The following is a 115343-nucleotide window of genomic DNA, read 5'->3' as shown; positions in this document are numbered from 1 at the left end:
CAGTAAACCAAGAGGTCAATTTTACAGACTTTGAAAACATAGCCATCACTAATTTTTGTATTGCCAATACCACTGTAAATGATGTTAATATTGCTTTAGTGCCCATTTCGGACGCCAGGCCAGGCTTTGAGGCAAGTTACTTTTTAGTATTCGAGAATGTTGGTGGCGGCACACAAAACGGTGTGATTACTTATAATTACCCCAATGAATTGATAACATTTGCATCGGCTTCGGAAACGCCTTTAAGCGCCATGAATGGGACGTTAATTTGGGAATATTCCAATTTACAACCATTGGAAATAAGAGCCATTGAGGTCTTTTTTACTATTGCCCAACCTCCTACTGTAAATATTGATGATATACTGAGTTTTAGTGGTTCTATAACACCTATTATAGATGATTATACGGTTTCTGATAATTCATTTCATTTTAATCAACTGGTTATAGGCTCGTATGATCCCAATGATATCACCGTTTTTGAAGGAGCATCTATTACTCCCGATGCAGTAGAAAATTATCTTAATTACCGAATTCGTTTTCAAAATAGCGGTACCGCCAGTGCCATAAACGTATATGTAGACAATGTGTTGGATGCTAATTTAGATTGGAACACGTTACAAATTACGGGAGCTAGCCATAGCCTTGAGGTAGATGTTTTAAATGCAAATACAATAAACTTTAAGTTTGAAAACATTAATCTGCCCGATGAAAATACCGATACCGCAGGCAGTATGGGCTATGTAACCTATAGAATTAAACCCAAAGCTACCACACCTGTGGGCGCAACTATTTTAAACCAAGCGGATATTATTTTTGATTATAATGAACCCATAATCACCAATATGGTTGAAACTCACGTGGTAGAAACGCTATCAACTAATGCCAATTTGGAGCCGGAAAAAAGTATTTTAGTGTATCCCAATCCTGTTAATAATCAGTTACATATCCATGATATTGAGGGACGTATCATTAAAAAAGTGGTGTTATATACCTTAGTAGGAAGTCAAGTTTTAGAAACATCGGCGTACAATAGTTCATTACTCTTAAACATAGCAAATATCGCTTCTGGGTTATACCTAATTAAAATAGTAAGTGACGATGGTACGGTGGCTTTGAAAAAGCTAGCTAAAAAATAATATGAACGGTATTTTTTTGGATAAGCTATGTGAAATACTATTTATACCAATAGTATAAAAAATAAATAGCCATATATAATTTAAACATCTATTTCTTATACCATTTTACAAATATAAAATACTGCGTTTAGTACTATAATAAAACAAAAAGATCGGCCATAAATTGACCGATCTTTTTAAACTAATTCAAATTTACTTTGAAAAAAATATTTTAGGTTTATCTCTTTTATCAAAAAGTTCCTAGAGACTTTAACTCCTGTTTTATCTACCTCCAGGCTCTCCTGTTGGTCCTAATTCTCCTCCAATTTGAGTGACGGTGCTATTTATGGTAAAGTAATCTCCAGAATCTGTTCCGCCGCTATAGGTTCCAGAGGTGTATATGCCATTAACTTCCGTACCATTACTTACACTGCCTCCAGTAAAGATGTTATAAGTTTCGCCGGTTTCTAATTTTGCATTGGAGTAAATAATGGTCTGCACTTTATTTGGCACGAGGTAAGTAAGCGCTTCTATTTCATTATCTGATTGAATATTTAATATAGTATTTGCACTAATTCCATCGAGAATCACTGTGTTTTGTGTACTTACACTTGCTGTTGGGAATGAGGTATTTAAGCCTAAGCCTAGAATGGTTCCGCCTGTAATTTTAAAGGTATTATCGTCGGTATCAAAACTACCATCTGGCTCATCGACTCTAACTGCTATAGCTATGGTTATACCACCTGTAATAGTAATGCCTTCATTACTATCAATAGCATCATTTTTTGTTGCATAGACATAGTTGTTTCCGCCGTTTATATATAAATGTCCTATAGCATTAAGGCCATCATCATAAGCGTTAATGTTTATGGTACCATCGTTAATTGTCATCATGCCTTTAGACTCCATACCTTCACCTTCGGAAGTATTAATAACTAATTCACCTCCATTTATAGTGACATTGGGCGTAATGGTATCATCTGGCTCATCGGCTTCATCAATATCATAAGATGCCACAATACCATCATCTACAGCATTAATTGTAAATGTACCGTTGTTTATAATAATATAACCTTCTTCGCAATCCATACCATCGCTATCTGCTGTTAAATTAAGCGTACCACCATCTACAATAATATAGTCGTTGGTGTGTATGGCATCCGATGCTGCTTCACTTACTGTAATTTCGCCGCTAATAACTCTTATATAATCATCACTTGCAATACCGTGTTTGTAGTTTCCTTCTACATTAAGTGCTCCAGAACCGCTAAAAACCAACTGGCCTTCGCTAAAAAATGTGGCTTTTGCATCTTCGTCATCAGGAATATTACTGTAACTTGAAGCATCGGTTAAATAATTGGTCCCCTCCAATACTACAAAAATAGTTTTAGAAGATTGAATGTTAATTGCAGGCCCATCTGTGTTGGTTATACTTAAATCACTTAATGAAAGTTTGAATTTTTTATCGCTATACATTTTTAACATACCATTGGTTGTTGTACCCGATATTTCATAAGCTACTTTTGAAATGGATGAATTAACGGTAACGTTGGCACCATCTTGGGTAATCACTACATCCTCAGGAACTGGGTTTGTAATGGTTGCCGATGTATTGGAAAATACGATTTGCACGGTATTTTCAAAAGTGGCGTTTTCTACTAAATCATCTTCGTCTGCACCTGTATTATCGGTATCTCCTTCGGCGGTTCCTGTAGTGTTAGTGTCTGTTATTGTAATAGCTTCTGATGTGATTACAATCTCATCATTTTCATCATCTGTGCTACAAGCCATAAAAACGGCTAATACTGTAGCTAAAATGATCCCTTTTTTTAATGTTTTGTACTTCATAGGTCTTTTAATTTTAAGTAAGTGCAGAGTTCTTATTTGAATTCTTTTCTCTTTAATTATTACCTATATTTAGATGTCTATTCTGTTTTTAACTTGTGTGCTGTTTTGTTAAAAAAAACATAAAAAAAGAAGCTTCGTTAATTACACACTTCTTAAAATAAAAACTATTTTACTTGGGATAATGTTTATTGATTTCTAAAACTATTAGGATCTTAACTTTAATCTACAATTTTTATATCTATCGATGTAATACTTTGCCAACCTGTGGTATCTGTTACAGAATATGAGCAATGGTAATCACCAGAATCAATATCATCTGGAATAGTTATACTTACATTAAATTCGTAAGATGTTAATCCTTCTTCTATGGTAAAGTTTTCAACAAAAATTAACGGATCTATAGGGCCTTTTATCGGGTCTAAATCACAGGTAGCTTCTGCATTAATATCTGCTTCTAAATGAATATCTGAGCTTTTGTAGGCTACTTGTGCTGTTGAATGTGTGCTTCCTTCAATGGTGTCGCATGTGTTAAAAATACTAGCTACTCCATATTGCGTGGTTAACTGTTCTAGTTTTTTTGAGCTTCAGTAACGGTATCTATTTCTACATCTTTAACCGCTTCTAATTGCTGTCTTTTTTCTAACAAATTTATGAAGGTATTTAAAACACACAATTAATATAAATCTTTTACTCTTTTTAGCGATTTCATGTAAAACATATAAGAACTTAAATAGAACTTTTTTAAATATTGAGGCCCAACCTTTAAGTTAGTAATAACATAAACTCTATTTCGCTCAATTTTTTTTGTTTCGGGATTAAAGTTCAACATTCTATATCTTCGTAATATATTTTCACTAGGAAAAACGTCATTTTAATGAGAAATAATGCCAATACGGAAGTTTGTTTTCCAACAGAATTTGAAGCTATAATAGAGAGAATAGCAACCATGGATCCTGTGGGTTACAGCAAATCTAGAAATTATTTAGATGGTGCAGTAAGTTATTTATCTCCTTATATTTCTCGTGGTGTGATTTCTACAAAATTTGTGTATCAAGAATTATTAAAACGTGGTTTTAATCCAAATACAATATTAAAATTTATTCAAGAACTAGCATGGCGGGATTACTGGCAGCAAGTTTGGATTGCCAAAGGTGATGTTATAAATAATGATTTAAAACATACGCAAACTCCGGTTATCACAAACGGGATTTCTAAAAGTTTAGCCGATGGAACTACAGATATTGCGGCTATAGATATTGGTGTTAAACAGCTTAATAGTACAGGCTATATCCATAACCATTTAAGAATGTACATAGCTTCTATTTCTTGCAACATTGCTCAAAATCATTGGTTGCATCCCGCTAAATGGATGTATTATCATTTATTAGATGCAGATTGGGCAAGTAATGCGTTAAGTTGGCAATGGGTTGCTGGTGCAAATAGTAATAAGAAGTATTATGCCAATCAAGAAAATATTAATAACTTTTGTTATACCGAGCAAACGGATACGTTTCTAGATGTATCTTACAATGATTTTGAAAACTTATCTATACCTGAGGTATTAACATTTTCAGAACGATTAGATTTAAAAACACCGCTTCCAGAATCTAAAACTATAATTATAAATGAGGAGTTACCAACACTAATTTATAATTTTTATAATTTAGATCCGGTTTGGAAAAACAACAAACCTGCCAATCGAATTCTCTTATTGGAGCCCTCACATTTTGAAGCATATCCCGTATCTCAAAAGAGTATTGATTTTATAATTGGTCTCTCAAAAAACATAGAAAACATCCAAATATTTGTTGGTGAATTTAATGAGCTTACATTGTTATACCGTTTAGAAAACATATATTACAAGGAGCATCCTTTGAATATACATTATCAAGGTGTCGAGGAGCAAAGAGATTGGATGTTTGATGTAAAAGGCTACTACCCTTCTTTCTTTGCTTTTTGGAAAAAATGTAAAAAAGAAATTATATTCTAAATTTAAAATTGAACAACTTCTGCTCAACTACGGATTGTTAAATCTTATAATTACAAGTTAACCTCGCTCCTATTTTTCTCAGTTGATTATGGATTAAAAACTTAGGACTAATTTATTTTGTTTAACATTATGTTTAAAAAATTAAACAAAACACTTCTTTTTTAACTATATTTACTTGTAATTTGAAGATGTTATCCCCTTTTAACGCGAGTAAATATGAACAAGCAAGATTGTAAAATACATATTATAGGTGCGGGAGTGAGTGGCTTAATAGCTTCAAAGGTTCTGGAAGATCATGGCTATAAACCTGTAATAATCGAATCTACAGATCGTGTTGGAGGACGCGTTAAAACTGATATAGTTGATGGTTATCAATTAGATCGCGGATTTCAAGTATTACTCACAGCCTATCCAAGTGCCCAAAAATACTTAAATTTTGAAGCTTTAGAGTTACAGCATTTTCTTCCTGGTGCTACTATTTTTAATAATGGAAGCAGAAAAACTATTGGAGATCCTTTAAGGGAAATATCCTTACTTTTTCCAACCTTGCTATCAGGTATAGGAACGTTTTTAGATAAATTAAAAATTTTAAAATTGAATAGTCTTCTGAGAAAAACTTCTATTACTAAAATTTTCGATAAACCAGAAAAAACAACACTTCAGTATTTAATAGATTTTGGTTTTTCTCAAGACATGATAACGCTCTTTTTTAAACCTTTTTTCAGTGGTATATTTTTAGAGCCTAACCTAGAAACATCTAGTAGAATGTTTGAGTTTGTCTACAAAATGTTTGGTGAAGGTTTTGCTACCTTACCTAAGGCCGGTATTGAAGCTATACCAATGCAATTAAAATCTAATTTAAAACAGACCACATTTAAATTTAACACAAAGGTTAAGTTTGTAGATACTGGTACAATTTTATTAGAAAACGGAGCGGAATTACAAAGCGATTACACCATAATTGCTACCGATGCTAGCGCACTTTTGGTGAATCTAAAAAAGCAAGAGACTCAATGGAAATCTTGTGACACACTGTATTTTAAAACAAGCACTAGAATTATAAATAAGCCGCTAATTGGCCTTATAGCGAAAGAAGATGCACTTATTAATAATATATTTTATCACACAAGTATTTCATTAAAATCTAGAGGTGCGAAAGAATTATTATCTGTTACTGTTGTAAAAGAGCATAATTTATCTTCTGAAGCTCTAAAAACACGAGTTCAACAAGAGTTACATCGGTATTGCGGTATAGAAGCACATGCTCTTATAAAACATTATGTAATACCAAAAGCATTGCCAAAACTAGATGAATTACAGTATGAAAGGCCTATCTCCGAAATTGAAAAAACGAGTGGTGTTTTTCTAGCTGGTGACACGCAATTAAACGGTTCGTTAAATGCCGCAATGATGTCTGGTGAGTTAGCTGCTTTAAATGTATTGCAATCTTTAAAATCTAGTTTAACCAATTCAGAAACTTAACAGAATAATCTAATCACCTAAAAAAAAATCTAACCTTAAAAATAATTTCATGGAATATTTAATAATTATAATCAAAATTGGAATCGCCTTAAGTATAATTAATGTTTGGCTATTTCGTATTAATAAATCTACAAGCTGGAGAGGAAATAATGCTAGTAGCATGAAGGAAGAATTTAAAAGCTATGGTTTGCCAGAGTGGCTAATGTATGTTGTTGGAAGTTTAAAACTGCTATTTTCTTTAGGTCTTTTGGCGTCTATATTCTATAGTTCGTTAGCAGCACCATCAGCATTTGGAATTGCATTTTTAATGCTTGTCGCTATAATAATGCATATAAAAATAGGTGATCCTATTAAAAAATCTTTACCGGCATTTATATTTTTATCCTTATCCCTAATTGTTGCTTTGGTGTAAAGTATTAAAGATAAATTTTTAAAAAATAGAAAAATAAATAGCCGTTAAAAATCATAAAGACAAATGAAGGTAATGCTAGTATAAATGGATCTTTAATTTTCAATCTTACCAGAAAACCTAATAACATTTGTATCGTTAGTCCCATCGTCGCGATAACCCCTAATAATGGATTTACAAAACTGTATAGAAGGGCTAAACCGGCTAATATTTGTAAAATACCCGTTATTTTTCTTTGCTTTTCACTCAATTGAAAACGTAAAAACTCCTGCTTCATTTTATAAGAAAACAAACAGCCGTATCCATAAAACAGAAAGGAGATTGCCGATAAAATAATTAAAGTAGTATGTAGAATTTTCAAATTGAACGTATTTATATGAATTATGAAAATATAAAATACCCTATTGTAGAATTTTACAATAGGGTATTAACTTTGTAACGGTTACTTTAAATTCCATAATTTAAAAAGCAGGTTCCGGTCTACCTTTTAAACGTTTTTCAATTTTTTTCTTCTTTTCAGTTAAGCGCTTCATGATATCCATTATGCTAGTATCTTTAGACTTCTTGTAAGTTTCGTTTAAGGCAAGTATTAAACGCTTTGCTTCTCGAGATGCAACTACTCTATCACTTGTAGACATATTACTCATTTTCGCGTTTTCAAACTCAATTGCTTCGTTAATCAATTCCATAGATTTGCATTTTGTTTATTTTAAATAAATATAATTAAACAAAACGTGCATTAAGAGCATATGTAATTGATTATAATTATTTTAATATTGATTTAAGTTATAATGGAAATAAAATTTCAGTTTTATATGAGTGTTTTTAATGCTCAAAAATGATTTTTAACTAATTAGTAGCACAGGCTTTTTTTTAATAAGCCTCTTCCCTATTATATTTTTATTACTTTTTCAACAATACCTTGTATTCTAAAATCCGTAGTTAGAATTATAGGTTGATGTTTTGGATTTGTAGAATGTGGTTTTAGCACAATAGTATCGCCGTTATGTATAAACTCCTTTACGGTAGCATCCTCATCTATTAAAGCAACCACAAGATCACCATGGCTAGCAGTTTGCTTTTGTTTTATTAAAAGCAAGTCTCCGCTAGTGATGCCTTTTTGATTCATGGAGTCACCAGAAGCTCTTAAAAGAAAATAATCGCTCACATTTTTAACCAATTTTTTTGAAATCGAAATTTTGGCCTCAATATTTTCTTCAGCATAAATAGGTAACCCGCAAGATACAGAACCAATTAACGGAATTTCGACAGTATCCATGTTGCTAGATTCTCTTTTTATCAATGGGTTAGCTTCCAATAATTCTCTCGCCTCAACTTGCAAGAGGTTTGCTATGTCGTAAAGCACTTCTAGACTAGGTTGCCTTCTGTTTTGAACATAAGAATTCACCATATTATAGCTTTTATTAAGCTTGGTAGCGAGCCAAGTTTGCTTAATGCCTTTTAGTTCTAATACTTCCTTAATGCGGTTCATAATTAAATCATGGGTTTGAGACTACGAATTTAATCAATAATTTTTATATATCATATAATGAGATATTAATTATAACTAATATGAGGTTTTTTATCAGAATTATTCATTTTATATTTGATTAGATTGTATCTTTGGGCTTCAAATTAAACCCCATTTCATGTCTTTTCAACGTGTACAAGAAAAACTAAATATCCTTGCAGATGCTGCAAAGTATGATGTTTCTTGCTCCTCTAGCGGGAGTAACAGAACTAATAAAAATAAAGGATTAGGCGATGCCTCGGCTTCTGGAATTTGTCATTCTTATACAGAAGATGGTCGCTGTGTTTCCTTATTAAAAATATTGCTAACCAACCATTGTATTTTTGACTGTGCCTATTGTGTAACACGTAAAAGTAACGATGTTAAACGTGCTGCTTTTAAGGTTCAGGAAGTGGTCGATTTAACCATGAATTTTTATCGACGTAATTATATTGAAGGCTTGTTTCTAAGTTCTGGCATCTTTAAAAGTGCCGATTACACCATGGAACGCTTAGTATCTGTGGCTAAAAAATTAAGATTAGAAGAGAATTTTAATGGCTACATTCATTTAAAATCTATTCCTGGAGCGAGTGATGAATTAATGCGTGAAGCTGGTTTATACGCCGATCGATTAAGCGTTAATATTGAAATTCCAACCGAAAAAGGTCTTAAACTTTTAGCGCCTGATAAAAATAGAGCCGATTTTATAAAACCCATGGAAAAGGTTAAAAATGAAATTATTCAATACAAAAGCGAAAAGAAAATAATAAGAAGTACACCCAAATATGCTCCTGCCGGACAAAGCACGCAAATGATTGTTGGAGCAAGTGGTGAGAATGATATGCAAATTATGTACACGTCTAATTATTTTTATAAAAACTTTAATTTAAAACGGGTTTATTATTCGGGTTATGTACCCATTAGTTACGATACACGATTACCACAAATTGGAACTCCTGTCCCGATGTTGCGAGAAAACAGGTTGTATCAAACCGATTGGCTTCTGCGTTTTTACGGCTTTAATATTGAAGAAATTTTAAATGAACAAAACCAAAGCCTAGATCTAGATATCGACCCTAAATTGGGTTGGGCACTGCGTAATATGCATGAATTTCCGGTAGATATTAATAAAGCCGATAAGCGTATGCTTTCTAGAATTCCTGGTTTAGGCATGAAATCGGTTTTTAAAATTTTAAATGCAAGGCGCTACAGGCAGCTTAACTGGGATCATTTAAAATCTATTGGCGTCGCATTTAATCGGGCGCAATATTTTATGTTATGTGCTTCAAATCAATTTGAAAAGCGAGATCTCACTCCCGAAAAAATTAAAGGTCTAATACTGCAAAACTCTAAAAGCAAGTACACATCACTGCTTAGTAATCAATTAAACCTCTTTGGATAGTATTACTATGGAAACAACTTTAGTTTACGATGGCACATTCGATGGGTTTTTAACCTGTGTTTTTATGGCGTATGAGATGAAATTAAAAGCAGTCTCTATTGTGAAAGAAAAGCATTTTCAAGAGCCTATGTTCGGGAGTTGGGACTTGGTTAATACCGAGCAAGAGAAAGCAAACCGGGTTTGGGCAGGTTTAAAAAAGAAAATGTCAGCCAATGCATTACAGCGTTTTTACTATACCTTTTTAAGCGAAAAACCAACTGTAGAAAACACTATATACCAAGCCATTCTATACGTATTTCAATCTAAAAACAACGTCGCCTCAGATTTTGGAAACGTTCACATTTTACAACTTTCAAAACTCACTAAAAATGTAAGCCGAGAAAAACACAGAATGGAAGCTTTCGTAAGGTTTAAGCTCACAAAAGACGGTGTTTATTTCGCAAATATAGAGCCCGATTTCAATGTTTTACCATTAATAAAAAGGCATTTCGAAAAACGCTATGCAGATCAAAAATGGCTTATTTACGACTTAAGAAGAAAGTATGGCATTTATTACAATTTAGAGTCCGTTGAACTTATTAGTCTCGAACTCGATCGTAATTTCGATCCTTCTAAAACATCAACAGAATTTTTCGCACCTATCGAATTAGAGTTTCAACAACTGTGGCAAGACTATTTTAAAAGTACAAACATTAAGTCACGAAAAAACATGAAACTCCATATTCAACATATCCCAAAACGCTACTGGAAATATTTAAGCGAAAAACAACAATAACACTATATTTTAAAAGCTATTTCCTGCTATCCGCTATATCTTTTTTGTTATCAACCTTCAAGTTGTTCTTTATCTTTAATCTTAATTATTTACGCAGCTTTAGCGCTATAATATAACATAAAAAAGGATGCCGCTGCTATCAGGGCTAAACCATCTACCAAGGGTGTTTTTCAATCAGATCTCACAGCATATTTTACTTTGAAATTGAAGAAATCACCTTCAAATAATCAATTTACTTCAACTAACCGCCGATACTTAATCTCCGCTCGTCACCATTAAAAGTCTACTTAGCGAAACATAATTTTTCAAATCTTATTAAGCATTATTTTTATTCTGACTAAGAAAACTAATTAAAAGTGATTCTTAGTAAAATGGAATACTAAATATAAATTTTTGTATTCTACCGCTTCTCTCATGTTGTTGCTTTGTAAAAAGAGTGCAATAATACGGCGGTAGTTTACTTTTATTATAAATTAAACTTCCTTCCTCAAAACCTCCAACGGCGGACTTCTTAAAACAGATCTCATATTACTTAAGCCAATAAGGACCACTAATAAAGTAATACCAGGTAGAAAAACTAGAAAAGGAATTACCGATGGTACAAAAGGTTCTTTAAACAAAAATGTTGCTAATAATTGACTACCAATTAAAGATAATAAAATGCCTGTTAAGCTTCCTAATAGGCCTAAATAGACATATTCTAGAGCCGTAATTTGCAAAATTTGTTTGCTTTTGGCTCCTAAAGTTCTCAATAGTACACTTTCTTTAATACGCTGGTATTTGCTATTTCTAACAGAACCTATAAGCACAATAAAACCTGTTAAAATACTAAAGAATGCCATAAAGTTAATAACCCATGATACTTTATCTAAAATACCTTCGACCAGTGTAAAAACTTGACGTAAATCTAAAATGGTAACATTCGGGAACTGTTGTACTAAATCTCTTTGCAACGCTGCCGAGCCTTCTTTATTGGGTACATAAGTCGTCATCACATTAAATTTAGGCGCATTTTCTAACACACCAGTTGGAAATAAAATCGAAAAATTTATTTTCATACTGCTCCAGTCTACCTTACGAATACTTCCAATAATAGTTTCCATTAAAACACCTTGAATATTAAAAACAACAGCATCGCCTACTTTTAAATTCGCATCTTTGGCAATATAATCTGTAATCGATATATAGATAGGTTTTCCCTGTTCTGCTTTACCTACCCAATCCCCTTCTAATAGCTCTTCTGTATTATTTAAAGCATCTCTATACGTCACTCTAAATTCCCTATTTAAAACCCATTTACGCATTTTAATAGTGGTGTCTTTCCGAATTTCATTTACAGATTTACCACGAATACTTTGCATACGCATGGTTATAATAGGGATATTATCAATAACCTCTAATCCTTTACTTTTAAAGCTGTCTAAAAGTGCGGTTTCTTGTTTGCTTTGTACATCCATTAAAATGATATTGGCATCACTTTTTTTATTTTCAATAGAGGTTTTGGCTAGTAAAATATCTTTAGTAAAATATAGCGTACTTATTAAAAAAGTACCTAAACCAATCGCTAATACAAGCACCATGGTTTGATTATTTGGGCGAAATAAGTTTAATAAACTTTGACGTTGCGTATACCCCCAAGAACTCGGAAAGAATTTTTTAATCAACTTGATAAAAACACTGGCTACACCTGCCATAATAGCAAATGTGATTAAAATACCGAGCGTAAAAAACAAGCCATTAAGGGCATCTTTTAGGATCCAAAAAGAAAATAGAAAGATAAAAAGCAGGATAGTTAATAGCACCGCAATTCGTGCTGTTTTAGGTTTCTGTAAATTATCTTCAGAACCTCTTAAAACTTCTAAAGGCGATACATACCAAGTGCCTAATAAAGGTAATAAGGCGAACAAAACGGACATTAACACACCCAAAGTAACGCCCATAATTATAGGCCAAATAGTGATTGCAATGTCTACACTAAAGGGTAAAAAATCTTGTAAAATATAAGGAAACGCATATTGTAACGCCGTCCCAATGGCCGAGCCAATTAAACCGCCTATAAAACCAATACTTATAATTTGTAGCAAGTAAATAAAAAAGGTTTGTTTTCTAGATGCGCCTAAACATTTTAAAACCGCTACATTTTTCAGTTTTTCTTTAATGTAAATATGTACGGAACTTGCAATACCAATACAACCCAGTAAAAGAGCAATAAAAGCGACTAAATTTAAAAATCGGCTTACATTATCATACTTACGACCTAAGCGTTTACTGGTACTAATATGTGTATCTAAATCAGCGTTTTCAGCTTCAAGAATCGGATTTATTTTCTTAGTTAGACTATCCAAATCCATTTCTGAATCTTTAAAAAAGTATTGATATTCTTTTCTACTGCCAGCTTGCAATAATTGGGTTTGTTCTAAAAATCGAAAAGGAATTAAAACGGTTGGAGCAACAGAAGATGAAATGGCTGTGCTTCCAGGAATGGATTTTAAAGCGCCTATAATCGGGATTGTTAATTCGCCTAATTTTATAGAATCTCCAGCTGTTATATTATATTGTAATAACAAGGTAGCATCTACCAAAGCACCACCTATTTTTTGATAATTAGCGCCTGCATTTTCAGGTGTTGTTGCTATAGTACCGTAAAAAGGAAATGCGCCTTCTATGGCCCGTACTTTCACTAATTTAGTGCCGTTATTTTTAGGAAAAGCAGCCATAGATACAAAGTTTACTTCGGAAGCATCTGCGCCTAAAGAATCTATAATGTGATTTACCTTTTCGGAAGTTTCTTGTTTGCTATCTATAATAAAATCGGCACCCATTAAGGCTTTCGATTGTTGTTTTATATTTTGTTTTAAATTATCACTAAATAATTGAATAGAAACCACCGCAGCAATACCCAATATAATCGATGCCATAAATAGCATTAACCTAGACAGGCTTGCTTTCCCGTCGCGCCAAGCCATCTTTAAAAGCCATTGAAAATTTGCTTTTGTATTGATATTGCTCATTAAATAGTGCTTGTTTTTTCGTTAGAAATAATCTTTCCGCCTTTTAATCTTAAAATTTGTTGTGTACGGTTTGCCAAATCTAAATCGTGTGTAATAATGACTAAAGTGGTGCCAGCTTCTTTATTCAATTCAAAAAGTAATTGAATTACTTTTTCGCCTGTTTCTTCATCTAAATTCCCTGTAGGCTCATCTGCAAATAAAATAGAAGGTTTGTTAGAAAATGCTCTAGCCAAAGCCACACGTTGTTGCTCTCCTCCAGATAATTGCGATGGATAATGATGCAAACGATCTCCCAAACCAACTTTTTCTAATAAAGCTATACCAAATTTAGCCGCATTCTTTTCACCTTGTAATTCTAAAGGCACAATCACATTTTCTAAAGCGGTTAATGTTGGTAATAATTGAAAATTTTGAAAAATAAAACCTACTTCCTGGTTTCGTAATGCCGCACGTTCATCCTCATTTAAATCTTCCAAAGCCGTTCCGCATAATTCAATGCTACCTGAGGTTGGGTAATCTAAACCGGCACACAAGCCTAACAGCGTTGTTTTTCCGCTACCAGAAGGCCCAACAATAGAAAACACACTCCCCTTTTCTACTTCAAAAGAGATATTACTAATCACTGTTAATTTTTTAGAACCACTTGTATAAGTCTTCTCTAAATCATTAATCTTTAATATATTTGACATTATTCTTATTTAAGATTTTCACTAAAACGTACTGATGTTGAAAAATAGACAATTGATAATAAACAGCAACAATAGAATTCAAAAGGTTTTCTTAAAATTTTGTTGTCTTTATGTGCTTGTATTCGTGTTCTCATGCAAATCTGATGCTTCTAAAGACACAACCACTTTAGATGAAACTACTACTGAAAACGAAACCAAAAGCACTGAAAATAGTAATTCTAAGAAAATCATCTTTTTTGGAGATAGTTTAACCGCAGGCTATGGCTTAGAAGATGTTAACAATGCTTTCCCTGGGCTCATACAAAGTAAAATAGATTCTTTACAACTAGATTATACTATTGTGAATTCTGGTATTAGTGGCGAAACGACTTCGGGTGGGAAAAATAGAATTGATTGGGTTTTAAATGAAGAGCCTACTATTTTTGTTTTAGAATTGGGTGCGAATGATGGTTTACGCGGTGTGCCTTTAGATCAATCTAAAGCCAATTTACAAACTATTATAGATGCAGTAAAGACCAAATATCCGGAGACTGTTATTGTTTTAGCTGGTATGCAAATACCACCAAATATGGGACAAAGTTACACTACAGAATTTAAAAATATGTTTCCTGATTTAGCTAAAAAGAACGATTTGCATTTAATCCCTTTTCTATTAGAAGATGTTGGCGGTATTGAAGCATTAAATCAATCGGATGGTATTCATCCAACAAAAGCAGGTCATAAAATATTGGCTGAAAATGTTTGGGATATACTAAAACCTATACTTTAAGTTTTAGTGTTTAATGTATTTAAAATTTGTTTTTTATATTTTTTTTGTAATACTGTTTTTATTCATCTAAAAATCATTCTTTATTTTTGCGTTTCTTTCTCCAAAGTATGTAAAAGAAAACAGCTAAGATTGGTAAAATAATAAACACAATTAACTCAAACGGATCCGATAAATCTAATGGTTGGTTGTCGTCGGGGTTTGGTGTTCCCATGGGTAATTGTAAAATCAATGTATTTAATAGTGTGAGCATGTTTTTAAGGGTTTTACCCAAATTTAAGAATTTAAAAACGGCTAACCAATCTAAAAACGAAATACATTTTTTTACTTATTTTGTAAATTAAATGCTAACTACATCTCGATCAGGAAAAATAATAGCCAAAATATTCTAAGTTATTTTATCGGCACCATCATTGAATGTTGACGACTATATTCTCACTATAGCTTTACAGAAACAAATTCACTTACTAAATCAATTAACTAACTCTCCTTCACATTCAATTAAGATATAATTAAAATGTTCAACATCACTTGCGTTAAGCTTTAATGTACCCGTCATGCTTACAATATTGTCAGTTTTAAAGTGTTTCACGTTAGTAAACTGAAGCTCTACTGCTGTTTCCGGACCACCTTGACCACAAAAGAAACAGGCAGACATGGGGCCTTTGGATAACATGAATAATTTACCATTAGGATCGATATTTAGAAAATATCCCTTTATAGTAATTTTTTTCCCTTCGAGAGTTTTAACTGATGCAGAAAAATCGGGATGCTTAAAATAATCATCGTAAGCTGGAAAAAATTTGTCGGTGTAAGTCACTTTTGCTAAATCTTCCCAAGTTATTTTTTGTTGGCTATAGCATAGTGCGTGCGTAAAGAGCAGTATTGCTATTAAAATTTTATTTTTCATGACTTAAAATTGTTGAGATATCCATTTTTAGAATGGGATATATTGCCAGTAAAATAGATAATAATGTTATTATAAAAGTAGCGGCTCCCGTATTCAGGAGTTCATGATATGGCAGTTCTTTGAGTATATAGAGTTTATCGTCTGCATGCATCAATTTAAAAATGAATTTTGAACCTACTTTTACAAGTAACAAGCCAAACCCATAAGCAGCAAGTGCTATTGTAAAGCCTTCATAAGCTATTATTTTTATCAATTGAAAGTTAGTCGCTCCGTAGGTTCGTAGAATAGCCAAATCGAAGCTACGTTCTTTTACCATTTTGTATAGACTAGTGAACATGATAATACCTGAAATAATAAGAATTAAGTAAGCTATTCCTGCTATTGTTTTAAAGCCCACGCCTGTGTATTGATATAAGCGATCTAATTCAAATTTGGGTAAAACCGCTTGCATACTAGTTTGTTGATTAATTTGTCGTGGAATTGTTAAAAACGCTGAAGGACTTCTAAAGGAAATTAATAATGAGGTTATTTCTTGGTCTTTATCTTTATGCTCGTGCTCTTGATGATTTTCGGAACTGTGAGTTTCATCATGATTATGAACATCCCAAACACTTTGTAAATTAGTAATAATTAAACGATCTATAACTTTTTGAGTGGGCTTTAAAATACCTACAACTGTTAATTTATCAGAATGCACATCTATCGTATTTTCTATTAATCCATGAGAACTTAACAAAACATCTCCTATTTTAACTCCTAATTGCTGAGATACAGAAAATCCTACAACAACTTCCATAGATTTTTGAACGCGATGGCCTTGCTTTAATTCTGCTTTATAAAGACTGGCAAATTTATCGGTTGTTCCTACAATTCTAAATCCTTTATAATTATCACCATAAGAAATAGGTACAGCAGATTTAATCATTGGGTTTTTACTTATTTTTATTGCTTCATGATAAGAAATATTCCCTGTTGGATTATCTAGATGAAGCACCGAGGCTAATACTAATTGTAAAGGACTTCCTTTGGCTCCAATCACCAAATCAATGTCTCCTAAATTATTTTCCATTTGGTATTGAAAAGAATGCTTTATTTGTTGAATACCTAAAAGAAGAATAATACTTAGTGTTAACATAAAAACGCTTAAAAATGTATAAAGCGGCTTAGATTTGATGTTTTTAATACTTATTTCCCAAATTTTCATAAAGCTATGGTGTTTTGGAAGAAGGGCTTAATTCTAGAATCGTGTGTAATAACAATGAGGTTTGCATCAGTTCTTTCGGCTTGTTCCCTTAGTAGCTTCATAACAATAGTACAGTTTTCATCGTCTAAACTAGAGGTCGGTTCATCGGCTAAAATTATTTTTGGTTGATGTATAACGGCAGATGCAATGCCTAATCTTTGTAATTGTCCATCGCTAAGCTCGTTTACCTTACTGTATTTAAAATTGAGTAAGTCGAGCTGTTTTAGTAAATCATCAATAATGATATTTTTATCTTTTTTTTTACTGAATAATAGCCGTGCTTGTAAATTTTCTATAACATTTAGGGATTGTATGGCATGTTTTTTTTGAAAGACTAAACCAACGTTTTTCCCTCTAAACTTGTCTAATTGTCTAGAATTTAAATTAATGATATCCACATGATCGATAATTATTTTTCCCGTAGCGGGTTTTAATAAACCAGATAATAGATGCAAAAGTGTTGTTTTACCTATTCCCGATTTCCCTAAAATGAGTAAGTTTTCTTGCTTGTTTAAAGTGATATTGGGAAAACTAAAACTATTTTCTGTATTTTTATATTGAAATGTAAGATGCTTTGTGTGTATCATTTTGAATATTATAAAACCTCATGCTTTGTTTTATATAGCTATTGGCCATTGGTCTTGCTCAGAAAACTGCCCTTTTTTCCATATGGCTATTTCAAGTTGGGTAAGCAAACAATCTTCTAATTCTGCTATCATTTTTTCTTTGTTTAAATGTTGCCCAATAAAGACTAGCTCTATTTTTCTATCTCCAAAATTGACATCCCAACTAGATCCAATTTCGTTTTGATTATCAAGAAAAGAGGCATAACCAATGCGTTCTCCAAAAGACATAGAAGCCCACCAAACACCAGCATTATCTGCTTTACATGAACCTCCGGCAGAACTCCATAATAAAGCCTGATTCGATCTTGAAGCTAGCCAGAATAAGCCTTTACTTCTAATAATATTTTGAGGAAATCGTTGATTGAGGTACGTTAAAAATCGTTCGGGATGAAAAGGTGACTTACTTTTAAACACAAAGGAACTTATGCCATATTCTTCGGTTTCTGGTACATGGTCATTTTCTAATTCTTTTAACCATCCTGCAGAAGCTTCTGCTTTTTCATAATCGAATAAATTGGTATTGATTATATTTTCTAGTTCAACTTTAGATTCATTAGCTGTAATAATACGCGCTTCTGGGTTTAACTTTTGAATAATAGCTCGAAGTTCTTCTAATTGTTTTGCGGTTACCAAATCCATTTTATTGATAATGATAACATTAGCAAATTCAATTTGATCGGTTAATAGATTAACAATCGTTCTATCATCCCCTTCTATATTGGTAAGTTCTCTTGAGGTTAAATAATCTGAGCTCGAAAAATCTTTTAAGAAATTAAAAGCATCTACCACAGTTACCATGGTGTCTATATAACTAAAACGACTTAAGTCTATTTTTCCATCTTCACTTTCAAATGTAAACGTTTGTGCTACCGGAATAGGTTCGCTAATTCCAGTACTTTCTATAAGTAAATAATCAAATTTATTTTGAGCCGCTAACTTTTCAACCTCTATCATCAGGTCTTCTCTCAACGTACAACAAATGCAACCGTTAGACATTTCTACTAATTTCTCCTCGGTTCTAGAGAGTGTGTTTTCATTTGCAATAAACTGAGCATCAATGTTAACTTCACTCATGTCATTTACAATAACGGCTACTTTTAAACCTTTTTTGTTATGCAGTACATGGTTTAGCAATGTTGTTTTTCCAGCGCCTAAAAAACCACTTAATACGGTTACAGGTAATTTTTTCATTTATTTTAATCTATTTTGTAATTCGAGTATTAATTTACTTGGTGTTATTATCGATAGCTTTGCCTATTAAAAGTATCGATTTAATTATTTTTTCTAAAGAAGAAGGCTCACTACCAGGACCTATAGTAAGTAGTTTAGAACCTGTTGTAGGAACACCATTAAAAGGCCTAATATGCACGTCTCCATTTGGAGTTCGCTCAAAATAGGTGTGATTATTATTATCACCTATTTTTGTACAACCTTTTACTCTAAGTATACTTTTAGGTAATGCTGAACAAATATTATCGATATACTTTAAGCTTGGCAAATTTGGTAGATCTACAGAGCATGAGGCCCAATGTGCTTTTTGATGATCTAGCTTTTTTGACGAATTTTTAGAGGGTAGCAATTCTGGAAGTAATAAAACATCTAAGCTATCCATGGGGATTATTTTAGCAGAAGGGTTAAATGTTTTTAATTGATTAATCACTTGAATTTTTCGTTTTTCATTTACACTTCCAAGGTGTGTTAAAACCAATAATGAAGACACCTGTATTTGGCTTGCTTCTAGCTCGTTATGTTCGCCACGTTCCTGCCAATTTTTGGCATCGACTACCGAAATTTGAATGGGTGGTAAAAATCGATCATGGAGTCCAACTCCCAAAAATTCCATTAACGAGCAAGCATCAGATGTTCCGTTAGCTTCAATTAATGTAATACCCTTTTGTCTTTCAGGAATTCTATTTACCGTATTTCTAAGCTCCATAATGCCACTACAACAAATACAACTACCACTTAAAGGTTTTATGGCGTTTAATCCAATTTGCTGAGCAAATTGTTCTGCATCCAGATTAGCATTTTCATAATCATTAAGAATAACGAACGGATTCCAACCGTTGTTATTAAAATTTTCTAACAAGTATTTTAGCAATGTTGTTTTTCCTGCTCCCAAAAATCCAACAACAGTTATAATAGCTTCCATGTTTTTTTATAATATGTTTTGTAAAATGTACTTTAAAGCATAGTTTATTTCTTAGGTCGGAACGGTTTAATAACACGATCATTACAAACTAAGAATGGACCATTCATAAGGTCGATGCAATAAGGTATGGCAGGGAAAACGGCATCCAAGCATTCTCTTATTGATTTCGGTTTACCGGGTAAATTAATAATTAAACTACTGCCTCTAAGGCCTGCCGTTTGTCTTGATAAAATTGCCGTAGGAACAAACTTTAAAGATTCTGTTCTCATAAGTTCACCAAAACCGGGCATCATTTTATCGCAAACCGCTTCTGTAGCTTCTGGTGTAACATCTCGTTTCGCTGGTCCCGTACCTCCAGTAGTAACAACTAAGCAACATTTATAATTATCTACTAAATCGACTATTGTTTGTTCAATAATGTCTTGTTCATCAGGTACAATTCTATAAATATTTTTCCATTCTGAAATTAAATAATCGTTTAGCGTATTGATAATTGCTTTTCCACTAAGATCTTCATAAACATCGGCATGCGCTCTATCACTAACAGTTATAATTCCTATTGTAATCATTTACATATTTGTTTTCTTGACTATATTTAAAAGGTTTCCTTAGCAATTTAAACGAATCATTGGGATTCAATTAAATTCAGAAAGTTCATTTTTTCAATTAAATCACCAGTAATGGCGACAACAGCAGGTTTTGGAATATTGTCATCGTCAAAAGGCCATTTGCTTGTTAGGTTATTTAAGTCTGTAGATTGTTCACCCGGATGTTGTACACTTAAAAACAATGTTTTTCCATCGGGAGAAAACCATGGTCCAGTAAGTTCAGCATCTATTGGAGCCGTAACAACACGAATTACTTTACCGGCATCTTTACCATACCGAGGTATTAGAAATAAGCTGTTGTTTTTAAAAGGCATATATGGCTTTTCCTCTTTATTCATAGCGCTACCAGACATATCCGTGGTCATCCAAAGATTTCCTGCTAAATCAAAGGCTAAATTATCTGGACAAGAGAATCCGTTTTCTTCACCACCTGCCATATAAATTGAAGCTTTAAATGTTAAAGCATCATAAGCTCCGTTATTTTCTTCAATTTTTAAAATAGATCCATGCCAGTCATTTTTAGATTTATTATTGGTTAGTGAAACAAATATATTCCCAGTAATGGGATCAATTTCAATATCTTCGGGTCTGTTTAATGCTGTTGCTCCCAATAGTTTTGCAGCCTCTCTCGCTCTTACCAGAACTTCTGTTTGGTCTATAAATTTGTTTTGTAAAACTGGTTGACTCTCCCAATCTAAGGCTAACCATGTTCCGTTTACAGTATCTGCTACATACAATGTGCCTTCTTTTAAAGAGCCTGGTTTAGAAGAAATGAATTTGTATAAATGCTCATTATTACTATCATCACCAGTATATGCCACCACACGTTTATCTTCTAATTCATAAAGCGTGCAGCATTCATGAGCAAAGCGTCCTAAAGCAATATGTTTTTGTGCTTTACCATCTTTTGGGTTTACCTCTACAACCCAACCATAATGCTCTGGTGGATAGTTGTAGAATTTTTCCCAACCTTGACTACTTGGTCTATGGCTTGCTATATTGTTTTCATTATATTCCGTTTCTCCATAAAAACTATCATAATTTTCTTCACAAGTAATAAACGTGTTCCAAGGTGTAATACCTCCAGAACAATTGCTATGTGTTCCAATAACTGTAGTTTTTCCTTTAATTGGAGTATCCCAGTTTAGTTCTATTGGAGTTTTAGCAGTTATGCGTCTGTTATGTGAATCATTTTCAACAACTTTCCAAATACCGTTCTCTTGTTTTATTCTAACTATAGTACCACCAACATTATACATTTCTTTGTCTATCTGCTCATTTGTTCGATGCTGTTCAGGATGTTTAAAATCTCTATAGTTGAAATCTGAGACAAAAAGCGGATTGACATATTCATGATTTACCCACAATAAGCCATCATTTGGATTATTTTTATCTAAAGGTAAAAAGCAAGTGAAATCATTATTAAACCCAAAAGTATCTTGCTTATTAAGAGAGTCTCCCCATTTTACAACGGTATGATAGTTTAGACCTTTAGTTAGTATTAAATCATCCATATCCGAAGGTTTTAACGCTTCAATAGCAAGCTTTTTTAATTGTGCTATTCGTTCTTCAGAAAAATTTTCTGTTGTAGCGGGAGTTGTATTACTACCACAACTAATTAAAAAATGAGGTGCCAAAACAGCGCTTAAACTTGTTTTTCCTAAGAAAGAAATAAACTGCCTTCTATTGTGTGTCATAATCTTATTTTCTCAAATATATTTTTTTACAATTTTTGTTCACCTATTATTTTTAAGAATTCGTTTCGGGTTGCTCTTTTTGAAAAAGAGCCTCCATATTCTATGGTTGTTGTAAAACTATTTTTATCTTTTATACCTCTCGAAGATACACAAAGGTGCTTTGCGTTGATAATTACAATAACATCCTTGGTCTCTAATACATCTTGTAAATCGTTTAAAATTTGAACAGCAAGGCGTTCTTGTACCTGCGGCCTGTGTGCATAATAATCTACTAAACGATTAATTTTAGAAAGTCCAATTACTTTTTTGGTTGGTATATATCCTATGTGTGCATGACCAATAATTGGCAAAAAATGATGCTCGCAAGAAGAATCGATATTGATATGTTGTTCCACAAGCATCTTTTTATAATCATACTTGTTTTCGAAGGTTGAGAGCTTTGGTTTATTAGCAGGGTTTAACCCATAAAATAACTCTTTAACATACATTTTAGCAAAACGATATGGAGTTCCAGATAGACTATCATCTGTTAAATCTAGTCCCATTTCTTCCATAATCATTTTAAAGTGATGCTGTATGTTATCTATTTTTTCATCATCACTTTTATCAAAAGCATCAGGGCGCAACGGTGTTTTTATGTTTGCAGAGAAATGATGATCTCCTTCGGCTTGTATTTGTTCTTTATCCTTCATTTGCACAGCATTTATTTTGGTTACATTGACAGTATTTTTTGTTGTATAAATGCAGTGCAATTAAAGATATAGCAGGAACATAAATAAAACTTTCATTTAAACCAAACCAAGCGTTTTTTTCGTTAAGTACAACAACAAGCTATAGCATAAAACTCAACCACAAAGCTGGTTTTATCCATTTTAATGATGTAATTTTTGTAGACCGATACACTGCAAAAAATGAAATTATTAAGAATAAATAATCTATATAACCCCACCAAGTTGGCACACTGTTATAATGAGTAATGGAACAACTTTGCGCAATAAAAATAAGCGGAGTTGCTATGCAATGTATTAAGCAAAGTGTACTTGCGATAACACCAATACTGTCTGGTTTTTGTTTTATTAATATCATTAATTCATTTTAATACAACTAAGGTGCAAATATAATAACATAAATCATTAATGCAACTAAGTTGTAATTAATATTTTTGTTTTTACAACACGGTAACATTACCTTTGCATTATGGGTGTTTTAAGAAAAACAAAATCGGTTGAAATAGTACTTAAAGAATTTGATGAGGATTCGAGTGCTATTTCTGTTATAACTTTAGTTGAACGTCTACGTTCTAAAATGAATAAAACCACAGTATATCGTATTTTAGATAAACTTGAAGATGACGGTATTGTACATTTATTTTTAGGGAAAAACGGGCATAAATGGTATGCAAAATGTCATAATTGTTCGTCAGCCGTTCATAAAGATATCCATCCACATTTTCAATGTGTAAGTTGTGGTAAGGTAGATTGTATAGATGTAAATGTTGTTATTCCTGAGATAGCTAATCGTAAGGTAGAAATATCTCAAATATTACTCCAAGGTAAATGTGAATCATGTAATGATTAATTGAATTTTCAGATTGATTAATTGAAAACTTTTTTAATTTGTCTATTTGATAATTCTAATCATAATGCGCATGCTGATCTTAAAAGACTTTGGGTTTAAGGATATTTTGTTGCAATTATCAAAAACAGTACTTTTTGCTTTTATAATATACGGTTTAGCAGTTTGGATTTATAAAAAGAAATGCTATTGTTTATTTTTAATGAAGAAAATATAAAGCAAACAATTCTTTATAACGCGACTATTTTTCATGTTTCACATAAATTGAATATTATCTACAAGGACTAAAGTTTTTTCAAATACGCGATTCTCAGCGAACGACAAAATTTGATGTTTTTACTAAAAAAATTAAATCTTGGTGTTGCTAATTCAAAATAAGCGTTCGTGCCATTTCTAAAAGCAACCTTTTTTCTTCAATCGATCTTTTTAAAGGTAATTGAGCCAAACCAATAATTCTACGCATAATTTCTATTCCTGCAACTTGGGAAAGTAAATTTGCGTTCAGGGTTTCGGGATATCTATTTTTTATGCCTTCTAAACAATCGCTGTTCATAGTGATCATAATAGTATGTGCGGCCATAACGCCAATATCAAATTCGGCAAAACCCATAAAACTGAATTCCGGATCTATCACATACGTATGGTTTTCCTTCGTCATCCAACTTCCAGGATAATAATCGCCGTGCAAAAGCGTATCCCCTTTAGATAAGTATTGCTCGCCAACCTTTGCAATCTCTGTTTTTAACGCGGCATCATGTCTGTAAATTAAAGCCAATTCCTGAAGCCCGTTTTGAATGGTATCTAAATGAAAATCGCTATCCTTTAAAAAAGGCAAAACAAATATGTGTTGATAGTTAAGCAAACGCAAGTCCATATTTTCAGGATATGCTGTAGGTTTAGATTTATGAATTTCCGCAGCAATATCTATAAGTTCATGCAGTTGCGAGCTGTCCATCGTTCTATCATCATAGAGATACGACATATCTTTACAATCGCCTAAATCTTCCAGAATAAGCAAATAATTATCTGCGTTATAAGCCAGTATTTTAGGAATATGTGGCGCAATAACCTTATTGGTAACCGCTTTATAAAACTGAAATTCCACATCGATACGCTCAATAGGTGCCGTAATATCTTGATATTTTTGAACAAACGGACGCGATTGTTTTACAATAAAAGACCGCGTATTGGTACGGATTCTAAGTACCACATTCATGTTGCCCTCACCCGGTTTTTCTATAGAAAGAATGCGTTCTTGTTTTAGGTCTAAAAACCCCATGGCATTTAAACACAGCTCAAAATCCAAAATGGAACTATTAACATCTAAATACATAGGTTATTTTTTATTTAAGCTTTGCCAGAAATCCGTTTTCATAAGGTCTACCTCTATTTTGGTATGGATGTTTATTACACGTGGTGTGTTTTCTGGAGGTGTTAAAAAGGTCTCAATCTTCGATAATTCAGGATGTGCGAGTGCTTCTATAATAGCAACATCCCACATAATCCAGCTTTTCTTTTCTGGGTCATCCTTGGTCCACCAACGCTCGTATGTGTCCCAACGGTTTATTAAATAATCGGCAATACCGCCTTTGTTTTTTAATTGCGCATCTACTTCTGCTTTAGTAAACACCAAGTGTTGGCTGGTTGTTGCCGTCATGATACTTAAATCTAGACCTTTGGTATTTAGAAGAATATCCACCGCTTTTGGGTCGTTGCCTGTATTGAATTCCTTTTTATTATACGCGTTGGTTTCCACGGTATGCCAAAAACCAAGATAATGCACTTTTAGTTTTTCTATAATCGATGGATCTTCCAAAATAGCACTCGCCACATTGGTGCTCGATCCTAAAATAACCACGTTTAGCTTTTCGCCAGCTGGTAATTTATGCGCCATTTTAACAATGAAGTTTGAAGCCGGAGAACTTGCCGGTTCTGTACTATTGGTTATCGGTACATTACTTCCAAGCGGTAACGGAATGCTGTAATTCCCCATTAAGTTCAGTATCTTTTCGTTAATATCTTGGCTTTCTTGTACGGTGTTTTCGGTTGCCAATGGCGATGTATGAAACTGTGCCGAAGTAATACCCAAAATATTAAAATTCGGTTCTTTAATGGCTCTAACAATAGCATAAAGATCGTCTACTTCATTAGCGGTATCAGCATCAATAATAATGGGTAAACGCGTGTCTTTTATCTGTGCGCCTGCTGTAAACTGAGTAAAAACGGAAACTAGAAGTATTAATTGAAACAAAGAAACGTAAATCCCTTTATTGAAATTTACGTTCTTTAATATATTGATTTTATTATGTTCTTGCATGTAGGCTTTCTATAATTGCTGAAATAATTTGTATTTACAAAAGTACAAACTATACGATTGATGCAGCCTTTGGTCGTAGAAAGTGATGGAACATTACTTGGTTGAGGATAATGAAAACATTCATTTTATAGAAATACAATTATCATATAACAACTTATTTATCGGGTGTCATTAAAAAAATCACCCACTCACCTATGCATCGTATCTAAAATCTCAATAATTTCGGTTTTCTTCCGAACAGAAACCGGTACATTTTCGCCATTTTTCAGCATTAAATAACCGCCATCGGATTTTATGTATTCACTAACATAATCTAAATTAACCAAGTGACTTTGGTGAATTCTGATAAAATCGTAACTTTTTAACATGTCTGCAAAATACTTCAATGTTTTGGTTACAAACACCTTACGTTTGTCTTGAAGATGAAAAATGGTATTATTACTATCAGATTCACAACGAATAATATCATCTAAACTCACAATAATAATTTTATCTAGTGTGTGTAACGATATTTTATCTGGCTTTTGTTCTGGAGCAGAAAGTGTTTCTTTTAAAATGGTTAATCGTTCTTTATTAGGTTGTATTTGCTTTTTAGCACGATCTACAGCCAAATCCAATTCTTCGTAAGCGTACGGCTTTAAAACATAATCTATAGCCGCGAATTTAAAGGCTCTAATTGCAAACTCATCACTGGCTGTTACAAAGATAATTTTCGATTTTAAATCTGGAAAAATCTCTAGAATATCAAAACCAGTTCCATCGCCTAACATAATATCTAAAAATAGAATATCGGGTTGTTTCTTACGTAAAACCTTTGCTGCTTCTACAACACTTTGTGCGGTGGCAATAATTTCAACTTCGGGATGCCTGGTTTCTAAATCGCTTTTTAAAAGCTGTAAAGCATCAATCATGTCTTCTACAATAATGGCTGTAAGCATAGGTTCTCTAATAATCTGTTAATAAAGGAATTTTAAAGGTAATATTTGTTCCGCCAATAGTACCATCATCATTTTTAATTTCGGTAATCTGCAGTGCATTTTCACCCGAAATGGATGTTAAACGCTCTTTTGTAACGGTAAGCGCCATAGATTGATGGTCTGTTTTTATTTTTGTCTCTTGAGATTTAAAAATACCAATACCATTATCGATTACTGTACAATGCAAATAATGTTCGGTAGTATTAAATTCAATTTGAAGCATTCCTACTTTGTCACCTTTTAAAATACCATGGCGAATTGCGTTTTCTACAAAAGGCTGAATTAACATGGGTGACACAAGTATTTCTTCTGGATCGAGTTCGCAGTTACTAGTAATTGTAAACGTAAACGGTTTTGCTGCCATTAACTGCTCTACAGTAATATAATGGCGTATGGTTTTAATTTCTTGCCCTAAAGTAATCTGGTCTTTTCTGGAGTTATTTAGCGTTTCTCTAAGTAAGGTTGCAAAACTATTTATTGTGGCATTCATTTTATCTGGTTTGTTAATGGCCATGGCTTTTATACCATTTAGTACATTAAAGATAAAATGCGGATTCATTTGTAATTGCAACGCCTTATGCTCTAGAGTAAGCAGGTCGTTTTTTATTTGTAATTGTGCTTTATCAGCTTTGTTTTTTAATCTTATTCTTCTAATGTATAGCCAACCTAAAACTAATAAAAGCAAGAGAGCAAAGCCTATTACAGCCCATTGGAATGCTGCTTTTTTGTATAACGGACTATCTATAAAAAAGTTGAATTTTATAGGTATGCTTTCCTCCCATCTGTAATTTCTAGATTGTACAGAAAATTGATGCGCGCCATAAGCTAAACCTGCAAAGTTTTGTTTGTTCTCTTTAGACCACGGACTCCACGCGTTTTGGTTTAATTTAGACCGGTATTCTATTTGATTTGGATGATCGATATCCACACTTCTATAGGCAAAACTTAATTGGGTTTGGGTTGGGGTTAAGTTTAGAACTTTGTTTGTATTAGTCCAAGCCTTTAGGTTTATAGTATCGACACTTTTATAAGCAACTTGCACATCTTTAAAATAGATTTCGGGTTTTAAAGTAGTTTTACTAGCAGCACTTGGTATGTATTCGGTTAAGCCATAAAGCGCACCAAACCAAAGGTGACCTTTTTCATCTTTATCTACGGCATTTAAACAAGTTTCTATACCTAGAAAACCATCGTTTCTTCCAAAATGATAGATGTCTTCAATATCGCTATCTTGGTTTAATTGAATTTTATCTACACCGCGTTCTGTGCCTGCCCATAAATAACCTTGATTATCAAATATTAATTGATATATATTTTCTGAAGACATTTTTTTCGCTCCTTTTAAAGGTTTGAAAATTGGGGTGTTATCGCTAATTTCTGAAACCCAAATACCTTTTCCGGCTGTTCCTAGAAACAATTTATCTTGATGAAACAACAACGTTCTTATAGCTGTTTGCTGTTTTAAAACGGCTCCTAAAGCTATTTGTTTGCCATCTTGAATATAACCTAAAAGACCTGTTTGTGTGGCGTACCATAATCTGTTTTGGTTATCTAATGCGATGTCTTTTATGTATAAATCGGTGATGCCAGATTTTTTACCATATCTTTTTTTGATAACTAAACTATCCCTTTCATTATCGTAATTAAACTGTATAATACCACTAGAATAAGTTGCTACCCACATGGTATTTTGTCCTTTAACAAGCTTACGAATCCAATCGAAAGGGAAACCGTTTTCGGTATTTAGAACCTTGTTTTTAATTACTGTTTTTGTGAATACTTTTGTAACAACGTTTAGAGAATCGCTATAATCTGGAACTAAACTATCTACTGTTTTCGTGGTTCTTAAAAGTACACCATTACCGTCGGATCCGGCCCAAATATTTCCATAATCGTCACTAGTTATGGTCTTTATTTTTATATTCGAAAAGCCTTTAATTTTAGGAATATGATGAATTCCTAACGTATCTATTTGAGTTAAACCTGCTTCGGAACTCGATATCCAAAGGCTATTTTTTGCATGATGTACAGCATAAATACGATTGCCTTTTAAGCCCGACGATGCATCGAAATGTTGAAAATTATTTTGGAAATATTTATAGAAACCACCACCAGATGTGGCGATCCAAATATTAGATTGTCTATCGGTAAAGGTTTTTCTAATATGAGAAACCGAAAGCCCTTTGGATTTGTTTATGTTTCTTTTTTCGGCATAATTTTGGGTATCTATAATGGTGATGCCATCATTATCTGTTGCCACCCATAATTCATTTTTATTATGAATTTCCATGGAATTAATACCAAGTGGTTCTCGTAATAAAATAGGTGCTTCATTACCTTTTGGATCTAGTATTAAAATACCATCTCTATAAGTTGCTGCAAATATTTTATGGTTATTATAAACTACAGATTTGAAATTGTTTTCTTCAATTTTTTCTATTTGAAGCGTTGCGCCCTCCAGCTTATTTGTTTTCCAAAGTCCGGTGTTAGTTGCTATCCAATAAAACGTACCATCGAAAACAATAGCATTTACTATACTGGAATCAATGTCTGTGTTTATGCTTAGTTTTTTTAGTTTTTCAGTATTAGAATAACTGTAAATACCTTGTGCTGTGCCTAAATAAAGGCCGTTTTCTGATTTATAAAAATGATTGACTTGCGGAGATTTATAATTTGAAAATTTATTTTTTACTTTAATGGATAATCCGAGATTTGTTCCAATATATAGGCTATCATTACTCGTGTATAACGCATGAATATAATTGGAAAGTAGTCCATTGTTTTCATTCCATACAGAAAAATTAGTACCATCAAAATTACAGAGTCCGCCTCCTTGTGTGCCTAACCATAAGTAACCAATTTCATCTTGAACAATATCATATACTTGAGATTGTGGTAAACCATCTTCTATGGAATACGATCGTAATTGACTGTTTTGCGCACTAATTATGGAGCTTACAAAAAGTAGGAATAAAAGAAAATATGTAGTGTGTTTTTTGCTCAAATGATGTTTTGGTTTCTAGTGTTTTTTAAATTAAAATAATTAGGTTAAAAGTTATATTGGATAAGAGTTGCAATTTCGGTTAAATATAAACTTTTTTTAGATTTACTCTCTTCCATTTAGGTATTAAACCCTCATTCATTTTTAACTGAATTGGTAAATACTTCTCTAGTTTCCGATTTTATTCAAATTAATAATTTCGTTTTTGTTGAAAAGTAAACGGACTTCTAATATATGCTGCAAATATGGTAGCCATAACAATTAGAATTGCAACTTCATACGATTTTCCTTTGTACATATGAATAAAGACAATAAGCGTCATGTAAGATGCTAAAAGTATGGTTCCGATTACAATCGTTCTGTTATACAAAAATAAAGCAGTTGCTATTAATAGAAATATACCTGTAATAATGAGTATGGCATTATTTGAAACAATTTTATTCATTTCACTAGAATGCAATATTTTATCTAAAGCGTTAGGTATAAAAAATAACGTTATTATTACTGACGGTAACCATATTAATATGGTTGTAAATATTTTTTTTGGGTCCATTTTTTTTATAATTTTTAAAAGTGAATTGTATTTTATATTGTTTGGTATAAACTAGTATCGTTTATTGCTGTGTTTCTATATTCTGTTGCATCATCTTTCTGTAAAATGGGCTGTAATACACAAAGCACTGTTGTTTTTCCTTTAATAAGAAGTTTGTTGCCATGGATTTCACTTTTCCAACGGTATTTTTCTATAGGAATATTTAGGTGATATAAAATAGTTGCCATTTCTGAAGACTCGGAAACCCAATCCATAATAGCGTCTCTATCGCTAAGCTCTGGAATTTCTGCTTTATCATTAAAAGTAAATTCCCATTCTACAGGAATATTAAATTTATAGCTATAAATACCTCCTAAACTTGTTTCTTTTCTTGTTTTCAATGCTGTAAACCAATCTATTTTAGTCTGTGGATAATTCGCTTTAAAATCTTTTGAAAGTGCTGCTGGACCTGGAGATTCGGCTGTTGGATAATAACCATAATAAGGTTTTGCTAAATAGTGTCCTGCATATTTACCTCCAAATACATTAAAATATGAAGACGCAATTATTTTTGGTGATTCTACTGTTGTAAAGACTTGTTTTAATGCCTGTAAAAGCACTTTATTCTCTCCTAAACCACAAGAATGAAAAACAATTTGCGTGGTATTATTAACACCCGATTTTAAAATAGGAATATCATTTTTGAATTCAGATAAGGTTTCTACCGTAATGCGTTCACCTTTTCTTGTTGTTTTTAAAGACATGCCTAACCAAGGATTACTATGGCTTACAATGTGAATTTTATCGTATGTTTTACCAGCAGTTTTATTAAGAAAGCTAATGATTTCTTCTATTGAAAATAAATGATCTACAACCTGTATATCTTGTGCTTCAAAATAGTGTTTTGCATTGGTATAATACGTGTTGTCACCTTCATCAAAACCTGCAATAAAAACAATAGATTCCATCTGTTCTGTAAATTCTATAGGCAAAGCAAGTGCCGTTTCCGGTGTTTGCGAAAACGGCTTCTTGCAGCCTAATATTAGAATTAAAAAGATTAATATTGAATATCGTTTCATTAATACTTTTTTAGAAATTAATAGGATTTAAATGCTCACTAGCTACCAAATCTTCTGTGCTTTCTGGAGTATCCTCAACTTTAACTAATTTGTATCCATTCCATTTATATTCACTAATAATTAGTTTTTTATCCTCTTTAGCGGTTTCATTTTTAGCTATTGTTTTAAAATCCGTAATAAAAGTCTCTAAAACCAATCTGCTTTTTACACCTTCCATATCTGATGGAAAAACAAAAGATTCTGTTTTACTGTAAGATGTATCGCAGTGATCTATTAAACTGGCTACGTTTGTAAATTTTCCGTTATTCCAAAAAATGTACATTTTGCCTTTATTTTCATTTCCTTCGGTAGCAGGAATATCAAGAGCGATAATATCTTCAACATTAAACAACCCTTTGTTTCCAATATTTTTCATTTCTAAAGCTTTAGATTGATGTCCGTTGAAAACAATTTTATCAATTTGAACACCATTTTTAAAAGCTCGTAATTGATGTTTTTGTTCAATTTCGCCTGCTTCATTTACGGTAGCGCTTTCAAAACCATAAGCAAATTTTACGTTGTGGCTTGCTTCACTCCCAAAGGTTTTTTGAGCTATTAAACCGCCCCAAACCCAGCCAGAGTCGTTACCAATACTTACGCGATACCAGTTGCTTTTAATACCATCTAAGGTATCTTCACGTTCACTTTTTTCTTCTATAACCATTTTGGTTCCAATTGGTAATAATGCTACTGCCTTTCCCTTTATAGATGGATTTTCACGTAAGTAAACGTGGTCTGCAAGTAAGTATTCATAAGTTACTTTGCTTACCGTGGTACTTGGTGTTGCTGTTGCAAAATTTACTTGTGGTTCTGTTTGGCCAAACATGGTTGACATTGCTACTAGGCATAATCCTAGGATACTGTTTTGTACATTTTTCATTTTGAATAAATTTAAAGATTAATATTAATTATTGTCAATGCCTGAATAGGCTACTGATTCGTTGTCGTTAAAGTCATCATCATTCCACGCAAAACTCTGTAGAACTTTAAGATCTTTAATAGTGTGTTTTTCTGTAAAGCTGACCTCTGTTTTAAGTATTATGGCTTCTTTACCAAGTTTTTGTACTGGGAATATATATTGAACTTCTGTTGTTGTATTCTCGCAAAAATCGTTTTCTATATATGGTAATGAAATAGAATCGTTAGTATCTGTTATCATGTAATAATAAGTTTCGGCATGGTAGCAACATGTGCTATAATGGATGTCTACTTTTATAATTTCATTAATGTTATCCAGATTAGGGTCTGTTAATAATGTAATAGTAACATCTTCAAAAAGATCAAGATCTAGAATGCTTAAAGTTGCTACTTTCATAGAAACATCATCTGTTGCTACAATATCGAACAGCGCTGTAGCATATTCTTGTTGCTTGGTGTCCATTCTATTTGCAACTTTATATTTACTGGTTACTGTAAATTCTTGCGCGTTTGTAAACTGAAAACTGATTAATGTGATTAAAAGAATAATTAGATTTTTCATGGTATATATATTAGGTTGTTATGTTTCTATACCTCAAAATTAAGGGAGAACTAAGGGTTTATTTGGTCGCTTCTAGTATCCGTAAGCTATAAACTAGAATTCGTTAATTATTGATCGTTTATACTTATTTCGATCGTTATTTATCATCATTTTACTAGGTCTATAAAAAGAAAACCTGCAAAGTTTTTAAGCCTTACAGGTTCTTCTGGTTTTTGAAATTATGGGGTGATAACGGTTTTATTTTCTATTCAGAATAACAACTTCAATTAAAAAAAATCAATCGTTAAACTATTATTCTACAAATTCCTCATATTGATATTCTAAATCAAGGTTACAATCTGCTTTTGTGTTTTGTTGTTTAAAATTATTCACACTATCTCGGATTTGTACAGGTTTATCATTTGAATAAAAATCAATGTAATCACATCTTACTAAAATCATATAAATATTTAACGCGATACATGATACAACTGCTATTTTTAAAACGGTTTTTATCATCTTTTTAAGGTTAAAGTTATACTTCTATTCACATTTAATGTTTTTACAGATAAACCCGTAAACTCTTTAAAAACAGATGAAGCATAAACCCAGGTGCCATGATCTAGAACTTCAATTTCTGTAATTTCACCTTCAGCGTTAAACTTTATACGCAGGCTATCATATTGTTTTAAGTATTTGGTTACTAAAGTTGTGTATAATGCTTTAAATTCCATCTTAATTTTTCTTTTATCGATTTTCAATAGGTTTTCATTCATTGTTATAGAAAAAGACTTCTTAAACGTAGTTTTTTTAGAGACTTCTGCTTCTGCTCCAACAGCCGAATTATTAACGTTTTTAGGCATTGGAAGCGGTTGTTTTATTGTTTTTAATGTGCCATCCTCGTTAACAATAGTTTCATCTACAGCTACAAAAGAAGTGTAATTGGTTACTAGGTTGTATTTTATTCCTAAGTCTATAACATCTTGCTTGACATCATCCGAAAACAATTTATTATAATCGTCTAGTTCCTCTATTCGTTTTCTTACCCATAAATAGCGTAAAGCTTTGTTTTTAGCGCTTACATTCTTAGAAGAGATCTTGAATTCTTGTTTAAATTTTTTCTTACCCTGGTAACCAGTAATTATAATACTTCCTTCTGGCGTACCATGGTATTTTCCATAAACAAGCACAGGTCTAGCAGCAAAAACATCTGGAATGCTACTTGGAGCCATATCATAGATTTCAAAACCTTTTGCTTTAAGTTTAACTTGTGTTAATAAAGGGGTTTCTATATAATTTTTAAAAGCTTTTGCTGTTTCTAAAGCTTCTGTTTTTGAGGTGGCTATAAAAGACTCGCTATTAGATACTTTTGCCAAACCTTCTATTAAATATCGATTTACACTAGAGCCTATACCAAAAGTGAACACATTGGCTTGGTCTAAATTGTTTTTAATAAGCTCGAAAGCTTCTTTTTCTACACTTACATAACCATCTGTTATTACAACCATAGAACGCGCGCTGCTTGGATCTTTTCTTGGTAATTTATAAGCTAATTTTAATGCGCTAAGCAACTCTGTACCGCCTCCGCCTTGTCCTTCAGAAAGAAAAAGAATAGCAGCTTCTATATTTTTTTCATTGACTTCTACTGAATTTGTACTGAAAACAGTAGAGCTAGAAGCAAACAGCTGAACGTTAAAAGTATCTGTAGCTCTAAGATCACATAGTAAATTACGCATGAGTTCTTTTGAAACTTCTAAAGGATAACCGTTCATAGACCCCGAAACATCAACAATAAAAAGGTATTCTCTAGATGGAATATCTTTAAAATTAACCTTGTTTGTTGGTTCCATTTGTAAGGCGAAGAAATTCTCATCGTCATGTTCATATAACAATAAACCAGATTGTATACTGTTGCCACGAAGGCTATAGTCTAAAATAAAATCTCTGTTCCCAGGGTTTTTATTACTTTTTGATAAAAATATTTCGGCTGTTTTTGGATCTGGATAATTAATATTTACTTGGTGGCTGCTGCTATTTATATTTTGAATAATCATGCCAGCATTAAGTGATACTTTAATATCATAATCAAAAGTACTTGCCGCTCCTTTTGAAGTATACGGCGAATTAAAAGCAGCTTCTGAATGTTCGCTTTCTCCTGTAAATCTTGGACCAACTACTGCTGGAGCAACAAATTGATAAGTGCCATTAATAGGAACTAATAATTCGGTATAATAAATAGCAATAGTAATTTCATCGTTAGGCATAATATTACCCACATTCATTTGGAAAATATTAGGTCTGTGTTGGTCTAGTTTAGCTGCTCGTTTTCCTTCTTTTACAGCCGTTTCATATACTTTTTGAGCTTCTTGTTTCTCAAAAATTTTAGCATTTATAATACGATTGCCAACCGTCATCTGCATTTTATGAACTGCCGCTTGAGTAGACAACGGAAAAACATATTTAGCTTCTATGGGAATTTCGCCTTTATTTTGATAGACTTGAGTAAGCTTCACGTGAGCTATAGTCCCCGAAATTTCGACTTCTGTTTTAGATGATTTTAAAGGAACTACAGCATCTTTGGTAGAAACCGATAGATAAGGGCTATCGCTATTTTGAGCAAAGCCTAAAGAGATGGAACAAAAAAGTAAGAGTGTAACTAAGTATTTCATGGTTTTATTTTTTAGATTGTTGTTATTTATACATCAAATCTAAAAGAGAAGCCATGCTAATCTAAGTGGGTTTTAGAATTCGTTGGGGTTAATCTAGAATTCGTAGTATCGCTATATATTGAAAAAATGATTTATCAAAATTTTGATATTATATCCATCGAGAAGGTGAAAAAAATGTAATTATTAAGAAAGTGTTTTTAGATATATTTAATTTCGAACTTTTAAAAAAAAATCTGCTGTAGAACTAGCTATTCACTTATAAATACCAACGTCATTTGGTTGCTATGTCACAGAGCATAGTTGTTCTAATACCCTTATCTACTTATTAAAGTAATACTTCACTTATTAATGTGTTATATAGCTCTTAATAAATAGGTTAGTGTTGTTTTATTTTGATAATAAAATAACATAAAAATCTAATTATCAATACATTAAATATAACCATATAAACTATAAGTTTAATTTTTATGTATTTATTAAGTTTTTTTAAATGACCGTTTATCTATTAATCTTTTTAAATGACCGTTTATCTATTCAACTTTTTTAATAACCGTTCAGCTTTTTTTATAAGCAATTCTCAAGAATTTAAAATATTTTTGTATCAGTTAATAATAAATGTAAAATTGAAAATGTGACTTATCGAATTTAAAAGTGTCTTATTAATAGAACAACTTTTAAATTTCTCTCTAATTATTACGCTTAAAAATTTTATCATTAGGCCCTCAAATTATGATAAAGTTGTTTTCTAGATTAATTCTGATTTTGGCATTAATCTTGATTATGTTGTAATGAATAAATAAAAACTATGAAAAACTTAACCCAAAAAGCATTAATACTTATAACTCTGTTATTCGTTGGCTCTATCTACGCACAGCAAGAAAAAGGAATAATCGGTACTGATAATTGGCTTAGTTATTGGACAGATTTTAAACCTAAAACAAATGATTATGGTCAGCCTAGTCAAATTTTAACTGGTAACATTACTGAAGATACTAGGTTAACTAAAAGAGAAACTTACTTATTAGTAGGAAATGTTTTTGTAACAGGAAACGCAACACTTACTATAGAGCCAGGTACTATTATAATGGGAGATTCTAAATCTAATGGTTCTCTAATTATTAGTAAGGGATCAACTTTAATAGCTGAAGGTCTAGAAACAGACCCTATTGTTTTTACGTCAAGTAAAGATATTAAGAAAAGTGGCGATTGGGGTGGATTATTTATTCTTGGTGATGCTCCTATTAATCAAATGGGTGGTGTATCTAATGTAAAATATGGTTTTCAACAAGTATCCAATCAAAATGCTCTTTATGGAGGAAAAAATGCTCGAAGTAATTCAGGTGTTTTGAAATATGTAAGAATAGAGTACGCAGGAAAAAGAACTAAGGATAATGGTTATTTTAGCGGTATTACTCTAGCTGGTGTAGGAAGCGAAACTATATTCGAAAACGTTATGGTGACTTACTGTAAAGGAAATTCTTTTAACGTTATTGGAGGAGTTGTTAATTTAGATAAAATGGTTTCTTATAGAAGTAATGGTAATGATTTTGACTTTAATTATGGTACGCAATGTAACATAACAAATTCTTTAGCTATACGCTCTCCTTATGTTTCAGGTTCAGAAGAATCTAGATCTATGTCTATTTCATCTTATAACAAAAAAGAAGAAGTAGATTATTCAAAAAAATCTACATTGGTTACTGCTGAGAATATGTCGATAATTAATTTAAGTGGCGATTTAGCTTCAGCTATTGAAATAGGCTTAGTAAAAGAAGGTATCTATATTGCTAAAGATGCTTCTTTAGATATGCGTAAAAGTGTTATTTCTGGATTCAATCCAGCTGTAATATTAGATAATAAAATTGTGTTATCTACTGAGAACTTGAATAAGGTAAAGTTTAGTGAAATGTATTTCAATAACAGTAATGGAAATATTTTTGTAAAAAACAACCCTAACAATGAAGATTTAGAGAACTGGTACGGTAGCAGCTCATTCTTTAATGTGTATTCTAAAGGTTCAGATTCTGAAACATTCATTGATTCTGAAGACATAAACAATCTTGATTTCAGATTAAAAATTGATAAAATTATAGCTTCAAATTAATATTGGGTTTATAGTTTACATAGTTTGAAGATTGGTTATCTTCTTAAATAAAAAAAGTGATACTTCTATTAATAGAAGTATCACTTTTTTTATATGCCAAATTCAGCAATATTCTATGCTCTTTAGGCTTCCCTCCTACTCGATCACATAAAAGAACTCCATTATTAATGTAGAATAAACTTTAATTACCCAACGAAAGTATGCTATGGAATACTTTGTTAATAGGTTATCTCAGTTTTAAAATTAGGCATAGATGTAACGGTATAAATATATTTTAAATTACTCATTACTAAGCTATACCAATTTAGAGAAGAATAGTTAATAAAATTAACAGAATGAATTATCTATTTGGCTTGATAATCTTTATATTTAATACATCTAACTAATCTTATAAAAAAAGTATATTTGCCAGCGATTGTAAATTATGGCATTATTAAACAACTTCTAAGTATTTATATAAATGAGTACTTTTTAGATTAATGTCAAAATCATAATCTTCAATCATTTTTTGTGAATTTTTTAATCTAAATTATACATTATGAAACATTCAATCATAGTATTTACAGCCTTTTTAATAAGCGCAATGTCTTATGGGCAATTCCAAATTTCGGCTAGTGGTGGCTATGCTATAGGTAGTGCCGGAATGAAATTAGGAGAAACCGTTTCTTTAAGTGAAACAGAAAACTCGTATGGCAGTTATGGTGAAGGTTTAAATGCACAATTAAGAGGAACTTATTTCTTCAACGATACTTTTGGTTTAGATTTAAGTCTTGGATATCTGCACGGTTCTGATCAAACAGTATCCAAAGTAAATGTTCCAGGTACCGAAATTGATGCTGTTGCAAGAGCTCGAGCTTATGGAGCCGCCTTATCTTTAGTTTATAAATTTAACAAAAACACTTATGCACGTTTAGGTGCTTTAGGTAAATTAGGTGGTAAAACAGAAGCTGTTGTGTATAGAAAAGCTACTTTTACAGACGCGGAACGTGCTGAAAATGGTCTACCGTCAGGTTCTTATTCTGAAACTAATTATGTAGAGGATTATCATGGTCATTTTCCTTTAGGAGTTGTTGCTGCTCTTGGGTATGAGTTTGAATTGGATACAAACTTTAGCCTTTTTGTTGAAGCTGAATATTACGGAATTAGTTTAAAACGTAAAGATTCTGAAATTACAGAGTTTAATTCCGATATTTTTACGGGAGATGGTACTCTTGTAGCAACTTACACCTTAGATAACTTGCCAGAAGGAACTGATAAAATTACAACTTACGTTGATAATCTTTCTAATACTAATACAGATACATCAAAAGAATTAGCTGTAAAAGTGCCATATTCTTCATTCGGAATTAATTTTGGTATTATTTATAAATTTAAAGGTTCTAGTAAAAAACAATAATTTTATAAAAGCCAATACTGGTTAAATAATAAAACCTATCAAAACTAATGTTTTGATAGGTTTTTGTTTTTAAAATAGTGGAATTAAATTAATAAGCCACTTCTTTTTTTATTTTTTTAAGAGCGTAAAATAAAACGTAGTACCAACCCCCTCTTCGCTTTCTAACCAAACGGAACCCTTATAAAACATAATGATTTTTTTAACAATAGAAAGACCAATTCCCGAAGAAGAACCTGTGCTTTCTAATTTTGTAAAGACTTTAAATATTCTTTCAAAATAATCCGATTTAATTCCAACACCATTATCTTTTACAAAAAACTCAAAAAACTCGTCGTTTTCAATAAATCCAACTTCAATTATGCCTTTTTCTTTATCATTATAATTTATCGCATTTTGGATTAAATTTTGAAAAACTTGCTTAAATCTCCATGTATTCCCATATAAACTTGGTAAGTTTTTTTGAACTCTAATGTTTATGCTATCTGGAATTAAAATGGTTTGTAAAATCTCGTCGATAATTAAATTAAAATTAACTAATGAGTCTTGCGATTCTGATTTATCTATAGTTGAATAATCGAAAATTCCTTTTATCAAAAAATCCATTTTTTCGACATTAAACAATACTTGATTCAAAGGATTCAAGGCCGCTTCACCCAAAGTTTCCTTATGGTCGTCCATAAACCAACCTATCAAGGTGTGAATATTTATTAGCGGTGCTTTTAGATCATGAGATACAACATGAGCATATTCATTTAATTCCTGATTTTGAAGAGATAAATCTTTTAATAATTCTTCTTTCTTCTTTTCCTGAACTTTTATTCGCTCTTCATTCTCTTTCCTTTGAATAACGTTTACCAGCATGTTTGCAAAAACAAAAAGAATTTCTTTTTCATTATCGTTATATTTATTTATTTTTTTAACCGAATCGAAACCAATAAACCCTATTAATTCGTTGTTTTTTATTTTAGGTATGGTGATCAAGCTTTTAATGCCTTGAGGCTCTAAAATGGCACGTAAACCAAACTCACCATCCTCTGGCAGCAAACTAACATCTTCCACATAAAAAGCTTCTCCTTTTTTGTGTGCATCTAGCCATTGTGTAACATAATCTAAAGGTATGTTTTGTAAGTGATCTATTTCGGGTTCTATCCCTTCTGTACACCATTCATAGGTGTTAGATGTGGTGTTGTTTCCAAAATCGTAAGAAAAAATATAACTTCTATCAGATTCTACAAATTCCCCAATTTGCTTTAAGGATTCTCTAATAAGTTTATCAATATCTGATAGGTCAGAATTAATATATGTTGTAGAAATACTAATTAATAAACTCTGAAAGCGTAGTTGTCGTTCAATGATTTTATCTTTCTCCAACTGTTTAAAATCATTTTCTGAAAGTTTATTTACATTATCTATGTGTTGTTTTTCCATTTGACTTTTAGAGATTTAAAATGAAACGCGGTTCCTTTCCGAAATATACTACTTACATTCTTCTTACAAAAATTAAGGTTAAAAAAAATTATTTGTAAGAGTGTTAACTATATTTATTATAACAATAATTTTATCTTTTTCTATGCTTTCACCTAAATACTTAAAGATAACAAAGCAACTTTCATTCAGGTTTGAAGATATAAAAAAACCTGCGAAGCGAACTTCACAGGTTATATATAATCCTTTAGAATAGATTACCTATTTATTTATTTCCTAATGCTATCTTATTATTTCTGAACTCTAACACTATTATTTACGTAATCTGCAATATAGATAGTACCATAGTTATCTACTACCATTTCGGCAGATTCGTTAAAGCAAAACCGTATTATTTTAATTTATGAATAAAAAAAACTACTAATTTTAAATCATTATCTTTTTTTATTCCCTCTTTTTAAAATATTGAGTTCATCTGTTTTAATAACATAACCAAAACGAACCATAGAGTTAAAATCTTCGTAATTAATAAGGCTTTCTGCTTGCCCTAAATACCATTCCAACATTAAATATTGGTTAGATTTACCTTTAAAAGGATGATAATATAATCGAGTACGTAGCATGCCTTTCATATTCCACTGTAATCCTTTCTTTAAAGCCATTTCAAGGCTAAACTTATCGTTGTAAAAATCATGAGATAGGGTTAATTCTCCTAAACCTACATAATCTATCAACTCAGGGTTACCACTCTTGTATCCATAAGGTATCCAGCCTTTTAAACTCAATATCGTTTTAGGACCAATAGCTGTACTATATTTAAGACTAACTCTGTTCCAACTTCTAGAAAAAATACTATCTCTACCGTTAGATTCATGCTCAAATTCTAGCGTACCAATACCTTTAAGCCTATCGTTCTTATCAAAAAATGCTCGCCCAAAACCAATTGTAGGATTAAAATTAATTTCCTTAAAAGGATAAGATTCTTTAAAAACATCCCAAAATGACTTTTGACTATAACTAAAAAAAATGTAAGTATCCCAAGGCAAAGTATTTCGGCTTATCATTTGTTTAAAACTAACCTGATATTTTACATTGGCCGTATTACTGTTTATATCCATATTAGTCGGCACACCAATAATAAAATAATTATCTTTATGAATACTAAAACCAGGCAGTTGTTTCATGGTATCCCGAACGGCTTCACGAGTTAAACCTTGGCCATTTACTCGATTACAAAACAGACACATTACGTTTAATATAAGTATTAACGAGATGGAAATAGAAGGCTTGTATTTATACATGTTATTAGTAAAAATTTACTATTGGGAGGTTATAAAACAACTAGCTAATTAGCTAGATTTATTTTTCAAAATTAATAATATTAATCAGTATAGAAACTACAAGAATGCGTTAATTTATAAAAATTAAGTAGCTAGTTAAAGATGACTAATTTGTTCCAATTCGTTTCTCATTTTTTGAACATCTAAATTTTTTAACAATACTAATAAATTAGGATACATTTTATAATGATAACCTAATTTATCCTTCTGGAACTCTTCAATAGCTAACTCTTTAGACCAATTATCAATAACCATTCTATAAGCTGCTATTATTGTTCCCGTTCTATCAGAACCATGCCAGCAATGCACTAAAACCGGTTTTACAGAATTTTGAATTACCCTTAAAGCGTTTAAAATATCATCTTCATTTAAGATTTTTGTTTTAATAGGATGGTGTACTAATATAAAATTGAAGTCCTTAGCTTTTTTTGTGTTATTTCTAAGCCGCCTTAAATTAAGAATAGTCTTCACTCCCATTAATTCCATTTCTTTGAAGCCTTTTTTACTTGGTTGCTCCGACCTATACAAAACATCATTGATTTCATATAGGTTTTTAAAATGTTTAGATTCTATCTTTTTCAAAGTTTCTTCTTGGGCATAATTAAAGTTTACAACACTAATAAAAAACACCATCGCTAATAATAATTTTTTCATCTTGTTATTTTTCGAATAAGCAATCAAAAATAAAGCTAAACCTTTTTAAAAAATAAATTTATAAATCATTTATCTTAGTTTTAACACACCGCAGACTTCGTAATGTAATCTAAACCATTTCATTAAAAATTTTTACTTTAAATAGATATTCAAAAGAAAAAATGTATAAAATAAAGGGTATATCTTTCTATTTCTTATTCAAATCTTTTATTAAGTTGAAAGCATAATACGAAATTATTAGCGCAGCAAGACCAATGCAACACCACATAAACCAAGGTTGTTGCCAAAATGAAATCTCAGCTTTTTCTTTTGTTTTAGCTTGAACATAAGTTACCGAACTTATTTCTGCTATGGGCAAATTACTCTTCAAAGTATTGGTAACTTCAGAAATATCATAATCAGGAACATTTAATGCCGTGTTTCCTGCGGTAACTTTATATGTGTTTTGTGCATTTAAAGCCGCAACCAAATACAAAGGTTCTTGCATAAACTGGATGCTATTAATTTGTAATTTAGGATTGTCTTTATTTTCTATTTCTAAATACAACTCCTTTTCTGTAATAGTCGAAATATCAAAAACAAGATCTTTATCCGAACGTATAGAAAAAGTCGTTAGCACTTGCTTGTAAGATTCTATATTGCGCTTAACTTCGCGTTCTCGAATAGCGTACAAGGTGGCATTTCGACTATAAAGTTCAGGACCAGCAATATCAATTCTAATTTCATTAATAACTTCTAACCTATCAAAATTGATATGAATTTCTGTTTTCTTGTTTTCTTCGGAAAAGGCTATTGCTTTTACAGGGATTTTATCCATAGCGATAGGCATAATAGTAACCGTCTCAGCTGTTGCTTTTCCTATTTTTAAAAGATTTATAGGTAATGATTGTTTATCATTAAAAACAACCTTAAGATATTTATAAGCACATAAAGGAAAATTAATAACCTTGTAAACACTTGTTTCCTTTGGATGGCTTAATTGATCTAGTTTCCCGTTGTTAACAATTCCAAACCATTGATTTTGATCGTTACTACCTTCTAATCGATAACTTTTAGTGCCTTGATAATTTGCAATTAAAAATACGGCTTGTTTAATAGTTTTATCAGGGTTTTGAAATATATAAGTGGCAATTGAATCGGTTATTCTAGCACTTGAAATAACAGGAAATTCTGTGAAATCTGAAACCTTTGTGCTTTTATAAGACATCGCAGGCTGAATAAAATAAGGTACTTGATTACCTTTAGTATCCCAAATTCTTATGTCACGTAAATTTCTTGTTGCATAAGATCGTAAATTATGAGGTACAGGAATACGATGTAATCCAGCCTCTTTTACAGCATGTATTTCGCCTTCTACGGTGTGCTTTTGGCCAAAAGCCATAACAGCAAAAAGCATTATAAATAGTTTAATCGATGTCTTCATTCTCAGTAGTTTTCTCTTCATCAATTACCAAAACTTTTATTTTTTGGTATATAAACGAAATAATTAAAATAAGGATTCCTAATAATATAAATGCAATAATTTTTCCTGTTTCAGAAACATTGCTAATGTCGTATGCAAATAGTTTTACAATAGTAATTCCTAAAAGCGTTAGAGCAATAATTCTTAAGGATTTCAATTGTTTTTTTATACCCCAAAGTAGTAATACAAAAGATAAAATCCCCCATAAAACAGGAAGGCCGGTTTTTATTATTTTATATTGCCCTGTGGAAATTAAACGATAATTAGCAGCAAAAGTTTCTTCTGTAGACGAAAAGTCCATAAGGTAAATACCTTGTAAGATTACTTCAGTACTCGCTAAAAGCACTAATAAAAAAACAGCAATCCATATCGCTAGTTTGTGGTTAAATATTGAAAACACCTTACGCGTTTTATTACTATTGTATATTAAATACCAAAAATAAATAACGAAAGCTATGGCTAATATGTGCAGGTAATAAGCAATACTGCTATTATTTCCGTAAAGTATATTATCTTCAAATTCCATCATAGCAATTCTATAAAAACCAACTGCAAATGTCACGATGTTAAAAACGGCTAATACATTGATAATTTTATCTTTAACCACCGTTCTATTTCTATATAAAATAAAGCAGAATACAGCAGAAAACAGTAAATGGTATTGCAACGAAACAGATAACATGCCAAGGAACTCAAAGTATTGATCCGATTGATAAATAACTTCAACTAACCCAACAAAATAGCCAACTATTACGGCGGCAATACCTGCTATTTTTTTATAAAACACAGGATTAAACTGTAAACCAAATTTCAGTAATTTCTCTGTGTCTTTTCGTAATAAAAAGTGAACAGCTACAAGCGAAGCAACCACCAAAATACCAGCAATAAAAATTGGATTTAGAATTATTGTTAATTCCGAATCTTCAGTATAAACAAGCCAATCCATTAATAAACTTCCAAGCATTAAAATTTGTACAGCTACAGCCGCAAAACGATAACTTTTAATTTGAGATTTTTGAGCTAACCACATAAGCATAACTGCCTCTATAGCCCAAAAAATAGTAATATTATTTCCAGAAAACTGAATAGGAATGGCTAGCGTAATAAAGGTTAAACTTAAACCTATTAGTAGATAAATGCCTTTTTTGTCTAAACCAAATTTCTTGAATAACAATAACGAGTACCCCATGTTTAGCAAGGCTAAAAACGCTGTAAAAAGCCCTCTTAGTTCTGGTTTATATTCCGTTAAAACAAGCATACCAATACTATAGAAAACAAAATTATTGGTAGTAAGCATGGTTAATTGTATTCCAGTAAAAGTACCTTTAGATCGTAAATTGCTTATGGTAGTCATCACCATAAAAATCAAATAAAATACAAAACCAAATATTAACGCGCCTAAGTAATGTGGTTCTGCACTAAATACATCTTTACTTACCCAACCTCCAAACAGCAAAATGGTAAATACAAAAGCGAGAATGTGTAAGAGTTGCCATTTTTTAAAATAAGCTAAAGCTAATATTCCTATATCTAAAATGGCGATATAAGTAAATAATACAAGGTAGTTTCCGCTACCCGTACTTACCATAAATGGTACTGCAAACCCACCAATAAGCGATAATATGGCAAGCTCCATTCTATTATAGGATAAAGATATTAAACAACTAAAAGCTGTAATAACAACCATAATACCAAAGGCTACTTCTTGACTAAATAGCTTGTATTCGTGAAAAGCAATGGCTATGGTGAAATAAAATATAGCAATAGCACCTGCAACAAGCACGGAGCTAAATGGTGCATATTTTTCACGTAATTTATGTGCTATAAATAGTACTAAACTACCAGCCAAAATACCAATACCTACACGTGCAGGCTCATTAATCCAGTCTTTATCTATGGCATATTTTACAAAATAACTAATTCCTAAAACTAGAATTAGAATACCAATTTTATTAATCAGGTTTTCTCCAATAAATTTTTCTAGATCTGGGTTCTTTTGTTTAAAGCGTTCCCAAAGCGGAACTGTTGGTTCTTGCGGCACCTCTTTTTCACGTGCAGCCGCCATAGTTTTTGCAGAATCTACTGTTTTAAGCAGCATTTCTGCTTCAACGCCTTCTATGTTTTTCGTATCTGTGTAATACTTATAATCCTCTAGTAGTGTCCTTATAAACTCTATATCTGTTTCTTCTTTAACGTTGTTAATTCCTAAAACTTCAACCATTTTATCTCGAAGTTTTATCAATGTTTTATAATCTTCCGAAGTTTCTGCAGTTACTAATATGTTTTTAATAATACCTACATCTTTATCATTCAGCTTAACAACACTAGGATAAGTTGGTTTATATATTTCTTCTACAGATTCCTCATTAGTATATTGTTCTGTTAGAGGAACTTCAATAGGTGGTAAAACATCTTCTTTTATAACCTCCGGAATTATTTCTTCCTTAACACTTTCTTTCTGAACGCTTTCTTTATCAGGAGTTACTTTTTTATCAGTTCTAGAAACTAATTCTGTTTTTAATAGATAATGAAGGCTGTTCAGTTTTTCGTTTAAAGATTCAATTTCCTTCTTTAATCCACTGCTCTCTCTGCTATATTTTGAATTCTGAAAGATTAATAAAATGATAATAAGAACTGAAAGAATATACTCCATAGGGTTTGGATTGGTTATGTTTCTTAGATAGAAGTTTGCAATGTAATGTTTATCTTTAATATAATTTATTTAGTAGATAAAAGAAGCTAAAATCAATCTGATTATTTCGAATTAGGACGCCTTTTAACGGATATCCTATGTGTAAATTAAATAGCATTTCATTTACATTAAGACGTTCTGCTAGTTTTTAAATATAAAAAATGTCTTGGAAAACTTTTATTTATGTCAGATAAATCTTGCTTAAAATCAACATTTGTTACAAATAACAATTTTAACGACCTAAATTATTATTAAACTATTAATTTTACATTCAAAATGCGCTATTAGTTGAACCCTACAACTAAATATTACGTATTTAAATATAACTTATAAGCCTTAAGTTGTATTAAAACGAAGAAGAACATTATGTTGAAAAAATTAATAGCAAGAAATAACATTTCAATACATGGTGATGGTAGCAAAGCTATGTTATTGGTTCATGGATATGGCTGCGACCAGAACATGTGGCGGTTTATTACTCCAGAATTTAAAAACGATTATAAAATTATACTTATAGACCTTGTTGGTTCTGGAAAGGCTGATGAAGCGGCATACGACTATGACAAATATAGTACACTCGAAGGCCATGCTAATGATATAATTGAAATATGCAAAGCTCTAGACTTAAAGGATCTTATTTTTGTAGGACATTCTGTGAGTGCCATGATAGGTACGCTTGCCGTTATAAAAAACCCTGATATTTTTAAAAAAATAATTATGATTGGCCCATCTCCAAGGTATATTAATGATGGGGATTATTTTGGTGGTTTTACTCAAAGTGATATTGATGAGCTCATGGAAACCTTAGATTCTAATTACTTAGGTTGGTCTAGTGCAATGGCTCCCGTTATTATGGGAAATCCTGATAGACCAGAATTAGCCGAAGAGTTAGAACAAAGTTTTTGCCAAAACAATCCAGAAATAGCAAATCACTTTGCAAAAGTTACTTTCTTAGGCGATAACCGAAGTGATCTTAATAAGGTCACTATCGAAACGTTAATACTTCAAAGTCAATCGGACGTTATTGCTTCAATTGAAGTGGGAAAATATGTGCATAATAACCTATCTAATAGTCAATTTGTAATTTTAGACGCCATAGGTCATTGTCCGCATCTTAGCGCTCCCGACCAGACTATTAAAGCCATGAAAAAGTTTTTAACATAACTGCTTATAGAATTAATAAACTCTCCCTCAATGAAATTTAATATAGACTATAAAGAACTTTATAACACCTCTCCTAGCGGTTATTTTTGCACTTTGCCAGATGGTACCATTATTGATGCAAACCAAAGGTTTTTGGAACTCACTAATTATAAGCGTGAAGAAGTTATAGAGAAAAAACAGTTTATGGATTTTCTTTCTGTGGGTAGTAAAATATATTATGAAACTGTCTACTCTCAAACTTTAAAACTAAGCGGAACTCTAGAAGAAATAAATTTCGATTTCAAAAAAAAAGATGGAACTAAATTCCCTGTTCTTATCAATTCAGTTGAAGTAAAAGATAAAGCCGGCCATCACTTATACACGCAATCTGCCATATTCAATATTTCTCATAGAAAAAAATATGAGCAAGAACTCCTTATTGCTAAAAGAAAAGCGAACAATCTATCTGATGAGCTGATACAGACAAATGAAGAATTACGGCGTAGTTCCGATTTAATTTCACAGCAAAAATTACAATTAGAAAAATTCAACCATCACCTAGAAAACAAGAATAGTCAACTTTCAAGTTTTACACATATAGCTGCTCATAATTTAAGAGCACCAGTTAGTAACCTAGTTTCCTTACAGGATTTCTATAAAGAAAGTACAGAGGAAGAAGATAGAACCATGCTTTTTTCTAAAATTGAAATAGTTATTGGTCATCTTAATGAAACCTTAAATGAGTTAATAGAGTCCGTAAAAATACAAGGAAACACAAATATTGTACATGATCCTATTACCTTTGATAACGTTTTTGATAAAACATTAGAAATTTTAGAAGGTCAAACATTAGATTCAAAAGCAGTAGTGACTTCCAATTTTTCCAAAGTCACTAAAATTGAATATCCTAAACTTTATATGGAAAGCATTATGCTAAACTTAATGTCTAATTCTATTAGATATCGGTCTCCCAATCGTATTCCTAATATTCATTTCAGCTCAGAAATTAATAAGAATGAAGTTGTACTTTTGGCTACGGATAATGGGTTAGGAATAGATTTAAAAAAACATGGACATAAGCTTTTCGGACTCAGCAATACATTTCATAGACACCCAGATTCTAAAGGCGTTGGGCTGTTTATGATTAAAACTCAAATAGAAGCCATTGGAGGTTCTATAACGGCAGAAAGTGACGTAGATAAAGGAACAACCTTCAAAATAATTTTAAAGAAAAATATATAATGATAGATAAGCTACCTCTTATAGGAATTATAGATGATGATAAAATTTATCACTTTATGTTAACCCGAATTATTAAGCATAATAAATTAGCAGAAAGAGTAATTGATTTTTATGATGGTGAAAAGGCTATTGAGTACCTTACTGATAATACAGCAACTAAGGAAAATATCCCAGATATTATTTTTGTCGATAATAATATGCCAATTATGGATGGTTGGCAATTTATAGACGCATACACAAGATTAGAACCTGAAATTAAAAAAAAGGTATATATCTTTATGGTAAGTTCTTCAATAGATCCAATCGATATTGAGAGAGCTAGTAAAATAAATCAAATCTCCGATTACATTGTAAAACCAATTAAATTGGAAGAAGTTAAGGCTATTATTGATAATTTAGAAAAGTTTTAATCTCTGCTTGAATGTGCAGTAGAAACAAAGTATCGATATAAAAAATATAGAAGTATAACTCTAATAAAAGCCAATAGGTATTAACTTTATGTTGCACATAAAAAAACTGTGAATTTAATTAAAAAGATATTCGGACTCAAAAAAAATAAGACTTCAAACGGAGCTTTTTTTAGCGCGACTGAATATGAAATGAAAAACTTGCTCTGCGGAATAGGAAAATCCGATATTCGCGAAAATGAGATATCAATAACCGAATATCCTTTTGAACCTTCAGTTGCTTATCCTGAAAAAATAATTAATGCTAGCAAAATCAATTTTATATCCGCGGATTTCGGACTTTGTAGAATATATGTTGATAACGATATTATTTTCATTTCATCTGAACAAAAAACAGAATTGCTGAAATTTTCAGAAATTAATAAAATAAAACTCATAAATCATAGCTGGAATTGGGATTGGATTTTAGAGCCATATCTCGATACTGAATTTACGGCTGATAATGAAAAAAGAATAGAAAAGTGTCTAAACGAAGTTGGAATAGACAAAATTGAAACTAAAAAAATTAGAAGCGAAGTTGGAAAACAAATGTATAAATACAACTTCGACACCATGCTTTGGGACTGGTGCAATTTAGGTTTATGTGATGTTTTATCTGCTATGCGAGTAAAATATAATCAAAACGAATTTAGAGAATTTTACAAAAGAGCGATAGAAATTGACAAACGAAGTAAAAACTCCCTTCATAACAGCTTATAAAATTAATTGCTTATTTTATGCTAAACCAAAAGTGGTTGTATTTTTTTTATGTCTAATTTCCCTTTGCAAAACCCCTGAACACACAAAAACAAACCCTTTAAAAGTCTTATTTATTCCAAATAAGTTTATATAAATCGATATTAATTCAACTCCTTCATGATTTCAGAAAATAACTCATAAGATCGTATTCTATCTTTCACATCATAAATGTTAGTAACAGCAATAAGTTCGTCTGCTTTGGTTTGCTCCATAAAGGTTTTAACTTGAGCTTTTACCGTCGCTTTGCTTCCTACAAAAGAATACTTTAGCATTTGGTGAACCTGCGGATTTTGAATAATCTCTTCTAGGTCTGGTGTCATGTCTGTTGGTGGTTGTACAAAATCACGTTTCCCTGTAAAAATGCCGACAATCATGCGGATTAAAGAAGTGAATAAGCGCTGTGCTTCTTCATCGGTATCTGCAATTATAATATTAACTCCAGCCATCACATAAGGTTTTTCTAAATCTTTTGATGGTTGAAATTCTTTTCGATAAATAGAGATTGCATCCCATAAATGGGTTGTCGCAAAATGACTTGCAAAAGCATAAGGCAATCCTTTTTTAGCCGCTAAATGCGCACTATCTGTACTAGAACCTAAAATGTAAATAGGCACCTCTACCCCTTCTGCTACTGTGGCTCGTACTTTAGAACTCGCATTCTCTTTAGAAAAATAAGTTTGTATTTTTTCCAATTCATTAGGAAAAGAATGTGCGGCTTCCATAAAATCGGATCGTATGGCTTGCGCTGTTTCTCTATCTGTTCCCGGTGCTCTTCCTAACCCCAAATCAATTCGGTTTGGGTATAAAGAAGCTAACGTACCAAATTGCTCGGCAATAATTAATGGCGAATGGTTTGGTAACATAACACCTCCAGAACCCACATTTAGCGTGTTTGTACCTTGCGCAACATAACCAATTAAAACCGATGTGGCACTACTCCCTATATTTGGTGCATTATGGTGTTCTGCCAACCAATAGCGTGTATAACCAAAAGCTTCGGCATTTTGCGCTAATTCGAGCGCATCATTATAAGTTTGTTTAAGTGTATGACCTTCTGAAACTAAAGCAAGGTCTAATATGGAATACTTTATTTTTTGAGTTTTCATGAGTGCTAATAATCAATTGTGGTAGGTGCTCTATCAGGCAAATTCTGTATAACAAAAGTACTTCATTAAATAAAAAACTTATACTAATAAATTCCTAAATTTGTAAAACATTAATGGGTAATTTAAAGATGAATAATGTAATAAAAAGCATCCCTGTTTTAGATTTAGACGGTGCGGCTATAGACTTAATGATGGCATATAAAAATAAAGTTTTATTACTTATTATTTATAACAACGACTGTTTGGGCTGCACGGGTCGAGCCATTCCTTTGGCTTACGAGTTTCAACTAAAATACCCATCGATTCAGGTAGCAGGCATTCATGCAGATTTTGTAAATAGAGAAGGTACAAAAGCTTCAATTAAAAGTATTTTTACTAGTGGTGAAAACCCGTTTCCAATTTATATAGATAAGCATCATCAGGTTTATGATCAATTTAAATCTGAAGGCACACCACAATGGTTGCTTATTTCGGAAAATGGCGAACTGTTTCGTTCTATTTTTGGCTCTCAGGATAATGCTAAGAATCGCTTGTTTTATGCTTTAGAAAGCCTTTGTGAGTAGTAAAACAGCTGGTTTCTCTATTTTTTATGATACAACCACCAATTCATATCTCGAGTTAACTGAAATCCTAATTTTTCATAAAGAGAAATGGCTAAATTTCCTTTGTTTGTATGTAAAATAGGTGTTTTATTGGTTTTTAAAATTTCTTTTGTATTGTGAGAAATTAACTGTTTTGCCAGTCCTTTTCTAGTATAATCAGGATGAGTAACCACAGCACTAATTTCTATAAAAAGATCCGTTTGCATACGCTGTCCGGCTATTGAAACTAATTTACCGTCCTTAATTACCCCATAGTAATTGCCCATTTCAAATGTTCTCTTCTTATAGTAACCAGGCATAACCAACCAAACTAAATCATAAATTTCATCAATAAAGGTCTCGTCTAACAGCACAATGTCTTCTGTTATTTCAACTTCAGATAGCTTATTTAAAACCATTTGACAGCCATCAATTTTTCTATCTAATAGTACTTTACTGTCGTCTATTATTGGTGTTTGGTTTTCTGAAACAAAAAAGAATGAATCTGAATTTTTCACATATTCACTTGAAGCTTCTGCCGTTTTTGTTTCATCGAAAAAAGCTCCAAAAGGGCAAACCTCGTGGTGATAAAATTGTACACCATTAAAATCGACAGCAAACTTTTTATGCGTTTCTTTTAATGAATGCCAAACTGGGTTTTTTAATTGATCTTCTAAATTTATCATTAGAAATACTTAAATTAAGTTTAAGTTGAAAAGCACTCCGTATATTGAAGCTTACTTATAACTAAACGATAATATTGTTTTTTATAAACTTAACAGAACAAATTAATACTCCGTTTTATCCATTTTTTTAATCCATTCATTGAATGGTTCTAAAGCGATATCGCGAGCTAGTTGCTCGAACGGGATGCTTCTTTTTTCATATGGTAAAGGGATTTCCTTGTAGATAAACTCATCATCAAAACCAATATTAGCCGCATCTACTTGGTTACTTCCGTAGTAAACCTTATCTGGTCTAGCCCAATAAATAGCGCCTAAACACATAGGGCAAGGCTCGCAAGAGGTATATATTTCACAACCATCCAACTGAAACGACCCTAAATTATTACATGCATCTCTAATAGCTGTAACCTCGGCATGTGCTGTTGGGTCGTTGGTAGATGTTACTTTGTTATTACCGCGACCAACTATTTTTCCGTCTTTAACAACTACGCAACCAAATGGGCCGCCTTCATTGTTGTTCATTCCTTTTAAAGCTGCGTTAACAGCTTCCTGCATAAATTTTTCTTTGCACATCGTTCTTCTAATTTTCCCGAAAAGTACAAATCATTTAAATTATTATAACCGAAACCCTATGTTTTATTTTAAAAACAAAAAGACTAGTATACCTTTTAAACAAAAAAAGCCCATCAAAATAAATTGATGGGCTCTTTTAAAAACTTGAAGTATATATTTAGATAACTTTTACGTTAACTGCATTTAGTCCTTTGTTTCCTTCTTGTAAATCAAATTCAACAACATCGCCTTCACGAATCTCGTCTACTAATCCTGAAATGTGTACGAAATGATCTTTGTCTACACCTTCTTCAGTGATAAATCCAAATCCTTTAGCGTCGTTGAAAAATTTTACTGTTCCTTTACTCATAATAATATTATATTTTAATAATTTGATAATAAGATTACAAAGATAGTGCCAATAAAGTTATAATACCTCTTCTACTGCTAATCATTTAAAAATAGTTTTCTTTTACTGTATTATATTCCCTTCAAAAGGAAACATAAAATGGTGTTAAAAATGGTAACTTTTACCGCTATAATTATCGCTTTACGTAACTTGCATTATAATTGGTTTTATTGTTAATTTAAATACGATACAACATGAAAAATAAACTTTTAGCCACCGTCCTTATTGGTTTTATAGGATCTGTAGGCATAGCACAAAATTCGGTAGAATTAGTTGCTAATCAAAATCCAAACTATCAAATTAGTCTAGACAAATATGTAACAGCAAACACTTTTAATAATGCAACCTTATTACAAGGTACTACGCTGCAAGAAACTTATATCGCCATAGATCCTATGGAACGAAAAAGAGAAAATAAAGAGTTAAGAGCGTATTTTAGATCGCAACGCCCTTTATGGAGACATCAAGAACGTCTTGAACGTGCTAAAAACACAGCATACTATAATTATGACAACTATAGAAACTATAATACGGATTACAATTACCAAAACAACAGATGGTTAAATAGTAATACGCTATTAGAATTAGGGTTGTTTAGCTACTTAATTTTCGACTAAGATTTATTGAATACAACAAATATATTACACAAAACGATGAAAAAGCAACATATTATTATAGGGTTATTTATTGTAGGATCACTAGCTTTAGGATCTTGTGCTAGAAAAATAACACGAGTAGCTCCAGACACACAAATAGATATTAGCGGCCGATGGAATGATACCGACTCCAGATTATCTGCTGAAGAATTAACAGATGAAATTTTAACCGGCAATTGGATTACCGATTTTATGCAAGCAAACGGTGGCAAAAAACCAGTTTTAATAGTGGGGTTAGTTAGAAACAAAAGCCATGAACACATTGAAGCGGAAACTTTTACCAAAGACATTGAAAAAGCACTTATAAAAAGAGAAGTGGCTCGTGTAGTTTCTGGTGGAGAAATGAGAGAGGAATTAAGAGCAGAGCGTGCAGACCAGCAAACAAATGCATCTATGTCTACAATAAAAAAGTTTGGTTTAGAAACGGGTGCCGATTTTATGCTTCAAGGTAATATTAATTCTATTGTGGATGCTCATAAAAGAGAAAAGGTAACTTATTACCAAATAGATTTAGAGCTTACTAATATCCAAACCAACGAAAAAGTTTGGATTGGCGATAAGAAAATTAAAAAGCTTATTAAAAACTAAAAACATTCTAAAAGCTTCTCTATTTTTTAGAGAAGTTTTTAATTAAAGGCTAGGTGCTCATTGGTATATGAAAACTACATATTTAAAAATTACGTATTATACTGCTTTATGTGTCATTTTTTTATGCCTGAATAGTTGCGCGTCTTACAATACTAAAAGTCAAGAATTTCAAAACGATTTACAGCAAGGAAACACAGAACAAGCGCTTCGTGATATAGACACAAATCCATTCTTGAAAAAGAAAAGAAATTCACTTCTTTATTATCTCGAAAAAGGAAAAATAGCTTATTTAAATAATAATTATGAGTTAAGTAATTCTTTTCTGAATAAGGCCGATGCTTTTATTGAAGAGAATAAAAAAGCTCTAAGTAGTAATGTTTTAGGTGTGGTGGTAAATCCTGAAAAAGAAACCTATATGGGAGAAGATTTTGAAAAAATTGCTATCCATTACTACAAAGCGCTCAATTATATTTTTCTAGACAAACAAGATGATGCTTTGGTTGAAGCCAAAAGAATTAATCTTCAATTACAAGAAATTAACGATAAGTATCCCGCTGGTAAAAAAAATAGATACACCTCGGATGCTTTTGCTTTAAACCTACAAGGTCTTTTATACGAAGCTTCTGGCGATATTAATAACGCCTTTATTTCTTATAGAAATGCGGTAGATTTATATCTAGATAATAAAGGTTCTTTTTTTGGAACGCCTCTACCCGAACAACTAAAAAAAGATATTTTAAGAACCGCTGCTTCACTTGGTTTTACAAATGAACTCCATAGATATGAAAGTATTTTTGAAACAACCTATATTGCTAACAACACAAATACAGAAAGCGAATTAATTCTTTTTTGGGAAAATGGCTTGGTGCCCTTTAAGGAGCAAAGCTATTACAACTTTACCATATTACCAGGCAATAGAGATGGCATTGTTTCTATCCATAATGAGGAACTTAACTTAACGTTACCCATCCCGATAAGCACAAGCTACGGACAAAAAGGCTCGTTTTCAGATCTTGATATCTTTAATGTTGCTTTTCCAAAATATGTAGAAAGAAAACCTTATTTCTCGAGCGCAACCATTTTAAAAGATGCCAACCCAAGTATCAATTTTCAATTAGTAGAAAATTATGATGTTATTGCTTTTGAAACCCTAAAAGATAGAACGCTTCGCGAAATAGGAAAAGTAGCCATTAGGCTCGGCACCAAAAAAATATCGGAGTATTATTTAAAAGATAAAAACGCAGATTTAGGCGCACTCTTGGGTGTTTTCAATGCCTTATCAGAGCATGCTGATACACGAAACTGGCAAAGTTTACCCCAAAGTATTTATTATGCTAGAATTCCTTTAAATAAAGGTGATAACACCATTTCAGTATCACTAAAAACGGCCAATGGCATTCAAAAAGAGGAAAAAACTCAAGTTAAAGGTAAAAAGGGTATTCAATTTAAAAAGATAACAACGCTGCAATCTTATTAAACTAACACCCTTTATTTTTATTCAATACAACGTTTAACTTTTTATCAAATAAGATCTACCAATCTATTGGGAAATAATCCTTTAAAAATTTCCCAGACCAATGTTTCCCAGTATTTATACCATCAATTAATGGATCCATAACTCTTGCTGCACCATCAACAATATCTAATGGCGGCTGAAAATCGTGAACCTCCACTTTTTTCTTGGATAATTCTGCTGGATCTTCATCTGTAACCCATCCCGTATCTACAGCATTCATGTAAATTCCAGATTTTGCAAACGTAGCAGCACTTGTATGTGTTAACATATTTAAGGCCGCTTTTGCCATGTTTGTATGTGGATGTCTGTCTTGCTTTTTAAATCTATGGAACTTCCCTTCCATGGCAGACACATTAATTATATGCTTTTTACCCGTATTCTCTTTCATCATTAAATTAGACAAACGGTTACATAAAACAAAAGGGGCTACAGCATTTACTAATTGAACTTCTACCATTTCTGTGGTTTCAATTTCGCCTAATTTTAAACGCCAGCTGTTGGTTTTACGTAAATCTACTTGTTGTAAATCGGCATCCAATTCACCTTCCGGAAACACCTCTGAGGTTTGTAACGAGTTATCAAAACTATATGGGATTTGAGAAAGCTCGGCCGAATTTCGTAAGCCAATTCCCGGTTCTGGTCCATGCCATGTTACAGGTAATACGTTATTTTTATCCGTTTTAGAAGCACTAACACTTAAGCTAGATAATTCTTCCAAACAACTTTCATGATCCTTTAATAACGTTTGCGCTAGTTTAGGCAGTTGGTTTATAGGTAGTTTTTCGTTTTCCATTAAATGGAAATAGAACCCAGACGGACGCCTCACAGTTTGCGCAGCATTGTTTATTAAAATATCTAAGCGATCGTATTTCTGCTCTATATAGTTACAGAAAATTTCTACACTTGGTATGTGGCGTAAATCGAGACCATGTATATGTAAACGGTCGCTCCATTGTTTATAATCGTCCTCTTTTGCAAACCTGATAGCAGAATCTGCAGGAAAACGCGTAGTAGCCACAACTGTAGCGCCAGAACGCAAAAGCATTAAGGTGATATGATAACCAATTTTTAAACGTGAACCCGTAATTACAGCCACTTGGTCTTTTAAATCTGTAGTTTGGAAACGTTTTGCGTAGTTTAAATCGCCGCATTCCGTGCACATGGTATCGTAAAAATGATGTAATTTGGTGAATACCGTTTTACAAACGTAGCAGTTTCTAGGCGACTCTAATTCCGGAGTATCTTCAGAAATTGATGCGGCAGCTAACAATTTAGGAGCTACAAATAAAGCCGATTCTCTTGCCGAACGAATACCTGTAGTTTTACGTGCGTGTTTATCTTTGGCAATCATTTTACGTTTTGCCGCTTTTTTAGCATCTTTTCTACGACGTTGAAACTCATCACGATTTGGACGAGATAACAAGCCCGAGGCTTTAAATAACGCGTTACGTTGTGCTTCTGGAAGTTCAAACATTTGGTTGGTATCTGCATTTAATTGCTCTAAAATAGCAATGCATTGCTCTATTTCTTCTGGAGAAACAATTTTGTGGTTAGCCATTTGGCCTTGTTTATCTTCTTCTGGCATATATAAAAGTGATATATCTCAATAGGTTTGATATAAAAAATAATTCGTGCAAAGATAACGATACCTTAGTCTAGATTTACTGAAATGATTTGTTAATATTTTAAGCCTTCAACTTCCCGTATGTTATCGCTATTAAAAACAAAATAGCATGCTTTTATAAAGATTATTTATAGTTTTGAAAAAAAAACATAATACATATGAGTTCATTTCTTGCACCAAGTCTAAACCTAAAAGGTATTAAAAGCACATTACTGTTTTGTTTTTTATGTAGTTACATATCATGGAGCCAATCGGAAGAGCCCAATATGTATCATAATCATGCTATAGATATGATGCGAGAAAATATTGATTTTTTAGCAACTACCGAAGAATATGCGGATAACACAACATTTTTAGAATTAGCGAAACAGCTTCCTAAAAAGTTAGATCGCTATAATATTAAAAACTACGAAACCACCTTAAAATATATAGCCGACAAGCTCAAAGTTAGCGAAGCAACCATTAAAAAATATTATTCGCCTTTTCATTTTACAAAAGAGATGGCTAATATGCATCATGTGGCTACACATGCCTTAGCAGATATTTATTTTACAGCAGAAAAATACAAAGATGCTATTACGTTTTATGATAAAGCCATGTTTACACATACCCCTGTTGGAACCAGCGGAACCACTATAAATAAAGACTTTTTAAGAATGGAGCTCGATGTATCGGAAGCTTATTTTGAGTTGAAAGATTACGATATGGCTGTACTTCATCTTTTACACAACCTGATGAACCAGCAGAGTTTTGGAGATCATGTAACCGATACATTAAAAGAATACGAAGCTTTTATTGATGCTACTGTGTTTTTACCAAAATTGGAAGCTATGGTTAAAACAATACAAGAAGGTGAAGGTTATAATTTGAAGTATGTTTTTAACGGAAAAACCATGCAATTTTCGCCATTTATAGAATCTCCTAGTTCTTGCCGAGCCACTATTTTGAGTTCTGATTTTTATAAAAGTTTAAATAAAAATACAGTATCTAAAAAAACAGCCTCTGCCCCATCTCCTAAAGTAATTAAACCAATTCAAAAATTAGCGAGTTTTAAAATTGATGATCAAATATTTCATCATGCTAAAGCTGTAAATGATTTTATAAAAGCGGTATTAATAATTGGTAATACCGATACTTTTTCTAAAGATAAAGCTTACCAAGCTACAATAGTAAACCTTATTACACATCTAGAAAACAATACGTTTAACGAGGCTAAAAATGAGTTAGAATATATTGTAAACAATGCATTCTCTATTAAAGCGAGCATTAAAAATTTAGAAGAAAAACAACAAAAAGAAGTAGAAAACATGCGTCATTTTGCTTTACATTATAAACTTGATATTATAATGGTAAATAAGGAATACGCCATGGCACTTGGCGCAATACAATATGTGAAATCTGTGGAAGGTTTCGCTTTTGTATCTGAAAATAAAAAAGAGATTGAAACCGATAGAGAAGATTTATTATTTACTGAAGCTTTTGCTTATAATGGTTTTGCTATAAGCGAGTTTGGTTTAATTAATATGCTTGGTGCTTTAATTAATTGTGATAATTATGAAACTGAAATAAACACCATGATGATGGATGTTGCCAATGTATTAGGTAAAGAACGTGTTGTTAAGTTTTTAACGCAACTTAAAACCAAGGTTGTAAATAATAAGGACGATGAAATTACTTTAACTTCTGCTCCTTTTAATGTTAAGGTGCCAAATATAAAAGGGCTTAGTGAAGATCAAATCACTAATAAAATACAAATTAGTGCCATCTGGAAGGTTTTTATGGAGTAAAATGTCATTGTAACAACCTTAGTTTAAATATAAAATTGAGTTATTGTTTTTATATTGTTTTAGGATCGTTTTTTATTTTATTCAGTTCGAAAAACATATTGATTTTATTCAGTAATTCAGTTTTCGATTTGTTCATATTTAGCACGCTATAAAATGCATTGTTTATAGATTTATCAATCAATTTACCATTCCGGATTTTCATTAAATGGGGGAACTTATTGTATTTTTTTAGTCCATATAACGCTGCAGAAATAAATTCAGAGTCATATTCCGATTCAATTTTTTTTCCGTTCAAATAAACTATTTCAATACTTTCAAGTAAATTAGGAGCAATAATTTCTTCAATATATTCTTTTGAGTTTTTTCGATTATTAAAGCAGAAGAAGTTCTTTCCGTTATTTTTAGTCAGAAATTCAGAGTATTTTTTTTCAAATCGCTTTTTATTAAAATAATCAATTGGTAGAAAAAATAACATAACAGGAATTGACAAAATGGCTAATGGAATTCCAATCACGATTATAAACAATATGTCTCCAATTTTTCTCATTTCTTCAGTATTACCTAGTATTTATGTTTAATAAAAGTTCTGCCTTTGCTATAAACCGCTATTATTTTTCTAAGGTGTTAGCAATTGTTTTTTGAATGTAACAGTGGTGTTTAAAAATTTAGATTCATATTTCTTTATTCTCAGCTTGACAATGTGTAAAGTATTATGAAATATAAAGCGGGTATAAAACCTATGATTACCAACTCTAGATTTTTTCTAAAGTTATTTCTCATTTTTAACCAAATTATTAAGGGACACAAAAATGACAATACGAAAGCCAAATAAACGAATCCTTTAGAAATAAGAATTCCATATTCATAAATATATTTTTGTTCAGAAAATCGGTAAGAATTAATAAAACCGTTTAAAATAAACTTTTGAGCAAGAAATAAATAGATAGTTATTAATAATATTTTAGTAGATAAAATCAATTTTACATTTATATACATTCTGTTTTATTTGTAGGTAACGTTTATGTTATAAAATAGCAACGATCTATAGTTAAGCTCCTAATTTAACTTTATTTTTATACATTGTTGATAACTCTGTTTTTATTCGTCTAGTTCTTTCGAGAAATATATTCGTCTTTGTCCTTTCGGGAAACCTTTCATTTCACCAATCGGTTTGTAGCCATTTTTTAAGTAAAATTGCTCTGCTTGAAAATCAAACGTATCGAGCATTGATATTTCAGCCCCTTTTTCCTTTGCTATTTTTTCAGCGTGTTTTAAAAGCCTTGTTCCTATTCCTTTTTTTCTATAACCTTCTTTTACCCACAGAATATTAATTTCGAGACCATTCCAATATCCAAGTCCTGCTAATATTCCGCCAATTTCAATTCCATTTTTATCTTTAGCCACAAACTCCAAACGTGTCCAAATATCCGCAATTGCAGAAACTTTACTTAAATTATATTCATTAATTCCATCTACAATTTTCTTTATATTTTCCTTTTTACAAGGTTCAATAGTAAAATCAGTTTTAATTTCCATTTGATTGAGTTCAGCTTGTTGCAAACGTTTATATATAAAAATATCACTATAAGATGCTGTTTGAAAGAAATTTTAATCTTGGATTCATTTTCAACATTCGTTTTTTCAATCTTTCCATTTACGTTGATACTATTATAGAATCCAATTCCAAATGTTTCAAGGACCCGTTAATGTATTTTAATATATACAGAATCATTTTTATCTTGATTTAGATTAAGAGCAAACTCGTTAACATCTTTAAATGTAGATTCTAATTTATTACTAATATCTTTAGTATTAACTTTTTACTTTAAAATTCCGTGCTTTCATATTTTCGTTTTAAAATGTTTGGAAACTAAATTTAAACTTAGCCTATGGCTTTTAAAATACTATCCATTTTGTCTATAGTTTGTTTGTATCCAATATCGAACAATTCTTGAGATTTACTAATGGAAAACATTCCGTAATTAAAATGCTTATCTATAAGTATAGAAGCGTCGCATTTTTCAATACGTTCTTGTAGTGTATTCCAAACGGCTAATTGTAAACAACGCTGCGTGAGTTGCATAGCGCCTTTTATATTATCTTTAAATTCATGTTCGTTAACGCTTACTCCTATTATTTTATTTGAAGTTTCTAGTAAAGGTTCTATGGGTAAATTGTTAAGTAAACCGCCATCGACATATAAATGACCTTTAATTTTTATGGGTTTAAATAATAGTGGAACAGCACAGGAGGCGGCAATAAATTCGATTAATTTCCCGGACGATCGTATTTCGTAATTGCCCAAGTTTAAATTGGACGCACAAATGGAAAGCGGAATTTTCAGGGTGTTAAAATCGTCTTTAAGATATTGGATTAAAAAGGACTTTAATCGCGTCATTTCTGTAAGTTCTTTATTGACGAATCCTATTTTAAAAATTTGTAAAAACTCATGACTTTTGGCGAGTTCTAATATTTCTAAAGGAGAATACCCATTACAATACAGGGCACCAACTAAAGCACCAGCGCTAGAACCAGAAAGATGTGTAGGGTAAATACCATTCTCGTTTAAGGCTTGTAGTACCCCAATATGTGCATAGGCTCTAGCTCCTCCGCCGGAAAGTACCAACCCTATTTTTTTATCGAATTTGTTTACAGCCTTGGTTTTCATTTATAACGATTTTTGTGCATTAAAAAAGTAGTTATGGCTATCTTCTACTTTTTAGCCATTTATCTAAGGGTTCTATAAATAAATTGATAAGCAATATAAGTATAGTGCAAATGGCTGTTTCTACGTATAAACCTGTGGCAGCAAGACAACCAATGGCTGCACTGCACCAAATAGTTGCGGCAGAACCTAAGCCGTGGACGTTTACGCCTTCTCTAAAAATAACACCTGCACCTAGGAAACCAACACCTGTAATAACTTGGGCTATTATTCGGGTAACATCTACAGTTGAGTCTTCATTTTTAATCATATAAGATAATAAAACAAATATGGCGGCGCCTGAGGCTACTAACATATTGGTTTTTAAACCAGCCGTTTTTTGACGCAATTGCCTTTCGAAGCCAATAACCAATCCTGCTAATAAGGCCACTGTTAAGCGAGTTGTGAAATCTACCGTTGTCATAATTTGAATTAAATTGAGATATAAAGGTAAGAATTAATTATATTTTATCATTACAGGATTTTTCCTTACTTTTTTTATTAAAACAGAGCTTTCTTATGGTAATTATTGTAAATTAATAATATTGATGATAATATCAATACTTACAACTATTAAACTTGCAAAAGTGATAGTATTACTATTATATTTATAATAAATTATTACTCATGAATGTTTTACTACCAAACATCAAAATAGAAATGCCTCCCGGTATTTATCTTAAAGACCCCGAAACATCTCCTTTAGGTAAAAAAATTATTAAAAATAGTATTATACTTATTCAAGACATAGGTTTTGAAGGTTTTAATTTTAAAAAATTAGGACTCCAAATAGATTCTAACGAGAGTTCTATATATCGTTATTTTGAAAGTAAACATAAACTACTCATTTATCTAACCTCTTGGTATTGGAGTTGGATAGAATATCAGCTTGTTCTAGAAACTCATAGTATAAATAGTAATGAAGAAAAATTAAAAAAAGCGATAGAAATAGTTACTAGAACAACAAAACAGGATAACAACTATAGCCATATTGACGAAGTACTTTTAAATAAAATTATTATTAATGAAAACTCCAAATCGTACCTCACAAAAAAAGTAGATACAGAAAATAAAGAAGGTTTCTTTATGCCTTATAGACGTGTAGTTTATCGCATTTCCGAAATTATTTTAGTCTATAATAATACGTATACATACAGTTTAAGCTTAGCGAGTTCTATTTTAGAAGGCTCCCTTTATCAACATTTTCTAAAATCCCACTTTAAAACAATCACTAATTGTGATACAAAAAACACACCCACAGATTTTTTTACAAACTTGGTATTAAAAACAATTCAAATAAATGGATAACAACACTTTATCACCCTGGAAACGCTTTTTAGGTTTAGTAGAATTAGAACGTAAAGATATTTATCAAATTGCTTATTATGCTATTTTCGAAGGCCTTGTAAGCTTATCGCTTCCGTTAGGTATTCAAGCTATTATTAATTTATTACAAGGCGCACAAATTTCAACCTCTTGGATTGTTTTAGTATTTCTAGTAACGGTAGGTGTTGCTTTTTCTGGCATACTAACTTTAATGCAAATGCGCATTATAGAAACCATACAACAACGTATTTTTACTAGAGCTTCCTTAGATTTAAGTTATCGTTTCCCGAAGATAAAAATGAGTAAGCTACGAGAATATTATCTTCCAGAATTAGCAAACCGTTTTTTTGATACTATAGTCATTCAAAAAGGGTTATCTAAAATATTAATCGATATGCCTTCGGCATTATTACAAATTATATTTGCCTTAATTTTACTGTCGTTCTACCATCCTTTCTTTATCATTTTCGGGATGCTGTTATTATTACTTATATATGTAGTGTTTAAATATACAGCCAAACGCGGGTTAGACACAAGTTTAAAAGAATCGAAAAACAAATACAAAGTTGCGCATTGGCTACAAGAAATTGCTCGTACCATTATTAGTTTTAAACTTTCAGGAAAAACAAGTTTGGCAATGGAAAAAAGTGACGATCTAGTTTCAGAGTATTTAGAATCTAGAGAGAATCACTTTAAAATTTTAGTGATGCAGTTTATTCAACTTATAGGTTTTAAAGTATTAGTAACATTAGGGTTATTAGTAATAGGTGGTTTTTTAGTTTTGGATCAAAGGATGAATATTGGGCAATTTGTTGCCGCAGAAATCATTATACTTTTAATTATTACTTCAGTTGAAAAATTAATTAGTGGTTTAGAATCTTTTTATGATGTTTTGACTTCTATTGAAAAATTAGGACAAGTTGTAGACATGCCGATAGAATCTCAACAAGGAGAAGCTATTAAGGAAAACGCCGATTTAACTATTGAGTTTCAAAATGTTTCATATCAAGTTGAAAAACGTTATAAACCTATTTTGAGCGACATTTCCTTTACTATAAATCCAAAAGATAAAATTTTAATAAAAGGTGAAAGTGGCTCTGGAAAATCTAGTTTATTACAACTTATTTCTGGTCTTATTTCTCCAACTTCTGGATATATTTATATAAACAATCTCTCTATTCAGAGTCTCTTTAAAAATGAATATCGTTCCAATTTAGGTGTATCACTTTCAGAAGAAACACCTTTTGAAGGTACAATAAGAGAAAATATTACTTTCGGAAATAAAAACATTAGCGACGATAGCATTTATGAAGTTATTGAAAGCTTGAATTTAACCACGTTTTTACATCAGCAAATTAAAGGTTTAAGTACTATTTTAAAACCTGAAGGAAAGCAAATAGCTTACACCACTTCAAAAAAAATAATACTAGCCAGAGCAATCGTTAAGCAGCCTAAACTATTAATTCTTGAAAACCCTTTCGATCATTTTGATAAAGAAGAAGCCTCTAAAATGATTAACTTCTTAACAGACCCCGAACAATCATGGAGTTTAGTTGTTGTAAGTAATAATGACATATGGGAGCCAAAATGTAATAAGAAAATTGTCCTTAAAAAAGGACTTATTATAAATAAACTGTAAGCTATGTTAAATATAACCAACAATAAAGTTTCAGAATATATAGACTTAAAAGCCTTTAAGTCGGGGAAAGATATTTTTAATAAAGAATACCATAAGCGATTTAAAAAATTCCTTAAAGTATTTTCTATAATCATTGTAATTATCGTCTTTTTACCATGGACTCAAAATATATCGAGTACAGGTTTGGTAACAACTCTAAAACCCGACCAGAGACCACAATCCATACAGTCTCAAATACCGGGACGTATTGAGGAATGGTTTGTACAAGAAGGGGATTTTGTAAAAAAAGGTGATACCATTATCCGTATTTCTGAGGTAAAAAGTGATTATTTCGATTCACGTTTAGCGGAACGAACAGGCAATCAACTTAGCGTGAAATCATCGTCTGTAGAAGCTTACAAAAACAAGGTAATAGCTTTAGAAAATCAAATTTCTGCTTTACAACAAGAGCGCAGACTAAAGCTAGAGTCTGCCAAAAATAAATTACTGCAAGCACATTTAAAAGTAACCACAGACAGCATGGATTTGGAAGCTATTAAGATAAATGCTGATATTGCAAACACTCAATACAAACGTACTATTTCTTTACAGGAAGAAGGCTTAAAAGCAGTTAAAGATGTTGAAGAAAAACGTAACAAATTGCAAGAAGCAGAAGCTAAGTTAATGTCGCAACAAAACAAATATTTAAGTACCAAAAATGAAGTAATAAATGCACAAATTGCTATATCTACAATAAGCGCAACTTATGGCGATAAACTAGGGAAGGCTAAAAGTGGTTTATATACGGCGCAATCGAGCGGTTACGATACTGAAGCCGAGGTTTCTAAGCTAGAAACGAGTTTAGCTAATTACACAAAACGTACCAGTTTACTATTTGTTACAGCACCACAAGATGGCTACATTAATAAAGCAATTAAAGCTGGTATTGGTGAAACGTTTAAAGATGGTGAGCAATTGGTAAGTATTATGCCAGCAAATTACGATTTAGCGGTTGAAATGTATGTGCGCCCAATAGATTTACCTTTAATACATAAAGGTGAAAATGTACGTGTACAGTTCGATGGTTGGCCTGCTATTGTGTTTAGCGGTTGGCCAAATGTATCTTACGGTACTTATGGCGCCAATATTGTGGCCATTGAAAACTATATTAGTAGCAATGGTAAATACCGTGTGTTACTTAAACCAGACCCAGATGATGTGGCTTGGCCAGAAGCGATTCGTGTGGGTTCTGGAGCAAAAAGTATTGCGCTACTTAATGATGTGCCAATTTGGTTTGAACTTTGGAGACAAATAAATAGCTTCCCTCCTGATTTCTATAAACCTGATACTAAAACTGAATATTCTAAAGATAAAAAGTAACTCGAATGCAGAAACTTGTAATTATTGTACTGTTTTTAATGTCTTCCGTAGGTTTTTCGCAAGAAAGTGATCCTGTTTTATCATTAGAAGAATATTTAGGGTATGTAAAAAAGTACCATCCTATAGTAAAACAAGCTCAACTTATCACAACTGAAAGTGAAGCGAAATTATTAAAATCTAGAGGTGCTTTTGATCCAAAATTGGAAGTAGATTATAACCGTAAAAAGTTTAAATCTACCACGTATTACGATAAACTAAACACCACATTTAAAATCCCTACTTGGTATGGTGTAGAGCTTAAAGCCAATTATGAAAATAATGACGGGACCTATTTAAATCCTGAATATAACACTCCAGAAGATGGTTTGTATGGTGTTGGGGTTTCAGTTTCTTTGGCCAAAGGTTTATTAACCAATGAGCGCATGGCGACTTTAAAACAATCTAAATTGTATTTAAAATACGCGCAGGCAGAACAAAAACTTGTAATAAACGATATTTTATACAATGCTATTTCTACCTATTTTAATTGGTTAAAGAATCACCAAGCCAAATTGGTTTACAGCGATTATCTTAAAAATGCAAATACCCGATTGCAGAATGTAAAAAGCAGCTTTTTTGCTGGAGATAAACCTGCTATTGATACTTTGGAAGCAAGTATTAATTTTAAAAATAGAAAACTCGATTTTGAAAAAGCGAAGATTGGATATATTAAATCGGCTTTAGAACTATCAAACTATTTATGGATAGAAAACAACATTCCTTTAGAGTTAGAAGAAGGTGTTTTTCCAGATATTACTACTATTGATAAAATAGATGTTATTTTAAACAGTTCTGTATTAAATAGCACGGAAGAATTAATAATAAACCACCCTAAACTTCAAAGTCTTCAAATAAAAAAGGAAATCTTAACTGTTGATAAGCGTTTAAAAACAAATAACTTATTGCCAAAAATAGATTTGCAGTATAATTTTCTGTCTAGCGATTATCAAAATGCTAACGATTTTAATACTGCTAATTACAAAAGCGGATTAAATATTAGCTTTCCCTTATTTTTAAGAAAGGAACGCGCTGATTTAAGATTAGCTAAAATGAAACTTCAGGACATCGGTTTTGATATTTCGGCAACTAAAGTTAATTTGAAAAATAAAGTAAATGCTACTATACAAGAAATAGATTCGTATTACACGCAGTATGATCTTCTTCAAGATATTGTTAAAGATTATGAGCAAATTGTACATAGTGAAGAACGTAAATTTAGTTTAGGTGAAGGTTCTCTGTTTTTGGTGAATTATAGAGAAGTTAAACTTATTGAAAGCCAATTAAAGGCGATAGATATTGAATACCAATTGTTTATTAGTAAATCTAATTTGTTGCGGGTTTTAAATAATTTATAGAACTCCAATATTATTTTAAATTATTAGTATAAACTTAATCTAAGTGTATTTTATTGCTCTTTTTCGAAGTAATTAATTATATTTGGTTTCCCTAAAATAAGCGTATAATTCTTAAATGTATACAAGCCAGTCCATTATTATTAGCACATTAAAAAAAATAAAAATTATTGATATTTTATTTTATGCTTCATTTTTGATTTCGGTAATAATTAGTATATATCTAGACATAAGGATACTACGATATGCAATGCCTTTCGTTATCGCGACTATATTACTAAAGTATATTAACCTTACTAAAAACAAAGCGAAACCTCTTTTTGTATTTGCCTTGCTTGTCATGTTACTTTCTGATATTTTATCTTTTTACGACTTTAAAACATATTTTGTATGGATTTCAATATTAGTATCCATTTATTTAATATGTTGTACACTTATTCTTAAAAGATATATTAATATAGGAAAACTAAAACCTATATGGTCAATATCCGTATTAATTAGTGCATTATCAACTAGCTACATTATATATACTACTCTCAAATTATTAATAAACATAGTTCCAAATAATCAAGTGTTTTTTGTAGTAATGTGCGCTACTTGCTTAATAATTTATGCTGTCACGTTCGCTATAATTTACTTAAATGATAACTATAGCGCTGGCACAATATTATTAACATCTGGAATTTTTATGATTTTCCAAATTACATTAAGTTCCATTAATAAATTTTTATATTTTGATAAAACATTCAGTGTTTTAACTGTTATTTGTCATGTAATATCAATATATCTTTTTATGAAGTTTATTACTGAAACAGAAGTTATACAATCAAAAGATATTAAAGAAAATTTCATCTAAATATATTGTTGGTGTTTTTCGCAACTAAAAGAGCTACTTTCCTTTTTTAAGTACACGAACAAGGAACCTAAACAATCGCATTTGTGCTTAATACTTTAATATATTCTACGAAGTGAGCTTTTTAGTTATAAATAGAACCTCACACCTATCTATTTAAAACATTTACAAGCCATAAAGGTTCTTTATTAAACTTAATCCAATCTTGTTGTAAAGCACCATAAAGCTTATCTATTTCTGTAAAATCGGTTACATTACTATCAGGATCGGCTTTTAATTCTAAAATATATTCCATAAGTTCATAACAAACTGTAAACTGTCCGCAGGCAATTAAAGTTTGCATTCTATTTTTTACAATATCTTTTTTATCCCACCATAAAGTTGTTGGAGTTTCGGAAGCTGTTAAGCAAACACTTTCTAAATTTTTGCTAGGCAATTTTATTGCTTTATTATAACCAGGACTGTTGTTATATGGTGATTTCTTACCATTCAATTTATAAACAGTTGCTGTAATGCGTTTGTTTTTTAACTGACTTTTAGAATAAAACAAATCGTAATTTACACGACGCATTTGCTTTAGAAACACATCGTTTATCATGGTCATAGCCGATGTTATACGGTTAGAAAGCATTACTTGTATTAAGCTAATATCCAATTTTTCAAAAGTTAAAATATCATCAAGTAAAGCTTCGGGTATATTCTTATTAAATACATGTTTCAATCTAGAAAGCACCGCTATTTTAACGGATGATGCTACAAGGCCAAATACCGTTAAAAGTAAACCCATACCAAAAAGAGTACTTCCTAAAATATACCAACCCACATAATCTGTTGGCCCAAAAACCTTCATATTGTTCAAAAGTAAAATTAGCAAACCAACCAATAGAATAATCCAATAAATGGGTTTAATTGAAAAATATTGCAATACCTTATTTATAACTCGTTTGGCGGTAGATTTCTTTTCAATTTTAGTGGCATCTTGTTGCCAAGGTTTCATTTTATAACTACCAACATCGTTAACAATTATTAAATCTAAATTACCTTTCATTCTATCGCTAATAAGCATCATACTACCAATACCTTGATTATCTGCAATACCACCATCCATTATACCTACGCCGTCTATAAAAGTATCTAACCCTTTTAAATTTTTATATGAAGCATCGTTGTGGTCTTTAAAATAATCGTCTGGAAAAATCAAGGGTTCAAAACCAACAGGAAAACAGGATGATGATGCAATTACATCTCCTAATTCTACTGCATCGCGTAAAGCATTAATTTCTTTTTGATGGTTTTTATAAAGTGGATTATTTCCAAAATAACCTCGATTTTGAAAGCGATAAGTTAACCCGAAAGAAAAATCTGTAGCATTGAAACATACTTGCTCAAGTTGTTTTATTTTATCTTTTTTAAACTTTCCGAAGGTACCTTCAAATATGGGCATTTCGGAATATGTTAAAGCAAAAGCGTTAATTAGAGATCTATTTTTATATGGATTGGCTTTCCAAACAGTATCATTTTCTAATTTGGCAATAGCACTTTCTAGAAGCACATCGTTTTCTGGTGTAAACGTATTGTAGAAATTTTTAAAAAAGGTTTTAAAATTATAATCTGGCATTTGAACCGCTTTAGCATAGCCAACACCTGTTAAGGTACCTCCACTTACTGTACTCAATGCCTTTACGGCTTTTAATAGCGATTTATTGTTATAAGAAGCTTGATCGAGATAAGATAATACGCCTAAAGCAAAAAAAGTAGCACGATAACCACCACCACTAAAACAAAGTCCAATACTTTCAAAAGGTATAAATTCTGAATTTTTATCTAATTCTTTTGCCATGGTATGTTTTGTGTCTTTATGGTTTAAAGATAGTTATAGATTTAAAACTATTTGTAAGTAAAATTACTTGATTGTTTTTTATTTCTGAATAATTAAAATTGCTTAGAAACATTATGAAGTAAAAATACTTGTTTCAATGGGCCACCTAATACTTCTATTTCTGCAGAAATCACATCTTCAACTTTAAAATCTATTGTATTATTTGCGTCTATAATTTTTGCGATTAGAAGCTTTCCAATAGATAAAAAACCTGGATAACTACCAGCTTTGGGTAATTCTAAAATTACGATCTTTACTTCATCATTTTCATTTAAAACATCAACAACAGCAGCTTTAATAATCGTGTTATTTGGTGCAAATTCCATAGTTTTATATTTAAAAAAAAAAAGCCTAGATTAATTTTATTAAAACTAATCTAGGCTTATAAAGATATTACTTTTTTGTAGATGATTTTGTTGATCGTGTTGTTTTCTTAGTCGATTTAATAGCATCAACCTCATCTAAGCTCATCGGTTCTGGAAGTCCTTCTCCGCCAGTATCAATACTAAGCGAAGCTTCCATATCATTAGGGCTTGGAGCAAATACATCTGCGACAGAGTCTGCACTTTTAAAGTCTTCGGGACTTGGCGCTACCATATCTCCCAGACTTCCTGAAGGACTTTCATGATCCATTAAGTTAGGTGTTGGAACTTGCCCTTCAAAACCATCCAATGTACTTGTTTCTATAATATTTGGTATTGGTATTTGGCCTTCTAAACTCCCGCTAGTAGCAGAACCTAAATTCACTTTACCTTCACCCATATTAAAATTTATTGTCATCATAATTTCTATGTTTTTAAATATTAATACTTCGATTTACAGGTATAATGTACTTATGAGGTTTGAAGCATCTGTACTACCAGTAACCGTTTTATTATTTCCTCTGGCTACGTTTAACATTATAAAAATATTAGTAACACCATCGGTAGATAATTGACCTATTTTACACCATCCTAAAGTTTCAATATTTGCCCATGCATTTTTAGTGTGTGGTGATGCATAAGTTCTCAATACTTTTTTATTTGAAAAATTCATAATTTAAAATTTTATAGATTAATAATTCTTTTTATTGTGTAGTTCGCTGTTAATTATATTCGAATTCCCGAATTTAGTTTAAGTATGCAATATGGATATGAGAGCTATCAATACTAGCTGTTACCGTTGTGTTTTTTGCTCTTGCTATGTTTAACAGAAGAAAAACGTTGGTTACACCATCGGCTGTAAGAATATTTACTTTTCGCCACCCAATAGATTCTATATAAGCCCATGCATTTTTACTATGTGGTGATGCATAAGTTCGCGTTATCTTTTTAGTTACCCATGTTGTACCTCCAGATCCTGCAGTAACATTAGCTGTAATGTTGTTTCCAGATCGTGTAATATCTATAACTTTTACTTTAGAATCTGTATTAGCATAAGTTTTACTATTTGGGCTCGATGTGTTTGTAAACGCTTTGTTTGTTACTAAAGGAAATACATCAGACGCATCACCACTATTGGCATTTGTGTTTAAATGTCGGCTACCATCTGCCTGTTCAATATCTACTAGATAATTGTTCTCATCGGTATTGTTTCCTTTGGTATCATCGATGTGCTCTATAATCATACCTTCACCAGGAAGATGTGCATCAAAACCATTTTTTTGACGATTAGATAACAAAAAGTATTCCTGACTATTAGCACTGCCAATAGGTAGTTTAATAATATCCTTATTGTTATGATATGGTTTAAGCGTAATATTTTTTGTATCATTAAAAACTACTGTAGGTGCTACCCAACCACATTTAACTTTACACCAAGCCGTTGGATGTGCAGGGGTATGACCGCCGTTATTCCAACTTCCTCCAGCCATTAAATCCCAACGACCTGTACCTCTAGATGAGTAATCGGTATCGTATAAATCTGGTAAACCACATAGTAAATGTCCAAGCTCGTGAGCCATTACACCTACTCTACCATCTTCTGGTGCCATGAAATATCGGTTAATTTTTACGCCATCTACATTTTTTGGAGTAATACCCCATTTATGTGACCAAAAATCTGACTTGTTGCCAGACGATTCTCCACCTGTACCAGCACAAATCACAATTAAAGCTTCAACAAACCCATCACCGCTGTTGTCATAATTACTAAAATTAACGTGTGGATTTGCTAAATCAATAACATCCTCAACACATTTTTGTGCATTTTTGGGATACGATCCAAAACCAAAGTCATTATTAGTGTAATAGGCTTTTGTTTTTGGTGCTCTAAACCATCCAGATGTTGCTCCGTTTTGGCCTTTTACTTCACCTATAACATTTAAATTCCCGTATGAAGCTTCTTTATAAAAATCACGCATACTCCCAGTAGCATAGGTGTTTTGAGAAAAAAGCATATTATTAAAATGTGCTTGATTTTCCACAGCTTTTTTATCTGAAAAATCGACAAGTAATACAATAGCACGTTTAGTACCTGTTACTGGTGCTTGGTTTAAAGACTCAGAGTGGTCGTGTGCTCTTGTACGTTTAGAGCGGGTCGTTATTAAGGTAAACGTACTCATGTCTAAAATATCGATATCATCAATATCTTCGAATCCAGTTTCCTTAAGGATTTTCTTTTTTGTGCTTCTTATTTTATCCTCCAATTCTGGTGATGGCGGACAAATACATAAGCATTCTTGATGTTTATTCATCTATTCAAAATTTATAAATTAAGTTACTCTTTAATGGATTTTCACTTTCCTCCAATTATGCTTTTTCAAAGTTAGTTCTGCAATACTTTTTACACAATACCCAAGGTTAGGCATTTTAACATAAATCGCTTATTTTCAAATACATATAACATTATATATTCTAGGTTTTAGACATTATTATATACCCAAAAACAAAATGTTCTAGGTATCTGTTTTAACAAGCTTATTATTGATTTACCTCAAAATTTATTAAAAAAACAAAAGGAAATATCTTTTTATAAAATGAAGATTATATGAGGTTGAAAGCATAAACGTAACGCATAATATGTGTAAACGATTTAATACTTAATTTAAAGTTGATATTTTTCCGATGTTGCTCAACAGTACTTCTACTAATAAAAAGTTGTTCTGCTATGTTTGGATTGTTGAAGCCTTTACCAAGAAGTTGAATTATTTCTTTTTCCCGTTTGGTGAGTTTATTAAATTTTTCAGAATTCTTTTTAACGAATTGTAACTCTTCTTTTATTCTGAAAAATTTTCGGCTTAATTGTGCTTTCTTATCAGAAGTTACTGAACGCCATTCATTCGATGAATTATAAGTAAGGTTTTGTTCTAAACTGGGTTGATGCCAGCCTTCGTTTATAGCAACATGTAAGCTTTGATCATTTATTAGTAATTGTAATAAATGATTTATAGTATCCTCATTGTTACCATCTAATATGGTTCTTACTTGATAATTAGACATTGTAGACATACTGAATATATTAAATTAATAATCAGCTTTTAATGTCGTTCTTGAGGGAAAATAAACAGTTTTTAAATAATTTCAGAGTTACGATTGTAACCTAAATAATTCTATATTTCAGGAATTGACTACACTAATAACTTATTCAAAATTAGCACATTAAACATATTTAATCATCAGGATAATACTGTTTTTATAAAAGGTGTTTTTCCTGTTTTTTTATAGTAAACGGTTAAAAAGTAAAAACCTCTCATAAAAATTGAATACTATCAATAGTTATGAAAGGTTTACTATTCTAAATTGTAAAGACAAAATAGACTATTTTATTATGCTCTATTTATTTTAAAAGTGCTAATAATCCAGTTAATTCCGTTAAGTTTAAACTAGAATTGTTATCTGTATCTAATGTATTAAAGTTCTCTGATACAGAACCTATTGCTTCTGTAGAGCTAATGGCTTCATCTTTATTAGCATCTAGTAAAGTAAACAAGCTAGAAACTTGTTGTACTGTAGAGTTTGAACTTAAAGAACTTAATAAAGTTGCAGCACTAGTAATGCTTGATGTATTCATGTTTTTTACGCTGTTACAACTAGTTAAACTAACAACAACGGCTAGAGATAGTATTACTTTTTTCATAATGTGTTTAATTTTATTTTGAACAAATGTAGTACTACACACTGTTTTTGAGAAAAGGAATATACCAACACTGTAATTTTACCTTTTAAACAAGTAGATTTTTAGATGAAACCCTTTTAACTAAAATTTTATTAAAGTTATTATCAATTATCTAAAAACACTAGCAGTTCCTTCACAAATCCATTGCGTATCGTTTTCATCATCATAAGCTATAAATGTATTTGTTCCCGTAAAATCGCCATCTGTTTCAGAATAAACGTAATTACCAGTAAACTTACGTTTACTACCAGAAGGTAATGTGTATATAGTTTCAATAATTAATGTATCGCCATTCAACTCATAATAAGAACTTGTTAAGTAACCAGGGTCAGTAAATTCTATAGTTTGGTCTGCTAAAAATTTAAATTCAAACGCTGGACCTTCTTCTAATTCGAAATCGTCAGAACATGTTTCGCCATGTCTTTGAAAATTCCAAGAATCCTCAAGAATTTGTTCATCTAAACTTTTTGTTTCATTATCATCATCAGATGAGCAAGACATTATTAAACCTCCAAGCATTATGAATAAAATAAGTTTTTTCATTTTTCAATTATATTTTAAGTTATTAGTTCAATTTGTTATCCGTAGATGTATTCTATAGTACTCTCTAAAACGCCTTCGTAATAATATGTAGTCATTTCAGGATATTTTGATGTGTTATAAGTATATTGGTATTCTTCAAAATCTGTTATAGTTACGTTATCATTTTCTTTTACTTTTAAAAGATTATTGGCTGAACTATATGCTAAATCAAACATCAACCCTTCTGTATTATATGTGGTATATGAATTTAATTGATTGGTGGCGTCGTATTCCAATAAAGTATAATCTATTAAACTCCCATCTAAATCTGTGTAATTTATTCTTTGGAGTAAATTATTTTCATATTTATCTCGTTCAGAGTCTAGAATTGATGTTAAATCATTTCCGTTATACGAGAATGTCTCTGTTTCAGTTTCTCCATCAGGATACGTTGTAATTCTCTGTTTAAGTAGAAAAGTACTTTCTTCAGAAACATCAACCTCATCGATAAAAATTTCTACAGGTTCATTATTGCAAGACATGAAAGTAAAAATTAAAGAAAGTGCAATTAGAGAATTTTTTAAAGTCATCATTTTTGTTTTTTGTAGGTTTATTATTTATTTGAGAAGAGTAAATGTAGGTAAAATCCCTTAAACATATTATCGTTCAAAAAGAGAAACTATCAATAAATTGGGTGACCTTTTTAAAACAACTGATTGTCTGCCTGTTATGATTTAAAAAAATGAGACGCAACCAAACACCTATTTTAACATCTAGTATAAAATAGAATTATGAAAAAAATAATTTACCTCTTTATTTTTTCTCTAACAGTAATATCTTGCGGTTCGGATGACGATGTAACAAATAATCAATATGAGTTTATATCTGAATATATTACCACGGTAGTCGTTGGTGGAGTTGTAGGCATTACTGAGCGAACCTTTGAAGTGGGAGAAATTTACAACGGAACCAATCAAAGAAACGACTCGATACGCATAAGAATTGCCGAGCATGGTAAATTAAATGACGATTGCCCTAATAGTTGGTGTTACCAAGAGCTATTGGATGTTCCTGCTGAATTTCTTAAACTCCATGAATAGTTAAGTTTAGTGAGATTTAATCTAGCTCCTCTTTTAGCTTGGTGATTAATATTTTAGTCTTACCGCGCAATATTTTAGCGTTGTTTAATTGTATCTGTGTTTGCAATAAGCGGTCTATAATACTGTTCTGATATTCTTTGTTTTGCAATAAAGCACTATAATCCGATTTGCTCCCAAATTCTTTAATATGATTATACTTCTGGTTTTCTTTAGGGAGCATATCCACCAACGAAATATGTTTTTCTAAAACAGGTTTTAATCTATTAGCAATTATAGTTTTAATTTTGGCATTTTGTTTTTTAAACCCTTCAATTTTATTTGGGTACATCACAATTAAATCTTTTAACTCTGCATTATCCAAAAGTTCAAATTTAGTTGTATTAACAAGTGAATTAATAGAACTATCTTGGAGGTTAACTTCTTTATCAAATATATTAATTATAGTATCTTTTGCACCTTCTGTTATTTCACTTGGAGCTTTACCAACATATTTTAAAGTGTTTTCTAGACAGGTTATAGTATCAGGATATTCATCTAATAAACCTCTTAATATATGTAAGTTCGTATTTAGCTCTTCATTTAAATTATTGTAGATTTTATGCTCCACAATATTGTTTTTTCGAATATCATTTAAATCATTTATTTTCCAAGCAATGGATATACCAATTACAATGAGTACTATTTCTCCTAATGCGTATATTATATAAGATTTAAACTTACCTAAGGCAATTAGATTTCTTCTTAATTTACGAAATATTTTCATTTAATGATTTTATTAAAAAGCTTAAACATAGGATTAATTTAGTATGTAAGAATCCATTACAAAAGTTTTGCATGGTTGTAATAAATTGAAATATAATAGTATTATAGGTTTAACGAATTGGAATTAATATAGTCTAAAAAAGTACTCTTGTATTGCTCGGAAACTGTTATGCGCTGCTTATTAATTATAATTTGGCTACGCTCTACAACTTCTATATTTTTTAGAGCCACAATAAAAGAACGATGCACGCGCATAAATTGCATATCTGGTAATTCTTCCTGTAAGGACTTTAAACTCATTAACGTTAAAATAGGTTTTGGATTATCCTTTAACCAAATTTTAATATAATCTTTTAAGCCCTCAAAATATAAAACATCGGCTAGTTTAATACGCAATTGTTTATATTCAGATTTTACAAAAAGAAACTCCTTTTCTTCAGAAACCGTATTTTGTTGTTTTCCTTTTACTAATGAGAACCAAGTGTTTGCTTTATTTGCTGCTGCTAGAAACTCCGCATAATCAAAAGGTTTTAAAAGATAATCTAAAGCTTCCACTTTAAAACCATCTAGAGCATATTGATCAAAAGCAGTAGTAAAAATAACTCGTGTTTCTTTTGGTAGCATTTTTGAAAACTCCAAACCAGTTAAATCTGGCATTTGTATATCTAAGAATAATAAATCTACGGGGTGCTCTTTTATAAACTCCATAGCTTCAATAGCACTACTACATTTTTGTTTTAGCTCCAAAAAAGGTGTTTTCTTTACATAACTTTCTACTAAATTAAGCGCCATAGGCTCATCGTCTACAATAACACAGGTGATTTTTATATTGCTCATAAGTTTGGTTTATATATTAAAAGTAGTCATAAATTGGAATACTAAAGTTTAATTAACAGTGTATCTAACAATAACCTCATTATCTAAAATAACATTTGTTGACCATATAAATTGAGCATCCGCCTCACTATCATCAAAAATATTAGTAAAATTAGTGTAAGAAGGTTTATTATCCACACCTATAGTATTATTTGTAAACTCGGTTGCGTTAGGCCATTCGTTATCATCAAAATCTGCAGATTGCCAATTTAATGGTGTTTTCCAATGCAAAGCGTAATATAATGTTCCGTCATTAGAGTCTTCGGTACTGCACGTTTCACTTAACCTTAAAGTACCTTCTTCTTGAGCACAAGACAAATCTATTAAAGGCGCCGTGTAAAATGTTTGGGCTTTCCAATTAGTATCTGTTGTTGCGATTATATCTCCACTAGCATCTTTAAAAACAGCTACCATTCCACCATCTCCTGGATGAAACGTTTGTCCTCTATTAGCCTCAGACCCTAAACCACTATTTTCTTCCCAATCTACCAATTTCATGGCTATTGTGAAAGGCGTGTTTACCTTAAAACGAACTATATTAGAATTAAACTGTGTAAACGGAACATTGTCCTTACCTACTGGAGTTCCATTAATATACATTTCAAAATAATTATCAGCAAATACATATGCCGTAACTATTTCACCATCGGCATCAACCTCAATAATATCTGTTCCGTCTAAAGCTGCTAAAGCTTCATCTGCCGAGGTATATTCCACTTTTGTACATGGATTAAACAAATCTGATGCAAAAGGAAAACTACCTTCAGTAAAATTAACCTCAGCAGGAACCGTCCATTTACTGCCATCTGTTGCGGTAGAAACGCCTATTGGTGCTTCTCTACCTCTATCACATTCAAATATATTTTGAGTAAGCACTGTTGCAGCCCCTTGAGATACAGAGGCTGTACCTTTATATATTTTTGAATTTTCAGGTGTTGTTTTCTTAGCGTTTTCACCATTTTTACAAGCCGTCATTGTAAAGCAGGCTAAAACAAACAATAGTGTCGTATTCTTTAAGTATATCATTTTATGATTGTTTTTAATTTGAGTCTATAAATGTTAAAGTCGTTCTATCTATAATGTTCACGGTATCCAATGCATTCATAAATACATTGTAATCTACGGTTAAACTGTGTTTTTTAGGTAAAGTGGCAGGTGTTTCTGATAAGGCATAAAGCGCTATGATGTATTCGTGCTTACCTTTGCCACGAGAACAAGGTGACGTATATGATATGGCTGTACCATCTTTATTTGCACCCATAAACCAATTACCTTTAGACGCCATTTTGTATGGAATCTCTGTTGTTTCAGGATTTATACCCCATAATAACAGATATGAATTGATTTCTATTTTATTATCTTTTTTGGGATAATGATACATCACAACAGCTAAAGATTTAGTGCCTTCAGGCACATTCCCCCATGAAAGAGGTATGGAGTTTTCAACATCATTAACCTTTTCCTCACACTTATAAGCATCTAATAAAACACCATCCTCTATCGCAATACTCGATAGTTTAAAATCTGAATGTATGGTTTTAAAATCATCATGATTCACTTCTGTAATCGCTTTTTTATTATTTTCACAAGACATCAATCCAATAAAAAGTATGGGAACTATAAATTTTGAATATTTCATTTGTCTCTTGGTTTATAGGTTTCAACGGTTACTGCGCCATCAGGGTTTATAAATTGATAGCTGTAATTATCTTCTCTGTCCCAACTATAATTTATAGTATATTCTTTTGAATCTAAGCTGTACGTTAATGCATATGAATTTTCTTCTAAAGATTTAAAGTCAATAATTTCAGCACCTCGCAATGGTCGTAATGCAGGTCGTAATTCTTGTGTTCTAGGTTGCGGATATACTTGATTTTCTGGCGCTTTTGTTTTTGGGTCTAATATCACTTCACCTCGCATACCTGCAATAAAATAAGGATATTCTTTAATAGTATGGTATTCATAAGAGCCATCAGAATTCATTTTACCTAAATACGCATCGAGTGTATCTGTTGTTTTTCCATACACAGGAAAACCATCAACAGCATATGCCACAGGATTCCCCTCACCAACTTGGTCTTGTAAATGCAATGGTGGTAAGTGGTAATGATAATCATCTGCACGGCCACAATGTCCGCCCCAATTATCTAATTCTCCAATAGCATTGGCATCTTCTCCTCTATTATTTAAGGGGTTAAAAATAGGAATACCATTGACAGCCACAGCAATTGCGCCTTTAAGTAAGTTCGTTTTAGTAGAAAGTGGATGTTCCGCCAATTTTGGATGTATAGGTATTGCCCAGCTGTTACTTCCTGTATAGTTTTGATTAATTGGTACTTGTTGTTGCCAATTAGATATACCTACCATCATATCGTGATCAGGCAAGCCATTTGATGAAATATATAGATAATTTTCATCTGAATGCGTTTCGACTCTATCAAATTTTTCGAAAAAAGATTGCATGATAGAAATATCATTTTGCGGCACATTTATCACACTTTCTTTGTCCGTTTTGATGTTTTTACAGGATACAAATAAAATTATACCTAAACCAAGAGTTCCATAAGTTAAGTGCACTATTTGTTTTCGTTTTACCAGTTTAAAAGCGGAGAAACACAAAAGGAAACCACCTAACGCTATATGTAAAATGTTCCATTTTGATAATGTCTGAGATTTTAAATCAGAGATATGATCTCCATTTAATGATTGAATGATTTCATTTTTGGTTTTAATGAATTCTTGATCGGCATTAGAAAAGTCTGAAATCTTATATGTTTTAATACCATGATCACTAGCCATAAGCCAGACTTTATTATTTTCATATTTAATGAAATCTGCATTTATTATTTCGTTATTAGCTCTCAAACTCCATTGTTTCAATAATACTCCATGTCCACCTTCATGAGCAAAAAGATTGCTGAACAGTATGAACAAAAAGATAACTAGAATTTTATATTTCATATGTTTTAGTTTAAAAGTTTAAATCTTAAGAATGACACAGATGAGATGCTATTAGGTTATCATTTAGTCGGTTTCAATTTCTAATTGTGCGATGTAATGATTATCCTTTATAAATGTTTTAAAACTGCTTTTGTTTGGGTAAAGTAATTCTAAACGTTTTTCGATATTTGGAAGTCCAATTCCTGACCCACTCTTATCATCTGTCTTTTTAGGAAAATTAGCATTTTCAATAGTAAATAAAACCGTTTGTTCAACGATAGTCATCTTTATAGTGATTTCACTTTCTTTACTAGCAGAAACGCCATGTTTAAAAGCATTTTCAATTAATGAGATAAATAGTAATGGAGCAATGTTGACACCTGTTTCTTCTTCAGGGAAGTTATAATTCACTTTGGTTTTATCTGAGATTCTAAGCTTCATTAATTCTATATACTTTTTCATAAAGTCTATTTCTTTAGATAATAAAACAGACTCTACACTTGTTTCATATAGCATATATCGCATTAATTTACTCAAACTATGGATTGATGATTTCGCACGATCCGGAGAAATATCTACCAAAGCATAAATATTGTTTAGAGAATTAAAAAAGAAATGCGGTTGCAATTGGTAATGTAAATGCTGAAGCTCTGATTTCAATTTTACATTTATGGCTTCTTTACGTTCTGCTTCAGTTTTTACCCAACGTTTTGTGCTTTTTATTGCTATAGAAAATAATAAAGGTGCCATGTAAGATAGCATTTGTATATAAACAAACATTTTAAAAGGAGGACCTTCACCTTTAGTATTATCTCGCTTTTTCATAAGCTCTTCAAAAAAGGTAACTTCAATTTGCTCTTTTAAAAATATGAAGAAAGCAATAATAACAACATTAATTAAAATAAATTGAGTTGTTTTTTTCTCGAATAAAAAGCGATCTATAAAAACAAAATAATTGATGTAAAAAATGCAAGCATAAAACACTAATGGAATCCAGAAATGAGCTATAACTCTATTTATTTCTTGCTCTTGTCCATATGATAAAAGATATGGCATACTAAATAGCACAAGCCATACTAGAATGTGTGAAAGGATACTTATTTTTTTATTTTTATGCATTTTATAGTATTTATTGTTAATCCCACTTATTAGAAGTAGATACTGCATAGCTTCCCGAGCCTGTAAAAAACAATACTAAACCTCCAAAGGCATACAACAAAAGTAATTCAATTTCTAGACCTCCTGTTTTTGAAATAGCAAAAATATGATCTGAATGGGCTAAAATAAGTGCAGCAACCATACCTAGAAAAAATACCAAAGATGCTAATCTTATTCTAAACCCTATTATAATCAATATTGGTGCTATTAACTCTGTTACATATACTCCATATGCCATCACTGAAGGCAAACCAGCTTCTGCAAGCATATTTTCGATACCTGTGAGACTATTTAATTTTGCAATGCCATGAAATAGCATTAATCCTGCTATTACTATTCTTAATAGCAATAATCCGAAGTCTATATCCTTTTTCATAACATCAATAATTTTAATTAAATAACTTATATTACTTCAAGTTTCTTACCAAACGAACGTAATTATAATATCTCTCACCACCTTCACTAGCAGGTCCATTTTCATGTTTTGTATCGAACCTAACCGCTCCTGCTCCATGAAAATCTAAACCTTCATTATTCACGGCACGTCCAAAAGCAACATACCATGCGTAATAGAAGGGTTTTCCTTTTTGAAAATGTGCAGAAGTACTAGTCCAGAAATATGGATAATCTAAATCGCTATTTTCATTAGTAATTTCTGAAATATTAAAAATTGAATCTATAGCAGGTCCTTCTTGTTTTGACTCTTGAGCACCTGGCGCATAATCGTAATCGACGATACCTTGCAATTCTTTTACATTAGGTAAACGCCAATCTGAATATTCTGCCAAGGTGGAATTTTCCGCATAGTAAAGTGCATTTTTCCAATCTAAACCTTTTTCACTGTCGTTTTTAGACCACATTAAACCTGATGCTTTATCTGTAATAGTATTATCTCCATTATCATAAAAATCATTAACACCATAAGCATTTCCACGAACTGCACGAACATGCTTTAACATTGGGTTACCTGTTGGTCGCTCACCATTCCCTGGAGGTGGAGGTCTATTTCCTTTTTCTCCATTTTCACTTTCTTGTCCTTGTGGTCTTTGATTTCCAGGAGGAGGCCCTTTACGATCACCTCTATCCTTTGGTTCTTCTCCTGCATAAGCTTTTATATGACCCGTAGCATGGTTAACACCAAAAGCCGCAGCATATTGTCCTTCTTCTGTATGACCAACGTATTTATTGCTTGTCCAATATTGTTCACTTTTATCGACATGCGTATTATTTACCAGAGAAAAATAAGTAGTATCTAAATAAGGCCAACCCTCACTAAAATCGCTAATTGAGTATAATTCTTTTGCTGTTGGCATTCTCCAATCATCATAACCACCTAGCTCCAGGTTTTCACAATAAGCTTTGGCATCTTCCCAATCAAAGCCTTCTGTTGTAGGGATTTCTTGCCACATTAAGCCTGTATTTAAATCTGTTGTGATACCTTCTTCATTTTTTTGATAAGACATTTTTTTGCCTTTAAGATAATTAGCATCTTGACCAAAAAGTGAATCACTTGGTTTTAAAGATGGAATTACGTTGCCATCTTCATCATACAAAGTCACTTGACCAGTGGCAACCTGTACATAATTCTGTACATCATTAATAATTGGCTGAGCACTTGAATTTTTATCTTTACATGCCTGTACTGTAAACATGAGTAACACAATTAAAGTTACAACTCTTGCTGTGGTATTTTTTAATATTTTCATAATTACTATAATTTGTTTCTATACTTATTTTTCAACGTTTCTTACTAGTCTTACATAGTTATTAATTCTTATAGAATCAGCTGCGTTTATAGATTCCATTAAATAATCTTCAATGTCACCCGATTTTGGGTCTGATCTTTGTGCTCCAGCTCCATGCCAATCGTAATATTCTGTTGCTGCACTATTATCTTTACTATATGCTTTACCAAATGCTATATAACAGGCCGTATATTTAAAATCTCCTTGTGTTGTACTTGTCCAAAACCAACCATCGTCATTAGTACATTCAAAATAGTTTTCATCTATAGCAGGAATCGTTTTTTTATCATAATCTACAATACTTTGTAATTCCTTGGTGTTTGGGATTCTCCAATCTGTATAGTCTGCTAATTCACTATCTTTTGCATATATCAGTGACTCCTTCCAATTGTAGGCGTTTCCGTTATCAACCTTTTGCCACATTAAACCTGTAGCTTTATCTGTAACAGTTCCATTGCCATTATCTACATAATCATTTACACCATATACATTTTCTTTACCACGAACTGCTCTTACAAAGCAACCAGGATCTCTAACACCTACTTCGCCATTATAATACAAACCAGTTTCATAAGATTTAATATGCCCATCGGCAAAATTAAACCCAAAAGCCCCTTCCATTTTTATGTTTTGCAATGGACCTTTTGTATATTTAGTACTTGACCAATATTGGCCTGCAAAAGGCATTCTTTGTTCGTATTCAAAATCGAAATAATCAATATCTAAATAAGGTTTTGATTTATTTAAATCTTCAGGAAATAACTCTCCATTAGAATACAATAATGAATACAATTCTTTAATTGTTGGTAGTCTCCAATCTGTGTAACCTCCAATTTCAAGATTTTCTACATAATCGAAAGCATCATAAAAATTATGACGATTAAAATCTGGTGTTTTTTGCCACATTAAACCTGTATTTACATCGCTAATAGTTCCATCATCATTATCTTTATAAGACGAAACTACACCTGTATATTGGGCATCTTGACCATAGTAATCATCAGTTATATTTGGCTTAGTAATTTCATTACCATCATTGTCATAAAACTTATCTTGACCTGTATCTGATAACACAAAGTGAATATCATCATTGGTTAAAACTGGTATTTTAGTGTCTGAATTTTTACAGCCCACAAAAAACATACTAAGGCAAAAAGCACTTATTTTAAAGCAACTAAATTTCATTTTATTATGATTTTAATAGTTCATATGTCTACTCGTAACGCAATGCTGTAATAGGGTCTAGAGCGGCTGCTTTTCTTGCCGGATACCATCCAAAAAAGATACCTGTAACGGCACAAACTACAAATGAAATAATTATAGAATATAGTGCTACGCTTGTAGGCCAATTAAGAAATTTTTCAATAAAAACCGTTGCTCCAAGACCTAGTAACACGCCTAAAACACCACCAGTTATACTTATTAAAATAGCTTCAATTAAAAACTGCATTAAAATATCTGCTCCTTTTGCACCAACTGCCATACGCAAACCAATTTCTTTAGTACGTTCTTTAACAGAAACATACATGATATTCATAATTCCAATACCACCAATTAATAACGAAATACTTGCAACTGCCACAAGTAGAATGGTTAACATCTCGCTAGTTGAACTAAAAGTTGAAATTAACTCTTCCATAGAACGTACTGTAAAATCATCATCTTCAGTATCCATTAGTTTGTGTTGAGATCTTAAAATTTCAGTAACTTGAGTAACTGCTTCTGGAGCATCATCTTCGCTTATAGCAGAAGCCATAATTTGATTTAAATAATCGATAGCCAAAATACGTTTTTGAACTGTTGTGTATGGAGCAATAACAACATCATCTTGGTCTTGTCCAAAAGTATTTTCGCCTTTTTCTTCTAAAACTCCAATAACTTTGAAAGGTATATTACTAAAACGAATCATTTGCCCTACTGGTTCTTGCCCATCTGGAAATACGTTGTCCACAACAGTTTGTCCTATTAAAGCAACTTTTGAAGCCGATTTAACTTCTGCATCTGTAAACATACTTCCGCTTTGTAAATCGACTACTTTAATTTTTAAATAGTCTGGATTTACACCATAAATAGTACTTGGCCAGTTGTTAGAACCATTAATTACTTGCCCACTACCATTAACAACAGGTGTCATGTAACTTAATAACGAAGATTGTTCTTTAATTTTTTCGTAATCTTTAAGCGTTAAAGTTTGTACATCTCCTCCACTTCCTCTTGCGGGACCTCTATCATCTGCACCCGGTCTAATAGTAATCATGTTAGATCCCATTGCAGAAATAGTTGTACGAATACTTTCCTTCGAACCTTCTCCAATAGCTAACATAGCAATAACAGAAGCTACCCCTATGATGATACCTAACATGGTTAGCAGCGTTCTTGTTTTATTAAGAACGATGGCTTTAAAAGCGATTTTTAATAAATTGAATAGTCTCATAATTAATCGTCTTGTTTAGGTAATTTGGCTAATTCTGCTGCTGCAGATTGTATATTATGATTTTGGTAATCTTGCATGATTTGCCCATCTTTTAATACAATAGTTCTACCGCTAAAGGTTGCTATATCTGGCTCGTGCGTAACAAAAGTAATGGTAATACCTTTTTTGTTTAACTCTTGAAATAGTGACATAATCTCGTAAGAGGTACGTGTATCTAAGTTTCCTGTAGCTTCATCTGCAAGAATCATAACTGGATTATTAACCAACGATCTCGCAATAGCAACACGCTGTTGTTGCCCTCCAGAAAGCTGTGATGGTGTGTGCCCCATTCTGTCTCCTAAACCAACCATTTCTAAAGCTTTTATAGCACGTTCTCTGCGTTCTTCGGTAGAAACCTTACTGTTGTATAACAATGGTAATTCTACATTTTCTAGAGCAGATGTTCTAGCTAATAAATTATAAGATTGAAAAATGAAGCCTATCTTTTCGTTTCGTATAGTTGCAAGCTCATTTCTGCTTAAATCTTTAACGCGCACGCCATCAATTTCATAAGTTCCAGATGAAGGTTGATCTAAACATCCTAAGATATTTAACATCGTACTTTTACCAGAACCACTAGATCCCATAATCGTTACAAACTCACCTTCCTTAATGGTAAACGAAATACCTCTTAAGGCATGAACCGTTTCGGTTCCCATGGTAAACTCACGCTTTAAGTCTTCTATTTTAATTATTTCTTTACTCATGGCTGTTTACTTTTTCTTGTTACCTCCTGGACGTTGTGGCATAAAAGGGCTTTCATTTGTACCTCCTGCATTGGCTTCCGATTTAGAAACACCTTTTAAACTGTACACTAATTTATCACCTTCAGTTATTCCGCTTAAAATTTGAACATTTACACCATCACTTGCTCCAAGTGTTACTGTTTTTTGTGTTATTGCTCCATTTTTACCCAATACCCAAAGTGTCTTATCGTTTTTATCAATATTACTTGCACTTTCTTGTAAATTATGTTGTACGTTATATGTTGATAATATTTCAGCTTCTGGTTTAAAGTTTATAGCTTTAGCTTCCGCAGTTAACACATCATTTAATTCCAATGTGTAAATAGAGATGGTTGCTGTTAAACCAGGTTTTAATTTTAAATCTTCATTATCAGCTTTAATAACAACGGTGTAAGTCACTACATTTGATGTCACTGTAGGGTCTAGACGTACTTGTGTTACAACACCTTTAAATGTTTCACCTATATAAGCATCTACTGTAAATTCTACGCGTTGCCCATCTTTTACCTGACCTATATCGGCTTCATCTACATCTGCTTCTACTTGCATTTCTTTTAAATCTTGAGCAATTGTAAATAGCGTTGGTGTACTGTAACTCGCGGCAACCGTTTGTCCTTCATCTATATCTCTAGATAGAATCACACCGTCTATTGGTGAGTAAATATTAGCATAACCTAAGTTGGTTTTAGCCGATTGTAAATCCGATAAACGTTGTATAGCCGTACCTTTTGCTGTTTCGTAATTGTATTCCGCATCATCAAAATCCGATTTACTAATGACTTTATTATCATACAACGTTTTTTGTCTTTCATAAATAATTTTCATGTAATTTCTTTGGCTCACTGCATTATCATAAGCAGCTTGTGATTGCATGGTAGATGCTTTTAAATTGGTTTTATCCAGTTCTGCAATAAGTTCACCTTCTTTCACCACACTGTTATAATCTACATATATTTTTTCTACCACTCCAGATACTTGTGTACCAACATCTACTTGTGTTATAGGTTCTATAGTTCCAGTTGCCGTTACCATTGTTGTTACATCTGCTTTTTTTGCTACAATGGTCTTCGTTTCAATAATAATGGCATCCTCGCCCTTTATAAAACTAAAAGCTGCAACTGCAAGTACAATGACCACTATACCTCCTATTATGAGTTTCTTTTTATTTTTCATGATGGTTATATTTATTGTTTTTTAATTGAAACATGCTGTTCGCTATTACCTTTTCTTAGGTTGATTAACTTTTGGCTTGCTCGATATGATATAGTGTTAATTAAAGTTTAATATCGTTTCCTTGATAAAATTGTAATAATTGGTGGTATAAAATATTTAAGTATTTGGCTTGTAAATAGTTTTGCTGTGCGTTGGTGAATGTGTTTTGACTAATCACTAAATCTGTGGTACTTAAATCACCTAATTGATACTTTTTCAAGGCTAGTTTATAGCTTTGTTCAGAAGCATCCTTAGAGGCTTGCGCTGCTATAATTTGCTCTTGTGCAGACATGGCGTTTTGGTAAGCTGTTTCTATTTTTTTATAAAGTAATTTTTCTGTAATTTGTTTTTGAATTTCAGCCTTTTCTATATTTAATGTTGCTGATTGTACTGCCGATTTTGTTTCATTTCTATTAAAAATAGGAATGCTTAACGATAAGCCTAACTTCTGATTAAAATTCACATCAAACTGATCAGAAAAAGTACTATCATTTATACTTGTATAACCAGATCCCATACTTCCAGAAAGAGATAATGTTGGTAAATAACCACCCTTTGCAATGTCTAATTCCTTTTCGTTAGCAGCAACATTTAGCTTGCTTGCCTCTACTTCTGGTAAATAATTTAAAGCCTTATTATAAATGGATATTTTATCTAATTCAAGGTTTATTAAATCCATGTTTTCATCAATAGTTTCAATTTCTAAAGTATCCATTGGCGTTAATTCCAACAACTGTTTTAAATCAATAATATATTGTTGGTAAGTGTTTTTTGCTGTAATTACGTTATATTGATTTGTAGCAGATTGACTTTGAGCTTCTGTATAATCACTTAAAGCTATGGTTCCGGCATCTAAACGTGCTTTTGCTCGTAACACTTCCTTTTGCGAGGCAACTAAGTTATTCTCTGCAATAGCAATATCTTCCTTACTAAATAAGGTTTGTAAATAGTTTTCTAAAATGCTAATTACAATGCTATTCTTGGCTTCTTCTTGTAAAAAACTACTTTGTTCTAAAAGAATTTTACTTTGCTTGATTTGATTACTTATTTGATTACCTTGAAATAAAGTAAACGAACTGTTAATACCCACATTTGTACTATGTATTTGATCTGTAACATAACTACTTGTAATAGGGTCTATCGTGTTTCCGTTAGAAAAACTTTGCGATGCACTACCAAATAAGTTTGGTAATCGAGACGATTTAGTTTTACTGTAATTTACTTCGGCAAGATCCTTATCTAATGTTGCATCTTTTAAGGTAATATTGTTTTCTATGGCATAACTAATACAATCTTGCAAAGACCACACTTTAGGTTCCTGTACCTCTAGTGTTTCTTGTCCTAACGAAATCTGTGCAAATAGAAAACTTGCGAGAATAATATATAATTTCATTTTAAGGTGTTTTTTGTTTTACACTACAAAAATGAAACTAAATACATCTACATAAAACAGTAATAGAAGTTTGGAGGAATTGACTATACGAAAAGCGTTGTTTTATCGATGAGAATTTTATTAATATTGAAAATAATTTAAATATTAATTCTACTTATTGAAGTTTTAATAAATCTTCATTTCGTCCTGTTATTTAGCCTTTATTATGATAACGAACTAAGCGGTATTCATTAACTTTGTTTGCAGTTAATTTAACGAACAATTTATCGGTTTTATATTAATTACTGAAACATTCTATATGTAACAAAGGTTACTGTTTTAAAGATTAAAATCGAATAATTTCGTCCGCAACAAATACAAATTATTGCTTTTATGGAAGACATGCTTTTTTATGATAGAATGCAGTTCGCTTTTACCATTACATTTCACTATTTATTTCCGCAATTAACTATGGGATTATCTCTGTTGATAGTCTATTTTAAAGGAAAATTTCTATACTCTAAAGTTGAAAAATATAATGATGCCGCTAAATTTTGGATGAAAATTTTTGCTCTTAATTTTGCTATGGGTGTTGTTACCGGAATCCCGATGGAGTTTCAATTTGGAACCAATTGGGCTAAGTTTTCGGAACTCACAGGAGGTATTATAGGTCAAACTTTAGCAATGGAAGGTATGTTCTCTTTCTTTTTAGAATCCTCTTTTTTAGGGCTTTTTATCTTCGGTGAAAAACTTCTAGGGCATAAACTCCATTTTGTCACCGGTTTTTTAGTATTCTTAGGTTCTTGGGCTAGTGGTTATTTAATTATTGCCACACATTCATGGATGCAACATCCTGTAGGCTACGAAATTCTAGAAAACGGACGGTTTGTCCTTAATAATTTTGGAGCTTTATTTTCTAACCCTTGGCTATTACCGTCATATTTCCATAATCAATTAGCTTCCGTAATTACAGCATCCTTTGTTGTGGCAGCTATTGGCGCTTTTTATATTCTGAATAATAAGCATAGCGAATTCGGAAAGCTCTTTGTGAAAACGGGTGTAATGTTCGGTTTAGTTTCTAGTATATTAGTAGCTTTTCCAACAGGAGATTTAGTTGCTAAAAACGTTGTAAAACACCAACCAGTAACCTTTGCTGCTATGGAAGGTATTTTTGAAACTGAAGACGGTGGATCGGAAATTGTTCTTATAGGGCAACCTAATATGCTTGAACAAAAACTAGATAATAAAATTGCTGTACCCAACATTTTAAGTTTCCTAACCTATCAAGATTGGAATGCTCAAATAAAGGGTTTAAACGAATTTGATAAAAGTATGCATCCAACAAATGTACCAGGATTATACTACGCCTATCATATTATGGTTGGTTTAGGCACTATATTTATTGGTTTAATGTTACTAGCAGCCGTTCAGCTTTTTAGAAAAAAATTATACACAACTAAATGGATTTTATGGTCGCTTTTATTCATGCTTCCTTTTCCATACATTGCTAATACTACAGGTTGGTATACTGCCGAATTAGGCCGTCAGCCTTGGTTAGTTTACAACTTAATGCGCACTGCAGATGGCGCTTCACCAACAGTATCTGCAGGTAACACTTTATTTACTTTACTCGGTTTTATTGGTTTGTATTTACTTTTAGGCTTGCTATTTTTAATGCTTGCGGGAAAAATAATTAATAAAGGACCACAACTTAACACACACTAATTATGGAATTATTTTGGTATATCGTTTTAATGACCATGTTGGCTATTTATGTTATTTTAGATGGTTACGATTTTGGTGCAGGCATCATTCATTTGTTTTTTGCAAAAACTGAAAAAGATAAAAAAGCAATCACTAACGCTATCGGTCCATTTTGGGATGCTAACGAGGTTTGGCTTATTGCTTCTGGAGGTGTTTTATTTTTTGCATTCCCTACCTTATACGCATCATCTTTTAGTGGGTTTTACTTACCGTTAATGATGATTTTGTGGCTTTTAATTTTTAGAGCTATTGGTTTAGAATTACGCGGACAGGTACACAACCGCATGTGGGAAGCCATTTGGGATAAAGCTTTTGGTATTTCAAGTTTACTTTTGGCACTTTTCTTTGGTGTTGCCTTAGGTAATGTAGTTCGTGGTGTAAACTTAGGAAATGTTGTAGATGGAGTTTCCACGCACGAAGCACATTTTTTCTTTTTACCACTTTGGAATCCAACGCTTAGCCCACACGCCGAGGAATTAGGTATCATAGATTGGTTTACACTCTTGCTAGGTATTATTGGTGTCGTTTCTTTAGCTATTCATGGTGCAAACTGGATTATTTTCAAAACCAATTCAGACTTAAATAAAAAATTGAGAAAAGTAATTTTCAATCTTAATATCGTCCTTCTAGTTTTAGTAATAGTTTCTATTTCAATTTGGCATCTTATTGAACCTAAACCTTTCCATAATTTCTTTGAACATCCTTGGTTATGGATATTCCCAATAATAACCTTAACAGGTTTGTTCGGTTTATTCCGAATAAAATCATTCAAAAAAGATGGGTATGGGTTTATATTTTCATCGTTATTTTTATTCGGAGGGTTAACAACAACAGTATCTTCTATTTTCCCAAAAGTATTACCTTCAACAAATAGTATAAATCCAGATTTAACACTTTACAATGTTGCTGCCCATGAATATGGATTAACCGTTGGAGTATACTGGTTTGCTATTGCTGCTGCCCTAGTTGCTGTTTATATGTTTATTCAATACAAAGTTTTTAACGGAAAAATGGATGATGTAGGTTACGGCGAGCATTAAAATTATATCCTTTTTTCAAACATTTATTTCCTAAAGACATCCATTAGCTTATTTTCGCGCGATGTGGATGTATTTAGGTCTTTTAGCCGTGTTATTATATGTTTCTTTATTGGAAAAGGAAATGAAGTCCTGTTTTTAAAAAATTAACTCTAACAAAGTCACTTTGCTTTGTTTTAATACCATTAAACATCTTTATTTACTTAGAAAATTTGCTTCTGTTTAGCAAATATCATTTTGAATTCAACGACCTAGAAGGCATTCTCCAAAATGAGGACAAATTTGAGGTAAGATTAGCCAAACATGAATAAAAAATAGAATAATAAAAAAACCTCCTATCATTAGTGCATGACTTATATAAACTTCATCTCCTGAAGGTTTTATAATTGGCCACATTAATCCAAAAACTCCGGTTACAAAGAAAAAAAAAGGAACTCCAGAGAAAAAAACGAGAAATCGCATACTAAATTCACCTTGAAGTATGCCATAAAAAATGACACCAATAATTACTGATAATATTAATAAAATCCAATATATTATTTTACTTCTACTGTTTTTAATGCTAGACATAATATTTGCTTTTGAATTATCTAAAATTACAACCTATGTGTCTCATAGCAAATGATATATATCATTACGGAAACAAGAAAAAGAGTAATTTAATTTAATACAATTCTATAAGTATATAGAACAACAATAGAATGTAAGCTATAGATTAGTAGCTGTTTTCAATTTCAGCAGCTTCTAGCATTAAATAATGCAAGTCGGTGTTTTTTATAAACGGTTTTAATAAACTACTTCCAGGACCAAACATGGCAAGTTCTACATAATCGGCAGAATGATTCATACTAATCCATCCAACAGAGTTGTGTTGTTTTTGAATTTGAGCTAATTCATTAAAAGGTAAATGTTTGTAATTATATAGACCATCTACCGATTTAATAGAAGTATAGTAGCTCAAAAGTAATTTAGCCTCTTTATCTGTTACTGCAATATTATTGGCGTATTCAATGCGCTCTTTAACTTGAGATGTACTGGATTCCTTTCCAAAACCATTTAAAATCCAATCATTAGTGTGTTTGTATTGCTGAATGCTGTCAAATTGTTTATTGGCATCTTTACCATAAATAACGCCTGGGTTTGAATTTCCATGATCTGTAGTAATTATAACTAGTGTGTTTTCATCCTTTTCAGCAAAATCCATGGCTACTTTTACAGCTTCATCATGGGCTGTTTGATCGTATATTAAACCAGCAATATCATTACCATGAGCTGCCCAATCTACTTTACCTGCTTCTACTTGTAACACAAAACCTGCATCATTATTTTTCATGCGGTCGATTGCTTTTTGTGTCATTTCACCTAAAGTTGGAATTTTTTGAGTGAGTTCTTTACTATTATTTCTATCCACAGTATAAGGTAACCCATCATTATTAAAAACTCCTAAAATAGGTTTCTCATTGTTTGTTGCTAGCATTTCATCTCTAGATTTAACCACTCGATAGCCTTCTGCTTCAAATTTTTGGTACATATCTACCTTGTCTTTTCTATAATCGGCAGAAAAGTAATTATTTCCTCCACCCATCATCACATCAAATTTTAGCTGTAAGTATTTTCCAGCAATACCTTCTTGGTCATTTCTACTTTTACTATTTACACAAAAACCTGCAGGGGTTGCATGCGTTATTGGTACAGTAGTTACACAACCTGCCATTTTACCAGCCTTTTTAAATTTTTGCCAAATAGGAAGATATGTTTCACCTTTGGTTCCAATATTTAAGCCGCCATTATTTATTCTAAAACCACTTCCCCAAGAGGAACTTGCAGCAGCAGAATCTGTAACAATAGAACTTGCCGAAGCCATATCCATTAAGGCTCTACTTACCTTGTTATCTTTATATAATTGAAGCCAATTACTTCCTTTGCCTGTTTTTCTGGAAAGGTATAAATCGGCCATGTTTAGAGTTCCGTTACTCATACCATCACTTACTAAAATAATGATGTTTTTGGCTTTTTTATTTTTATTGATTATATCAAGGTCTAAGTTCGTTGCACTTAAATCAAAAGGATTTAATAATGATGCACCAAGTGCAAAAAGAGATCCGTTTTTAAAAAATTTTCTTCTATTCATAATTTATTATTTCACATAAAAAAACATACTCAAATATACCGTTTTTAGAATTATTTTATAAATTATAAAGGCATAATATTTCTACGAGGTATTGATGTGTGTTTTTTACAAATCCAACAGATAATAGATGCAGTTAGTTTTGGGTTTAGAAGTATCCAACAGGGAATAATTATTTATACTCCTAGTAGATAAACTTTATATGAAGAGATAGATAGATAGATAGATAGATAGAGGCTATACTAGCACATATATTCGTCTATTAATTTAAAAACTTAGCATTAAGATCTCGTACAGCAAACATTAAATTTATATCATTTTGTTGTGCATTTATTTCCTAAAATGATGCATTAGCTTATTTTCGCGCGATGTGGATGTATTTAGGGCTTTTAGCCGCGTTATTTTTAGGGTTACATAACTTATGTAAAAAACATGCCGTACAAGGCAATGAAGTCTTTCCTGTGCTTTTAGGCACGGTAAGCTCTGGATTTATATTTGTTTTACCTTTTTACTTAATTTCGGTATATAATCCAGAATATGCCAAGGAAATTGGTTTTCTTATCACGAAAATCTCATGGACTATTCATGGTTTTATTTTTATAAAATCGGCTATCATGGCATGTTCTTGGGTACTAGCTTATCAGGCCTTAAAGTATTTACCTATTACTATTGTAACACCAATTAGATCGGCAGGACCATTCTTTACTTTTATTGGCGCGATTCTTATTTATCAAGAACGCCCAAACGCTTTGCAATGGGTTGGTTTTTTTCTTATTATATTTTCAGTGTTATTATATTCAAAAATAGGAAAGAAAGAAGGTATTAACTTTAGAAGCAATAAATGGATTTTCGCTATAATCGCTGCCACATTTCTAGGCGCTTCTAGTGGCTTGTACGACAAATTCTTGATCCAGAGTTTACATCTAAATCCGCAAACCTTAATCTTTTGGTTTTGCTTTTATGTCATTCTTATTTTACTTGTTCTTTTATCTATTACATGGTTTCCTTATGCCGAAAAACGAAGAGCCTTTAAATTTCGTTGGTCTATTCCTGCAGTTGGAATTTTACTCCAAGCCGCAGATTATTTCTACTTTAAAGCGCTTCAAGATCCCGATGCCTTAATTATGTTACTTTCTGCTATAAAAAGAAGTCAGATTTTAATAGCTGTGGTTGTGGGCGGACTTATATTTAAGGAGCAAAACAAACGAAAAAAATTGGTTCCACTTGCTGGTATTCTATTAGGTGTGTTTTTTATTTTATACTCTTAAACCCTTCTGTTTTATTAAGTTCTCGTAGCTCTATTGTTATTTGTTTTTAACATAACACCTTCTCTATTCCTTGATTGTTTAGTTGAATAATAAATATTTGTTAAAAAAAGAATGAACGTTCATTTTTTATATATATTTGTACTCTCAAAACGAATAGATGAAACATTTTTGGAATATTTTACGAATACTACTAGCCATATTTATGATATATGCAGGAGCTCAACATTTTATAAAAGCAGATTTTTTTAATCCTTTTGTTCCCGACTTTATGGTATATAAAACCTTTATTATTTATGCATCAGGATTTGTAGAAGTTATTCTTGGTATGCTGTTACTTATACCAAAATATAAATATACAGCTGCCACCGGAATATTAATTTTAATGGTATGCTTTCTGCCCATACATATATGGGATGTGTTTTCTAATACGCCAGCCATTGGAAGTCACAAAGCAGCATTAATACGATTACCAATACAATTTATCTTAATAGCGCTGGCATATAAATTTTCAAAAATTAAGAACTAATGGCTAAACTTCAAAAAAGCATAGATAAGCGTAATGCACTTATAAAAGCTACAATAGAGCTTGTAAACAACGATGGTTTCCATGCTACACCTATGAGTAAAATAGCTAAAATGGCAAAGGTATCGCCTGCTACTATTTACCTATATTTTGAAAACAAGCAGGATTTAGTAAACCAAACCTATGTAGACGTTAAAGCAGAATATACCAAATATGCATTTGAAACTTATGATGAAAGTATGCCTATTGAAGCTGGTTTCGAATTAATATGGAAGCGTATAGCCGATTTTAAACTAAAAGAGTGCGAACACGCAATGTTTTTAGCACAATGTGATAATACACCCATGATTGATGAAACAAGCAGACAGGAGGGTATTAAACACTTACAGCCTCTACTCGACCTTTGGGAACGCGGTAGAAAGGAAGGCGTTATAAAACCACTATCAGATTATCTTTTATATGCCTATGCTATAAATCCGTTATCATTTTTAATGATGACTCAAAAACGTGGTGCATTTCAATTAAATAAAACACATTTAGAAGAGGCTTATCAATCGGCTTGGAACAGTATAAAATTTTGTAAATAGCATGAAAAAAACAGCAATTATATTAGGTGCAACCGGTTTAACCGGAAGTATAATTCTTCAAAAATTGATTGAAGATGATAGATATGATAGCATTAAACTGTTTTCTCGTTCTAAAATTGAAGGTTTACCAAGTATTGTAACACAATTTACTGGTAATCTTTTAAAATTGGATGAATTTAAAGGAGATTTTACAGCAAACGAGGTGTATTGTTGTATTGGCACAACAGCAAAAAAAACACCAGATAAAACGCTTTATAAACAAATAGATTATGGTATTCCTGTAGCGGCCGCAACTCTTTCAAAACAAAATAACATACCCTCTTTTTTAGTAATTTCAGCAATGGGTGCTAATAAAAACAGTAAAGTATTTTACAACAAAACAAAAGGAGAAATGGAACACGATGTGTTGCAACAAAACATAAAAAACACTTTTATTTTGAGACCATCTTTAATTGGAGGCGAAAGAAAAGAGCGCAGACTATTAGAAAAAATGGGGCTGGCTATTTTCCAAGTCATTGAACCCTTATTTATAGGGAAATTAAAACAATACAAAATTATAAATGCTGAAAGTATAGCGCAAGCCATGATAAATTTAGCGAACAGTACAAGTCATGCCGAAGTCATTATTACTTCAAACAATATAAAACAAATTTCAATAAATAACTAAAAGAAAAATTTAATCACATGGAATTATTAGACAAATTAAAATGGAGATATGCTGCAAAAGCAATGAATGGAAAAAAAGTTTCAGAAGACAAAATAGAACGTATTCTAGAAGCTGCTCGTTTAGCTCCAACATCGAGTGGATTGCAACCATTTGAAATTTTTGTTATTAAAAATCAAGATATAAAGGAACAAATTAAACCTATAGCTTGGAATCAATCTGTAATTACAGACTGCTCTCATCTACTCGTTTTTGCTGCTTGGGATACATACACCGCAGATAGAATTAACCACATGTTCGATTTAACAAACAAAATTCGTGGTTTCGAAAACAAAGGTTGGGAAGATTATCGCCAAATGTTATTAAATTCTTACCCTCAAAAAGATGCGGAAGAGAACTTTAATCACGCGGCAAAACAAGCTTATATAGCTTTTGCAGAAGCGCTAACTGCTGCAGCTTTCGAAGGTGTAGATGCTACGCCATTAGAAGGTTTTGATCCTGCTGCTGTAGATAAAATTTTAGGTTTACGCGAAAAAGGACTACGTAGTGCGGTTTTATTGCCTCTTGGTTATAGAAAGGACGATGCAGATTGGTTAGTAAATCTTGTAAAGGTTAGAAAACCTATGGAAGAATTAGTAACAGTAATAGACTAAAAATAAAATTATGGAAAAGACCATTTTATTAAAAAATAGACCGCAAGGGAAACCTTCAATTTCAGATTTTGAATTTGTAACAGAGGATTCTAATTTAAATATTAAGGACGGCGAATTGCTTTTAGAAACCACTTACGTTTCTGTAGATCCTTATTTAAGAGGTCGTATGAGCGATGCTAAATCTTACGTTCCTCCTTTTGAATTAAATAAACCCATTCAGTCTGGTGTTGTTGCCAAAGTAATTGCATCTAAAAATAAGAATTTTGCGGAAGGCGATTTTGTTTCGGGCATGTTAAGCTGGAAAACAAAACAGATTTCCAACGGTGAAAATTTGCTTAAAGTAGATGGCTCTAAAGCTCCATTAAGCACATATTTAGGTGTTTTAGGAATGACAGGTTTAACGGCGTATTTAGGTTTAAACGAAATTGGAAAACCTAAAGCAGGAGAAACACTTGTAGTTTCTGGAGCTGCTGGAGCGGTTGGTTCTGTTGTTGGGCAAATAGGAAAAATTCTTGGCCTTAAAGTGATTGGAATTGCTGGTACAGATGAAAAAATAGAAATGCTAAAAACTAAGTTTGGTTTCGATGCTGGTATCAATTACAACACAAGCAAAGACATTCAAGCTGATATTAAAAAAGCAGCGCCAAATGGTGTAGATATTTATTTTGACAATGTTGGCGGTCCAATATCCGATGCAGTACTATTCAACATTAACCGCTTTGCTAGAACAATTATTTGTGGTGCCATCTCTGTTTACAACAACACAGAAACACCAAGAAGTGTAAGCGTACAACCATTTTTGGTTAAAAACAGTGCCTTAATGCAAGGATTTATTGTTTCTAATTATGCTGAAAAATTTCCAGAAGCCATGAAACATTTATCAGGTTGGTTATCTGAAGAAAAATTAACATATACAGAAACTATTGTTGAAGGTTTTGATAATATTCCAAATGCTTTTATCGATTTATTTGAAGGTAAAAACAAAGGAAAAATGATAGTGAAAATATAATAAATTAAAAGAGAAAGAAGATGAACAATTTTGAATTTAAAAACCCAACTAAAATTATATTTGGAAAAGGTTCTATTGAAAAATTAGAAAATGAAATTCCTAAAGACGCCAAAGTATTATTACTTTATGGCGGTGGAAGTATTAAGAAAAATGGTATTTACGACCAAGTTAAAAAAGCTTTGACAAAAGTAGATGTTACTGAGTTTGGAGGTATTCCTGCCAACCCAGAATATGCCACTTTATTGGAAGCATTAAAAGTGATTAAAGAGAAAAAAATCACTTATTTATTAGCTGTAGGTGGTGGCTCTGTAATAGATGGTACCAAATTTTTATCTGCTGCTGCTTTATTTAAAGGTGATACGCCTTGGGATATTTTAACCGAAAAAATTAGAACAGAAAAAGGTATGCCTTTTGGAACTGTTTTAACCTTACCAGCAACAGGATCGGAAATGAATTCTGGTGCCGTAATTACAAGAGCAGAAACCAAGGAAAAATTAGGCATGGGTGGTCCAGGCTTATTCCCTGAGTTCTCTATTTTAGATCCTCAAGTGGTTGCTTCTATTCCAGAACGCCAATTGGCAAACGGATTAATGGATTCTTTTACACATGTTTTAGAACAATACATGACGTACCCCGTTGGTGCATTATTACAAGATCGTTTTGCAGAAAGCATTTTACAAACCATAATTGAGGTGGCTCCAAAAGTGATAAAAGATCCTACAGATTACCAAGCAGCAGCTAACTTTATGTGGAGTTGCACGATGGCCTTAAACGGATTAATCCAAAAAGGCGTTCCTGGAGATTGGGCTGTGCACGCTATGGGACACGAGTTAACCGCCTTATTCGGTATCGATCATGCACGAACTTTAGCTGTAATTACACCAAGCCATTACAAGTATAATTTTGAAGCTAAAAAAGAAAAATTAGCACAGTATGGTGAACGCGTTTGGAATATTACAGAAGGTAGTGTAGACGATAAAGCGTATGCTGCTATCGAGAAAACAGTCGACTTTTTCCACAAATTGGGTATAGACACGAAATTATCTGATTACACAAAAGATTACGAAGGCACTGCCGAAGAAATCTCTAAACGTTTTACAGATCGTGGGTGGTTAGGTTTAGGAGAACACCAAAATTTATCGCCAGATAAGGTTGAGAAAATTGTTAAAATGGCTTACTAATTTTTTATATGAAATCAATTAAAACCTTAGCATTAGCGCTAACTATCATTACAGCATCTAGTTGTAATGAAACAAAAAAAGAAACAGTTTCTGAAAGTGTTTCAGAAGTAAAAACAGAATTAAAAAAAGATAAAGACATGAAAATATTATTTGTATTAACATCTCACGATAAATTAGGAGATACAGGAAAAAAAACAGGATTTTGGGTAGAGGAATTTGCTAGCCCATATTATACTTTATTAGATAAAGGTGCAGAAATTATAATTGCAACACCAAAAGGTGGCGCTGCTCCTATAGATCCAAGTAGTGATTCTCCAGATGCAGCAACAGCATCTACAGATCGTTATAATAAAGATGCCGATGCTAAATCTAAAATTGCAAATACAAAGGTATTAGCAGATATGAATCCAGACGATTTTGATGCTGTATTTTATCCAGGTGGTCATGGTCCATTATGGGATTTAACCAACGATAAAGTATCTGTAGCGTTAATAGAAAAATTCGATCGTCAAGAAAAACCAATTGCATTTGTATGTCACGCACCTGCCGTATTGAAAGATGTTAAAAATGCCGATGGAACGGCCCTAGTTAAAGGTAAAAAAATAACAGGATTCTCTAATAAAGAAGAAGCTGCTGTTGGGTTAACTGCTGTTGTGCCATTATTATTAGAAAATATGCTCATTGAAAGTGGTGCATTTTATTCTAATGGAGATAACTGGGCTCCTTATGCTGTGCAAGATGGTAATTTAATTACGGGTCAAAACCCAGCATCATCTGAGTTAGTTGCTGAAAAATTATTAGAGAGTTTAAAATAATTTAAGCATTTTATATTATTTAAAAGGTTGCCTATTTTGGGCAACCTTTTTTCGTTTATAATTAGCCTGTTTTTACACTTTATATTTCTGTTTTTATAGGAATAAAAAAATGGAGTTTTTAAATTATCTTTTTTTTTGATTAAAATCGGTTTTAATGAATAGATTAGATAGCAAAAATTAAATATATGCAAAACCATTTATATAAATCATTTCTCAAGTTATATTGAGATTGGCTTTTGTAAATTGTGCTAAAATTAGCTATTTATTATTGTTCATGCCGCATATTTTTAAAACACAATCCCTTAAAGTTCCCTATGCCTTTTTATCAATTATTTTTATTTTACTCTCCTATAACTTTACGGCATTCGCGCAAGAGGACATAAAGAAAGATTTACAATCTAAAATTAAAATACTTCGGGAAACTCCCAATTTCAAAAAAGATACCACTTATATAAATTTATTGTTTGAGATGGGTAAACAATATCTCCAATATAATGTAGATAGTTTACTCATAGTTTCAAACGAATCCATTAAATTCAGCAAAGCTATTAAATACCCTAAAGGAGAAATACAAGGCTATTTAATTCAAGGTAATTACTATTCTGATATAGGTGAAAAAGACCAAGCAATTGCATTTTTTTTAAAGGCACTTTCACAAGCAAAAGTCATTAATAATTTAGACCTATTACTACAATCTAAAGTTAAATTGGCAACAGAGTATAAATACAAAGAAGATTATGCCCATGCATTAAAAGAATATCTAGATGGTATCGAAATTGCTAAAGAAAATAACAAGAACAAATGGTTATCCATTTGTTACATAAACATTTCTGTAATATATAATGTCCAAAAAGAAGAAAACCAAGCGATCTTATTTTTAACGAAGGCCATGGAAATCAACAAAAAAGGTGATGATGATATATTAACAGCAAAAACCCTAGCCAATTTGGCTTCTTCCTATATTGAAATAGGAGATTTTAAAAGTGCTACTGATAATATTAATGAAGCTATATCCATTTTTGAAGATGCTAAATTAGATTTATGGTTAACCTATATTTACGAATTAAAAGCAGCAATTTATCTAAAACAAGAGAAATTTAATAAAGCTTTAATATGGTTGAAAAAAAGTGAAGTAATTCATAACGGTATTGATCAAACAAGATTCAAAATACCTTTATACACATTTTTAGCCAAAACTTATTTGGGCCTTAAAAATTATGATGTAGCAGAAGCCTATGGTATAGCAGCTCTGGAAATATCAAAAAAACTAAGTGCCGTAGAAGAACGAGATATTACATTAGAAGTTCTTTATAAAATCGAAAAAGATAATAAGCAACCTGAAAAAGCCCTTGCTTATTTAGAGGAATTAAAAGCGATTAGAGATACCATAAATAAAAACAATAATATACAAGAACTAAGAATACTAAAATCTAACCTAGAATCGGTACAAGAAAAAGAACAATATATCTTAGAGAATGAGAAAAAGGACGCAAAACAACTAAGCTATACTTATATTTCTGCGTTAATTATTTTAGCCTTTTCTATCATCATCATCATTCTTAAAAAGAACAATAAAACTCAAAATAGTCTAAATAAAAAACTAATAGAAAATACCGAAGCATTAAAGAGAAATGAAGTTCGCTTAAATGATGCTAATAACACTAAAAACAAGCTTTTCTCTATTATTGCACACGATTTAAAAGGCCCTATTAATTCGTTTAAGAGTCTTTTCGATTTGTTTAATAAAAGTGAGCTAACTACAACTGAGTTCATGGAATTTATGCCTCAAATAAGTGAAAATATAGATTCCATTGCTTTTACATTAAATAACTTATTAAGCTGGGGACAAACCCAAATGAATGGTTTAGTCACCAAACCGAATTATACAACCATTAAAACTTTAGTAGACGAAAGTATTAAGCTGCTATCTAAACAAGCGGAAGCAAAATCGATAACAACAACAAATAATATAGATCTTAAGGTGATTACTTGGTGTGATAAAAATCAAATCGATATTGTTATTCGTAATTTAATTAGCAATGCCGTTAAGTTTACTCGCAAACATGGAACGATAACCATTGATGCTTCAGAAAAATCTGGTTTTTGGGAAATAGTAGTTAAAGATAATGGTGTTGGCATGCGAGAAGACTATCAAATTAATCTTTTTAAAGAAGAAGAAACGGTTACATCTTATGGAACTAATAATGAAAAAGGAACTGGTTTGGGAATTAGAGTTTGTAAAGAAATGGTAAAAATTAATGGAGGAACCATTTGGGTAGAAAGTGTATTAAACCAAGGCTCTTCTTTTTATTTTACTATTCCTAAAACTAAAAAACTTTAATTTGAAATAAAAAAGTCCTTCATTTTAGGCAGCCTTTTGTTTATTTATAAATAGGCTACTTTTTACCTTATATTCTCATTTTCTTCATCAATTCACATAAAATAAAAGCATTGTTTTTTTTTGCAAAAAATACACTTAATCGATAAAAAATACACTTCATCGATGTGATTGTTGAAAAAACACCCAATAACCGGTAAGAAATTGTGTGTAAATAATTTTGAATCCTATATTGCAGTAGGTATGTCTTAATTTATAATATAACAAACTATTTAGCATTTCTCATGCAGTGTATTTTAAAAATACAACACCCCAAACTTTCCTATACTTTTATATGGATGGTTTTTATTTGCTTTTTCAATATATTTTCTGCTTTTGGACAAGAAGATGTAAAGAAAGATTTGCAACGTAAAATTAAAACATATCAAGCTACTTCAAATTTTAAACAAAACCCTATCTATATTAATTTATTGTATGATTTAGGCTTGCAATATGCCGAATACAATCTAGATAGTTTACTTATTGTTTCTAACGAATCTATAAAACTAAGTAAAACTATAAATTACTCTAAAGGAGAAATACAAGGGTATTTAATTGAAGGCCTATACTATTCTAATATAGGAAAGCAAGATCGCGCCATTTCATGTTTTTCAAAAGCACTTTCCAAAGCAGAAGCCATATCACAAATAGATTTATTGCTAGAATCTAAAATTAAATTAGCGGTAGAGTATAAATACAAAGACAATTACGCAAAAGCGCTAAAACAATATTTAGATGCCATAGAAATAGCTAAAAGATACAATAAAGACCAATGCCTATCTAGATGTTATGTAAACATATCTGTAATATATCGGGTCCAAAAAGAGCATATTCAAACCATTTTATATTTAACTAAGGCCCTAGAAGTCTACAAGAAAGATGGAGATGATGTCGAAGTTGCAAAAATCCTAAATAATTTAGCGGCTTGCCATATCAAAACAGGAGATTTAAAAAGCGCCACCAATGCTATAGATAGTGCTATCCCTGTTTTCGAAAAGGCAAAACTAGATTCCTGGCTCTCCTATGCTTACGAATTAAAAGGAACTGTTTATATAAAAAAGGAGAAATTCAATCAAGCTTTAAAATGGTTAAATAAAAGCGAGGAAATTCATACTAACATAGATAAACGCCGCTACAAAATCCCTTTATACCTACACTTAGCCAATACATATTTAGGCCTTAAACGTTCAGATATAGCGGAAGGTTATGCATTAAAAGCGCTGGAAATATCCAAAGCATTAAATATTTTAGATGGACGTGATGAGATATTAAAAATTCTCTATAAAATTAAAAAGGCAAATAACAGCTATGAAGAATCCCTTACTTATTTAGAAGAGTTAAAAGACATTTCGGACACCATTAATAAAAAGAATAATATAAAAGAACTAAGGATACTAAAATCTAATCTTGAGTCTGAACAAGAAAAGGAACAATATATATTAGAGAGTGAACAAAAACAAGTAATACAGCGCGGTTATATTTATATTTCAGTATTAATTATTTTGGCTTTTTTAATCATTATCATCATTCTTAAAAAGAACAATAAAACTCAAAATGTTTTAAACAAAAAACTGATAGAAAACACTCTAGCTTTAAAGAAAAACGAAGCCCATTTAAACGGTGCTAACAATACTAAAAACAAACTATTCTCCATTATTGCTCACGACTTAAAAGGCCCTATTAATTCGTTTAAGAGTCTTTTTGATTTGTTTAATAAAAGTCAACTAACTACAGCAGAGTTCATGGAGTTTATGCCCCAAATAGGCCAAAATATTAACAGCATTGCTTTTACTCTAAACAACTTATTAACTTGGGGGCAAACCCAAATGAATGGTTTAGTCACCAAACCTAATTATACAACTATTAAAACTTTGGTAGACGAAAGTATCAAGTTGCTATCTAAACAAGCAGAAGCAAAATCGATAACAACAATTAATAATATTGATATTAAGGTGGTTACATGGAGTGATAAAGATCAAATCGATATTGTTATTCGAAATTTAATAAGTAATGCCGTTAAGTTTACACGCCAACAAGGAACGATAACTATCGATGCTTCGGAAAAGTCGGATTTTTGGGAAATAGTAGTTAAAGATAATGGTGTTGGGATGAACCAAGAAGATCAAATAAACATTTTTAAAGAAGAAGAAACAGTTACATCTTATGGAACCAGTAACGAAAAAGGAACAGGCTTAGGCCTTAGAGTATGTAAAGAAATGGTAGAAAATAATGGTGGAACTATCTGGGTAGAAAGCTTATTAAATCAAGGTTCTTCTTTCTATTTTACGATTCCTAAAACTAAAACATATTAAGTAAATTTTATAAGAGAAACTCTACAATATCAGATTAAGTTCTAGATAAATTTATTAATACTTCATAATAATTTTAGCTTTTAGATCCAAAAATAGGCTATCCCTTTGAATAACTTTTTATTACAGCTACCCTATTTAGATACTTTACATCTACTATTTATCAGAAAAAAACGATCCTTTAATTTTCTTACAAACATCTTTTTATCGATTAAAAATGCTTTTAATCGATAAAACATATTGAAAAGTAGCTAAAACCATGTAAAAATTTATTGAGATATATTTTTGTGGCTTATATTGCGATGGGGATTTCGTAAATTATAATACAACAAGCTATATCGTATTGCTTATGCAACATATTTTAAAAAACAAACATCCCAAACTTTCTCATACATTTATATGGGTAATTTTTATTTGGTTTTCCAATAGCTTCTCGGCCTTTGCACATAATGGTATAATAAAGGATATACAACGTGACATTAAAATACTTGAAAAAACTTCGAATTTTGAAAAAGATACCACTTATATCAATTTATTAAATAAACTAGGCGAAGAATATCACAACTACAATTTAGATAGTTTACTCATTATTGCTAACAAAACCATTAAACTAAGTAAAGCTATAAAATATACAAAAGGTGAAGCAGATGGGTATATCATTAAAGGTGGTTACTATTCGGATATTGGTGAACAAGACCAAGCCATCTCTTGTTTTTCAATAGCCTATTCCAAAGCAAAACAGGATAATGATATAAAAATCATTCTGCAATCCAAAAACCAATTGGCTACAGAGTATATGTATAAGGAAGAGTATGCTAAATCATTAAAAGAGTATTTAAAAGGTATTGAAATAGCTAAGGAAAACAAAAAAGATTCTTGGCTGTCAACATACTACATTAATATTTCTGTTTTATACAGTCTTCAAAAAGAATATGAACAGACCATATTGTTTTTAAAGAAGGCTATGGAAGTCAATAAAAGAAATGGTGATAAAAAATTGCTAGCTATAACACTTTCTAATTTAGCTTTTACTTATATTGAAGTTGGAGATTTAGCAAGTGCCGATTCTGATATAAACGAAGCTATTATTGCATTTGAAAAGCTTAAACTAGATGATTGGCTAACTTATGCTTATGAAATAAAAGCAACTGTACATCTCAAAAAAAATCAATTAAATAGAGCTCTAATATGGGCGAAAAAAAGTGATGAAATTCATAAAAATATCGACCAAAAGAGATATAAAATACCTTTATACCTTCTTTTGGCTAAAATACATTTTGGACTTAAAGATTATGAGTTAGCCGAAACATATGGAGTAAAGTCATTAGAAATAACCAAAGAACTTAATAATTTAGAAAACCGCGATGAAATTTTAGAAATTCTCTATAAAATCAAAAAAACAGACAAGTGTTATAAAGAATCCTTAACTTATTTAGAAGAATTAAAATCAATTTCGGACACAATAAATAAAAAAAATAATATAAGAGAATTAAGAATACTAAAGTCTAATCTTGAGTACGAACAAGAAAAAGAGCAATATATAAGAGAGAATGAACAAAAGCAACTTATACAACGTAGCTATATTTATATATCCGTACTAGTTATTCTAGCTTGTGCCATTATCATCATCATTCTTAAAAAGAATAATAAAACTCAAAATCGTTTAAACAAAAAACTAATAGAAAACACACTAGCACTTAAGAAAAATGAAGCCCATTTAAACAACGCTAATAGTACTAAAAACAAGTTGTTCTCCATTATTGCACACGATTTAAAAGGTCCAATTAATTCGTTTAAGAGTCTTTTCGACCTATTTAATAAAAGTGAATTAACAACAGAAGAATTCATGCAGTTTATGCCTCAAATAGGCGAAAACATTGATAGTATTGCTTTTACCTTGAACAACCTATTAACCTGGGGACAAACCCAAATGCATGGCTTAGTCACCAAACCTAATTATACAACCATTAAAACCTTGGTTGATGAAAGCCTTAAATTACTAGCCAAACAAGCAGAAGTAAAATCGATTACAGCAACCAATAACATAGATCAAAAGGTGGTTACATGGAGTGATAAAGATCAAATTGATATTGTAATTCGCAATTTAATTAGTAATGCCATGAAGTTTACTCGCGAACACGGAGAGATAACTATTGATGCTTCGGAAAAATCTGATTTTTGGGAAATAGCAGTTAGAGATAATGGTGTTGGGATTAGCCAAGAAGATCAAATAAACATTTTTAAAGATGAAGAAACGTTTACCTCTTATGGAACCAGCAACGAAAAAGGAACAGGCTTAGGGCTTAGAGTTTGTAAAGAAATGGTGCAAAACAATGGCGGAACTATTTGGGTAGAAAGCACTTTAAATCATGGATCCTCTTTTTATTTTACGGTTCCAAAAACAAAAAAACTTTCATTATAAATTAGAGTTTCATTTTAGAATAATAATTATTAACGTATTCTAACAATTTGAGGTTTACAAATAAAGATCTAATTTAGTGTCATTTTTTGTTCACGGACACAATGTTATAATTCTTTCTTAACACCTTTTTGGCCTGTAAAAAAGGTTTAACCGAGTAGTTTATCCGAAGATTAATTTATTATAAGTAAAATCGTGTATTTATCTCTTTTTGCTACTTATATTTTAACAAGGATTTTGTAAATTGTACTATAACTCAGCCTATAGTATTGCTTATGCACCTTAACTTAAAAATACAGTATCCCCAACTTTTCTATGTATTTATATGGATACTTTTTCTTTCATTTTCTAATAGTTTTTCGGCATTTTCGCAAGAAGACATAAAGAAAGATATACAGCATAAAATCAAAAAACTTAAGGAAACTCCTAATTTTAAAAAAGATACTACTTATATTAATTTATTACACGACTTAAACTGGGAATATATTCACTATAATTTAGATAGTTTGCTTTTTACTTCCAAGGAGATTATTACCCTAAGTAAAGCCATTAAATATACTAAAGGTGACGCTAAAGGTCATTTTTTTCTAGGTATATACTATTCTGATAAAGGAGACCAAGATCAGGCTATCTCCTATTTTTCAAAAGCACTTTCAAAAGGCGAAGAAATTAATGACACATTAATTATTATACAATCCAAAATTGAATTGGCCAGAGAGTATGAGTATAAAGAGGAAAATGCTAAATCTTTAAGAGAATATTTAAGCGCTATTGAAATTGCTGAAAAAAGTAAAAACGATTCCTGGCTAAGTAATTTATATCTAAACGTTTCTGCCCTTTATGGTAACCAAAAAGACCATGAACAGTCCATATTATTTTTAAAGAAGGCTAAGGAACTAAATAAAAAAACTGGAGAAGAAGAAAGAACAGGAATAATTCTTTCCAATCTAGCAATTGCTTATACCTCAATGGGAGATTTAACAAGTGCCAATTTAAATATAAATGAAGCTATTTCTATTTTCGAAAAACTTAAAACAGATGATTGGCTTGCTTACATTTATCAAATAAAAGCCAATATTTATCTCGAAAAAAATCAATTTAACGAGGCACTTATATGGTTAAAAAAGAGCGAAGTAATTCATGAAAACATCGATTCCATTAGAGAAAAAAAACAATTAAACCTCCTTCTATCAAAAGCTTATTTTGAACTTAAAGATTATGAAGTTTCCGAAGCCTATGCTTTAAAAGCACTAGAAATATCAAAAGAGCTCAATGTTTTAACAAACCGCGATAAAATTTTTGAAATTCTATATAAAATCAAAAAAACAAATAATGATCCGGTTGCCGCACTCACCTATTTAGAAGAATTTAAAGCCATTTCTGATACAATAAATAAAAACGATAATATAAAAGAATTAAGAATATTAAAGTCCACTCTGGTCGCTGAACATGAAAAGGACCAATATATTTTAGCGAATGAGAAGAAGGATGCTAAACAACTTAGCTATACATATATTTCTGCGTTAGTTATTTTTGCCTTTTTAATAATTATCATTATCCTTAAAAAGAATAACAGAACTCAAAATATTTTAAATCAAAAACTGATAGAAAATACGTTGGCTTTAAAGAAAAACGAAGCTCATTTAAACGATGCAAACAACACTAAAAACAAACTATTCTCTATTATTGCACACGATTTAAAAGGCCCTATTAATTCATTTAAATCATTATTCGACTTGTTTAATAAAAGTGAACTAACTACAACCGAGTTCATGGAGTTTATGCCTCAAATAGGAGAAAACATCGATAGTATTGCTTTTACTTTAAATAATTTATTAACCTGGGGACAAACCCAAATGAATGGATTAGTTACCAAACCTAATTATACAACCATTAAAACTTTGGTAGACGAAAGCATTAAATTACTGTCTAAACAAACGGAGGCAAAATCGATTACAATTGCAAACAACATCAATCAAAAGGTAATTACATGGAGCGATAAAGATCAAATTGATATTGTAATTCGTAATCTAATTAGCAATGCTGTGAAGTTTACTCGCGAACATGGAGCGATAACTATCGATGCTTCGGAAAAATCTAATTTTTGGGAAATAGTGGTTAGAGATAATGGCGTTGGTATGAGCGAAGACGTTCTAAATAATATTTTTAACGACGAAGAAACTTCTACCACTTACGGAACCCAAAACGAAAAAGGAACTGGCTTAGGATTAAGGGTTTGTAAAGAAATGGTGCAAAACAACGGCGGAACTATTTGGGTAGAAAGCACTTTAAATCATGGATCTTCTTTTTATTTTACGGTGCCAAAAACAAAAAAGCTTTAACTCCATTTTCAAAAAATACATTTCTTAAATGTTTTAAATCTTTCCTTCATCATTTAAAGGCTAATTTACAACAAGGTTCCAAGCTTTGATTTGTATTTATATTAAAACTATAAAACCTGTAGTAATAACTAAAAAGGTTAAAATAATTATACTTCTATTCTATGATGATTTAAAAAAACGTAACAGAAAGAATTTATAACATATAATCCTCGATAACAAACACTTAATATAATTTGTTTTAATTATTTGTCTGTAATTGGTATAAAATGCAAAGCACGTAATTCCATAAGATCTCCTTCAGGGATACTGTCAGCGTGTATTTTAAATATCATATTTCCTGATGAAAGATTTACACTTCCAAGATCTTGCTTAATGTAATCTTTATCTCTTAATCTTCTTTTGTCCGATAATGTTGTGCCTGATAGAGCCGTATTACCAACCTCAACAGTAAACTTATTTGATTGCTTGAAAGTTTTATATTCTGCAACAACCCTAAATTTACCCGCTTCGGTAAGATATACTGGCCATGTTATAGATTGGTTCTTATCCTTCCAGCCAGAAACACCGTTATTGGTTATTTTACCATTTCCATATTTAAATTCACCGCCAACAGCTATTCCATCGAAAGCGCGAAGCATATTATTTTGGCTTGTTGAAATCATGCGATGTAAATCAACATTCTCTGCATCATCTACCTCAACAACCAGTACACTACTCGCTGCATCAGGAGCTTTGGCTGGAACTTCAAATTCTATAGTCTTATTATCTGTACGTTTATAAGCTATTGCCGTTTGCGTTTTATCAGACAGTAGATACGCTTTATTCACCTTCCCTAAAAATCCGCCTAATTTTAGAATTCCGTCAGTTGGCCAATCGAAGACCTGTAAATAAAATGCATTTTTCTTTCTTGTAGACTCACCCCATGCTTGTACTGGTAGTGTTGTTCGAACGGCACCATGGATACTTGCTTCATTAACGTCCATCCACCGGCCTATGCCTTCAAGTATATTAATATCAGTAGCATCAATTATACCGTCGCCTTTAGGACCGATATTAAGCAGCATATTTCCGCCTCTTGCAACTGCTTTAACCAAAACCCGAACAAGAAATTCAGGTGTTTTATGACTACGATCTGACTCATTATAACCATACGATTCGTTGGTGGTTGGTATGGCTTCCCAATCCCCTTCTTTTGCTGGAAAATCAACAGCACGATCCCCAGTGCTCGCATAATCACCAAAATGTTCTGGACCACCATCATAACCAGATACAACACGACTATTAATCACGATGCTAGGTTTGGCGGAACGAGCAGCTTTTAAAATACGTAAGTTCTCTTCGGGTGGAAGCTTATGTGGAGTATCAAACCACAAGAAATCAGGATCGTACTTAGAGATTAGTTCTTTAACTTGAGGGATTGATTTCTCGTCAACGTATTTACGAATTCGAGGAGCAATCTCCGGGTGTTCATCAAACCACTTCGTGTTTTTTGATGCAAATAAATGTTTGTCTCCACCTGGGTTTTTATAATCCCAATCATTACCAGGCCCATTAGGTTCTCCCCAGTCGAACGCATGTGAATAATAAAAGCCAAATTTTAATCCATTTTTATCACAAGCAGCCTTAAGTTCTGCCATCGGGTCACGGCCAAAAGGCGTAGCGTCTACAATATTATAATCGCTAGCATCCGAATCGAACATAGCAAAACCATCATGATGTTTAGCTGTAATTATTACATATCGCATACCTGCTGCCTTAATAGTTTTTACCCACTCATCTGCATTAAACTTTGTAGGATTAAATATTCCAACAACATCTCGTCGGTATTCTTCACAAGAGATTTTTGCCATACGTTGTATGTGCTCTCCATAACCACTATATGCTTTTCCTTTCCAACTGCTTCCAAGTATCGCAGATGCTCCCCAATGAATAAAACAACCAAATCGCGCATCGCGCCAATCCTCCAAACGTTCTTCTCGGTTTGTTTTAGCATCGCGCCACCATTGCAAATCTGGGCTACCCGTCGCTATATCCATCTGCAAACGAGGTAAAGGAGGCATAATTGGCGTATGGCTAGTTTGTCTACTTATGTCTGCGGTATTTTTACATTGAACAAATAACAATACTATAACAATGCAAAACACAGGCATTATGGTTGTTTTTAAATTGTTTTTCATTTGCATAAATTTTTACTTTATTATAGTATTATTTAATTATTGCTAATGTTTAGCAATGAGGATTTTTCGAAAGAAAATCAGAAGCTAGCAAACGAGCAACTAACTTTGGTTAAGCTAAAAATAGCAATTTTTTATATACTATGTTAAGCACTGGCTTTTTATAGTTTTTTTTGTCTCAAATTATATAGATCAATAAATTTGTGTAATTCATCTTCCATGTCGGCAGTAGGAAAGTATTTTCCCATTTCAGTATCGAATTCTACCCATTTTTCTAAACCAGCATCCTTGGCGAAGGAAAATATTTTTTGTTCGAAATTTTCAGACTTTTTTGAAATATTATCATCTATTGTTTTATGGCTGTTTAGTATCCAATCTCCACAATAGCCTATAATAAGTAGAGTTTTATATTCCTCTTTTGTTAATTCTATTTTCATAATTTTATTCAAATGGCTCTTTTGGGAGATTTTTTAAATTTTTTATATATCTGTCATTATCAAATGGTTTACTCATTTTAATAATCTCAAACAATTCTACAGCCAGACACTGTCCTATCATTTGTCGCGTTTGAAAGTCATTATATCCAGTATTTGTCAATTGGTTATATATGATTTTTGTTTCCGGAGGATCATTATTTTCCAGTTGATTTTTTACTATTTCTGATATCTGCTCTCTTAATATTTCATTTTCTTTCATGTTCAAACAGTTTTCTTGCTTGTGCCTAACGTTTATGTATAAAAATATTGCCGGTTTGTATGCGAGGATTTTCCGAAGGAAAATTAGAAGCTAGCAAACAAAGCAACTAACATTGGTTAAGCTAAAAATAGCAATTTTTTATATACTGTGTTGTAAAACGTTTTTTAATCCAAAGCAATTATTCCCGATATCTTTCATTTTTTGGTAAAGTCCATATGTTGAGAACTCTGCTTTTAAGTCCATTTGCACTATCTGGCTCAACAATTTCTATCTCCGTAATACCAATTAATGCTATGTTATATTTTTCGCTTTCTAATAAATAGCCATCAATATAGATTTTTCCTTTTTTTTTCAATCCGAAAAATTGATTCAATTCTGATTGATTTTTGCTTTCTGGAATTTTTTTTAAATCCACAAATAATATTCCTTGTTCGGTGAGATTATAATAGTCAATCAGTTCTTTATTCGGAAGCTCTTTTAATATTGACATTTCATTGATTTTAGATTTTATCTCATCCTCTGAAGTTCCCAAACTTTTTATTAAATATTCATTTCCAATAATATTTTGATTGAAAATGAAAGATGGTTTTTGAGTTTTTGCTTGTGGTAGTTTTATATAATCTTCCTGAGAAAAAATGTTTATTGAAACTAATAGCATCAAAATTAATATCAGTATTTTTCGCATTTTGTATTATACTGATATAGGTTGACTCTTTTTAGTTAATATTTAGACGTTCAAACTATTTTTTTCAGCCGTTTAGAAGGCAAAAAAATAGTTTGAACTAGTTCTGTTCTTAAATCTTAAGTTCAGGTAAATTTACATTATTTTTTCGATAGGATTTGTATTTGATGTTTGGATTGAGATGGACTTCAGCAGGTTTTCTGAGATCCAGGCTAAAATGTGTTCTCAAATTGTTATAAATATAGACTGCTTGTTGTGTCATTTTTTGTGCTAATTCAGTGTTTTTAATGGTTTGTTTTAATCCATATTCATATTTAAGAGTTCTATTAATGCGTTCTGCAACAGCATTTTCGTAAGGATCGTATTGTTCAGTCATACTCATTGTAATGTTGTTGTTTTCAGCGAATGTTGTGTATTTCGGATTGCAGTATTGAAAACCTCTATCCGAATGATGGATAAGCTTTTTATCAGGGTATTTCCTGTTTTTAATAGCCATAGCGAGTGCATCCGTACA

Annotated in this window: 108 protein-coding genes and 1 pseudogene (1 of these 109 running past the window's edge); 38 read left to right on the top strand and 71 right to left on the bottom strand. The window is 31.7% G+C overall.

Features of this window, described 5'->3' with window-relative positions; genetic code table 11:
* Positions 1 to 1136: the final stretch of a T9SS type A sorting domain-containing protein gene (locus M4I23_RS05145; RefSeq protein WP_249753688.1), read on the top strand. Its footprint begins 1282 nt before the window's first position; the window shows 1136 of its 2418 coding nt (coding positions 1283–2418); its start codon lies beyond the left edge, outside the window; its stop codon occupies positions 1134 to 1136.
* A 261-nt stretch (positions 1137 to 1397) separates the two neighbouring features.
* On the opposite strand, the gene M4I23_RS05140 is transcribed toward M4I23_RS05145, so the two are convergent.
* Complete coding sequence (locus tag M4I23_RS05140) at positions 1398 to 2963, bottom strand: carbohydrate-binding domain-containing protein (protein ID WP_249753687.1); 1566 nt, start codon at positions 2961 to 2963, stop codon at positions 1398 to 1400.
* Between the two features lie 218 nt (positions 2964 to 3181).
* Positions 3182 to 3427 carry a DUF4625 domain-containing protein gene (locus M4I23_RS05135; RefSeq protein WP_368736174.1) on the bottom strand — a complete coding sequence of 82 codons (246 nt, stop codon included), beginning with the start codon at positions 3425 to 3427 and terminating at the stop codon, positions 3182 to 3184.
* Positions 3428 to 3837: 410 nt separating this feature from the next.
* Here M4I23_RS05135 and M4I23_RS05130 point away from each other — a divergent pair, with 410 nt between their 5' ends.
* The 3 genes from M4I23_RS05130 to M4I23_RS05120 all read left to right on the top strand — a co-directional run bounded on the left by M4I23_RS05130 (position 3838) and on the right by M4I23_RS05120 (position 6847).
* Positions 3838 to 4953, top strand: a complete 1116-nt coding sequence (locus M4I23_RS05130; RefSeq protein ID WP_249753686.1) for an FAD-binding domain-containing protein — start codon at positions 3838 to 3840, stop codon at positions 4951 to 4953.
* A 216-nt stretch (positions 4954 to 5169) separates the two neighbouring features.
* Positions 5170 to 6435 carry an NAD(P)/FAD-dependent oxidoreductase gene (locus tag M4I23_RS05125; RefSeq protein ID WP_249753685.1) on the top strand — a complete coding sequence of 422 codons (1266 nt, stop codon included), beginning with the start codon at positions 5170 to 5172 and terminating at the stop codon, positions 6433 to 6435.
* 49 nt (positions 6436 to 6484) lie between these two features.
* A complete protein-coding gene (locus M4I23_RS05120) occupies positions 6485 to 6847 on the top strand; it encodes a DoxX family protein (RefSeq protein WP_249753684.1) in 363 nt (120 codons plus the stop codon).
* A 4-nt stretch (positions 6848 to 6851) separates the two neighbouring features.
* On the opposite strand, the gene M4I23_RS05115 is transcribed toward M4I23_RS05120, so the two are convergent.
* The 4 genes and pseudogenes from M4I23_RS05115 to M4I23_RS05100 all read right to left on the bottom strand — a co-directional run.
* A complete protein-coding gene (locus tag M4I23_RS05115; RefSeq protein WP_158850113.1) occupies positions 6852 to 7205 on the bottom strand; it encodes a DoxX family protein in 354 nt (117 codons plus the stop codon).
* 100 nt (positions 7206 to 7305) lie between these two features.
* Positions 7306 to 7533, bottom strand: a complete 228-nt coding sequence (locus M4I23_RS05110) for a hypothetical protein (RefSeq protein WP_249753683.1) — start codon at positions 7531 to 7533, stop codon at positions 7306 to 7308.
* Positions 7534 to 7736: 203 nt separating this feature from the next.
* Entirely contained in the window at positions 7737 to 8147 is a 411-nt protein-coding gene (gene lexA, locus M4I23_RS05105; RefSeq protein WP_368736173.1) for a transcriptional repressor LexA, read from the bottom strand.
* Positions 8148 to 8156: 9 nt separating this feature from the next.
* Positions 8157 to 8336, bottom strand: a pseudogene (locus M4I23_RS05100) (helix-turn-helix domain-containing protein); the annotation flags it as partial.
* Between the two features lie 157 nt (positions 8337 to 8493).
* Here M4I23_RS05100 and M4I23_RS05095 point away from each other — a divergent pair.
* Both M4I23_RS05095 and M4I23_RS05090 read left to right on the top strand, forming a co-directional pair.
* A complete protein-coding gene (locus M4I23_RS05095; protein WP_249753682.1) occupies positions 8494 to 9756 on the top strand; it encodes a putative DNA modification/repair radical SAM protein in 1263 nt (420 codons plus the stop codon).
* 7 nt (positions 9757 to 9763) lie between these two features.
* A complete protein-coding gene (locus M4I23_RS05090; RefSeq protein WP_249753681.1) occupies positions 9764 to 10531 on the top strand; it encodes a TIGR03915 family putative DNA repair protein in 768 nt (255 codons plus the stop codon).
* 473 nt (positions 10532 to 11004) lie between these two features.
* Here the strand turns inward: M4I23_RS05090 and M4I23_RS05085 are convergent, their stop codons facing one another.
* Positions 11005 to 13542: an ABC transporter permease gene (locus M4I23_RS05085; RefSeq protein WP_249753680.1), complete on the bottom strand. Its 2538-nt coding sequence runs from the start codon at positions 13540 to 13542 to the stop codon at positions 11005 to 11007.
* Positions 13542 to 14231, bottom strand: a complete 690-nt coding sequence (locus M4I23_RS05080) for an ABC transporter ATP-binding protein (protein ID WP_249753679.1) — start codon at positions 14229 to 14231, stop codon at positions 13542 to 13544. Before M4I23_RS05080 ends, M4I23_RS05085 begins: the two co-directional genes overlap by 1 nt.
* Before the next feature lie 112 nt (positions 14232 to 14343).
* Between M4I23_RS05080 and M4I23_RS05075 the strand changes: the two genes are divergently transcribed.
* The gene (locus M4I23_RS05075) at positions 14344 to 15000 is read left to right on the top strand and encodes an arylesterase (protein WP_368736172.1); all 657 of its coding nucleotides are present in this window, start codon (positions 14344 to 14346) and stop codon (positions 14998 to 15000) included.
* A 73-nt stretch (positions 15001 to 15073) separates the two neighbouring features.
* On the opposite strand, the gene M4I23_RS05070 is transcribed toward M4I23_RS05075, so the two are convergent.
* From M4I23_RS05070 to M4I23_RS05025, 10 genes are all read right to left on the bottom strand, one after another.
* Complete coding sequence (locus M4I23_RS05070) at positions 15074 to 15250, bottom strand: adenylosuccinate synthetase (protein ID WP_249753677.1); 177 nt, start codon at positions 15248 to 15250, stop codon at positions 15074 to 15076.
* Between the two features lie 219 nt (positions 15251 to 15469).
* Positions 15470 to 15907: a hypothetical protein gene (locus tag M4I23_RS05065; RefSeq protein WP_249753676.1), complete on the bottom strand. Its 438-nt coding sequence runs from the start codon at positions 15905 to 15907 to the stop codon at positions 15470 to 15472.
* The gene (locus M4I23_RS05060) at positions 15897 to 17111 is read right to left on the bottom strand and encodes an FtsX-like permease family protein (protein WP_249753675.1); all 1215 of its coding nucleotides are present in this window, start codon (positions 17109 to 17111) and stop codon (positions 15897 to 15899) included. The genes M4I23_RS05065 and M4I23_RS05060 overlap by 11 nt, the downstream gene beginning before the upstream one ends.
* Complete coding sequence (locus tag M4I23_RS05055; RefSeq protein WP_249753674.1) at positions 17108 to 17737, bottom strand: ATP-binding cassette domain-containing protein; 630 nt, start codon at positions 17735 to 17737, stop codon at positions 17108 to 17110. Before M4I23_RS05055 ends, M4I23_RS05060 begins: the two co-directional genes overlap by 4 nt.
* 30 nt (positions 17738 to 17767) lie before the next feature.
* The gene (locus M4I23_RS05050) at positions 17768 to 18967 is read right to left on the bottom strand and encodes a GTP-binding protein (RefSeq protein WP_249753673.1); all 1200 of its coding nucleotides are present in this window, start codon (positions 18965 to 18967) and stop codon (positions 17768 to 17770) included.
* 34 nt (positions 18968 to 19001) lie between these two features.
* Positions 19002 to 19928, bottom strand: a complete 927-nt coding sequence (locus M4I23_RS05045; RefSeq protein ID WP_249753672.1) for a GTP-binding protein — start codon at positions 19926 to 19928, stop codon at positions 19002 to 19004.
* Between the two features lie 44 nt (positions 19929 to 19972).
* On the bottom strand, positions 19973 to 20497 hold the full coding sequence (mog, locus tag M4I23_RS05040; RefSeq protein WP_249753671.1) for a molybdopterin adenylyltransferase: 525 nt from the start codon (positions 20495 to 20497) through the stop codon (positions 19973 to 19975).
* 56 nt (positions 20498 to 20553) lie between these two features.
* Complete coding sequence (locus M4I23_RS05035) at positions 20554 to 22233, bottom strand: PhoX family phosphatase (RefSeq protein WP_249753670.1); 1680 nt, start codon at positions 22231 to 22233, stop codon at positions 20554 to 20556.
* 26 nt (positions 22234 to 22259) lie between these two features.
* Positions 22260 to 22925 (bottom strand): GTP cyclohydrolase I FolE, encoded by a 666-nt coding sequence (gene folE / locus M4I23_RS05030; RefSeq protein ID WP_249753669.1) that lies wholly within the window; start codon positions 22923 to 22925, stop codon positions 22260 to 22262.
* A 139-nt stretch (positions 22926 to 23064) separates the two neighbouring features.
* A complete protein-coding gene (locus M4I23_RS05025; RefSeq protein WP_249753668.1) occupies positions 23065 to 23319 on the bottom strand; it encodes a MerC domain-containing protein in 255 nt (84 codons plus the stop codon).
* Between the two features lie 111 nt (positions 23320 to 23430).
* Here M4I23_RS05025 and M4I23_RS05020 point away from each other — a divergent pair, with 111 nt between their 5' ends.
* Positions 23431 to 23811 (top strand): Fur family transcriptional regulator, encoded by a 381-nt coding sequence (locus M4I23_RS05020; RefSeq protein ID WP_249753667.1) that lies wholly within the window; start codon positions 23431 to 23433, stop codon positions 23809 to 23811.
* Positions 23812 to 24172: 361 nt separating this feature from the next.
* On the opposite strand, the gene M4I23_RS05015 is transcribed toward M4I23_RS05020, so the two are convergent.
* From M4I23_RS05015 to M4I23_RS04970, 10 genes are all read right to left on the bottom strand, one after another.
* The gene (locus tag M4I23_RS05015; protein WP_249753666.1) at positions 24173 to 25141 is read right to left on the bottom strand and encodes a phosphotransferase; all 969 of its coding nucleotides are present in this window, start codon (positions 25139 to 25141) and stop codon (positions 24173 to 24175) included.
* Between the two features lie 3 nt (positions 25142 to 25144).
* The gene (locus tag M4I23_RS05010; protein WP_249753665.1) at positions 25145 to 26125 is read right to left on the bottom strand and encodes a nucleoside hydrolase; all 981 of its coding nucleotides are present in this window, start codon (positions 26123 to 26125) and stop codon (positions 25145 to 25147) included.
* Positions 26126 to 26313: 188 nt separating this feature from the next.
* Positions 26314 to 27063: a LytTR family DNA-binding domain-containing protein gene (locus tag M4I23_RS05005; protein WP_159020340.1), complete on the bottom strand. Its 750-nt coding sequence runs from the start codon at positions 27061 to 27063 to the stop codon at positions 26314 to 26316.
* A gap of 7 nt (positions 27064 to 27070) precedes the next feature.
* Positions 27071 to 30106, bottom strand: a complete 3036-nt coding sequence (locus tag M4I23_RS05000; RefSeq protein ID WP_249753664.1) for a two-component regulator propeller domain-containing protein — start codon at positions 30104 to 30106, stop codon at positions 27071 to 27073.
* Between the two features lie 187 nt (positions 30107 to 30293).
* Positions 30294 to 30656, bottom strand: coding sequence for a hypothetical protein (locus M4I23_RS04995; RefSeq protein WP_249753663.1), 363 nt, complete (start codon positions 30654 to 30656; stop codon positions 30294 to 30296).
* Between the two features lie 32 nt (positions 30657 to 30688).
* Positions 30689 to 31714, bottom strand: coding sequence for a hypothetical protein (locus M4I23_RS04990; RefSeq protein WP_249753662.1), 1026 nt, complete (start codon positions 31712 to 31714; stop codon positions 30689 to 30691).
* A 10-nt stretch (positions 31715 to 31724) separates the two neighbouring features.
* Complete coding sequence (locus M4I23_RS04985; protein ID WP_249753661.1) at positions 31725 to 32633, bottom strand: SH3 domain-containing protein; 909 nt, start codon at positions 32631 to 32633, stop codon at positions 31725 to 31727.
* Positions 32634 to 32657: 24 nt separating this feature from the next.
* Positions 32658 to 33233, bottom strand: a complete 576-nt coding sequence (locus M4I23_RS04980; protein ID WP_249753660.1) for a hypothetical protein — start codon at positions 33231 to 33233, stop codon at positions 32658 to 32660.
* A gap of 291 nt (positions 33234 to 33524) precedes the next feature.
* Positions 33525 to 33731, bottom strand: coding sequence for a hypothetical protein (locus tag M4I23_RS04975; RefSeq protein WP_158850147.1), 207 nt, complete (start codon positions 33729 to 33731; stop codon positions 33525 to 33527).
* Positions 33728 to 35881 carry a VIT and VWA domain-containing protein gene (locus M4I23_RS04970; RefSeq protein WP_249753659.1) on the bottom strand — a complete coding sequence of 718 codons (2154 nt, stop codon included), beginning with the start codon at positions 35879 to 35881 and terminating at the stop codon, positions 33728 to 33730. The genes M4I23_RS04975 and M4I23_RS04970 overlap by 4 nt, the downstream gene beginning before the upstream one ends.
* Before the next feature lie 805 nt (positions 35882 to 36686).
* On the opposite strand from M4I23_RS04970, the gene M4I23_RS04965 reads away from it, so the two are divergent.
* Both M4I23_RS04965 and M4I23_RS04960 read left to right on the top strand, forming a co-directional pair.
* Complete coding sequence (locus M4I23_RS04965) at positions 36687 to 37985, top strand: hypothetical protein (protein ID WP_249753658.1); 1299 nt, start codon at positions 36687 to 36689, stop codon at positions 37983 to 37985.
* Positions 37986 to 38523: 538 nt separating this feature from the next.
* Positions 38524 to 39381, top strand: a complete 858-nt coding sequence (locus M4I23_RS04960; RefSeq protein ID WP_158850153.1) for an outer membrane beta-barrel protein — start codon at positions 38524 to 38526, stop codon at positions 39379 to 39381.
* A gap of 108 nt (positions 39382 to 39489) precedes the next feature.
* Here the strand turns inward: M4I23_RS04960 and M4I23_RS04955 are convergent, their stop codons facing one another.
* From M4I23_RS04955 to M4I23_RS04935, 5 genes are all read right to left on the bottom strand, one after another.
* Positions 39490 to 40809, bottom strand: coding sequence for an ATP-binding protein (locus M4I23_RS04955; RefSeq protein WP_158850155.1), 1320 nt, complete (start codon positions 40807 to 40809; stop codon positions 39490 to 39492).
* 431 nt (positions 40810 to 41240) lie between these two features.
* On the bottom strand, positions 41241 to 42107 hold the full coding sequence (locus M4I23_RS04950) for a phospholipase A (protein ID WP_158850157.1): 867 nt from the start codon (positions 42105 to 42107) through the stop codon (positions 41241 to 41243).
* Between the two features lie 135 nt (positions 42108 to 42242).
* Complete coding sequence (locus M4I23_RS04945) at positions 42243 to 42800, bottom strand: dual specificity protein phosphatase family protein (protein ID WP_249753657.1); 558 nt, start codon at positions 42798 to 42800, stop codon at positions 42243 to 42245.
* 187 nt (positions 42801 to 42987) lie between these two features.
* On the bottom strand, positions 42988 to 44223 hold the full coding sequence (locus M4I23_RS04940) for a DUF3999 domain-containing protein (protein ID WP_249753656.1): 1236 nt from the start codon (positions 44221 to 44223) through the stop codon (positions 42988 to 42990).
* On the bottom strand, positions 44207 to 46915 hold the full coding sequence (locus tag M4I23_RS04935; RefSeq protein ID WP_249753655.1) for a DUF2339 domain-containing protein: 2709 nt from the start codon (positions 46913 to 46915) through the stop codon (positions 44207 to 44209). The genes M4I23_RS04940 and M4I23_RS04935 overlap by 17 nt, the downstream gene beginning before the upstream one ends.
* A 405-nt stretch (positions 46916 to 47320) precedes the next feature.
* On the opposite strand from M4I23_RS04935, the gene M4I23_RS04930 reads away from it, so the two are divergent.
* The 4 genes from M4I23_RS04930 (at position 47321) to M4I23_RS04915 (ending at position 50505) form a co-directional block, all read left to right on the top strand.
* On the top strand, positions 47321 to 48118 hold the full coding sequence (locus tag M4I23_RS04930; protein WP_249753654.1) for an alpha/beta fold hydrolase: 798 nt from the start codon (positions 47321 to 47323) through the stop codon (positions 48116 to 48118).
* A 30-nt stretch (positions 48119 to 48148) separates the two neighbouring features.
* Positions 48149 to 49339 (top strand): PAS domain-containing sensor histidine kinase, encoded by a 1191-nt coding sequence (locus tag M4I23_RS04925; RefSeq protein ID WP_249753653.1) that lies wholly within the window; start codon positions 48149 to 48151, stop codon positions 49337 to 49339.
* Positions 49339 to 49749 carry a response regulator gene (locus tag M4I23_RS04920; RefSeq protein WP_158850168.1) on the top strand — a complete coding sequence of 137 codons (411 nt, stop codon included), beginning with the start codon at positions 49339 to 49341 and terminating at the stop codon, positions 49747 to 49749. Before M4I23_RS04925 ends, M4I23_RS04920 begins: the two co-directional genes overlap by 1 nt.
* Before the next feature lie 189 nt (positions 49750 to 49938).
* Complete coding sequence (locus tag M4I23_RS04915) at positions 49939 to 50505, top strand: hypothetical protein (protein ID WP_249753652.1); 567 nt, start codon at positions 49939 to 49941, stop codon at positions 50503 to 50505.
* Positions 50506 to 50645: 140 nt separating this feature from the next.
* On the opposite strand, the gene M4I23_RS04910 is transcribed toward M4I23_RS04915, so the two are convergent.
* Complete coding sequence (locus tag M4I23_RS04910) at positions 50646 to 51650, bottom strand: LLM class flavin-dependent oxidoreductase (protein ID WP_249753651.1); 1005 nt, start codon at positions 51648 to 51650, stop codon at positions 50646 to 50648.
* A gap of 128 nt (positions 51651 to 51778) precedes the next feature.
* On the opposite strand from M4I23_RS04910, the gene M4I23_RS04905 reads away from it, so the two are divergent.
* Positions 51779 to 52213, top strand: a complete 435-nt coding sequence (locus tag M4I23_RS04905) for a redoxin domain-containing protein (RefSeq protein ID WP_158851867.1) — start codon at positions 51779 to 51781, stop codon at positions 52211 to 52213.
* Between the two features lie 17 nt (positions 52214 to 52230).
* On the opposite strand, the gene M4I23_RS04900 is transcribed toward M4I23_RS04905, so the two are convergent.
* The 3 genes from M4I23_RS04900 to M4I23_RS04890 all read right to left on the bottom strand — a co-directional run bounded on the left by M4I23_RS04900 (position 52231) and on the right by M4I23_RS04890 (position 53839).
* Entirely contained in the window at positions 52231 to 52917 is a 687-nt protein-coding gene (locus tag M4I23_RS04900) for a GNAT family N-acetyltransferase (RefSeq protein ID WP_249753650.1), read from the bottom strand.
* Positions 52918 to 53019: 102 nt separating this feature from the next.
* Positions 53020 to 53490: a nucleoside deaminase gene (locus M4I23_RS04895; RefSeq protein WP_249753649.1), complete on the bottom strand. Its 471-nt coding sequence runs from the start codon at positions 53488 to 53490 to the stop codon at positions 53020 to 53022.
* A 157-nt stretch (positions 53491 to 53647) separates the two neighbouring features.
* Positions 53648 to 53839, bottom strand: coding sequence for a cold-shock protein (locus M4I23_RS04890; RefSeq protein WP_042495150.1), 192 nt, complete (start codon positions 53837 to 53839; stop codon positions 53648 to 53650).
* Between the two features lie 233 nt (positions 53840 to 54072).
* On the opposite strand from M4I23_RS04890, the gene M4I23_RS04885 reads away from it, so the two are divergent.
* The 3 genes from M4I23_RS04885 to M4I23_RS04875 all read left to right on the top strand — a co-directional run bounded on the left by M4I23_RS04885 (position 54073) and on the right by M4I23_RS04875 (position 56599).
* Positions 54073 to 54495 (top strand): hypothetical protein, encoded by a 423-nt coding sequence (locus M4I23_RS04885; protein WP_158850178.1) that lies wholly within the window; start codon positions 54073 to 54075, stop codon positions 54493 to 54495.
* 36 nt (positions 54496 to 54531) lie between these two features.
* Positions 54532 to 55122 carry a penicillin-binding protein activator LpoB gene (locus tag M4I23_RS04880; RefSeq protein WP_158850180.1) on the top strand — a complete coding sequence of 197 codons (591 nt, stop codon included), beginning with the start codon at positions 54532 to 54534 and terminating at the stop codon, positions 55120 to 55122.
* 67 nt (positions 55123 to 55189) lie between these two features.
* The gene (locus M4I23_RS04875) at positions 55190 to 56599 is read left to right on the top strand and encodes a COG3014 family protein (RefSeq protein ID WP_249753648.1); all 1410 of its coding nucleotides are present in this window, start codon (positions 55190 to 55192) and stop codon (positions 56597 to 56599) included.
* A 55-nt stretch (positions 56600 to 56654) separates the two neighbouring features.
* On the opposite strand, the gene M4I23_RS04870 is transcribed toward M4I23_RS04875, so the two are convergent.
* Complete coding sequence (locus M4I23_RS04870; protein ID WP_249753647.1) at positions 56655 to 58223, bottom strand: SDR family NAD(P)-dependent oxidoreductase; 1569 nt, start codon at positions 58221 to 58223, stop codon at positions 56655 to 56657.
* A gap of 197 nt (positions 58224 to 58420) precedes the next feature.
* On the opposite strand from M4I23_RS04870, the gene M4I23_RS04865 reads away from it, so the two are divergent.
* Entirely contained in the window at positions 58421 to 60049 is a 1629-nt protein-coding gene (locus M4I23_RS04865; protein WP_249753646.1) for a hypothetical protein, read from the top strand.
* A gap of 49 nt (positions 60050 to 60098) precedes the next feature.
* On the opposite strand, the gene M4I23_RS04860 is transcribed toward M4I23_RS04865, so the two are convergent.
* The 4 genes from M4I23_RS04860 to M4I23_RS04845 all read right to left on the bottom strand — a co-directional run bounded on the left by M4I23_RS04860 (position 60099) and on the right by M4I23_RS04845 (position 63177).
* The gene (locus M4I23_RS04860) at positions 60099 to 60596 is read right to left on the bottom strand and encodes a hypothetical protein (RefSeq protein WP_249753645.1); all 498 of its coding nucleotides are present in this window, start codon (positions 60594 to 60596) and stop codon (positions 60099 to 60101) included.
* A gap of 551 nt (positions 60597 to 61147) precedes the next feature.
* Entirely contained in the window at positions 61148 to 61585 is a 438-nt protein-coding gene (locus M4I23_RS04855) for a GNAT family N-acetyltransferase (protein WP_158850190.1), read from the bottom strand.
* Between the two features lie 346 nt (positions 61586 to 61931).
* On the bottom strand, positions 61932 to 62717 hold the full coding sequence (locus tag M4I23_RS04850; protein ID WP_249753644.1) for a patatin-like phospholipase family protein: 786 nt from the start codon (positions 62715 to 62717) through the stop codon (positions 61932 to 61934).
* Positions 62718 to 62754: 37 nt separating this feature from the next.
* Positions 62755 to 63177 (bottom strand): MgtC/SapB family protein, encoded by a 423-nt coding sequence (locus tag M4I23_RS04845; RefSeq protein ID WP_158850194.1) that lies wholly within the window; start codon positions 63175 to 63177, stop codon positions 62755 to 62757.
* A 203-nt stretch (positions 63178 to 63380) separates the two neighbouring features.
* On the opposite strand from M4I23_RS04845, the gene M4I23_RS04840 reads away from it, so the two are divergent.
* From M4I23_RS04840 to M4I23_RS04825, 4 genes are read left to right on the top strand one after another with little or no spacing between them, the layout of a single operon-like run.
* A complete protein-coding gene (locus M4I23_RS04840; RefSeq protein WP_158850196.1) occupies positions 63381 to 64061 on the top strand; it encodes a TetR/AcrR family transcriptional regulator in 681 nt (226 codons plus the stop codon).
* Positions 64054 to 65718 (top strand): peptidase domain-containing ABC transporter, encoded by a 1665-nt coding sequence (locus M4I23_RS04835; RefSeq protein ID WP_249753643.1) that lies wholly within the window; start codon positions 64054 to 64056, stop codon positions 65716 to 65718. The genes M4I23_RS04840 and M4I23_RS04835 overlap by 8 nt, the downstream gene beginning before the upstream one ends.
* Positions 65719 to 65721: 3 nt before the next feature.
* Positions 65722 to 67077 (top strand): HlyD family secretion protein, encoded by a 1356-nt coding sequence (locus M4I23_RS04830; protein WP_249753642.1) that lies wholly within the window; start codon positions 65722 to 65724, stop codon positions 67075 to 67077.
* A 5-nt stretch (positions 67078 to 67082) separates the two neighbouring features.
* The gene (locus M4I23_RS04825; protein WP_249753641.1) at positions 67083 to 68471 is read left to right on the top strand and encodes a TolC family protein; all 1389 of its coding nucleotides are present in this window, start codon (positions 67083 to 67085) and stop codon (positions 68469 to 68471) included.
* 998 nt (positions 68472 to 69469) lie between these two features.
* On the opposite strand, the gene M4I23_RS04820 is transcribed toward M4I23_RS04825, so the two are convergent.
* The 9 genes from M4I23_RS04820 to M4I23_RS04780 form a co-directional block, all read right to left on the bottom strand.
* On the bottom strand, positions 69470 to 71161 hold the full coding sequence (locus M4I23_RS04820) for a patatin-like phospholipase family protein (protein ID WP_158850210.1): 1692 nt from the start codon (positions 71159 to 71161) through the stop codon (positions 69470 to 69472).
* A 92-nt stretch (positions 71162 to 71253) separates the two neighbouring features.
* Entirely contained in the window at positions 71254 to 71526 is a 273-nt protein-coding gene (locus M4I23_RS04815) for a hypothetical protein (RefSeq protein WP_249753640.1), read from the bottom strand.
* A 67-nt stretch (positions 71527 to 71593) separates the two neighbouring features.
* Positions 71594 to 71983, bottom strand: a complete 390-nt coding sequence (locus M4I23_RS04810) for a hypothetical protein (RefSeq protein WP_249753639.1) — start codon at positions 71981 to 71983, stop codon at positions 71594 to 71596.
* 33 nt (positions 71984 to 72016) lie between these two features.
* Entirely contained in the window at positions 72017 to 72235 is a 219-nt protein-coding gene (locus M4I23_RS04805; RefSeq protein WP_249753638.1) for a hypothetical protein, read from the bottom strand.
* A gap of 73 nt (positions 72236 to 72308) precedes the next feature.
* The gene (locus M4I23_RS04800; protein ID WP_249753637.1) at positions 72309 to 73874 is read right to left on the bottom strand and encodes a M6 family metalloprotease domain-containing protein; all 1566 of its coding nucleotides are present in this window, start codon (positions 73872 to 73874) and stop codon (positions 72309 to 72311) included.
* A 289-nt stretch (positions 73875 to 74163) separates the two neighbouring features.
* On the bottom strand, positions 74164 to 74628 hold the full coding sequence (locus M4I23_RS04795) for a response regulator transcription factor (protein ID WP_249753636.1): 465 nt from the start codon (positions 74626 to 74628) through the stop codon (positions 74164 to 74166).
* A 328-nt stretch (positions 74629 to 74956) separates the two neighbouring features.
* Positions 74957 to 75256, bottom strand: coding sequence for a hypothetical protein (locus M4I23_RS04790; RefSeq protein WP_249753635.1), 300 nt, complete (start codon positions 75254 to 75256; stop codon positions 74957 to 74959).
* 147 nt (positions 75257 to 75403) lie between these two features.
* Positions 75404 to 75838: a hypothetical protein gene (locus tag M4I23_RS04785; protein WP_249753634.1), complete on the bottom strand. Its 435-nt coding sequence runs from the start codon at positions 75836 to 75838 to the stop codon at positions 75404 to 75406.
* 35 nt (positions 75839 to 75873) lie between these two features.
* The gene (locus tag M4I23_RS04780) at positions 75874 to 76410 is read right to left on the bottom strand and encodes a hypothetical protein (RefSeq protein WP_249753633.1); all 537 of its coding nucleotides are present in this window, start codon (positions 76408 to 76410) and stop codon (positions 75874 to 75876) included.
* A 198-nt stretch (positions 76411 to 76608) separates the two neighbouring features.
* Between M4I23_RS04780 and M4I23_RS04775 the strand changes: the two genes are divergently transcribed.
* Positions 76609 to 76917, top strand: coding sequence for a hypothetical protein (locus tag M4I23_RS04775; protein ID WP_158850226.1), 309 nt, complete (start codon positions 76609 to 76611; stop codon positions 76915 to 76917).
* A gap of 16 nt (positions 76918 to 76933) precedes the next feature.
* Here M4I23_RS04775 and M4I23_RS04770 read toward each other — a convergent pair whose 3' ends face one another.
* From M4I23_RS04770 to M4I23_RS04710, 13 genes are all read right to left on the bottom strand, one after another.
* Entirely contained in the window at positions 76934 to 77680 is a 747-nt protein-coding gene (locus tag M4I23_RS04770) for a hypothetical protein (protein WP_249753632.1), read from the bottom strand.
* A 101-nt stretch (positions 77681 to 77781) separates the two neighbouring features.
* The gene (locus M4I23_RS04765; protein ID WP_249753631.1) at positions 77782 to 78516 is read right to left on the bottom strand and encodes a LytTR family DNA-binding domain-containing protein; all 735 of its coding nucleotides are present in this window, start codon (positions 78514 to 78516) and stop codon (positions 77782 to 77784) included.
* Between the two features lie 48 nt (positions 78517 to 78564).
* Positions 78565 to 79581, bottom strand: coding sequence for a hypothetical protein (locus M4I23_RS04760; protein ID WP_249753630.1), 1017 nt, complete (start codon positions 79579 to 79581; stop codon positions 78565 to 78567).
* A gap of 13 nt (positions 79582 to 79594) precedes the next feature.
* Positions 79595 to 80194, bottom strand: coding sequence for a YbhB/YbcL family Raf kinase inhibitor-like protein (locus tag M4I23_RS04755; protein WP_249753629.1), 600 nt, complete (start codon positions 80192 to 80194; stop codon positions 79595 to 79597).
* Positions 80191 to 81516, bottom strand: a complete 1326-nt coding sequence (locus M4I23_RS04750) for a YHYH protein (protein WP_249753628.1) — start codon at positions 81514 to 81516, stop codon at positions 80191 to 80193. Before M4I23_RS04750 ends, M4I23_RS04755 begins: the two co-directional genes overlap by 4 nt.
* A 63-nt stretch (positions 81517 to 81579) precedes the next feature.
* Entirely contained in the window at positions 81580 to 82614 is a 1035-nt protein-coding gene (locus M4I23_RS04745; RefSeq protein ID WP_249753627.1) for a sensor histidine kinase, read from the bottom strand.
* Positions 82615 to 82630: 16 nt separating this feature from the next.
* Positions 82631 to 83029, bottom strand: coding sequence for a DoxX family protein (locus tag M4I23_RS04740; protein WP_249753626.1), 399 nt, complete (start codon positions 83027 to 83029; stop codon positions 82631 to 82633).
* A gap of 31 nt (positions 83030 to 83060) precedes the next feature.
* Positions 83061 to 84359 carry a DUF1566 domain-containing protein gene (locus tag M4I23_RS04735; RefSeq protein ID WP_249753625.1) on the bottom strand — a complete coding sequence of 433 codons (1299 nt, stop codon included), beginning with the start codon at positions 84357 to 84359 and terminating at the stop codon, positions 83061 to 83063.
* Between the two features lie 24 nt (positions 84360 to 84383).
* Complete coding sequence (locus M4I23_RS04730) at positions 84384 to 85583, bottom strand: DUF1566 domain-containing protein (RefSeq protein WP_249753624.1); 1200 nt, start codon at positions 85581 to 85583, stop codon at positions 84384 to 84386.
* A gap of 28 nt (positions 85584 to 85611) precedes the next feature.
* Positions 85612 to 86832, bottom strand: coding sequence for an ABC transporter permease (locus M4I23_RS04725; protein ID WP_249753623.1), 1221 nt, complete (start codon positions 86830 to 86832; stop codon positions 85612 to 85614).
* Between the two features lie 2 nt (positions 86833 to 86834).
* Positions 86835 to 87578 (bottom strand): ABC transporter ATP-binding protein, encoded by a 744-nt coding sequence (locus tag M4I23_RS04720; protein WP_249753622.1) that lies wholly within the window; start codon positions 87576 to 87578, stop codon positions 86835 to 86837.
* A 6-nt stretch (positions 87579 to 87584) separates the two neighbouring features.
* A complete protein-coding gene (locus tag M4I23_RS04715) occupies positions 87585 to 88790 on the bottom strand; it encodes an efflux RND transporter periplasmic adaptor subunit (RefSeq protein WP_249753621.1) in 1206 nt (401 codons plus the stop codon).
* 100 nt (positions 88791 to 88890) lie between these two features.
* Complete coding sequence (locus tag M4I23_RS04710; protein ID WP_249753620.1) at positions 88891 to 90222, bottom strand: TolC family protein; 1332 nt, start codon at positions 90220 to 90222, stop codon at positions 88891 to 88893.
* A gap of 372 nt (positions 90223 to 90594) precedes the next feature.
* Between M4I23_RS04710 and M4I23_RS04705 the strand changes: the two genes are divergently transcribed.
* Together M4I23_RS04705 and cydB are read left to right on the top strand one after the other, a co-directional pair.
* The gene (locus M4I23_RS04705) at positions 90595 to 91926 is read left to right on the top strand and encodes a cytochrome ubiquinol oxidase subunit I (protein WP_249753619.1); all 1332 of its coding nucleotides are present in this window, start codon (positions 90595 to 90597) and stop codon (positions 91924 to 91926) included.
* Between the two features lie 2 nt (positions 91927 to 91928).
* Positions 91929 to 93005: a cytochrome d ubiquinol oxidase subunit II gene (cydB, locus tag M4I23_RS04700; RefSeq protein WP_158850249.1), complete on the top strand. Its 1077-nt coding sequence runs from the start codon at positions 91929 to 91931 to the stop codon at positions 93003 to 93005.
* Positions 93006 to 93245: 240 nt separating this feature from the next.
* Here cydB and M4I23_RS04695 read toward each other — a convergent pair whose 3' ends face one another.
* A complete protein-coding gene (locus tag M4I23_RS04695; protein ID WP_158850252.1) occupies positions 93246 to 93572 on the bottom strand; it encodes a hypothetical protein in 327 nt (108 codons plus the stop codon).
* Between the two features lie 145 nt (positions 93573 to 93717).
* Entirely contained in the window at positions 93718 to 95133 is a 1416-nt protein-coding gene (locus tag M4I23_RS04690) for an alkaline phosphatase (RefSeq protein WP_249753618.1), read from the bottom strand.
* Between the two features lie 365 nt (positions 95134 to 95498).
* Here M4I23_RS04690 and M4I23_RS04685 point away from each other — a divergent pair, with 365 nt between their 5' ends.
* The 12 genes from M4I23_RS04685 (at position 95499) to M4I23_RS04630 (ending at position 111277) form a co-directional block, all read left to right on the top strand.
* On the top strand, positions 95499 to 96398 hold the full coding sequence (locus tag M4I23_RS04685) for an EamA family transporter (RefSeq protein WP_249753617.1): 900 nt from the start codon (positions 95499 to 95501) through the stop codon (positions 96396 to 96398).
* 157 nt (positions 96399 to 96555) lie between these two features.
* The gene (locus M4I23_RS04680; RefSeq protein ID WP_249753616.1) at positions 96556 to 96924 is read left to right on the top strand and encodes a MauE/DoxX family redox-associated membrane protein; all 369 of its coding nucleotides are present in this window, start codon (positions 96556 to 96558) and stop codon (positions 96922 to 96924) included.
* The gene (locus M4I23_RS04675) at positions 96924 to 97508 is read left to right on the top strand and encodes a TetR/AcrR family transcriptional regulator (RefSeq protein ID WP_249753615.1); all 585 of its coding nucleotides are present in this window, start codon (positions 96924 to 96926) and stop codon (positions 97506 to 97508) included. The genes M4I23_RS04680 and M4I23_RS04675 overlap by 1 nt, the downstream gene beginning before the upstream one ends.
* Position 97509: 1 nt before the next feature.
* Positions 97510 to 98175 carry an NAD(P)H-binding protein gene (locus M4I23_RS04670; protein ID WP_249753614.1) on the top strand — a complete coding sequence of 222 codons (666 nt, stop codon included), beginning with the start codon at positions 97510 to 97512 and terminating at the stop codon, positions 98173 to 98175.
* 17 nt (positions 98176 to 98192) lie between these two features.
* A complete protein-coding gene (locus tag M4I23_RS04665; protein ID WP_249753613.1) occupies positions 98193 to 98825 on the top strand; it encodes a nitroreductase family protein in 633 nt (210 codons plus the stop codon).
* Positions 98826 to 98835: 10 nt separating this feature from the next.
* Positions 98836 to 99834 (top strand): NADP-dependent oxidoreductase, encoded by a 999-nt coding sequence (locus M4I23_RS04660; protein ID WP_249753612.1) that lies wholly within the window; start codon positions 98836 to 98838, stop codon positions 99832 to 99834.
* Positions 99835 to 99854: 20 nt separating this feature from the next.
* Positions 99855 to 101015 carry an iron-containing alcohol dehydrogenase gene (locus M4I23_RS04655; protein ID WP_249753611.1) on the top strand — a complete coding sequence of 387 codons (1161 nt, stop codon included), beginning with the start codon at positions 99855 to 99857 and terminating at the stop codon, positions 101013 to 101015.
* 8 nt (positions 101016 to 101023) lie between these two features.
* Positions 101024 to 101830 (top strand): type 1 glutamine amidotransferase domain-containing protein, encoded by an 807-nt coding sequence (locus M4I23_RS04650; protein ID WP_199269869.1) that lies wholly within the window; start codon positions 101024 to 101026, stop codon positions 101828 to 101830.
* A 274-nt stretch (positions 101831 to 102104) separates the two neighbouring features.
* Positions 102105 to 104171 (top strand): ATP-binding protein, encoded by a 2067-nt coding sequence (locus M4I23_RS04645; RefSeq protein WP_249753610.1) that lies wholly within the window; start codon positions 102105 to 102107, stop codon positions 104169 to 104171.
* Positions 104172 to 104452: 281 nt separating this feature from the next.
* Complete coding sequence (locus M4I23_RS04640) at positions 104453 to 106519, top strand: tetratricopeptide repeat-containing sensor histidine kinase (RefSeq protein ID WP_249753609.1); 2067 nt, start codon at positions 104453 to 104455, stop codon at positions 106517 to 106519.
* Between the two features lie 346 nt (positions 106520 to 106865).
* Positions 106866 to 108938 (top strand): ATP-binding protein, encoded by a 2073-nt coding sequence (locus tag M4I23_RS04635; protein ID WP_249753608.1) that lies wholly within the window; start codon positions 106866 to 106868, stop codon positions 108936 to 108938.
* A gap of 272 nt (positions 108939 to 109210) precedes the next feature.
* Positions 109211 to 111277: an ATP-binding protein gene (locus tag M4I23_RS04630; RefSeq protein WP_249753607.1), complete on the top strand. Its 2067-nt coding sequence runs from the start codon at positions 109211 to 109213 to the stop codon at positions 111275 to 111277.
* A gap of 242 nt (positions 111278 to 111519) precedes the next feature.
* On the opposite strand, the gene M4I23_RS04625 is transcribed toward M4I23_RS04630, so the two are convergent.
* The 5 genes from M4I23_RS04625 to M4I23_RS04605 form a co-directional block, all read right to left on the bottom strand.
* Positions 111520 to 113454 carry an alpha-L-fucosidase gene (locus M4I23_RS04625; protein WP_249753606.1) on the bottom strand — a complete coding sequence of 645 codons (1935 nt, stop codon included), beginning with the start codon at positions 113452 to 113454 and terminating at the stop codon, positions 111520 to 111522.
* A gap of 158 nt (positions 113455 to 113612) precedes the next feature.
* Positions 113613 to 113888 carry a hypothetical protein gene (locus tag M4I23_RS04620; RefSeq protein ID WP_158850280.1) on the bottom strand — a complete coding sequence of 92 codons (276 nt, stop codon included), beginning with the start codon at positions 113886 to 113888 and terminating at the stop codon, positions 113613 to 113615.
* 4 nt (positions 113889 to 113892) lie between these two features.
* Entirely contained in the window at positions 113893 to 114147 is a 255-nt protein-coding gene (locus M4I23_RS04615; RefSeq protein ID WP_249753605.1) for a hypothetical protein, read from the bottom strand.
* A 178-nt stretch (positions 114148 to 114325) separates the two neighbouring features.
* The gene (locus M4I23_RS04610; protein WP_249753604.1) at positions 114326 to 114832 is read right to left on the bottom strand and encodes a hypothetical protein; all 507 of its coding nucleotides are present in this window, start codon (positions 114830 to 114832) and stop codon (positions 114326 to 114328) included.
* A 109-nt stretch (positions 114833 to 114941) separates the two neighbouring features.
* Positions 114942 to 115343 (bottom strand): integrase core domain-containing protein (locus M4I23_RS04605; protein ID WP_249753603.1); only part of this gene is annotated, 402 nt, incomplete at its 5' end.

This window comes from Algibacter sp. L4_22, from assembly GCF_023473045.1.
Lineage (GTDB): Bacteria > Bacteroidota > Bacteroidia > Flavobacteriales > Flavobacteriaceae > Algibacter.
Note: the sequence above shows the minus strand (reverse complement) of the source record. Positions and strands in the feature narration are given on the sequence as shown.

What these genes read in the sequence shown, in the direction of transcription:
- M4I23_RS05140 (WP_249753687.1), bottom strand. Translation starts at nt 2,963, where the DNA reads ATGAAGTACAAAACATTAAAAAAAGGGATCATTTTAGCTACAGTATTA.
- M4I23_RS05130 (WP_249753686.1), top strand. Translation starts at nt 3,838, where the DNA reads ATGAGAAATAATGCCAATACGGAAGTTTGTTTTCCAACAGAATTTGAA.
- M4I23_RS05125 (WP_249753685.1), top strand. Translation starts at nt 5,170, where the DNA reads ATGAACAAGCAAGATTGTAAAATACATATTATAGGTGCGGGAGTGAGT.
- M4I23_RS05120 (WP_249753684.1), top strand. Translation starts at nt 6,485, where the DNA reads ATGGAATATTTAATAATTATAATCAAAATTGGAATCGCCTTAAGTATA.
- M4I23_RS05110 (WP_249753683.1), bottom strand. Translation starts at nt 7,533, where the DNA reads ATGGAATTGATTAACGAAGCAATTGAGTTTGAAAACGCGAAAATGAGT.
- M4I23_RS05095 (WP_249753682.1), top strand. Translation starts at nt 8,494, where the DNA reads ATGTCTTTTCAACGTGTACAAGAAAAACTAAATATCCTTGCAGATGCT.
- M4I23_RS05090 (WP_249753681.1), top strand. Translation starts at nt 9,764, where the DNA reads ATGGAAACAACTTTAGTTTACGATGGCACATTCGATGGGTTTTTAACC.
- M4I23_RS05085 (WP_249753680.1), bottom strand. Translation starts at nt 13,542, where the DNA reads ATGAGCAATATCAATACAAAAGCAAATTTTCAATGGCTTTTAAAGATG.
- M4I23_RS05080 (WP_249753679.1), bottom strand. Translation starts at nt 14,231, where the DNA reads ATGTCAAATATATTAAAGATTAATGATTTAGAGAAGACTTATACAAGT.
- M4I23_RS05070 (WP_249753677.1), bottom strand. Translation starts at nt 15,250, where the DNA reads ATGCTCACACTATTAAATACATTGATTTTACAATTACCCATGGGAACA.
- M4I23_RS05065 (WP_249753676.1), bottom strand. Translation starts at nt 15,907, where the DNA reads ATGAAAAATAAAATTTTAATAGCAATACTGCTCTTTACGCACGCACTA.
- M4I23_RS05060 (WP_249753675.1), bottom strand. Translation starts at nt 17,111, where the DNA reads ATGAAAATTTGGGAAATAAGTATTAAAAACATCAAATCTAAGCCGCTT.
- M4I23_RS05055 (WP_249753674.1), bottom strand. Translation starts at nt 17,737, where the DNA reads ATGATACACACAAAGCATCTTACATTTCAATATAAAAATACAGAAAAT.
- M4I23_RS05050 (WP_249753673.1), bottom strand. Translation starts at nt 18,967, where the DNA reads ATGAAAAAATTACCTGTAACCGTATTAAGTGGTTTTTTAGGCGCTGGA.
- M4I23_RS05045 (WP_249753672.1), bottom strand. Translation starts at nt 19,928, where the DNA reads ATGGAAGCTATTATAACTGTTGTTGGATTTTTGGGAGCAGGAAAAACA.
- mog (WP_249753671.1), bottom strand. Translation starts at nt 20,497, where the DNA reads ATGATTACAATAGGAATTATAACTGTTAGTGATAGAGCGCATGCCGAT.
- M4I23_RS05035 (WP_249753670.1), bottom strand. Translation starts at nt 22,233, where the DNA reads ATGACACACAATAGAAGGCAGTTTATTTCTTTCTTAGGAAAAACAAGT.
- folE (WP_249753669.1), bottom strand. Translation starts at nt 22,925, where the DNA reads ATGAAGGATAAAGAACAAATACAAGCCGAAGGAGATCATCATTTCTCT.
- M4I23_RS05025 (WP_249753668.1), bottom strand. Translation starts at nt 23,319, where the DNA reads ATGATATTAATAAAACAAAAACCAGACAGTATTGGTGTTATCGCAAGT.
- M4I23_RS05020 (WP_249753667.1), top strand. Translation starts at nt 23,431, where the DNA reads ATGGGTGTTTTAAGAAAAACAAAATCGGTTGAAATAGTACTTAAAGAA.
- M4I23_RS05015 (WP_249753666.1), bottom strand. Translation starts at nt 25,141, where the DNA reads ATGTATTTAGATGTTAATAGTTCCATTTTGGATTTTGAGCTGTGTTTA.
- M4I23_RS05010 (WP_249753665.1), bottom strand. Translation starts at nt 26,125, where the DNA reads ATGCAAGAACATAATAAAATCAATATATTAAAGAACGTAAATTTCAAT.
- M4I23_RS05005 (WP_159020340.1), bottom strand. Translation starts at nt 27,063, where the DNA reads ATGCTTACAGCCATTATTGTAGAAGACATGATTGATGCTTTACAGCTT.
- M4I23_RS04995 (WP_249753663.1), bottom strand. Translation starts at nt 30,656, where the DNA reads ATGGACCCAAAAAAAATATTTACAACCATATTAATATGGTTACCGTCA.
- M4I23_RS04990 (WP_249753662.1), bottom strand. Translation starts at nt 31,714, where the DNA reads ATGAAACGATATTCAATATTAATCTTTTTAATTCTAATATTAGGCTGC.
- M4I23_RS04985 (WP_249753661.1), bottom strand. Translation starts at nt 32,633, where the DNA reads ATGAAAAATGTACAAAACAGTATCCTAGGATTATGCCTAGTAGCAATG.
- M4I23_RS04980 (WP_249753660.1), bottom strand. Translation starts at nt 33,233, where the DNA reads ATGAAAAATCTAATTATTCTTTTAATCACATTAATCAGTTTTCAGTTT.
- M4I23_RS04975 (WP_158850147.1), bottom strand. Translation starts at nt 33,731, where the DNA reads ATGATAAAAACCGTTTTAAAAATAGCAGTTGTATCATGTATCGCGTTA.
- M4I23_RS04970 (WP_249753659.1), bottom strand. Translation starts at nt 35,881, where the DNA reads ATGAAATACTTAGTTACACTCTTACTTTTTTGTTCCATCTCTTTAGGC.
- M4I23_RS04965 (WP_249753658.1), top strand. Translation starts at nt 36,687, where the DNA reads ATGAAAAACTTAACCCAAAAAGCATTAATACTTATAACTCTGTTATTC.
- M4I23_RS04960 (WP_158850153.1), top strand. Translation starts at nt 38,524, where the DNA reads ATGAAACATTCAATCATAGTATTTACAGCCTTTTTAATAAGCGCAATG.
- M4I23_RS04955 (WP_158850155.1), bottom strand. Translation starts at nt 40,809, where the DNA reads ATGGAAAAACAACACATAGATAATGTAAATAAACTTTCAGAAAATGAT.
- M4I23_RS04950 (WP_158850157.1), bottom strand. Translation starts at nt 42,107, where the DNA reads ATGTATAAATACAAGCCTTCTATTTCCATCTCGTTAATACTTATATTA.
- M4I23_RS04945 (WP_249753657.1), bottom strand. Translation starts at nt 42,800, where the DNA reads ATGAAAAAATTATTATTAGCGATGGTGTTTTTTATTAGTGTTGTAAAC.
- M4I23_RS04940 (WP_249753656.1), bottom strand. Translation starts at nt 44,223, where the DNA reads ATGAAGACATCGATTAAACTATTTATAATGCTTTTTGCTGTTATGGCT.
- M4I23_RS04935 (WP_249753655.1), bottom strand. Translation starts at nt 46,915, where the DNA reads ATGGAGTATATTCTTTCAGTTCTTATTATCATTTTATTAATCTTTCAG.
- M4I23_RS04930 (WP_249753654.1), top strand. Translation starts at nt 47,321, where the DNA reads ATGTTGAAAAAATTAATAGCAAGAAATAACATTTCAATACATGGTGAT.
- M4I23_RS04925 (WP_249753653.1), top strand. Translation starts at nt 48,149, where the DNA reads ATGAAATTTAATATAGACTATAAAGAACTTTATAACACCTCTCCTAGC.
- M4I23_RS04920 (WP_158850168.1), top strand. Translation starts at nt 49,339, where the DNA reads ATGATAGATAAGCTACCTCTTATAGGAATTATAGATGATGATAAAATT.
- M4I23_RS04915 (WP_249753652.1), top strand. Translation starts at nt 49,939, where the DNA reads ATGAAAAACTTGCTCTGCGGAATAGGAAAATCCGATATTCGCGAAAAT.
- M4I23_RS04910 (WP_249753651.1), bottom strand. Translation starts at nt 51,650, where the DNA reads ATGAAAACTCAAAAAATAAAGTATTCCATATTAGACCTTGCTTTAGTT.
- M4I23_RS04905 (WP_158851867.1), top strand. Translation starts at nt 51,779, where the DNA reads ATGAATAATGTAATAAAAAGCATCCCTGTTTTAGATTTAGACGGTGCG.
- M4I23_RS04900 (WP_249753650.1), bottom strand. Translation starts at nt 52,917, where the DNA reads ATGATAAATTTAGAAGATCAATTAAAAAACCCAGTTTGGCATTCATTA.
- M4I23_RS04895 (WP_249753649.1), bottom strand. Translation starts at nt 53,490, where the DNA reads ATGTGCAAAGAAAAATTTATGCAGGAAGCTGTTAACGCAGCTTTAAAA.
- M4I23_RS04890 (WP_042495150.1), bottom strand. Translation starts at nt 53,839, where the DNA reads ATGAGTAAAGGAACAGTAAAATTTTTCAACGACGCTAAAGGATTTGGA.
- M4I23_RS04885 (WP_158850178.1), top strand. Translation starts at nt 54,073, where the DNA reads ATGAAAAATAAACTTTTAGCCACCGTCCTTATTGGTTTTATAGGATCT.
- M4I23_RS04880 (WP_158850180.1), top strand. Translation starts at nt 54,532, where the DNA reads ATGAAAAAGCAACATATTATTATAGGGTTATTTATTGTAGGATCACTA.
- M4I23_RS04875 (WP_249753648.1), top strand. Translation starts at nt 55,190, where the DNA reads ATGAAAACTACATATTTAAAAATTACGTATTATACTGCTTTATGTGTC.
- M4I23_RS04870 (WP_249753647.1), bottom strand. Translation starts at nt 58,223, where the DNA reads ATGCCAGAAGAAGATAAACAAGGCCAAATGGCTAACCACAAAATTGTT.
- M4I23_RS04865 (WP_249753646.1), top strand. Translation starts at nt 58,421, where the DNA reads ATGAGTTCATTTCTTGCACCAAGTCTAAACCTAAAAGGTATTAAAAGC.
- M4I23_RS04860 (WP_249753645.1), bottom strand. Translation starts at nt 60,596, where the DNA reads ATGAGAAAAATTGGAGACATATTGTTTATAATCGTGATTGGAATTCCA.
- M4I23_RS04855 (WP_158850190.1), bottom strand. Translation starts at nt 61,585, where the DNA reads ATGGAAATTAAAACTGATTTTACTATTGAACCTTGTAAAAAGGAAAAT.
- M4I23_RS04850 (WP_249753644.1), bottom strand. Translation starts at nt 62,717, where the DNA reads ATGAAAACCAAGGCTGTAAACAAATTCGATAAAAAAATAGGGTTGGTA.
- M4I23_RS04845 (WP_158850194.1), bottom strand. Translation starts at nt 63,177, where the DNA reads ATGACAACGGTAGATTTCACAACTCGCTTAACAGTGGCCTTATTAGCA.
- M4I23_RS04840 (WP_158850196.1), top strand. Translation starts at nt 63,381, where the DNA reads ATGAATGTTTTACTACCAAACATCAAAATAGAAATGCCTCCCGGTATT.
- M4I23_RS04835 (WP_249753643.1), top strand. Translation starts at nt 64,054, where the DNA reads ATGGATAACAACACTTTATCACCCTGGAAACGCTTTTTAGGTTTAGTA.
- M4I23_RS04830 (WP_249753642.1), top strand. Translation starts at nt 65,722, where the DNA reads ATGTTAAATATAACCAACAATAAAGTTTCAGAATATATAGACTTAAAA.
- M4I23_RS04825 (WP_249753641.1), top strand. Translation starts at nt 67,083, where the DNA reads ATGCAGAAACTTGTAATTATTGTACTGTTTTTAATGTCTTCCGTAGGT.
- M4I23_RS04820 (WP_158850210.1), bottom strand. Translation starts at nt 71,161, where the DNA reads ATGGCAAAAGAATTAGATAAAAATTCAGAATTTATACCTTTTGAAAGT.
- M4I23_RS04815 (WP_249753640.1), bottom strand. Translation starts at nt 71,526, where the DNA reads ATGGAATTTGCACCAAATAACACGATTATTAAAGCTGCTGTTGTTGAT.
- M4I23_RS04810 (WP_249753639.1), bottom strand. Translation starts at nt 71,983, where the DNA reads ATGATGACAATAAATTTTAATATGGGTGAAGGTAAAGTGAATTTAGGT.
- M4I23_RS04805 (WP_249753638.1), bottom strand. Translation starts at nt 72,235, where the DNA reads ATGAATTTTTCAAATAAAAAAGTATTGAGAACTTATGCATCACCACAC.
- M4I23_RS04800 (WP_249753637.1), bottom strand. Translation starts at nt 73,874, where the DNA reads ATGAATAAACATCAAGAATGCTTATGTATTTGTCCGCCATCACCAGAA.
- M4I23_RS04795 (WP_249753636.1), bottom strand. Translation starts at nt 74,628, where the DNA reads ATGTCTACAATGTCTAATTATCAAGTAAGAACCATATTAGATGGTAAC.
- M4I23_RS04790 (WP_249753635.1), bottom strand. Translation starts at nt 75,256, where the DNA reads ATGAAAAAAGTAATACTATCTCTAGCCGTTGTTGTTAGTTTAACTAGT.
- M4I23_RS04785 (WP_249753634.1), bottom strand. Translation starts at nt 75,838, where the DNA reads ATGAAAAAACTTATTTTATTCATAATGCTTGGAGGTTTAATAATGTCT.
- M4I23_RS04780 (WP_249753633.1), bottom strand. Translation starts at nt 76,410, where the DNA reads ATGATGACTTTAAAAAATTCTCTAATTGCACTTTCTTTAATTTTTACT.
- M4I23_RS04775 (WP_158850226.1), top strand. Translation starts at nt 76,609, where the DNA reads ATGAAAAAAATAATTTACCTCTTTATTTTTTCTCTAACAGTAATATCT.
- M4I23_RS04770 (WP_249753632.1), bottom strand. Translation starts at nt 77,680, where the DNA reads ATGAAAATATTTCGTAAATTAAGAAGAAATCTAATTGCCTTAGGTAAG.
- M4I23_RS04765 (WP_249753631.1), bottom strand. Translation starts at nt 78,516, where the DNA reads ATGAGCAATATAAAAATCACCTGTGTTATTGTAGACGATGAGCCTATG.
- M4I23_RS04760 (WP_249753630.1), bottom strand. Translation starts at nt 79,581, where the DNA reads ATGATATACTTAAAGAATACGACACTATTGTTTGTTTTAGCCTGCTTT.
- M4I23_RS04755 (WP_249753629.1), bottom strand. Translation starts at nt 80,194, where the DNA reads ATGAAATATTCAAAATTTATAGTTCCCATACTTTTTATTGGATTGATG.
- M4I23_RS04750 (WP_249753628.1), bottom strand. Translation starts at nt 81,516, where the DNA reads ATGAAATATAAAATTCTAGTTATCTTTTTGTTCATACTGTTCAGCAAT.
- M4I23_RS04745 (WP_249753627.1), bottom strand. Translation starts at nt 82,614, where the DNA reads ATGCATAAAAATAAAAAAATAAGTATCCTTTCACACATTCTAGTATGG.
- M4I23_RS04740 (WP_249753626.1), bottom strand. Translation starts at nt 83,029, where the DNA reads ATGAAAAAGGATATAGACTTCGGATTATTGCTATTAAGAATAGTAATA.
- M4I23_RS04735 (WP_249753625.1), bottom strand. Translation starts at nt 84,359, where the DNA reads ATGAAAATATTAAAAAATACCACAGCAAGAGTTGTAACTTTAATTGTG.
- M4I23_RS04730 (WP_249753624.1), bottom strand. Translation starts at nt 85,583, where the DNA reads ATGAAATTTAGTTGCTTTAAAATAAGTGCTTTTTGCCTTAGTATGTTT.
- M4I23_RS04725 (WP_249753623.1), bottom strand. Translation starts at nt 86,832, where the DNA reads ATGAGACTATTCAATTTATTAAAAATCGCTTTTAAAGCCATCGTTCTT.
- M4I23_RS04720 (WP_249753622.1), bottom strand. Translation starts at nt 87,578, where the DNA reads ATGAGTAAAGAAATAATTAAAATAGAAGACTTAAAGCGTGAGTTTACC.
- M4I23_RS04715 (WP_249753621.1), bottom strand. Translation starts at nt 88,790, where the DNA reads ATGAAAAATAAAAAGAAACTCATAATAGGAGGTATAGTGGTCATTGTA.
- M4I23_RS04710 (WP_249753620.1), bottom strand. Translation starts at nt 90,222, where the DNA reads ATGAAATTATATATTATTCTCGCAAGTTTTCTATTTGCACAGATTTCG.
- M4I23_RS04705 (WP_249753619.1), top strand. Translation starts at nt 90,595, where the DNA reads ATGGAAGACATGCTTTTTTATGATAGAATGCAGTTCGCTTTTACCATT.
- cydB (WP_158850249.1), top strand. Translation starts at nt 91,929, where the DNA reads ATGGAATTATTTTGGTATATCGTTTTAATGACCATGTTGGCTATTTAT.
- M4I23_RS04695 (WP_158850252.1), bottom strand. Translation starts at nt 93,572, where the DNA reads ATGTCTAGCATTAAAAACAGTAGAAGTAAAATAATATATTGGATTTTA.
- M4I23_RS04690 (WP_249753618.1), bottom strand. Translation starts at nt 95,133, where the DNA reads ATGAATAGAAGAAAATTTTTTAAAAACGGATCTCTTTTTGCACTTGGT.
- M4I23_RS04685 (WP_249753617.1), top strand. Translation starts at nt 95,499, where the DNA reads ATGTGGATGTATTTAGGGCTTTTAGCCGCGTTATTTTTAGGGTTACAT.
- M4I23_RS04680 (WP_249753616.1), top strand. Translation starts at nt 96,556, where the DNA reads ATGAAACATTTTTGGAATATTTTACGAATACTACTAGCCATATTTATG.
- M4I23_RS04675 (WP_249753615.1), top strand. Translation starts at nt 96,924, where the DNA reads ATGGCTAAACTTCAAAAAAGCATAGATAAGCGTAATGCACTTATAAAA.
- M4I23_RS04670 (WP_249753614.1), top strand. Translation starts at nt 97,510, where the DNA reads ATGAAAAAAACAGCAATTATATTAGGTGCAACCGGTTTAACCGGAAGT.
- M4I23_RS04665 (WP_249753613.1), top strand. Translation starts at nt 98,193, where the DNA reads ATGGAATTATTAGACAAATTAAAATGGAGATATGCTGCAAAAGCAATG.
- M4I23_RS04660 (WP_249753612.1), top strand. Translation starts at nt 98,836, where the DNA reads ATGGAAAAGACCATTTTATTAAAAAATAGACCGCAAGGGAAACCTTCA.
- M4I23_RS04655 (WP_249753611.1), top strand. Translation starts at nt 99,855, where the DNA reads ATGAACAATTTTGAATTTAAAAACCCAACTAAAATTATATTTGGAAAA.
- M4I23_RS04650 (WP_199269869.1), top strand. Translation starts at nt 101,024, where the DNA reads ATGAAATCAATTAAAACCTTAGCATTAGCGCTAACTATCATTACAGCA.
- M4I23_RS04645 (WP_249753610.1), top strand. Translation starts at nt 102,105, where the DNA reads ATGCCGCATATTTTTAAAACACAATCCCTTAAAGTTCCCTATGCCTTT.
- M4I23_RS04640 (WP_249753609.1), top strand. Translation starts at nt 104,453, where the DNA reads ATGCAGTGTATTTTAAAAATACAACACCCCAAACTTTCCTATACTTTT.
- M4I23_RS04635 (WP_249753608.1), top strand. Translation starts at nt 106,866, where the DNA reads ATGCAACATATTTTAAAAAACAAACATCCCAAACTTTCTCATACATTT.
- M4I23_RS04630 (WP_249753607.1), top strand. Translation starts at nt 109,211, where the DNA reads ATGCACCTTAACTTAAAAATACAGTATCCCCAACTTTTCTATGTATTT.
- M4I23_RS04625 (WP_249753606.1), bottom strand. Translation starts at nt 113,454, where the DNA reads ATGAAAAACAATTTAAAAACAACCATAATGCCTGTGTTTTGCATTGTT.
- M4I23_RS04620 (WP_158850280.1), bottom strand. Translation starts at nt 113,888, where the DNA reads ATGAAAATAGAATTAACAAAAGAGGAATATAAAACTCTACTTATTATA.
- M4I23_RS04615 (WP_249753605.1), bottom strand. Translation starts at nt 114,147, where the DNA reads ATGAAAGAAAATGAAATATTAAGAGAGCAGATATCAGAAATAGTAAAA.
- M4I23_RS04610 (WP_249753604.1), bottom strand. Translation starts at nt 114,832, where the DNA reads ATGCGAAAAATACTGATATTAATTTTGATGCTATTAGTTTCAATAAAC.